This is a genomic window from Arcanobacterium pinnipediorum, from assembly GCF_023973165.1.
Classification (GTDB): Bacteria; Actinomycetota; Actinomycetes; order Actinomycetales; family Actinomycetaceae; genus Arcanobacterium; species Arcanobacterium pinnipediorum.
This window is the reverse complement of record NZ_CP099547.1, coordinates 692,057-807,399: the sequence shown is the minus strand read 5'-3', so window position 1 is coordinate 807,399 and position 115,343 is coordinate 692,057. Positions and strand designations below refer to the sequence as shown.

Annotated in this window: 103 protein-coding genes, 1 tRNA gene and 2 pseudogenes (1 of these 106 cut by a window edge); 23 read left to right on the top strand and 83 right to left on the bottom strand. The window is 50.2% G+C overall.

The annotated features are described in order from the left end of the window. Positions 1–39: 39 nt before the first annotated feature. The gene (locus NG665_RS03535) at positions 40–1,350 is read left to right on the top strand and encodes an ISL3 family transposase (RefSeq protein WP_252673909.1); all 1,311 of its coding nucleotides are present in this window, start codon (positions 40–42) and stop codon (positions 1,348–1,350) included. Positions 1,351–1,437: 87 nt separating this feature from the next. Here the strand turns inward: NG665_RS03535 and NG665_RS03530 are convergent. The 4 genes from NG665_RS03530 to NG665_RS03515 form a co-directional block, all read right to left on the bottom strand. Beyond that, positions 1,438–1,511: transfer RNA gene (locus NG665_RS03530), tRNA-Ile, on the bottom strand. Between the two features lie 64 nt (positions 1,512–1,575). Further along, a complete protein-coding gene (dnaG, locus tag NG665_RS03525) occupies positions 1,576–3,546 on the bottom strand; it encodes a DNA primase (RefSeq protein WP_252673908.1) in 1,971 nt (656 codons plus the stop codon). A 91-nt stretch (positions 3,547–3,637) separates the two neighbouring features. Beyond that, positions 3,638–4,507: a CPBP family intramembrane glutamic endopeptidase gene (locus NG665_RS03520; RefSeq protein WP_252673907.1), complete on the bottom strand. Its 870-nt coding sequence runs from the start codon at positions 4,505–4,507 to the stop codon at positions 3,638–3,640. A gap of 104 nt (positions 4,508–4,611) precedes the next feature. Further along, positions 4,612–6,441 carry a glycerophosphodiester phosphodiesterase family protein gene (locus tag NG665_RS03515; protein WP_252673906.1) on the bottom strand — a complete coding sequence of 610 codons (1,830 nt, stop codon included), beginning with the start codon at positions 6,439–6,441 and terminating at the stop codon, positions 4,612–4,614. A 185-nt stretch (positions 6,442–6,626) separates the two neighbouring features. On the opposite strand from NG665_RS03515, the gene NG665_RS03510 reads away from it, so the two are divergent. Continuing rightward, complete coding sequence (locus NG665_RS03510; RefSeq protein WP_252673905.1) at positions 6,627–6,965, top strand: rhodanese-like domain-containing protein; 339 nt, start codon at positions 6,627–6,629, stop codon at positions 6,963–6,965. A 65-nt stretch (positions 6,966–7,030) separates the two neighbouring features. Here the strand turns inward: NG665_RS03510 and NG665_RS03505 are convergent, their stop codons facing one another. From NG665_RS03505 to NG665_RS03475, 7 genes are all read right to left on the bottom strand, one after another. Beyond that, positions 7,031–8,689 carry a galactose/methyl galactoside ABC transporter permease MglC gene (locus NG665_RS03505; protein ID WP_252673904.1) on the bottom strand — a complete coding sequence of 553 codons (1,659 nt, stop codon included), beginning with the start codon at positions 8,687–8,689 and terminating at the stop codon, positions 7,031–7,033. A 13-nt stretch (positions 8,690–8,702) separates the two neighbouring features. After that, positions 8,703–10,211: a sugar ABC transporter ATP-binding protein gene (locus NG665_RS03500; protein ID WP_252673903.1), complete on the bottom strand. Its 1,509-nt coding sequence runs from the start codon at positions 10,209–10,211 to the stop codon at positions 8,703–8,705. Between the two features lie 91 nt (positions 10,212–10,302). Then, positions 10,303–11,532, bottom strand: a complete 1,230-nt coding sequence (locus NG665_RS03495; RefSeq protein ID WP_252673902.1) for a substrate-binding domain-containing protein — start codon at positions 11,530–11,532, stop codon at positions 10,303–10,305. Positions 11,533–11,650: 118 nt separating this feature from the next. After that, entirely contained in the window at positions 11,651–12,901 is a 1,251-nt protein-coding gene (locus NG665_RS03490) for a deoxyguanosinetriphosphate triphosphohydrolase (protein WP_252673901.1), read from the bottom strand. Between the two features lie 47 nt (positions 12,902–12,948). Continuing rightward, a complete protein-coding gene (gene dusB / locus NG665_RS03485) occupies positions 12,949–14,172 on the bottom strand; it encodes a tRNA dihydrouridine synthase DusB (RefSeq protein ID WP_252673900.1) in 1,224 nt (407 codons plus the stop codon). A 2-nt stretch (positions 14,173–14,174) separates the two neighbouring features. Further along, the gene (locus tag NG665_RS03480) at positions 14,175–15,419 is read right to left on the bottom strand and encodes a YibE/F family protein (RefSeq protein WP_252673899.1); all 1,245 of its coding nucleotides are present in this window, start codon (positions 15,417–15,419) and stop codon (positions 14,175–14,177) included. Beyond that, a complete protein-coding gene (locus NG665_RS03475) occupies positions 15,394–16,788 on the bottom strand; it encodes a glycine--tRNA ligase (RefSeq protein WP_252673898.1) in 1,395 nt (464 codons plus the stop codon). The genes NG665_RS03480 and NG665_RS03475 overlap by 26 nt, the downstream gene beginning before the upstream one ends. A 192-nt stretch (positions 16,789–16,980) precedes the next feature. Between NG665_RS03475 and NG665_RS03470 the strand changes: the two genes are divergently transcribed. From NG665_RS03470 to NG665_RS03445, 6 genes are read left to right on the top strand one after another with little or no spacing between them, the layout of a single operon-like run. Beyond that, a complete protein-coding gene (locus NG665_RS03470) occupies positions 16,981–18,015 on the top strand; it encodes a metal ABC transporter substrate-binding protein (protein ID WP_252673897.1) in 1,035 nt (344 codons plus the stop codon). Between the two features lie 4 nt (positions 18,016–18,019). Next, positions 18,020–18,745: a metal ABC transporter ATP-binding protein gene (locus tag NG665_RS03465; RefSeq protein ID WP_252673896.1), complete on the top strand. Its 726-nt coding sequence runs from the start codon at positions 18,020–18,022 to the stop codon at positions 18,743–18,745. After that, positions 18,738–19,601, top strand: coding sequence for a metal ABC transporter permease (locus NG665_RS03460; protein ID WP_252673895.1), 864 nt, complete (start codon positions 18,738–18,740; stop codon positions 19,599–19,601). The genes NG665_RS03465 and NG665_RS03460 overlap by 8 nt, the downstream gene beginning before the upstream one ends. A 40-nt stretch (positions 19,602–19,641) precedes the next feature. Next, on the top strand, positions 19,642–20,037 hold the full coding sequence (locus tag NG665_RS03455) for a Fur family transcriptional regulator (RefSeq protein WP_252673894.1): 396 nt from the start codon (positions 19,642–19,644) through the stop codon (positions 20,035–20,037). A gap of 3 nt (positions 20,038–20,040) precedes the next feature. Further along, on the top strand, positions 20,041–20,610 hold the full coding sequence (locus tag NG665_RS03450; protein WP_252673893.1) for a DedA family protein: 570 nt from the start codon (positions 20,041–20,043) through the stop codon (positions 20,608–20,610). After that, positions 20,603–20,830 (top strand): RNA-binding S4 domain-containing protein, encoded by a 228-nt coding sequence (locus NG665_RS03445; RefSeq protein ID WP_252673892.1) that lies wholly within the window; start codon positions 20,603–20,605, stop codon positions 20,828–20,830. The genes NG665_RS03450 and NG665_RS03445 overlap by 8 nt, the downstream gene beginning before the upstream one ends. 61 nt (positions 20,831–20,891) lie before the next feature. On the opposite strand, the gene dnaE is transcribed toward NG665_RS03445, so the two are convergent. From dnaE to dinB, 23 genes are all read right to left on the bottom strand, one after another. After that, positions 20,892–24,440 (bottom strand): DNA polymerase III subunit alpha, encoded by a 3,549-nt coding sequence (gene dnaE / locus NG665_RS03440; protein ID WP_252673891.1) that lies wholly within the window; start codon positions 24,438–24,440, stop codon positions 20,892–20,894. Positions 24,441–24,497: 57 nt separating this feature from the next. After that, positions 24,498–24,959, bottom strand: a complete 462-nt coding sequence (locus NG665_RS03435; RefSeq protein ID WP_252673890.1) for a GNAT family N-acetyltransferase — start codon at positions 24,957–24,959, stop codon at positions 24,498–24,500. A 21-nt stretch (positions 24,960–24,980) separates the two neighbouring features. After that, on the bottom strand, positions 24,981–25,838 hold the full coding sequence (locus NG665_RS03430; protein WP_252674081.1) for an RluA family pseudouridine synthase: 858 nt from the start codon (positions 25,836–25,838) through the stop codon (positions 24,981–24,983). 68 nt (positions 25,839–25,906) lie between these two features. Beyond that, positions 25,907–26,416: a signal peptidase II gene (gene lspA, locus NG665_RS03425; RefSeq protein WP_252673889.1), complete on the bottom strand. Its 510-nt coding sequence runs from the start codon at positions 26,414–26,416 to the stop codon at positions 25,907–25,909. A gap of 87 nt (positions 26,417–26,503) precedes the next feature. Beyond that, on the bottom strand, positions 26,504–27,085 hold the full coding sequence (locus NG665_RS03420) for a DivIVA domain-containing protein (protein ID WP_252673888.1): 582 nt from the start codon (positions 27,083–27,085) through the stop codon (positions 26,504–26,506). A 170-nt stretch (positions 27,086–27,255) separates the two neighbouring features. Then, positions 27,256–27,543 (bottom strand): YggT family protein, encoded by a 288-nt coding sequence (locus tag NG665_RS03415; RefSeq protein ID WP_252673887.1) that lies wholly within the window; start codon positions 27,541–27,543, stop codon positions 27,256–27,258. Between the two features lie 2 nt (positions 27,544–27,545). Further along, on the bottom strand, positions 27,546–27,956 hold the full coding sequence (locus NG665_RS03410; RefSeq protein WP_252673886.1) for a cell division protein SepF: 411 nt from the start codon (positions 27,954–27,956) through the stop codon (positions 27,546–27,548). Between the two features lie 54 nt (positions 27,957–28,010). Continuing rightward, positions 28,011–28,835, bottom strand: a complete 825-nt coding sequence (locus NG665_RS03405) for a purine nucleoside phosphorylase YfiH/LACC1 family protein (protein ID WP_252673885.1) — start codon at positions 28,833–28,835, stop codon at positions 28,011–28,013. A 130-nt stretch (positions 28,836–28,965) separates the two neighbouring features. Then, entirely contained in the window at positions 28,966–30,207 is a 1,242-nt protein-coding gene (gene ftsZ, locus NG665_RS03400) for a cell division protein FtsZ (RefSeq protein WP_252673884.1), read from the bottom strand. Positions 30,208–30,327: 120 nt separating this feature from the next. Then, the gene (locus NG665_RS03395; protein WP_252673883.1) at positions 30,328–31,272 is read right to left on the bottom strand and encodes a cell division protein FtsQ/DivIB; all 945 of its coding nucleotides are present in this window, start codon (positions 31,270–31,272) and stop codon (positions 30,328–30,330) included. Then, on the bottom strand, positions 31,269–32,621 hold the full coding sequence (gene murC / locus NG665_RS03390; protein ID WP_252673882.1) for a UDP-N-acetylmuramate--L-alanine ligase: 1,353 nt from the start codon (positions 32,619–32,621) through the stop codon (positions 31,269–31,271). Before murC ends, NG665_RS03395 begins: the two co-directional genes overlap by 4 nt. Beyond that, positions 32,618–33,727, bottom strand: coding sequence for a UDP-N-acetylglucosamine--N-acetylmuramyl-(pentapeptide) pyrophosphoryl-undecaprenol N-acetylglucosamine transferase (locus NG665_RS03385; protein WP_252673881.1), 1,110 nt, complete (start codon positions 33,725–33,727; stop codon positions 32,618–32,620). The genes murC and NG665_RS03385 overlap by 4 nt, the downstream gene beginning before the upstream one ends. Then, the gene (locus NG665_RS03380; protein ID WP_252673880.1) at positions 33,727–34,959 is read right to left on the bottom strand and encodes an FtsW/RodA/SpoVE family cell cycle protein; all 1,233 of its coding nucleotides are present in this window, start codon (positions 34,957–34,959) and stop codon (positions 33,727–33,729) included. The genes NG665_RS03385 and NG665_RS03380 overlap by 1 nt, the downstream gene beginning before the upstream one ends. Beyond that, complete coding sequence (gene murD, locus NG665_RS03375) at positions 34,959–36,446, bottom strand: UDP-N-acetylmuramoyl-L-alanine--D-glutamate ligase (protein ID WP_252673879.1); 1,488 nt, start codon at positions 36,444–36,446, stop codon at positions 34,959–34,961. The genes NG665_RS03380 and murD overlap by 1 nt, the downstream gene beginning before the upstream one ends. Continuing rightward, entirely contained in the window at positions 36,443–37,528 is a 1,086-nt protein-coding gene (gene mraY, locus NG665_RS03370) for a phospho-N-acetylmuramoyl-pentapeptide-transferase (RefSeq protein WP_252673878.1), read from the bottom strand. Before mraY ends, murD begins: the two co-directional genes overlap by 4 nt. After that, a complete protein-coding gene (locus NG665_RS03365) occupies positions 37,529–38,947 on the bottom strand; it encodes a UDP-N-acetylmuramoyl-tripeptide--D-alanyl-D-alanine ligase (protein ID WP_252673877.1) in 1,419 nt (472 codons plus the stop codon). Next, positions 38,944–40,440 (bottom strand): UDP-N-acetylmuramoyl-L-alanyl-D-glutamate--2,6-diaminopimelate ligase, encoded by a 1,497-nt coding sequence (locus NG665_RS03360; RefSeq protein WP_252673876.1) that lies wholly within the window; start codon positions 40,438–40,440, stop codon positions 38,944–38,946. The genes NG665_RS03365 and NG665_RS03360 overlap by 4 nt, the downstream gene beginning before the upstream one ends. Further along, positions 40,440–42,323: a peptidoglycan D,D-transpeptidase FtsI family protein gene (locus NG665_RS03355; protein ID WP_252673875.1), complete on the bottom strand. Its 1,884-nt coding sequence runs from the start codon at positions 42,321–42,323 to the stop codon at positions 40,440–40,442. Before NG665_RS03355 ends, NG665_RS03360 begins: the two co-directional genes overlap by 1 nt. A 20-nt stretch (positions 42,324–42,343) precedes the next feature. Next, positions 42,344–42,742 carry a cell division protein FtsL gene (ftsL, locus tag NG665_RS03350; protein ID WP_252673874.1) on the bottom strand — a complete coding sequence of 133 codons (399 nt, stop codon included), beginning with the start codon at positions 42,740–42,742 and terminating at the stop codon, positions 42,344–42,346. After that, positions 42,739–43,749 (bottom strand): 16S rRNA (cytosine(1402)-N(4))-methyltransferase RsmH, encoded by a 1,011-nt coding sequence (gene rsmH, locus NG665_RS03345; protein ID WP_252673873.1) that lies wholly within the window; start codon positions 43,747–43,749, stop codon positions 42,739–42,741. Before rsmH ends, ftsL begins: the two co-directional genes overlap by 4 nt. A gap of 111 nt (positions 43,750–43,860) precedes the next feature. Then, positions 43,861–44,292, bottom strand: coding sequence for a division/cell wall cluster transcriptional repressor MraZ (gene mraZ, locus NG665_RS03340; RefSeq protein WP_252673872.1), 432 nt, complete (start codon positions 44,290–44,292; stop codon positions 43,861–43,863). 402 nt (positions 44,293–44,694) lie between these two features. Then, entirely contained in the window at positions 44,695–45,084 is a 390-nt protein-coding gene (locus tag NG665_RS03335) for a DUF3040 domain-containing protein (RefSeq protein WP_252673871.1), read from the bottom strand. Between the two features lie 58 nt (positions 45,085–45,142). Continuing rightward, positions 45,143–46,375, bottom strand: a complete 1,233-nt coding sequence (gene dinB, locus NG665_RS03330; protein ID WP_252673870.1) for a DNA polymerase IV — start codon at positions 46,373–46,375, stop codon at positions 45,143–45,145. Positions 46,376–46,445: 70 nt separating this feature from the next. Here dinB and NG665_RS03325 point away from each other — a divergent pair, with 70 nt between their 5' ends. Then, on the top strand, positions 46,446–47,273 hold the full coding sequence (locus NG665_RS03325; RefSeq protein WP_252673869.1) for a spermidine synthase: 828 nt from the start codon (positions 46,446–46,448) through the stop codon (positions 47,271–47,273). On the opposite strand, the gene NG665_RS03320 is transcribed toward NG665_RS03325, so the two are convergent. Further along, a complete protein-coding gene (locus NG665_RS03320; RefSeq protein WP_252673868.1) occupies positions 47,245–48,264 on the bottom strand; it encodes a PAC2 family protein in 1,020 nt (339 codons plus the stop codon). The genes NG665_RS03325 and NG665_RS03320 overlap by 29 nt on opposite strands. A 167-nt stretch (positions 48,265–48,431) precedes the next feature. Between NG665_RS03320 and NG665_RS03315 the strand changes: the two genes are divergently transcribed. Continuing rightward, positions 48,432–50,687, top strand: a complete 2,256-nt coding sequence (locus NG665_RS03315; protein WP_252673867.1) for a HelD family protein — start codon at positions 48,432–48,434, stop codon at positions 50,685–50,687. 98 nt (positions 50,688–50,785) lie between these two features. Further along, positions 50,786–53,011 (top strand): AMP-binding protein, encoded by a 2,226-nt coding sequence (locus NG665_RS03310; RefSeq protein WP_252673866.1) that lies wholly within the window; start codon positions 50,786–50,788, stop codon positions 53,009–53,011. A 178-nt stretch (positions 53,012–53,189) separates the two neighbouring features. Here the strand turns inward: NG665_RS03310 and nrdR are convergent, their stop codons facing one another. Both nrdR and NG665_RS03300 read right to left on the bottom strand, forming a co-directional pair. Then, positions 53,190–53,648, bottom strand: a complete 459-nt coding sequence (gene nrdR / locus NG665_RS03305) for a transcriptional regulator NrdR (protein ID WP_252673865.1) — start codon at positions 53,646–53,648, stop codon at positions 53,190–53,192. A 56-nt stretch (positions 53,649–53,704) separates the two neighbouring features. After that, entirely contained in the window at positions 53,705–54,334 is a 630-nt protein-coding gene (locus NG665_RS03300; protein ID WP_252673864.1) for a LysM peptidoglycan-binding domain-containing protein, read from the bottom strand. A gap of 234 nt (positions 54,335–54,568) precedes the next feature. Between NG665_RS03300 and lexA the strand changes: the two genes are divergently transcribed. Next, entirely contained in the window at positions 54,569–55,315 is a 747-nt protein-coding gene (gene lexA, locus NG665_RS03295; RefSeq protein WP_252673863.1) for a transcriptional repressor LexA, read from the top strand. Positions 55,316–55,327: 12 nt separating this feature from the next. Here the strand turns inward: lexA and NG665_RS03290 are convergent, their stop codons facing one another. Together NG665_RS03290 and hflX are read right to left on the bottom strand one after the other, a co-directional pair. After that, positions 55,328–57,262: an ATP-dependent DNA helicase gene (locus NG665_RS03290; protein WP_252673862.1), complete on the bottom strand. Its 1,935-nt coding sequence runs from the start codon at positions 57,260–57,262 to the stop codon at positions 55,328–55,330. After that, a complete protein-coding gene (gene hflX / locus NG665_RS03285) occupies positions 57,255–58,757 on the bottom strand; it encodes a GTPase HflX (protein ID WP_252674080.1) in 1,503 nt (500 codons plus the stop codon). Before hflX ends, NG665_RS03290 begins: the two co-directional genes overlap by 8 nt. A gap of 99 nt (positions 58,758–58,856) precedes the next feature. On the opposite strand from hflX, the gene NG665_RS03280 reads away from it, so the two are divergent. After that, positions 58,857–59,495: a class I SAM-dependent methyltransferase gene (locus NG665_RS03280; protein WP_252673861.1), complete on the top strand. Its 639-nt coding sequence runs from the start codon at positions 58,857–58,859 to the stop codon at positions 59,493–59,495. Here the strand turns inward: NG665_RS03280 and miaA are convergent. The 9 genes from miaA to NG665_RS03235 form a co-directional block, all read right to left on the bottom strand. Continuing rightward, positions 59,467–60,402, bottom strand: a complete 936-nt coding sequence (gene miaA / locus NG665_RS03275) for a tRNA (adenosine(37)-N6)-dimethylallyltransferase MiaA (protein ID WP_252673860.1) — start codon at positions 60,400–60,402, stop codon at positions 59,467–59,469. The genes NG665_RS03280 and miaA overlap by 29 nt on opposite strands. A 3-nt stretch (positions 60,403–60,405) precedes the next feature. Next, positions 60,406–61,950 carry a tRNA (N6-isopentenyl adenosine(37)-C2)-methylthiotransferase MiaB gene (gene miaB / locus NG665_RS03270; protein WP_252673859.1) on the bottom strand — a complete coding sequence of 515 codons (1,545 nt, stop codon included), beginning with the start codon at positions 61,948–61,950 and terminating at the stop codon, positions 60,406–60,408. Positions 61,951–62,043: 93 nt separating this feature from the next. Beyond that, complete coding sequence (locus NG665_RS03265) at positions 62,044–62,628, bottom strand: regulatory protein RecX (protein WP_252673858.1); 585 nt, start codon at positions 62,626–62,628, stop codon at positions 62,044–62,046. Positions 62,629–62,689: 61 nt separating this feature from the next. Beyond that, positions 62,690–63,736 carry a recombinase RecA gene (gene recA, locus NG665_RS03260; protein ID WP_252673857.1) on the bottom strand — a complete coding sequence of 349 codons (1,047 nt, stop codon included), beginning with the start codon at positions 63,734–63,736 and terminating at the stop codon, positions 62,690–62,692. Between the two features lie 326 nt (positions 63,737–64,062). Then, positions 64,063–64,299 carry a DUF3046 domain-containing protein gene (locus NG665_RS03255; RefSeq protein ID WP_252673856.1) on the bottom strand — a complete coding sequence of 79 codons (237 nt, stop codon included), beginning with the start codon at positions 64,297–64,299 and terminating at the stop codon, positions 64,063–64,065. A gap of 2 nt (positions 64,300–64,301) precedes the next feature. Next, positions 64,302–64,655, bottom strand: coding sequence for a helix-turn-helix domain-containing protein (locus NG665_RS03250; protein WP_435366684.1), 354 nt, complete (start codon positions 64,653–64,655; stop codon positions 64,302–64,304). Positions 64,656–64,787: 132 nt separating this feature from the next. Continuing rightward, a complete protein-coding gene (locus NG665_RS03245; protein WP_252673854.1) occupies positions 64,788–65,276 on the bottom strand; it encodes a CinA family protein in 489 nt (162 codons plus the stop codon). Between the two features lie 17 nt (positions 65,277–65,293). Continuing rightward, on the bottom strand, positions 65,294–65,866 hold the full coding sequence (gene pgsA / locus NG665_RS03240; RefSeq protein ID WP_252673853.1) for a CDP-diacylglycerol--glycerol-3-phosphate 3-phosphatidyltransferase: 573 nt from the start codon (positions 65,864–65,866) through the stop codon (positions 65,294–65,296). A 53-nt stretch (positions 65,867–65,919) separates the two neighbouring features. Then, complete coding sequence (locus NG665_RS03235; protein ID WP_252673852.1) at positions 65,920–68,514, bottom strand: FtsK/SpoIIIE family DNA translocase; 2,595 nt, start codon at positions 68,512–68,514, stop codon at positions 65,920–65,922. A gap of 137 nt (positions 68,515–68,651) precedes the next feature. On the opposite strand from NG665_RS03235, the gene NG665_RS03230 reads away from it, so the two are divergent. From NG665_RS03230 to NG665_RS08740, 4 genes are all read left to right on the top strand, one after another. Then, positions 68,652–69,560, top strand: a complete 909-nt coding sequence (locus tag NG665_RS03230) for an NAD(P)-dependent oxidoreductase (RefSeq protein WP_252673851.1) — start codon at positions 68,652–68,654, stop codon at positions 69,558–69,560. Beyond that, positions 69,560–69,835 carry a histidine kinase dimerization/phospho-acceptor domain-containing protein gene (locus NG665_RS08750; protein ID WP_353888246.1) on the top strand — a complete coding sequence of 92 codons (276 nt, stop codon included), beginning with the start codon at positions 69,560–69,562 and terminating at the stop codon, positions 69,833–69,835. Before NG665_RS03230 ends, NG665_RS08750 begins: the two co-directional genes overlap by 1 nt. A gap of 228 nt (positions 69,836–70,063) precedes the next feature. After that, on the top strand, positions 70,064–70,603 hold the full coding sequence (locus NG665_RS03225) for an IS3 family transposase (RefSeq protein ID WP_252673850.1): 540 nt from the start codon (positions 70,064–70,066) through the stop codon (positions 70,601–70,603). Beyond that, on the top strand, positions 70,533–71,081 hold the full coding sequence (locus NG665_RS08740; protein ID WP_353888253.1) for an IS3 family transposase: 549 nt from the start codon (positions 70,533–70,535) through the stop codon (positions 71,079–71,081). The genes NG665_RS03225 and NG665_RS08740 overlap by 71 nt, the downstream gene beginning before the upstream one ends. 154 nt (positions 71,082–71,235) lie before the next feature. Here the strand turns inward: NG665_RS08740 and NG665_RS03220 are convergent, their stop codons facing one another. Further along, positions 71,236–71,751 (bottom strand): restriction endonuclease subunit S domain-containing protein, encoded by a 516-nt coding sequence (locus tag NG665_RS03220; protein WP_252673849.1) that lies wholly within the window; start codon positions 71,749–71,751, stop codon positions 71,236–71,238. 8 nt (positions 71,752–71,759) lie between these two features. After that, complete coding sequence (locus NG665_RS03215) at positions 71,760–74,924, bottom strand: N-6 DNA methylase (protein WP_252673848.1); 3,165 nt, start codon at positions 74,922–74,924, stop codon at positions 71,760–71,762. 67 nt (positions 74,925–74,991) lie between these two features. Here NG665_RS03215 and NG665_RS03210 point away from each other — a divergent pair. Continuing rightward, a pseudogene (locus tag NG665_RS03210) lies at positions 74,992–76,228 on the top strand (IS3 family transposase). A gap of 118 nt (positions 76,229–76,346) precedes the next feature. Here NG665_RS03210 and NG665_RS03205 read toward each other — a convergent pair. From NG665_RS03205 to NG665_RS03180, 8 genes and pseudogenes are all read right to left on the bottom strand, one after another. Continuing rightward, a complete protein-coding gene (locus tag NG665_RS03205) occupies positions 76,347–77,384 on the bottom strand; it encodes a virulence RhuM family protein (RefSeq protein ID WP_252673847.1) in 1,038 nt (345 codons plus the stop codon). Positions 77,385–77,677: 293 nt separating this feature from the next. Next, positions 77,678–77,791, bottom strand: coding sequence for a hypothetical protein (locus NG665_RS08735; protein ID WP_353888245.1), 114 nt, complete (start codon positions 77,789–77,791; stop codon positions 77,678–77,680). Positions 77,792–77,846: 55 nt separating this feature from the next. Then, entirely contained in the window at positions 77,847–78,095 is a 249-nt protein-coding gene (locus NG665_RS08730) for a hypothetical protein (RefSeq protein WP_353888252.1), read from the bottom strand. 139 nt (positions 78,096–78,234) lie between these two features. Then, positions 78,235–78,552, bottom strand: coding sequence for an IS3 family transposase (locus NG665_RS03200; protein WP_252673846.1), 318 nt, complete (start codon positions 78,550–78,552; stop codon positions 78,235–78,237). Between the two features lie 421 nt (positions 78,553–78,973). After that, positions 78,974–80,605, bottom strand: a complete 1,632-nt coding sequence (locus NG665_RS03195) for an ATP-binding cassette domain-containing protein (protein ID WP_252673845.1) — start codon at positions 80,603–80,605, stop codon at positions 78,974–78,976. Positions 80,606–81,176: 571 nt separating this feature from the next. Next, positions 81,177–81,623 (bottom strand): integrase core domain-containing protein, encoded by a 447-nt coding sequence (locus tag NG665_RS03190; RefSeq protein WP_252674079.1) that lies wholly within the window; start codon positions 81,621–81,623, stop codon positions 81,177–81,179. 336 nt (positions 81,624–81,959) lie between these two features. Continuing rightward, positions 81,960–82,163, bottom strand: a complete 204-nt coding sequence (locus NG665_RS03185) for a hypothetical protein (RefSeq protein ID WP_252673844.1) — start codon at positions 82,161–82,163, stop codon at positions 81,960–81,962. Between the two features lie 46 nt (positions 82,164–82,209). Continuing rightward, positions 82,210–83,459: pseudogene (locus NG665_RS03180) on the bottom strand (IS30 family transposase). A gap of 102 nt (positions 83,460–83,561) precedes the next feature. Between NG665_RS03180 and NG665_RS08725 the strand changes: the two are divergent. The 3 genes from NG665_RS08725 to NG665_RS03170 all read left to right on the top strand — a co-directional run bounded on the left by NG665_RS08725 (position 83,562) and on the right by NG665_RS03170 (position 84,843). Further along, positions 83,562–83,633 (top strand): hypothetical protein, encoded by a 72-nt coding sequence (locus NG665_RS08725; protein WP_353888251.1) that lies wholly within the window; start codon positions 83,562–83,564, stop codon positions 83,631–83,633. Next, on the top strand, positions 83,630–83,833 hold the full coding sequence (locus tag NG665_RS08720; RefSeq protein WP_353888244.1) for a hypothetical protein: 204 nt from the start codon (positions 83,630–83,632) through the stop codon (positions 83,831–83,833). Before NG665_RS08725 ends, NG665_RS08720 begins: the two co-directional genes overlap by 4 nt. A 137-nt stretch (positions 83,834–83,970) precedes the next feature. Next, entirely contained in the window at positions 83,971–84,843 is an 873-nt protein-coding gene (locus tag NG665_RS03170) for an ABC transporter ATP-binding protein (protein ID WP_252673843.1), read from the top strand. 591 nt (positions 84,844–85,434) lie between these two features. Here NG665_RS03170 and NG665_RS03165 read toward each other — a convergent pair. Beyond that, the gene (locus NG665_RS03165) at positions 85,435–87,108 is read right to left on the bottom strand and encodes a ribonuclease J (RefSeq protein ID WP_289812929.1); all 1,674 of its coding nucleotides are present in this window, start codon (positions 87,106–87,108) and stop codon (positions 85,435–85,437) included. Positions 87,109–87,195: 87 nt separating this feature from the next. On the opposite strand from NG665_RS03165, the gene NG665_RS03160 reads away from it, so the two are divergent. Further along, positions 87,196–87,777: a hypothetical protein gene (locus NG665_RS03160; protein WP_252673842.1), complete on the top strand. Its 582-nt coding sequence runs from the start codon at positions 87,196–87,198 to the stop codon at positions 87,775–87,777. 61 nt (positions 87,778–87,838) lie between these two features. Here the strand turns inward: NG665_RS03160 and NG665_RS03155 are convergent, their stop codons facing one another. From NG665_RS03155 to rimP, 24 genes are all read right to left on the bottom strand, one after another. Then, positions 87,839–89,158 carry a M16 family metallopeptidase gene (locus NG665_RS03155; protein WP_252673841.1) on the bottom strand — a complete coding sequence of 440 codons (1,320 nt, stop codon included), beginning with the start codon at positions 89,156–89,158 and terminating at the stop codon, positions 87,839–87,841. A gap of 119 nt (positions 89,159–89,277) precedes the next feature. Next, the gene (locus NG665_RS03150; RefSeq protein ID WP_289812934.1) at positions 89,278–90,453 is read right to left on the bottom strand and encodes an MFS transporter; all 1,176 of its coding nucleotides are present in this window, start codon (positions 90,451–90,453) and stop codon (positions 89,278–89,280) included. Between the two features lie 171 nt (positions 90,454–90,624). Further along, positions 90,625–92,997, bottom strand: coding sequence for a polyribonucleotide nucleotidyltransferase (locus NG665_RS03145; protein ID WP_252673839.1), 2,373 nt, complete (start codon positions 92,995–92,997; stop codon positions 90,625–90,627). 322 nt (positions 92,998–93,319) lie between these two features. Continuing rightward, the gene (gene rpsO, locus NG665_RS03140) at positions 93,320–93,589 is read right to left on the bottom strand and encodes a 30S ribosomal protein S15 (RefSeq protein WP_168917522.1); all 270 of its coding nucleotides are present in this window, start codon (positions 93,587–93,589) and stop codon (positions 93,320–93,322) included. 881 nt (positions 93,590–94,470) lie between these two features. Continuing rightward, the gene (locus tag NG665_RS03135; RefSeq protein WP_252673838.1) at positions 94,471–95,643 is read right to left on the bottom strand and encodes a DUF7224 domain-containing protein; all 1,173 of its coding nucleotides are present in this window, start codon (positions 95,641–95,643) and stop codon (positions 94,471–94,473) included. Next, positions 95,640–96,344, bottom strand: coding sequence for an ATP-binding cassette domain-containing protein (locus NG665_RS03130; protein WP_252673837.1), 705 nt, complete (start codon positions 96,342–96,344; stop codon positions 95,640–95,642). Before NG665_RS03130 ends, NG665_RS03135 begins: the two co-directional genes overlap by 4 nt. Before the next feature lie 614 nt (positions 96,345–96,958). Next, positions 96,959–97,954 (bottom strand): bifunctional riboflavin kinase/FAD synthetase, encoded by a 996-nt coding sequence (locus NG665_RS03125; protein WP_252673836.1) that lies wholly within the window; start codon positions 97,952–97,954, stop codon positions 96,959–96,961. Positions 97,955–97,957: 3 nt separating this feature from the next. Beyond that, entirely contained in the window at positions 97,958–98,266 is a 309-nt protein-coding gene (locus NG665_RS03120; RefSeq protein WP_211080705.1) for a hypothetical protein, read from the bottom strand. A 183-nt stretch (positions 98,267–98,449) separates the two neighbouring features. Then, positions 98,450–99,709, bottom strand: coding sequence for an ABC transporter permease (locus NG665_RS03115; protein WP_252673835.1), 1,260 nt, complete (start codon positions 99,707–99,709; stop codon positions 98,450–98,452). Beyond that, the gene (locus NG665_RS03110; protein ID WP_204425295.1) at positions 99,702–100,367 is read right to left on the bottom strand and encodes an ABC transporter ATP-binding protein; all 666 of its coding nucleotides are present in this window, start codon (positions 100,365–100,367) and stop codon (positions 99,702–99,704) included. The genes NG665_RS03115 and NG665_RS03110 overlap by 8 nt, the downstream gene beginning before the upstream one ends. Beyond that, positions 100,364–101,635, bottom strand: coding sequence for a peptidoglycan-binding protein (locus NG665_RS03105; RefSeq protein ID WP_252673834.1), 1,272 nt, complete (start codon positions 101,633–101,635; stop codon positions 100,364–100,366). The genes NG665_RS03110 and NG665_RS03105 overlap by 4 nt, the downstream gene beginning before the upstream one ends. 53 nt (positions 101,636–101,688) lie before the next feature. Next, a complete protein-coding gene (locus NG665_RS03100) occupies positions 101,689–102,663 on the bottom strand; it encodes a hypothetical protein (RefSeq protein ID WP_252673833.1) in 975 nt (324 codons plus the stop codon). Between the two features lie 33 nt (positions 102,664–102,696). After that, positions 102,697–103,674, bottom strand: a complete 978-nt coding sequence (locus NG665_RS03095; protein ID WP_252673832.1) for a hypothetical protein — start codon at positions 103,672–103,674, stop codon at positions 102,697–102,699. 28 nt (positions 103,675–103,702) lie between these two features. Further along, the gene (locus NG665_RS03090) at positions 103,703–104,131 is read right to left on the bottom strand and encodes a hypothetical protein (protein WP_252673831.1); all 429 of its coding nucleotides are present in this window, start codon (positions 104,129–104,131) and stop codon (positions 103,703–103,705) included. Between the two features lie 95 nt (positions 104,132–104,226). Next, a complete protein-coding gene (locus NG665_RS03085) occupies positions 104,227–105,201 on the bottom strand; it encodes a hypothetical protein (RefSeq protein ID WP_252673830.1) in 975 nt (324 codons plus the stop codon). A 58-nt stretch (positions 105,202–105,259) separates the two neighbouring features. Then, positions 105,260–106,099, bottom strand: a complete 840-nt coding sequence (locus NG665_RS03080; RefSeq protein WP_252673829.1) for a hypothetical protein — start codon at positions 106,097–106,099, stop codon at positions 105,260–105,262. 166 nt (positions 106,100–106,265) lie between these two features. Further along, positions 106,266–107,213, bottom strand: coding sequence for a hypothetical protein (locus tag NG665_RS03075; protein ID WP_252673828.1), 948 nt, complete (start codon positions 107,211–107,213; stop codon positions 106,266–106,268). A gap of 91 nt (positions 107,214–107,304) precedes the next feature. Next, positions 107,305–108,267, bottom strand: a complete 963-nt coding sequence (locus NG665_RS03070; protein WP_252673827.1) for a hypothetical protein — start codon at positions 108,265–108,267, stop codon at positions 107,305–107,307. 225 nt (positions 108,268–108,492) lie between these two features. Continuing rightward, complete coding sequence (gene truB / locus NG665_RS03065; RefSeq protein ID WP_252673826.1) at positions 108,493–109,518, bottom strand: tRNA pseudouridine(55) synthase TruB; 1,026 nt, start codon at positions 109,516–109,518, stop codon at positions 108,493–108,495. Further along, positions 109,518–109,973, bottom strand: a complete 456-nt coding sequence (gene rbfA, locus NG665_RS03060) for a 30S ribosome-binding factor RbfA (RefSeq protein ID WP_252673825.1) — start codon at positions 109,971–109,973, stop codon at positions 109,518–109,520. Before rbfA ends, truB begins: the two co-directional genes overlap by 1 nt. Before the next feature lie 32 nt (positions 109,974–110,005). After that, positions 110,006–112,888, bottom strand: a complete 2,883-nt coding sequence (gene infB, locus NG665_RS03055; RefSeq protein WP_252673824.1) for a translation initiation factor IF-2 — start codon at positions 112,886–112,888, stop codon at positions 110,006–110,008. A 70-nt stretch (positions 112,889–112,958) separates the two neighbouring features. Further along, entirely contained in the window at positions 112,959–113,324 is a 366-nt protein-coding gene (locus tag NG665_RS03050) for a YlxR family protein (RefSeq protein ID WP_252673823.1), read from the bottom strand. Positions 113,325–113,465: 141 nt separating this feature from the next. Beyond that, positions 113,466–114,431 (bottom strand): transcription termination factor NusA, encoded by a 966-nt coding sequence (gene nusA / locus NG665_RS03045; protein ID WP_353888242.1) that lies wholly within the window; start codon positions 114,429–114,431, stop codon positions 113,466–113,468. 11 nt (positions 114,432–114,442) lie between these two features. Beyond that, positions 114,443–114,913, bottom strand: a complete 471-nt coding sequence (gene rimP / locus NG665_RS03040; RefSeq protein WP_252673821.1) for a ribosome maturation factor RimP — start codon at positions 114,911–114,913, stop codon at positions 114,443–114,445. Between the two features lie 177 nt (positions 114,914–115,090). On the opposite strand from rimP, the gene NG665_RS03035 reads away from it, so the two are divergent. Continuing rightward, positions 115,091–115,343, top strand: partial view of a hypothetical protein gene (locus NG665_RS03035; protein ID WP_252673820.1) — the beginning only. Its footprint extends 659 nt past the window's final position; the window shows 253 of its 912 coding nt (coding positions 1–253); it begins with the start codon at positions 115,091–115,093; its stop codon lies beyond the right edge, outside the window.

Here is a 115,343-nt window from a genome sequence, read left to right as displayed (position 1 = left end):
GGGGATGTGAAAGTGGTGAAGATAGTTCATGCTTAGAGTGTGAGCAAAAAACCTGAAACTATCTTCACCAGTTCTGATCCTAACGTAATCGTGGCTCGTTTGCTGAGTTTAAAAGATGTTGTGCCTGTGGCTTATCATCGTCACGGACCACACCAGTCAATCGAGATCGAGCAAGATCTTAACACCGTGGTGTGTCCTCGATGCAAGGTACGGGCACGAGTCAAGGATAGGCCACGAGTTCCTTATATCGATCTGCCCGTTTACGGACGCCCCATGGGTTTGATCTGGCGTAAACACCGCTGGTATTGTCCTAACCATCAATGCGATATGGGGTCATGGACAAGCCAGGACAAACGCATTGCTAGTAGACACTGTCGGTTAACGACCAGGGCAGCTAAATGGGCGACCAGGCAAGTAGGAATGGGACGGACAATAAGTGAAGTCGCTGCCGAGCTGGGCTGTGATTGGCACACGATTAACCATACCGTGACCGTCTACGGGCAGGCCTTACTTGATGCTGATCGTAAACGTTTATCTCAAACTCCTGCAATCGGTCTTGACGAGACAAGTTTCGTTCGTTTGAACAAACGCCCTACCCAATATGTGACCACGCTATGCGATGTAGCCAACCACCAGATCATTGATATTATTCCAAGCCGTAACTATGTTGAGGTTGCCCGTTTCCTTCACCGCTTCCCTACCTATTGGAAACAAGGAATCAGCTATGCCACACTCGATATGAGCCCGGCCTACCGGGCTGTTTTCAACGTGGTCACACCACACGCTACCCAAGTCGCTGACCACTTCCACGTCATCACATTAGCTAACCGAGCCCTTGATCGTGTACGCCGGCGTGTTCAACAACAAACACTTGGACACCGCGGACGAAAAACCGACCCGCTCTACCGTATAAGACGCCAACTTGTCTACGGACAAGAAAAACTCACCGATAAAACACAACATCGGATCGAATCACTTTTACGCTTAGGAGACCCTCATGGTGAAGTCGCTATCGCTTACCGTGTCAAAGAACGCCTCCGAAATTTCTACGCTCAAGACAACATCACCACCGCTCAAACCATGCTTGATCAACTCATCAACCACACCAGCCAGGACTTCATGCCCCAAGAAATCCAACAACTTAGCCGAACACTTAAAAACTGGTATCACCAGATCCTGGCCTACCACCACGCCCGCCTATCGAACTCGATCACCGAAGCCATGAACAACCTCATCAAACGCATCAAAAGAATCGGCTACGGATTTACCAACTTCACCAACTACCGCATCAGATGCCTCCTCTACGCAGGCAAACCCAACTGGCGACTCCTCAACACAATCTACCCCTAACCCCGCCAAAATCCGAAGAGCCATCAAACCTCAAAACAAAGAAAATCCTCCGACACAGACGAGCCTATGCCGGAGGAGATCCTGCTGTGCCCCCGGCAGGACTTGAACCCGCGACCAAAGAATTATGAGTTCCCTGCTCTAACCAGCTGAGCTACAGGGGCAACGAACACCATCGTACCGAAAAGAAGCGTTCAGGAACAATTAGAGTGCCAAAAACTTTACACATCACACACCGTTGACTGCGTCGTAAGCCCGCCTATGTTCTTCCAACTTCATCAATGTTTCGAACAAATATTCTTGTTGCGGTGAATCAGCGCTCAACGTATTCATCTCACGTCGTACATCCGCTATCTGCTGAGTGATTCCTTGCCGGATCAACGAAATAATAATGCCACGAACATAGCGCCATGATTCATCACCACTACGCTCTGGTAACGGTTCTACAGTAAGTTGGCGAATCGCACCACGCACAACATCATCGGCATGAGACTCAACTTCTTCGATAAACCATGAACTTGCCCGTATCGAAGCTGCATTCTTGTCCATTCCGCTTCCAGTTAGCTCCCGGAACTTTTGATCATAAGCTCCAACTCCGCCCGCAGCCGATAGTGCGTCAAAAATACTTTGATGTATCGGAATCCTAAATGTTCGAGAAGGAATACGATCCGCATGGGCACCCAATGCAAGCCCAGGCAATTGCAACATTACTTCCAGCGCTTGACGTTCCACCAGCGCAACTGGGTCACGTAAAGTATCACGTGATTGCAACACCGGAGTTGGAGGTATCGTATCCTCATGCGATTGTTGCCCGGGCAGACGTGGATTTCTTCCTGCCTGGCGTACACTGTCTCGCACTAAGGCTTCATCTAGGCCAAGCCAACCAGCTAGTTGGCGAGAATATTCCGATTGCAAAACGCGATCACGAATATGGGCAACTACTGGTGCAGCGGCCGAAAGTCCAGCTGCCCTGCCCTCAACAGTGTTTAGTGGTAGCTGATCAAGCATCGAACGGATAGCAAATTCAAACAAGGGACGCCGCTCAGCAATGAGTTGCCGCACCGCTTCATCTCCCCCTGCTAACCGCAATTCACACGGGTCCATGCCATCTGCTGAGACTGCTACGAATGTTTGTGCGGCGAAACTTTGATCTTCTTGGAACGCACGCAACGCAGCCTTTCGTCCTGCAGCATCGCCGTCGAAGGTGAAAATGACTTCGCCACCAAAAGCCCGGCCGTTACTCATCATTACTCCGGCTGCTGGATTAGCTGAATCCCCTAAGAGACGCCGGACGATCTTGACATGTTCGCTACCAAACGCAGTACCACAAGTAGCAACAGCATTCGTTACTCCTGCCAAGTGCGCCGCCATCACATCGGTATATCCTTCAACAACAACAATTGCGCGTTGTTCGGCAATCGACTTTTTGGCCACGTCAAGACCGTAGAGCACTCCCGATTTCTTATAAATCATGGTCTCTGGTGTATTGAGATATTTCGGCCCTTGGTCCGAATCAAGAAGTTTACGGGCGCCGAATCCGATAGGGTCACCTGTGATTGAGCGGATTGGCCACATGACGCGACCGCGGAACCGATCGTAGAGGCCACGTGTTTTTTGTGTGGCAAGACCAGAGGCTAAAATTTCTTTGTCAGTAAAACCACGACGACGAAGTTCAGTCAGTACCCCGTCCCATGAGTCAGGAGAATATCCGATACGAAAATCTGCAATCGTTTGCGGGCTAAATCCTCGGGCAGCTAGCATGTCACGAGCTGGTTTGCCTGCTTCAGTAGCCAGTTGTTGAATATAGAATTCCTCGGCAACCCGATGGGCATCAATTAACCGCGAGCGCGTAACATCGCGTGGCCTGTTCTCGTCCCGGCCACCGTGTTGAGATTCTTCATATTCGATTGTTACTCCTGCTTTTCGGGCTAGGAGTTCGATAGCTTCGACAAAGGATACGTGCTCAATACGTTCGATGAACGATATTGCGTCTCCGCCTTCGCCACAGCCGAAACAGTGCCAACGGTTGACGTGTGGACGAACATGGAAGGAGGGTGTTTTCTCATCATGGAATGGGCACAATCCTTTCATTGAGCCAACTCCAGCATTTTTGAGCGTGACATACTCTCCGACGACGTCTTCGATGCGTGTTTTATCACGCACATCGTCAATCACTGATCGTTTTATCATCGCGCCCATGGTTTATATATTAGCGCTCGATGCCCAAACTTAACAGCCCCATACATTCTGCCTATTGGCAGTGTGCACGGGGCTGTTAGCGATCAGATCTTTACTTCGCTAGCTGGCTAGACTTTGACCTTATCTTGAAAATGAGCAGTGTGATGATGATTAGCCCGAGAAGCGAGGTAAAAATTGAACCTTCGAAACCAAAGGCGCCTCCAGAAACTAATTCTTTTCCGGCAACAGGAGTTGAAACAAACGCACTATTGGTCAGCGTAAGGCCAGAGACCATCGAACCATAGATCAGTCCTTGTGAAAAGTTCCAAATACCATGCGCGAAGCCAATGAGCCACATATTTCCCCACGCGTAGTACATCAACGAAAAGACGACACTGGCTAAGAAGAGGTTAAGAATTGGTAGCGGCTTAATGCCAGGATTTAACGCGTGGAGCAGCGTGAAAAGCATACTTGAGGTGATGATGCTGAAGATGATTCCACGGTACTTAGCAAAATGTGGCATGAGATAGCCGCGGTAGACTATTTCCTCAAATGTTCCTTGGAAGATAAAGAAAATAACTCCAATGCTCAACGCTAGAGCACTCTGTGCATTGAAATTGTAGTCGATAGTGACACCACCAAGAAGGTAAACAATGAGGGCAACAACCGTCATTGCCCCGAATCCAGCAAATAAACCGATAAATGATTTACTAACTGCTGCGCGACGGGTGAATCCAAGATCCACGAGTTTCAACCGGCCAACGAGCATAAAGAGCCCGAGCGTCACCACAACGTTTGCGATCATAGCTAACATTGCGTGGATCGAAACGAGTTGCTCTGGATCGTGGTTTGGAAGTAATTTCATTAAGGCATCTGTTGCACCTGGCACTACCACAGATACGATAAGAAGCATTCCGATCGGAATCACGATGAGGCGGACAATCCCATCGAATTTAATAGCTGATATTCTGTCTTGAAACATACGGTGATGTCCCTTCTTTTTTAGGCGTGCTCTGCGTGAGATAGGCCGGTTTTAACGATGCTTAACCGAATTGCTTAGCACCAGGTTTGTAGTGGGATAGAAAATTAAAAAAATGCGTCAATGATGATTTCAATTGGGGTTCGTTGTTGGGCACGTGTCATTGCATCTTGAAGCTCAACGACGTGATCGGTGATGATGCCATCGGCATTGGATTGGGAGAACTTCTGAATGGATTCTTCTGTATTAACTGTCCAAACAAAGGCTTTTCGCCCGGCATCTTGTGCCTGCATGATGCGTTCTTCGCTAGCTTGGCCTTCTTCCATAATGAGGTAATCCCCCACTAGTTCAGATAGATCACCAGTGGCAAAGAAGTAGACGAAACCAGTTTGAATGTGAGGATATTTTTCCTCAGTATAGGTAATGAGATCGTAGTCTAAAGAGATAATGACGACGTGATCTTCCATGGCGTTGGCTTGAACCAGTTTAACGACGTCGTCGACCATCTGATGATCCGCATCAGAACCTTTCAGTTCAATGAAGACTCCGATCTTGTTCTTGGCAGCGTCTAAGATGTCGGTTAGCGTAGCTACTGGTTGTGGAGGTTCATCGGGGAAGAATTCGTTATTGACTCTCAGTTTGGCGATTTCTTCCAAAGTCAGTTCACTAGGTTTTTTCGATACCCCGCTAACGCGCTCGAAGCTCGAATCGTGGTTGACGATATAATGCTGGTCTTTGGTGCGTTGCACATCGATTTCGGTCCATTGAGCGCCGTGTTTAATCGCTTGCTCAACTCCTTGGACAGTGTTTTCCGCACCTAAATCTCCGCCGCCACGGTGAGCGACAATATCGATGTTCGTATTTGTTGCAAATACTTCCTCAAAGTCGCGTTCCGCAAAGTATGCGATACCCAGATTTCCGGCGGTTATGACGACGAAGATCGCAACGAGTTGGATTTTTGTCCGGACTTTCATCGGTTGTTGCGAATCGTGTGCAAAAACCTCTGCATCGAGATCAAGCGGTTGGTGAATGGTCACGCCTTCTTGGGCGTTGAAGCGATAAAACAACCGCGTGAGAGCCGTGATGAGTAGCGGAACTAAGATAAATGACACATACGCGAACAGTTCCGCCAAAGTCAGCATCAAGAATATGGTGATGAGTGTTGTATCAGAGACGTAGGTAGCGATAAATGTAGAAATCAATGTAGTTAGCGCTATCACGATAAGCACAAAACCTACTGTGACAAGAATGATCCTTAGTATTGCGAGGAAGTAATCGCGGAGAAATCTCTTCCAATGCCTAGCGATAAGGATGCGAGAGTTTGTCATAGCCTCAGATAATGAGTTCTTCGCAAGTAACGCAAAATGGAGAGTGAAAATATAGATAACGGCCACAACACCAGCCAGTAGGATAACTGCTCCATAGGCAATTGTATAAAGCGGTGAACTGAAAATAACTGAGGTAATAAAGTTAGGTATTTTGAAATTCTTCAGCGGTCCAAGCGCTATGCCGGAACCGATCAGCGGGAAGATCAGAGCAACAAAAAGAACAAGGAATACCCCTATCGGAGAATAAAACAACTTAAGCGAGCGCAAAGAGGCGCGGAAAACATCACGCATTCGCACCCGCGTCGTATCTTCTTCGACAAGCGCACCAAGAAAAACAAATGTAGCTATATCTACGCCAAATATGGTGATGAGAAACGGAATAGCTAACAGTATAACTGGTAGACCGTAGATGCTTAAGAAGAAATCAAGATAATCCCCACTAGACAACGAGGTTCGGCCGCTAGCATGAACGAGAGCACCGACAATAAATCTTGAGAGCGGAACCGCAATAAGAACAACAAAGATTTTAGAAACGAGCTGATACTTTGTATAAAGCCAAAGAACGCGAGCATTTTTCATAAGCCACGAGGATTGGTGTAGATTATTCATTAAGCTCCGTTTCCACTGTGGCTTTAGTTTTAAAGTTAATACTCACAAGTCTACCAAAGCTTTCTACGTAGAACTCCCATTTGATTTAACTTACACCTCTACCCCACGACCTACCAGTGCTACTAACTCATACTTCGATATCAGTATCGCTACGCGCACTGCACTTAGCAAGCTAGAATACTCCTATGGGTTTTTTCGATTTTCTGTATCCGAACGGGCGTTCGCCCCAACTTACTACTGCACAAGCGTATAAGGAATACCAAGCCGGTGCGCGACTCATCGACATCCGTGACCTCATCGACTGGAACAAGGGCCACATCGAAGGCAGTGAACATATTCCACAAGCCCGCCTGCTTCGCCCCTCAACAGGTTTGGAGAAGACCGAGCGACTCATTCTCGTGTGTTCTGATGGCCAAAAATCCCTTCATGTAGCATACCGTCTCCAAGATGCCGGATACGATGCAATATCAATACACGGCGGCCTAGCAAGTTGGAAACAATCTGGTCTTCCATTTTCTCAATAATTACCTCGATGTGAGTGGAGGGCTCAGCTAAACGCTGAGCCCTCCACTCACATAGGTGCGTGTAATTACTTCTTCTGTACGTACTTCAGTGAATCAAGTGTGACCGCAGCCAAAATAATGATTCCTTCAAAGACGAACTGGAGATTGGTATCGATACCGAGAATGGTAAGCGAGTAGGTCAAACCGGTAAAGATCATCACACCGGTAACAACACCGGAAATCTTGCCGATACCACCGGTGAAGGAAACACCACCGACCACACACGCGGCAATGGCGTCCATATCCCAGCCCTGTCCATAAGCTGCCGAGCCGGAGCCGAACATGCGTGCTGCTTCAAGCCAGGAACCAAAACCGTAGAGGATACCGGCGAGAATGAAGGCACCCATGGTCACCTTGAACACTGAGATACCCGAGACGGCAGCAGCTTCTGGATTTCCACCAACTGCGTAGAGATTCTTTCCGAAGGTTGTCTTGTTCCAGATGAACCAAACAACAACTGTCGCTGCGATTGCCCACAGAATAATGGTTGGGAACCCAGAAACATTTGGCACGATCATCTTCGGGATATCGGCCTCAATTGCACCAAAGCTAACACCCTTGGTGGCATAAGTTACCAAGCCAAAGATAATGAGCATATTCGCCATTGTGGAAACGAATGGATGCATCTTGAATCGTGCGGTGAAGAATCCGGCGATCATGGTGAAGGTTGTGGTTGCGATAATACACGCAACCAGTGCCAGAACAACACGCCCGCCAATTGGAATACCGGTGAAATCAAAAGCGTAACCAAAAACGCTTCCGGTATTCGGGCCTTTATGCATCACAACAGTTGCGATAACCATGCCCATACCAACCATACGTCCAATCGACAAGTCAGTACCCGTAAGCAAAATCAGTCCAGCTACGCCCAGGGCTAGGAACATACGTGGCGATGCCTGCTGTAAGATGTTCAACACATTTTGCGTGGTCAACAAGTCCACGCCCTTGGTTACTGGAGCAAGAACAGCCATCGCGATAAAGATCAAGATAATGACGATGTAGAGACCATTCTTGAGCAAGAATTGCCGGCGATTGAATGCATACCGGTAGTTCTCCCACTTTTGAGACAATGACTGCTTCATTGTGAAATTAGAATTCCGCAACAAGTCAATCATGTGATACTTTTCAGCTACCGCGGCGTGACGACGATCCTTAGCTGCCTGCAAACTGTGTTGCAAAGACATCTTAGCATCGTACTGCCGGTTCTTATAGACGACTTCTTCGTCTTTAAGTTCTTGCTGAAGGTCTTCACCACCCTTTTTCCGCAGCTGAGCCAGAGCCGCTTCGTGTTCGCGCTTAATCGTTTCAAGCTGACGCTGGTATTCTTCCCTCGCCGCCTTCTTTTCCTCTTCAACGCTTGCTTCAACTTTGCTCAGATACTGCTTGTCGAAGTTTTCTTCAATATAGGATTCAGCTTTGGAAACCAACTCGTTAATCCGTGGGCGGTGTTCTTTTTGAACTTTGCGAGCCTTAGCTAATTCCTGTTCGTCTTCTTGGCGCAGCTGTGCACGCTCTTCTTTAGAAAGCGTACGATCAGCTTTCATATTGCGTAGTTGATGCTGTAGGCGGGTAGCCTTAGTGGTTCCTTCTTCGCGCAAGTCATCAATTTCAGCTTGAATGGAGCCAACATATTCTTTAATTGGTGCGAGAAGCTGTTCTTCCTTCTCGTAGGTGAGGATGGTCATTGACTTCCCTTTCTTACAAGTACTTTGCGCTGAGCCGGAGCAGCTCTTCTTGGTTAGTGTCTTTTGTTTCAACAATGCCAGCAAGACGTCCTGCAGACATCACGCCAATACGGTTAGTGATTCCGAGGATTTCTGGCATCTCTGAGCTCACGAGAAGCACTGTCTTTCCACGCTTTGCCATCTGAATAATGAGTTCATAGATTTCATATTTAGCACCGACGTCGATACCACGAGTAGGTTCATCCATCATGAACACTTTGGGCTCACGTTCTAACCAGCGACCAAAAATAACTTTTTGCTGGTTACCACCGGAAAGTGCTGAAACCAGCTCTTCTGGCCCGGTGGTCTTAGTATGCATCGTACGAATTTCTGATACGGTTGCCGCCTGCATACGTCGATCCGATAGTGCCAGATTCTTCTTGTAAGCTGGAAGATTCGCAATCGTGGTGTTGAAAATCAGATCGCCCTTCAAAAACAGGCCATCGGCTTTACGTTCTTCAGTGATCAACGCAAAGCCCGAGTCTATCGCTTCGCGTGCTTTGTTGAAGTTCATCAACTTACCACGGTAGTAGACGCGTCCAGTAGCGCGGGTACGCACACCAAAGATTGTTTCGAGCAGTTCGGTACGACCAGCTCCCACCAATCCATAAAGCCCAAAGATCTCTCCTTCTCTGACGTCGAAAGAAATATCTTTGATGAACGGAGCAAACTTGGTAGACAGATGGCTGATAGATAAAATCGGCTCACCTGGCGTGTTATCTACTTCTGGATACCGGTTATCTAAGGAACGTCCCACCATCGCGGTGATGAGCTCGTTCATATCGGTTTTATCGGTATCTTTTGTCATCACAAGTTTACCGTCGCGCAAAACCGATACTTGATCGCAAATTTCAAAAATCTCATCCATCTTATGCGAAATGTAGACCAATGAAATCCCCTGGTCACGTAGTTTGCGCATCATTTCAAAGAGCTTGCGAACTTCAGGTTCAGTTAACGACGACGTCGGTTCGTCGAGCACAATAACTTGAGACTTGTAGGAAATCGCTTTGGCGATCTCACACATTTGACGTTGGGATACTGACATCTTCCGCATTGGCTGGGTAAGGTTTACGGTCATCCCCAGTTGGCGGAAAAGATCAGCAGCTTCGCGTCGCATGCGAGTTTCATCAATTGTACCAAGGCTAGTCTTGGGGTAACGACCAAGGAAAAGATTGTCAACGACAGAACGTTCCAAGGCTTGGTTAAGTTCTTGGTGAACCATCGCGATGCCGTTTTCTAGAGCTTCTTTTGGCCCAGAGAAGGCTACGGGATGGCCATCTAACTTAATTTCGCCTTCGTCTTTTTGATAGGTTCCAAAAAGACATTTCATCATTGTTGACTTGCCGGCGCCGTTTTCTCCCATTAAGCCAATGATTGATCCGCGCTTGACATCAAAATCGATATGGTCTAAAACCCGGTTGCGTCCAAATGACTTTGACATGCCCCGAATCGTCAATACGAGGTCTTCAGTGGTGTGTGTCATGAGTTCTTTCCTCTTTAGAATGGGGTAATTGAAGTGACCTTCAATTACCCCATTCTTCCGATTTTTAGCAACTGTGTTCAGTTGTTAAAAATTACTGATTTAGGAGCGCGGTGTATGAAGAAGCGTTGTCCGTCTTGACCATGTTGATCGCGAATGCATCATACGATCCTGGGTTACCAAGACGGTTGGTGATGTTGGATTCAGTCTGACCATCACCACCGATGTATTCTACTTCGAGGTTGAGTAAGTCGTCATACTTCTCAAGCAGCGGCTGGTAGGTTGAACCAAGGAAGTTATCAGCTGAATTGTAGATATCGAGCCAAACCTTCTTGCTATCAGCGGTTACCTGGTTGCTCACTGGCTTGTAGGTAACGGTCGAATCGAGGAAGTCTTGGTAGTTATCTGCACCAACTGCAACGTTCAATGCGTAGAAGGAACGCTCTTCTTCAACATACTTGAAGTCCTTATCGGACAAGACGTTTCCAGCTTCGTCAGCCTTGGAAATACCTTCCATCACGTCCTTGCCGTCAAGCGCATTGCGCAAAACGCGCAAGGTCAAATATGCCTGAACGTCAGCGTGCTGGGAGATCGTACCGCCATAACCATCAGCGATAGCAGCAACAGCATCAGAGTTGGCGTCATAACCGAAGGTAGGAACCTTGTTGGCCTTTGCCCACTTATTGAACATTGCCATGCCCATACCGTCATTGTTTGAGATAACAAGATCGATTTCATCGCCGAACTTACCACTCCATGCAGTGATGGTATCACCAGCAGTGCCAGCATCCCAGGTAGCACCAGCACCGGTCTTCATTTCCTTAGAGGCAAGTTCAACAACCTTAAAGCTTCCAAGTTCGCCTTCCTTGACAGCCTTTGCGTTGGTTTCAGTTGGGTCCGAAAGAATAGTTCCACCTTCTTCAACTGCAGTGCCAAGTGCCTTGCGAACACCACGGGTACGAGCAATGGAATCGTTATGGCCTACGTCTCCGATAGCTAGGACGTAACCAATCTTTCCATCACCGTTACGATCGATTGTGTCCTTGTGTGCCTCTACGTAGTCAGCAACCATTTGGCCCTGAAGCTCTGCACCTTGTGCAGCATCGAAGCCAACGTAGTAGGTGTTTTCATTAAAGTTCAACGCATCCATATCAAGATCTCCAGTTGAGGAGTTCGAAGGCTGGCGGTTGAACCACACGAGTGGCTTCTGGTTGTTAGCAGTGCTGGAGCTTTCTGACGATGTAGTAGTGTCACCACCGGAGCAAGCGGCGAGAGCCATCAGCGATCCCAGGGAGACAGCTACAACCTTGGTCATATTTTTCATTGCGATCCTCTTCTAAGTCTTCATTGACAAACTGGCTCAACCTTGAACTACTCAATAATGGTTTTTACCAGACATCTGACAGAATACACTTACAAGAAAGAGATCTGCAACATAGAAACTAATGACGTAGCATCCCGCAATAGCGCGCATGCCAAACACGTGCCGATTGGTCGGTCAAAGAAGCAATCTGATCGATAATAACTCGCAGTCGCGCATTTTCATCTTCGGCACGTTTCCACAATTTAACAAACATGGGTTCCATTCGCCCTACCGGATCTTCTACGAGCGCATCCATCAGATCAAAGAGCAAGGTGCGCTGTTCAAAATATGATGCCTCTTGTTCTCGCGGTGCCATCACATAATGAACCGCTATTCCCTTGACAAACAAAATTTCTAACGCCGTATCGTGTGGAACAACCACATCACCGCTATATCGCAGTAGAGGTTGTGGATGCTCCTGGCGAGTTGCAAGCGTCACTGCAGAAACGAAACGGCCAATAAGATCAGAGGTATAATCTTTCAATTTAGCGATATCCCGCTGGGAACCAGTGTAGTGGGCTGGCCAGGCAACCATCTGTAGAACTCTATGCCCTGCTTGAGCTAGTTCATCGGCGCTAACCGAAGATCGGTACCACGCCAACGTAGAATCAACAACATCAGCTATCTCCTTATCGTTATGAAGGGAAAGTTGGCTGAGCGGAATATAGCCAGAGAAGATACCGTCTTCAAGGTCATGAACCGAATAGGCGATATCGTCAGCTAGATCCATCATTTGTGCCTCAGCAGAACGCAACCGCCCGTGATCTTCATGTGCCCAAACAAATGCCGGTACGTCGTCGTCGTAGGCGCCAAACTTTGGCGAAGCTTGACCAGCGGGACCGGCAAAACGAGTCCACGGATATTTAACTGTCGCATCAACAATAGCTCGAGTTAAATTCAGCCCAGCTGGTGATCCATCGGGATGAAACCGTTTGGGTTCCAGCCGGGTAAGAATACGAAGCGTTTGAGCATTGCCCTCAAAACCGCCAAAAGACTGCGCAAGTTCATCGAGTGCTTTTTCTCCGTTATGACCATAGGGCGGATGCCCCAGGTCATGACACAAACAAGCGGTTTCCACCACGTCTTGATCGGCTCCCAAGTTCTTGGCAAGCGAGCGACCGATCTGAGCAACTTCGAGCGAATGCGTCAACCGAGTCCGAATAAAATCATCAGACTCTGGCCCCATCACTTGAGTTTTCGCACCCAGCCGGCGCAACGCAGCCGAATGCAAGACACGGCCTCGATCGCGTTCGAAATCAGTACGCGTCGTGCTCTTAATTCCTTCGCTTAACCAGCGTTGGGTATCATGCGATGTATAGCCGTAGCTCATGGTCCTACTTTATTCTTTCCACTCAACCGTCAAACCGATATATCTTTTCAGCCACCCGAGGTATTGACTTCTGCTTCATGAATTTTCGCCTGCTGGCGATCCGAAAGCTCATGCGAATCTAACCAAAACTCTGGAAGATGTGGACGTTTCGCCCCACCAGCCCGGCCGCGTGGGCCACCTGCAGCCTCCGGGAACGGCTGGTCAAGATCCAACGTGTCTAAGAGTTGACGTAACTGCTCCACAGATTCGATGAGACCAAGTTGGTGGCGCATCTGGCCACCAACTGAAAATCCGCGCAGATACCATCCGACGTGTTTGCGCAATTCACGCATCGCGCGATGTTCGTCAGCAAAATGCTCCACTGAGAGCTGCGCATGACGAATAATAATATCGGCAACTTGTGCCAAATGTGGTCGATAGCGTTGCGAACTACCATAAGCGGCTGCAACGAGATCGAAAAATAGCCACGGGCGTCCCTGGCAGCCACGACCAACACTTACCCCGTCCGCACCTGTTTGAGCCATCATTCGCTGGGCATCATCGGCTTCAAAAACGTCGCCGTTTCCAAAGACTGGCAGTGGCGAAAGTGACTTCAACTCTTGGATATATTCCCATCGAGCTTGACCAGAATAGTGTTGCTCGGTGGTGCGCGCATGCAACGTCAGTGCCGAAATTCCAGCATCGGCGCTCATTTTCGCGACTTCTCGAAACGTTGAATGCTCATCGTCAATACCGATACGGAATTTAGCTGTCACTGGAACAATGTGGTTTCGTCCAGCCTCGGTTGAGGCACGGTGAGCAGCCTTGACTGCCCCTTGGACGATATCGGAGAAAAGTTGATGCTTCCACGGTAGCGCCGAACCGCCACCTTTGCGAGTAACTTTAGGAACTGGGCAACCGAAATTTAAATCGATATGATCAGCGCGATCTTCGCGGACCAAAATATCAACCGCTTGCGCGATTGTTTTCGGCTCAACCCCATAGAGCTGGATTGAACGAACTGGATCGTGTGGATCTGGCTTGATCATCGTCATCGTCTCTGGAGTGCGCTCGATTAACGCACGCGAGGTGATCATTTCACATACGTACAATCCAGCCTGGGAGGCATGACCAGATTTCTTAGCATCCTGGTGTAGTTCTACACCGGCCGCCCGCGCTCCGGCCTCACCAAATTCACGGCATAATTGCCGAAACGGCGGATTGGTGACTCCTGCCATCGGGGCTAAGATGACGGGCGCACCCAAACTCACTTCACCGATATGGACACTCATACTCAGTTGGTTTCTTTCTCAATCGCTGGCGCTACGGGCGCAAAAACTGCCGCAATCGCCGTCGTCATTGGAATAGCAAGGACTAGGCCAACCGAGGCTACTAAAGTGCGCACGATCTCTTCCGTAACTTGCCCGATCATGAAAAAATCAACAATCCCGCGGTCAACTAGTGCGGCGCTAAGTAATAGCGGTAGCGCTGATCCAACATAGGCAAATGCTAACGTATATACCGTTGAGGCAATATGATCCCGACCGATGACCATTGCTTGGCGGAAGATTTTACGACGTTGGGCAAGCGGATTTGCGGCGTGCAACTCCCACACCGTCGATACTTGGGTGATGGTGACGTCGTTGAGCGCACCCAAACCGGCGAGGATCATTCCGCACAACAAGATCTGATCCATTCGCAAAAAACCAAGCTGGCTAAATAACCCTACTGACTCCTCACCGTAGGTGCCGGTTAAGTTGATTGAATCGATTGATATCCATGCAACGATCCCGGTGATAACCAGCCCGCCAAGAGTCCCCAAGATCGCTGTGGTGGTTCGAATAGATATTCCGTGTGCCAGATAAATGGAGGTAAACATCATGGAAATCGCACCGACTATCACCACCAGGATTGGCGATCTTCCAGCCATTAGTGCCGGGAGCATAAAGACTGCGACGACGGCGAGCGAAACTCCCAGTCCTACCAGCGCCGCAAGTCCTTTGCCGCGCGCTACAACAATAACCACAAGCGCATAGAGAATAATCAGCGCCCATACTGGAACTGATCGTTCGAAGTCGATAAAAATATAGGCTGTGTCGGTTTGAGCGAGGCTGGGTGAAAAGATGGCGTGGATTCGATCGCCAACATCTAAGCCGTTGTGCACAAACTCGTATGGGACGTGGACGCCGACCTCCGCATCATCAACCCGCATTTTCACTGGCGTCTGGCGATTTTCGTCAGTTTGCCCAATGAAACTGATTTCTCCAATGACGCGCTGGGTTCCCGGAGCAAATTCTGCTCGAGATGCAATAGCGCTCGAGCCATCACTTTCCAGTGCTCCAGTTGTGGGCCACAGCAGATAAAGGCCAAGAACCGTCAAGAGCGCTATGGGGATAACAACCCATGCTAACGCTAATCGCACTCGACGCCGATCAGTGGGCGTGAGATCCAGTGCGCCAGAATGTGAATGTGAATGGGTGGTGAGGGTGTTTTCCTCACCACCCATCGAGTGCTTAGCAGCCAACGAGTTTGCCTGCAAGATAGGATTCGACTTCGGCAAGCGGAATTCGAATCTGTTCCATCGTGTCCCGATCTCGGATAGTAACCGAGTGATCTTCGAGAGAATCGAAATCGACCGTGACACAGAACGGAGTACCGATCTCGTCTTGACGACGGTAGCGCCGGCCAACTGCCCCGGCGTCGTCGAAATCAACGTTCCAGTAGCGACGGAGTTTGGTTGCTAGTTCGCGAGCCATAGGAGACAAATCTTGGGAACGCGACAACGGCAAAACCGCAACTTTAACTGGTGCTAGGCGAGGATCGAGTTTGAGAACTACGCGCTTATCTACTCCGCCCTTCGTATTTGGCGCTTCGTCTTCAGTGTATGCTTCGGTTAAGAAGGCCATCAGTGATCGCGTTAGACCTGCAGAAGGCTCGATGACGTATGGCGTGTAGCGTTCTGAGGTACTTTGATCAAAATACTCAAGTTTCTTACCAGATGCTTGAGAATGTGATGACAAGTCGAAATCGGTTCGATTCGCAATGCCTTCGAGTTCGCCCCAATCTGATCCTTGGAATCCAAAGCGGTACTCGATATCAACTGTGCGCTTAGAATAATGGGAAAGTTTTTCCTGAGGGTGTTCGTAGAGCCGGAGATTATCGCGTGAAATTCCGAGATCTTCGTACCATGCTAGCCGGGCGTCAATCCAAGATTGATGCCACTGTTCATCTTCGCCGGGCTTAACAAAGAATTCAATTTCCATCTGTTCGAATTCGCGCGTACGGAAAATGAAGTTTCCCGGCGTAATTTCGTTACGGAAGGATTTTCCTACCTGTCCGATACCAAACGGCGGTTTCTTACGCGATGCCGTAACAACGTTGAGGAAGTTGATGAAAATACCTTGCGCGGTTTCTGGGCGCAAGTAGTGCAAACCCTCTTCGTTATCGACTGGGCCGAGGAAGGTTTTGAGCAAGCCAGAAAATGGCTTCGATTCAGTCCATTGCCCACGAGTACCACAATTTGGGCATGCCACATCTGACATCGAAACTTCCGACTCTGCAATGCCTTTCTTTTGTGCATATTGCTCGATGAGATCATCTTCGCGCAGTCGCTTATGGCAGTGTTGGCACTCAATGAGCGGATCGGAGAAGGTCGCGACGTGACCTGATGCCACCCACACCTCACGCGGGAGGATAATAGATGAGTCAAGTCCCACCATATCTTCGCGAGCGGTAACATTTGCCTTCCACCACTGGCGCTTAATATTTTCCTTCAGTTCAACTCCTAGCGGACCGTAGTCCCAAGCTGAACGGGTACCGCCATAGATTTCTCCTGAGGGGAATACGAACCCGCGTCGTTTTGCAAGAGAAATAACGTTATCGAGTCGCGATGGGGCCTGTTTGGCCATGCGGCTGCTCCTTTCAAGTGTCTGCATCTGGATGATGCAGTTATTATTCGTTCTTTCATTCTACGTCTCCCCTCCCTCAAACTCTCGTTTCAGCTCCGATCAGTGGGAATTTGGGGACGTTAAAGCCACCACACTTCGCTGTTTTCATACCGTTAAAATGACAATGATTCTCATTTAGGGTTTGATGAGTATATGTATCAAACGAATCAACGAGTATCGACTCTCGCAAAATTGTTCACCCTCACCTGCGCCAGTGCCCTTGCGCTTGTAGGCTGTTCTACGGACTCAGCTACTGAACCAACGACGGCGGACGGCAAGCTTTCCGTCACCACCAGCTTCTATCCACTAACCTATCTCGTTTCTGAAATTGGCGGAGAACATGTAGCAATCACTGATCTCACACCCCCAGGTTCAGATGCTCATGGCGTTGAGCTCTCCCCCAAAGAAATTTCCGACATGCAAAAGTCTGACGTCGTTTTCTACTTAGCTAAGCTATCGCCAGCGATTGACGACGCCGTGGCCTCCGCTGATGTAAACGCCATAAATATCGGGCAATCCGTAGATCTGTTACCCAACGCCGAGACAACGAACGAGCACGCTGAACACGCAGACCACGACGAACACGCAGACCACGACGAACACGCAGACCACGACGAACACGCAGACCACGACGAACACGCAGACCACGACGAACACGATCATGGCATTTATGATCCGCATTTTTGGACTGATCCAGAGCGGATGGCAGATGCTGCAGCAACGATTGCAAGCACGCTTAGCGAAAAAGATCCAGAACATGCTGCTGACTACAAGTCCAACGCTGATGCCCTGATCGCGAAGCTAACGGATCTAGACGAGAAATTCAGTGCCACATTGAGTGCGACCTGTGAAACAAAGTCATTTATCGTCACACATGCAGCCTTTGGCTATTTGGCCCACGAGTATGGGCTTGAGCAGATCAGTATCGCCGGAATCGACCCGGAGTTTGAACCCTCGCCGGCACGCATCGCAGAAGTTAAGAAGCTCGTGGAATCTGAAAAGATCACCACTATATTTACCCCGACCAACGGTGAAGAAAAAGTTGCTCGAACTTTGGCGCAAGAAACCGGTACGCAGTTTGGCGTCCTCGACGTTGCTGCCACCCGAGATGAACAATCCGGTGATTACATATCTATTATGGAAAAGAATCTCCAGACTCTTGCCGAGTCGATGAGATGTGTAAAGTAAACCTATGACTTATCCAGCTGTTAGCGTCCAAGGACTGCATGTCAAACTCGGCGGAGTGCCGATCTTGCACGGTATTGACCTCACGATCGATGCCGGGGCAACTGTTGCGATTCTGGGCGCTAACGGCTCAGGTAAATCAACACTGGTAAAAGCAATTGTTGGAGCTATCCCCGCCTCAGCTGGCCACATTCGCTTGTTCGGCCAGCCTCTTGGAGCTAAGACAGCCTGGCACCGCATCGGCTACGCACCACAGCGTGTTGCGCAAGCTGGAACAATCCCTGCCTCTGCAATAGAAACAGTCATTTCCGGTTTCGTCCATGGCTGGCATTTCAGGTTACCCCCTCACGCCAAAGCACGAGCACTGCAAGCCTTGCAAACTGTTGGCTTAGAACACCGGGCTAATGAATCAGTTCAAACTTTTTCTGGTGGCCAACAACAACGTGTGCTTCTAGCACGCGCACTCGTGCGCGATCCCGATCTCCTTATACTCGATGAACCATTTGCCGGTATCGATTCACAATCTCGGGAAAACATCACCCAAACGCTTACCCACCTCAAAGCTCTAGGTACCACAATCGTGATGGTGCTCCACGATATTTATAACCTAGACTCAATCATCGACCAGGTCCATGAAGTCTCAGAAGGGCGCCTAATCCACCACCGTAACCATGACGTAGTCATGGAACATCCCAGCACGTTAGCTTGTCAATGCGAGGATAACCATGCTTGATTTCCTCTCTTCTCCACTCATGATTCGAGCCCTCATAGTTGCCATACTTGTTGGGTTAGCAGCACCTGTTGTGGGCACGTATCTGGTTCAACGTAGATTGACACTCTTAGGCGATGGCATCGGCCATATTGCTCTTACCGGCGTGGCTTTGGGATGGTTGGCTGCTAATGCTGCACAAGCTACTAATCGTGATGCTTGGGCGATTCCGGGAGCAATTATCGCCTCAATTGCTGGCGCCTTGCTTATTGAGTGGATGCGTCGTCGTGGCAATTCGTCTGCCGACGTCGCACTCGCACTGGTATTTTATGGCGGCATCGCTGGTGGTGTTATTCTTATCGGCATTGCCGGTGGCACCACGTCGAATCTAACCTCATATCTTTTCGGATCCATCTCAACAGTTACCAACGTCGATGTTTGGCTAACCCTTGTTCTATGCGTCATTATTTTGGCAATCGGTTTAGGTCTGCGCCCAGCACTCTTCGTGTTGTGTCAGGACGAAGAACATGCCCGCGCCTCTGGTCTTCCTACTGTTTTCCTCTCTGGACTCATTGCAGTAACTGCGGCTTTGACAGTGTCAGTAGCAATGCGAGTAGTAGGGGCGTTACTCGTCTCGGCGCTAATGATTATTCCGGTTGCGATCGCTCACATGGTTACTCATTCGTTTAGATCAACAATGTATTTGGCTATGGGTATCGGCATTGTGGTTGCTACGAGCGGCTTGATCACCACCTACTATTGGCCATGGTCACCTGGAGCAACTATAGTTTTGTACGCTGTGAGCCTTTACCTTCTTGTCGCAATCGCTCGTCCAGTTATACTAGGGTTACAAGGCAGACGGCACTCTAGCCATTCATAGTGCGAACCTGGGGCTCGTTTAGGAATCGTAAGGGGAATCAATGCAGCGCATGACGAAACAGCGTGAAGCGATATGGGAGCTTTTACGGTCGGAAAATAACTTCCTTTCGGCACAAGAAGTCCACGATATGCTTGATAAGTCAGGCGAAACTATCGGTTTGGCTACCGTCTACCGCAATCTTCAGGCGTTGGCTGCCAGCGGCGATGTTGATGTGTTGCGCCTAGAAAACTCTGAAACCCAGCTTTTCCGATTCTGCGGTGAAGCTGTCCATCACCATCACATGGTGTGCCGTTCATGTGGAAAAACAGTGGAAGTCTCTGGGGCTGGAATAGAAAAATGGGCCGACGGAGTTGCCGCAGAACACGGTTTTACTCGGGTGTCGCACTCGTTTGAAATTTTCGGTTTATGTGCAGATTGTTCGGCTAGCGAAGCATAGTCGATGTCTAGCCTGGTTTCAGATATTTCGACTTTCGTCTCAGAAGGTCCCTTACTCGCAGTTTTCTTGTTTTTGTGTGTCGTGATCTTCTTCCGCGCCCAAGGAACGTACTGGCTGGGTCGATATATCACTTACGTCCTCCACCACCGCGTTTCGACGCCGAATCAGAAGCGAGCTTCGACGTCGCGGTTTGCCCGGTGGCTAGAAAGCGAGCGGGTAAAACGTGGCGTGAAGAGCGTACAAGAACGTGGCTGGCCGATTATCACCTTCTCGTTTCTCACGGTTGGTTTTCAAACGATTGCTAACCTCGCCGCAGGTATCTTGCGTATGCCGTGGCCTAAGTACACTGCCGCTATGATTCCCGGTGGTATAGCCTGGGCTGGTATCTATTCCACAATCGGATGGGCGGTGTGGAAAGCAGCGGTTCTTTCTGCTACCCAATCCTGGTGGGGGCCACTATTAATTATTATCCTTCTCGGCCTCTACGGTATCTTTTTCCTGCGTCGAAAGCGCGCAGGAGATGACATCATATATGACGATAATTCCTCCACGTTAGGAAACGAAAATGATTGAAGAATTCGACGTCCGCCTCCCGATCCAACTCGGACAGTTCGTTAAACTTGCCGGGCTTGCCGATACCGGCGGTCAAGCCCGGGAATTAATTCTCAATGAACAGGTCTACGTCAACGGGGAACTCAACACTCACCGCTCGGCAAAGTTAACCGACGGCGATCTGGTCGAAGTGCGTTATGCCGGCCAAAAACCGTTACGCGCTCGAGTAGTTAGTCGCTAACACCCTTGAAATTTTGGGCTGCTGGCCAATATCGGCCAGCAGCCCAGCTATAGCAAGATTGCTATTGCGTCATCAGGGCATTCTTGCCCAGCAATACTCGTAGACTCGATAGCAACGACGGGTTGACGTTGACCTTATATGCATCGTGTAGCTGAACAACAGTTGTTTTCCCCATTTGACGTACATGGACTCGAATTGGTGCCTTCCCCGGATACTGAGCCAAAGTATCGGAAAGTTTTTGCATCATCTGCTGAGTCAGCATTCGTTCTGGAATCTGAATATCTAGCGGAGTATCTTCTGCCATACCCGTTAGCTGGGGAACGTTCATATCCATCGCATTGAGTTGGACACCATTTTCACGCACTGACATTCGCGCTTTAATAGTGACAACCGTATCGGGGATGAGGAACTGCGAAACAGACTGATAGGTTGCTGGGAAGAAATTAACCTCGATAGAACCAGTAAAGTCTTCAATCGTCGCAGTAGCCCAAGTTTTCCCGTTCTTTTGCGAGATACGGGTTTGAACCGTCGTGATAAGGCCAGCAACCGTTACAATGTGTCCATCAACAGGATTTTCATCGTTTTGGATACCTAAAATCGTGTGATCTGCCGCCCGGTCAAGGAATGCTTCTAGCCCAGATAGTGGATGATCCGAAACATAGAGTCCTAACATATCGCGTTCGATGTTAAGCTTTTCTTTCTTATCCCACTCCGGTAAATCTGGCACATCAACGTTAAAAGATTGCGCGATCGGGTTATCTTCACCCAAGCCACCAAAGAGGTCGAATTGTCCGCCTGCTTCGTTTCGCTTAACTGGAAGAACAGCTTCAATTGCTTCATCGTGAATCGCAACCAATGCTCGCCGCGAATATCCCAGCGAATCAAATGCGCCGGCTTTAATCAAGCATTCGATCGCGCGCTTATTGAGCACCGAGGCAGGAACCTTATCCAAGAAATCCTGGAAGGAGGTGAATTCTCCCCTTTCATGGCGGGTCTTAATAATACCTTCAACAACATTTTTGCCAACATTACGAACTGAACTCAAGCCCACTCGAACTTCGTCACCAACGGCAGAATAAACATCCATTGACTTATTAACATCCGGTACGTTCACCCGAATTCCCATTCGGCGACTATCTGCTAGATACGTGGCAACCTTAGTCTTATTATTTTGATTCGACGTGAGCAATGCCGCCATGTATTCACTGGGATAATGTGCCTTGAGGTAAGCAGTTTGGTAGGTGACTAAAGCGTATGCTTCGGAATGAGACTTGTTAAACGCATACTGGGCAAAGGGAACAAGAATCTCCCACAAGGTGTTAATCGCATGATCTGAATAACCATGGTCGCGCATCCCTTGGGCAAAACCTTTAAATTGTTGCTGAAGGACATCGGCTTTCTTTTTACCCATTGCTTTACGCAAAATATCTGCTTGTCCTAAAGTGAACCCAGCGAGCTTTTGTGCAATACGCATAACTTGTTCTTGGAAAACAATTAAACCGTGCGTGGTACCAAGAATGTCTTCAAGAGCTGTAGCTAGCTCGGGATGAATAGGGGTCTTTTCTTGTAATCCGTTCTTGCGCAGCGCATAGTTCGTATGCGAATTTGCTCCCATCGGACCGGGGCGATAAAGCGCTGAAACTGCCGAAATATCGCCAAAGGTATCGGGTTTCATCTGTTTAAGCAGTTGACGCATTCCTGGAGAATCGAGCTGGAAAATGCCTAATGTTTCCGCTCGTCCCAATAGTTCGTATGTTTCTTTATCATCGAGTGGAATAGCATCAATATCGGGAGCTTGTTTACCGTTTTGTCGGATGTTTGCCAGTGCACCTTCGATAACAGTCAAATTAGACAAACCCAAGAAGTCCATCTTCACCAAGCCCAATTCTTCACACTGCGGATATTCGAATTGGGTAATGATGGCACCATCTTGGAGGCGTTTCATCACTGGGATGACGTCAGTTAACGACTTCGATGACATAATCACTGCACACGCGTGGACGCCAGTTTGCCGTGTCATGCCTTCTAAGCCAAGTGCAAAATCATATACTCGTCTAGCTTCAGCATTCGCCTCCACAAATTCCCGGAACTCACCAGCTTCGTTATAGCGCGAGGCTTGTGGATCGTAGATATCTTTGACTGCGATTGATTTTCCTTGCACATCTGGTGGCAGTGCCTTGGTAAGCTGATCGCCCATCTGGAACGGCATCCCCAAAACTCGCGCAGCATCTTTTAACGCTTGCTTAGTTTTGATCGTTCCGTAGGTGACAACTTGGGCAACTTTGTCTGTACCATACTTTTGTTCAACGTATCGGATTACTTCTTCACGACGACGATCGTCGAAATCAACGTCGATATCTGGCAGAGAAACACGTTCTGGGTTTAAGAAACGTTCGAAAAGCAAATCATGCTTGATTGGATCAAGCTGAGTAATTTCAAGAGCATAAGCCACCATCGATCCAGCACCCGACCCACGACCAGGGCCAACTCGAATGCCGTGTTCTCTAGCCCACTTAATGTAGTCAGAAACAACAAGGAAGTAGCCCGGGAACCCCATCGAGGTGATGACGCCGACTTCGTAATCAGCACGTTCACGCACATGTTGGGGAATGGAACCGTTGTAGCGTTTAAGCAAACCGGCTTCTACCTGGTTGATAAACCACGATGTTTCATCTTCGCCAGGTGGAACTGGAAATGCTGGCATATAGCTGATTCCATCAGCAGTAGTTTGGAAGGATACGTTACATCTTTCTGCGATCAGCAACGTATTTTCTACCGCCTGCGGTAGATCTTCAAACTGACGCCACATCTCTTCAGAGGACTTTATATAGTAGCCATCACCATCGAATTTGAATCGATCTGGATCCATTAGCGTCGAACCGGAATTGATACACAACATAGCATCTTGAATATCGCGATCTTCGCGCTTAACATAATGGGAATCATTGGTGGCTATTAAGGGCGCATCAATCATTTTGGCGATCTTGAGCAGATCCTTTTGTACTCGACGCTCAATTTCTAGCCCGTGATCCATCACTTCAATAAAGAAATTGTCTTTGCCAAAAATATCTTGAAGTTCACCAGCAGCTTTTAACGCCTCATCCCATTGCCCCAAGCGCAAGCGCGTCTGGACTTCACCTGAAGGACATCCGGCAGTACCGATTAAACCTTCGTGGTATGTCTCTAATAATTCTCGATCCATCCGCGGCCATTTACCCATCTGCCCTTCTAAGGAAGCAAGGGAGTTCATCCGGAAAAGATTATGCATGCCAGTATTATTTTCCGACAGCAACGTCATATGCGTATAGGCTCCTCGAGCTGAGACATCATCAGCACGTTGCCCAGGACTTCCCCACAACTGGCGTGTTTGATCAAAGCGTGACGTACCTGGGGTCATGTAGGCTTCAAGGCCAATAATTGGCTTAATCCCAGCAGCACTAGCCGCCTTATACATTTCGTATGCGCCAAAAAGATAGCCATGATCAGTAATTGCCACCGCAGGCTGTTCTAAGCGCGCAACTTCAGCAACAAGCTTATTAATTTTCGCTGCTCCATCAAGCAACGAATAATCGGTATGAACATGTAAGTGCGCGAAGTTTTTTCCAGCCATAGCTACAGTCTAATAACTTAGCCCCGCTCGTGTCTGGTGTCTAGGTCACGTAGATTCTCACACGGCTGGTATAACGATCGACATATCCTTATGTTCAATACCAGCATCGAGATAAATACCCTCGCTAAGTATTTCGTAGCCAAGCTTATGATAAAACTCCACCGCCGCTAATTGCGCCGACAAGAAAACTTCCACCGCGTCGTCGTCGGCAAAAACTTCGCCGGCAATAGCATGAAGCTCGTGCATAACCATCGCACCCACACCCAATCCGCGCACGCTGTGCTGGACTGCAACCCGGCCAATATGAACCCGGCCATCTGCGCCCCGAAAGATGCGCCCAGTACCTAAAGCAGGCCCACCTATCTGGCGGCTAACGATGACATGATAGGTCCCTACGAGCCTATCGCGCTCGTCATGTTCTAACTCAGGAGGAACCCCTTGCTCTTTGATAAATACCTGGTTACGTAGCTCAACGGCCCGGCTCAAATCGCCATCCCATAAAATGCGTTCGATTTCCATGACCATAGCTCCTTGAATTCATCACATCAGACCGCTGCGCATAAGATCAAGTGCGTGGCGTAAATCTTGCGGATACTGGGACTGAAACTGCATAAAATGACCTGTGCGCGGATGATGTAGTCCCAAGCGAACCGCATGTAGCCACTGGCGTTCCAGGCTCAACCGTTCAGAGAGCCGCGGATCAGCACCATACATATCATCACCAACACACGGATGCTTCAAAGCACTCATGTGTACTCGAATTTGATGGGTGCGACCAGTTTCAAGATGAACCTCAATCAAACTGGCGCCAGCCATAGCTTCCAACGTGTCATAGTGAGTTATCGAGGGTTTGCCATCGGCGCGAACAGCCATGCGCCATTGATGGCGATGGTCACGACCAATTGGCGCTTCAACAGTGCCACTCATCGGATCTGGGTGTCCTTGAACCAAGGCGTGATAAACCTTCGTGACACTACGTTCCCGGAAGGCTCGTTTGAGCATGGTATAGGCCAATTCTGATTTAGCAACGACCATCGCACCAGTAGTTCCCACATCGAGGCGATGAACGATCCCCATGCGTTCTTGCGGTCCAGAGGTAGTCAGCCGCACACCAGATGCCAGCAACGCACCTAACACATTCGGACCATCGAAATTCTGTGAGGCGTGCGCTGCAACTCCTGCCGGTTTATCGACGACGATGATATCTTCGTCTTCGTATAAAACCTCCATTGCGTGCACTGGCGTGGGTTGAGGTTCGAGGTTGGCAGGCTTGGGCATAGTAATGTCAATGAGGGCATCAGCTTCGACTCGATCTGACTTTCCCGGAACCACTCCATCAACTGTAATATCACCAGCAGCTATCAGATCAGCGACTTTAGAACGCGAGATTCCCGTCATTTTCGCAACAACGGAATCTATGCGCCCGCCGGCAAAACCCTCGGGAACAAAATAGCTATTCGTCACTGTTACTCCTGGGAATGATCGTGATCGAGAACTGTGTCAGGTTCAGGTGTCGAAGATCCGAAAAGTTCATGTGCGCCGAGCCCGATGAATCCTACAACTAAAGCAATATCGGCGATATTGCCGATGAACCAATCTGAGTACTGGATAAAGTCAACAACGTGACCTTGCGGGAAGCCTGGAGCACGTAATAAGCGATCAATAAGATTTCCGAAAGCTCCGCCCCAAATCATGGCTCCCCACATCACAACCATCCCTGATGTTACTCGACGTAAAAAGAACGGAAAGAAGACAACGAATAATGTTGCGATGAGCGTGAACACCCAGGTTGCATTGTCAAGGAATGAAAAGGCTGCACCAGGATTGTGCACTAGATGTAAGCTCAGAAAATCTCCGAGTAAGCTGATCGTTTGTCCATCGATGAGCTCAGATAGTGCCCAATGTTTGGAGATCTGATCGAGGACGAGGACAATAACGGCAACTACTAGCGCACGTATTACATTCTTTTTAGTCACTTAACGATTGTAACAAACCTCGAGCTACGTAACGAAAAGGACCGGCACCAATGAGTCAGTGCCGGTCCCCAAGTAAGCTGTGAGCTCTTACTGTTGCGTGGAATCCACGTTGTGCAGGAGAGACTCGAGGTAGCTCTTAAGACGAGTACGGTAATCGCGTTCAAAGTCACGTAGCTCAGCGATCTTGCGCTCGATAAGTGAACGCTCTTCTTCGAGCTTAGTAAGGGTACGGTTGTGAATATCTTCAGCTTCGGTGATGATGCGTACCTTTTCTGCTTCACCTTCAGCGATCAAACGCTCGTTTTCTGCCTTACCATCGGCAACGAACTTATCGTGTAGCTGCTTGGCCATTGCCAAAACAGACGTTGCTTCAGTGGCTTCGTTGTCAACTGAGACTGGAGCCAACGATGTTGTTGATGCTGCATCGGTAGGAGCAACAGACGATGCCTGTGGCTGGGAAACGCCCTGGGCGTTTTCTAGTTCAGTTACCCGAGCTTCGGCACGTGCTAGCTTCTCCTGCAGTTCTGCTTTTTCTGCAGTAAGTTTCGCAATAGTCTCAGCGACTTCGTCTAGGAAAAAGTCGACGTCGTCTTGGTCGTAGCCATCCGTGATGGAAGCGGGCTCCTTGAACTGCTTGTTTACAACATCTTGTTCAGAAAGCTGAGCCATTTTTCACCTCGTTATAATTCTCGTACTCCGAATTGAGTACCTAACACGATAGATTACTAGAGTAATGGCTCCGAAGGGTAATTCACAGCAAATTTCGTTCTTCTCTGATCTCAAAAAATACCCAAATTATCCCGTTGGTGAACTGAGAATGGGCATAAATACCTAAAACCCTACAGGAAGGATATAGCGATGTTCTGAATCACTCGCACAGCGACGAAGACTAAGATAAATCCAACATCGAGTGCCACAGCGCCCAGGCGCAACGGCGGAATATAGCGATTAACTAGGCGCAACGGCGGATCAGTGAGCATGTAGACGATGTTAAAAAGAACAACAATCACGCCTTCTGGTCGCCATTGCCGTGCCAGCGTCATAGTTAAATCGATGACTACCCGCGCAAAAAGGATAAAGGTGTATATGCTACACAGCCAAATCAGTAAAATAAGGAGATAAGACATTATCACCCGAAGTTATGTGGCTCTTCAGCACCCATCGAGTCAAGCTTGACTGATTGTGGGGTCAACAAGAATACATCTTCTGAAATCCGCGAAAATGCGCCTTCAAGGCCGAACACCAAGCCGAGTGCGAAATCAACAATTCGCTTGCGGTCATCGTTGCTGGCATCTGACAAATTCAAAATAACAGGCAATCCTTGGCGATACTCAGTTGCAAAGTCCTTGACTTCTTTGAAGTCGGTTACCCAAACGGTAACTATACGGGCTACCTCCGGTACCGAAGGGATAGAGTGCAATGGAGCTAGCTGCGCTTCGTCCTCATAGTATTCATCGTCAGCGTACTGATCGTATGCCTCGTAGTCGGCTTCATCCTCATACGGGGTAGCCTTAGCTGCGATTCGATCAAAAATTCCCATAGCGCTCTCCTTTGGTCTTACTGAGATTAAACTATGCGCAAACGCGTAAAAAACCTAGTATTTTACAGGCGTGTCGCCGGGTTGTAACGAAATGACCCCTGCGAACCGTCCAGTGCTATGCTGCTGGTGAGTTGCGCGCCGGTGAGAATAGTAGTTCGCATCTTCGTATGTACATTGCGCACTGACCTCGACTCTAACCCTGCGCTGTTGCGCTTGTAGAACTCCCCCATAGGCTATATCAATACCTGGCGTACCCCAACGCGTCAAGCTCCGCACAGCTGACGGCATGCGCTGGGCAAGATCATCATCAACCTCATAGCACCTACCACAAATATGTGGACCAAACCATGCAGCGATGTTTTCTGGCCGTGAGCCGCGCTCAATAAAAAGGTCGATTGCCTTGCCAACGATATTTTTCTCCATACCGGCTCGCCCCATATGTATCGCCGCTATCCGCCGCCCCGTCACATCGGCAAGCAAGACCGGCACACAATCAGCAACCATCACCGCCAACGCTAGTCCTGAACGCGGAGTCTGACTGCGCTCTAAAATCATCCCATCAGCTTCGCCAGCACTATAAAAACCATAAGAATCCAACGCTATTTCCCCGAGTTTTCCACCAGTAACCGGCGCGATACGGGCTCCATGGACCTGGTCCATCCACACAATCGGTTTACCTATTTTTTCTTGGGCACGACGTCGATTGTATGCGACATCGCTAGGGTTATCTCCAACGTGGAAACCAAGATTGGCAGATGCAAACGGCGCAGACGATCTGCCTCCATCCACAGTGGTAAACATATATGAAATACCGCAATCTTCTAAGATTTGCATAACTCCTCCACTACTGGCTGCGATCTGCCCAAAGTCTAGATTCATTTCCAACTAACAAGGCTCTCACACCTAACTGAATAAGGCGCTTAAATCACCCGATCGCCGCTGATAATAGCGTACAACGGGGGTCATGCACTGTGCATGACCCCCGTTGAAGTTGAGGTTGGTAAAACTTCTAGTTTCCGTTAACTAAGAAATCTGGGATATCGAGATCCGGGCGCCGACTGAGTTTCTCGTCTTCTAAGGTAGGCGGAACATCTAGTGACGTTGGTGGAGGCACAACTGGTGGTTCCTGGCTTGCTAGACCTGGATGGGCAGAAGTCACAGTTTCATCGCCAGCCTGCGGTGCTCGCGCCGGCGTAGCTGGATGTGCGCCATCGCTGTGGCGTTGCACCGGATCAGACATCACATGCTTAGCGCGACTTTCTTGGCGAACTTCACCCGGAGTATGTTTCTTGGTTTGAGCAAGAAGATAATCATTTTCCTGATCGAATCCAGCTGCGATAACAGTTAAACGTACTTCATCACCAACGTTATCATCGAACGTGACACCGAAAATAATATTCGCATCATCGGCCACTGATTCCTTGATCAGTTCCGAAGCGTGTGCCAACTCATGCAAGCCAAAGCTTTCTGAAACCGTGTAGGCAAGGAGAACGCCGCGCGCACCATCAATGCGTGCCTCGAGCAGTGGCGAAGAAATAGCCATTTCTGCTGCGCGCATTGCACGATCTTCACCAGTTGCAACACCGATTCCCATCAGCGCGGTGCCGGCATCTTTCATAATGGCTTTAACGTCTGCGAAATCGAGATTAACCAGACCAGGCTTGGTAATGAGATCAGAAATTCCCTGAACACCCGAGCGCAGAACTTGATCTGCTAAGCGGTATGCTTCGATAACTGATAGCGACTCTTCTGAAATCTGCAAAAGGCGATCGTTAGGAATAACAATCAACGTATCGACCGCTTCACGCAAAGCCGCAATTCCACTATCGGCATTATTTGCTCGTTGGCGGCCTTCGAAGGTAAATGGGCGCGTTACCACACCAATTGTTAAGATCCCCAGATCGCGCGCAATCTGGGCAACTACCGGCGCTGCACCAGTACCAGTTCCGCCGCCTTCGCCAGCAGTAACAAAGACCATATCGGCATCTTTGAGAGTTTCTTTAATGGTATCGGCATTTTCTTCAGCAGCTCGCCGTCCCACAGTTGGATCGGCACCAGCACCAAGTCCGTTCGAAATATCTCGACCAATATCGAGTTTCGTTTCAGCCTCAGACTTCGCCAAACTCTGATTATCTGTATTGACGGCAACGAAATCGACGCCTACTAGACCATCTTGAACCATGCGGTCAACTGCGTTAACGCCACCGCCACCGACACCAACAACTTTGATGTTTGCATTACTACTGAACATATCTCTCGTTTCCCTAGAAAACTTCAAGTGAAACTTGAAGTTTTATTCGTCCAACCTCGCGCACAAGGTAGAGAATTTACATTCGGGTTGCAAGAGTTTAACGGGCGTGTTGCAAAATTGCTAACTCGTCACTGGCGCGTTGGGTGCCGAAATATCAATCATGTGCACTGGCTGTTTAACTAAAACGCCTAAAATACCAGCCTTTTGATCGTTGTCTTTTGCTTGGCCCCACAACACATGCCGACTATCAGAAAGGGAAAGCGAAATAAGCATATTTTCATCGATAGAAATCTGGTCAACCAACGCCCGAACATCGTTAGAGAGCGAATCTAAAACACTCGTCATATCACTCATAGCAGTTTCCTGATCGAGGGCTTTAGGAAGCTCACCAATCTTTATCAACTCACCTAACCGCTCACTAGGAACAGTTATCCTCGTTCCATCCTGAGCAATAGCCTGGCACTGATCTGCTAAAACAATACACGCAACCGGAACTTGCTCAACAACTTCAAAAACCAAGCTGTTAGGGAAGTGATACGACGATGAAATCTGGGCAACTTCCGGAATAGCTTCCTTGACTTGAGCCTGGAGACGTTCGTCGTCAAAAAGCAGGATCTGCTCTCCGTCATGCCCGCGCAATACGTCAGCTAATCGCGAGCGATCAACAATTGATGCTTGCGGCAAACCGCGAATATCTCCGTCGTCGAACGTATAGGCCATAACAGGAGAGAAGAACAACAACCAACCACACAGCAACGTCCCTGCGAAGGCAGTTCCGACGTAAAAAAATCGCTTGAACCGGATCCTGCGCCGTTCTGCACGCCGTTCTAGGTAACGCTCGCTAAGCTCAATGGGTTCTTCAGAAAATGAATAGTCATGGTCGATCTGGGCTAGATCATCTTGCGCATAATCTGCAACATCTATCGGATCAACAGCAGCAGTTGGAACATAATCCTGCGTGTAATCAGGTAACTGTGGCGCAACACTTTCCCCACCCCCACTGCGTTCATCGATCCGCCCGTGACTAAGTGGGGTTGGTTTGCGCGGTTTCCCAGGAGTCCTCATGATGCCAACTCAGCGATAATATCTGTGCCCACACTGGTGATGTTGCCAGCCCCCATCGTTAAAATAACGTCACCTGGCTGTGCAAGCTGAGCTATTTGATGCGCTGCCCGGAACATATCTGGCTCAAAATGCGCTTTAGGTAAATGCGCTACGATCGCATCACCGTCAACCCCATCGCTCTCAACTTCACGTGCTGCATAAACCGAGGTGACAATAACCTCGTCTGCTAAATCCAATGCACTGGCAAAACTCGATGCGAAATTTTTGGTGCGTGAATAAAGATGAGGCTGAAACAACACCAAGATCCGCCCGTTTGTCATCGAGCGTGCCGTGCGAAGCGTGGCTTGAACCTCAGTTGGATGATGGGCATAATCATCAATAACGCGCACCCCACCTGCAGTTCCCCGAAGTTCGAATCGGCGCCCGGTACCTCGGAAAGATGCTAAAGCCTGTCCAACTGCAGTAGGATCGAAACCCAGCTCACAACATGCTATCCAGGCGCCAACCGCATTGAGTGCCATGTGGTGGCCCGGAACCAAAAGATCGATTTCAGTCTCCGTGCGCCCACGCGAGACGATCACCGATGAAAGCCCCTCTGGCGCACTGGAAATACTAACTTGACAATGATCGTCGATATACGGCTGGGTTCCATAGGTTGCCACTCTGATTCCGGCACGGCGAGCACTTTGTGCTAACCGCCGTCCACCTGGATCATCGGCACAACAAACCAGGAGACCCCCTGGAACGATACGCTGTGCAAAATCGACAAACGCCTGTTCAAATTTTTCCGGTGACCCATAGTGATCTAGATGATCGGGCTCAACATTGGTCACTACTGCTATTCGCGGCTGATAATTGAGGAAGGAACCATCGGACTCATCAGCTTCCGCAACCAAAATATCGCCAGAACCTAAATATCCTCCCGGTTTACCATCGGCAAGATGACCGCCGATAGCGCGCGAGGGATCTGCACCTAAATGCTCGAGCCCAACAGCAATCATTGCTGAGGTAGAGGTTTTTCCGTGAGCTCCAGCCACCGCAATAAAATCACGTTCACCAGACGCAAAAGCAAGTGCTTGGGAACGATGCCAGATAGCCTGCCCGCGCTTACGTGCAATCTCGATCTCCGGATTATCAGACTTGATCGCTGTTGAATACACAACTGTGGCATCTGCCCCAACATTTGCGCTCTCATGGCCGATATGGACCTCAATACCAAGCGCGCGCAGTTGTGCTACAACAGCAGAATCTTCACGATCGGAACCACAAACCTCATGTCCTTCAGCCTGTAGTAGGCGAGCAACTACACTCATGCCCGCTCCCCCGATGCCAATCAGATGAAATTTCATGACTCTCCTGCACTTTCGATCGCGTATTGTGCCAGCTTCGTGGCTGCATCTGAGGGTGCAACCCGGCGCCCTTGTGCGCTCATAAGAGCCTGACGCTCCGGATCAAGTAAGGCAGGTAGATTTTCTGCCACCCACTGTGGCGTGAAATCACTGTTATCTACTAAAATCCCGCCACCAGCTTCGACGACGTCGTGCGCATTTCGGGCTTGCTCTCCATTTCCAATCGGCAGGGGCACGAAGACGGTTGGGATACCTAACGTAGCAGCCTCGGAAACCATACCGGCCCCGGAACGGGCGATTAACACATCGGCTAACGCATAGACTTCTTCCATGTCCGTCACATAATCGACGACGACGTAGTCACGATTTTCACCAACTGCGCGACGAACGTCTCCATCCTTATCTTTTCCCGTGATATGGAGTATCTGGGCGCGAAGATTCGGACCGGCTTCTTGCATTGTTTCATTGAGTTTAACGGCACCGAGAGAACCACCAGAAACAACTACAATGGAACGTAGGGGATCTAAACCGAAACGCCGTGCAGCACTCTCACGCCGGTGTTGGCGCTCAGCTGGGTCAGAATTGGCTAACTGTGCTATTGCGGGACGTAGCGGTAAACCGACGGTAACCGTAATTCCATTCTTTGCTTGTAACGGTGTAGAGGGAAACGTCAACGCCACCACGCGGGCATAGCGAGCACCCAACTTATTTGCCATCCCCGGAACCGCGTTGGCCTCATGGACAATAATCGGGATTCCTTCCCGGCGAGCTGCCCAATATATTGGCGTTGATGCATAACCACCAAATCCAATAACGCACGAGGCTTGCGCGTCGCGCAGTATCTTCCGGCTCTGTTTTACCGCCCGCATGAATCGAGCTGGAAACTTCAGTGCTTGACGATTAAGCCGCCGCGGGAATGGGGCACGTTCGACTAATGCTAGATCGAATCCTGCAGCTGGCACGAGTTCGTTTTCTAAACCGGAGGCCGTGCCCACAGCCGTTATTCGCGCCTCGGGAACTAGACTGCGAATCGCTTGGGCTGAAGCGATCAATGGATTGACATGACCAGCAGTGCCACCGCCACATAACACAACACTCAACACCATTATTTCCTCCGTATAAGCGCTCGAGCCTGGCGAACAAGTCCGCGTCGCACAGTTAAGGATTCTTTGACGCCCGGCACATCCATCGTCGTTGCCGCAACTACCCCAAGCATCCACACCGTTGCCATCATAGATGAACCCCCCATTGACACAAACGGCAATGGAACACCAAATACTGGCAATAGCCCGGTAACTACCCACATATTGGCAAATGCCTGGCCGCACAGCCACAATGCCGCTCCTACCGCGAGCAGTTGTGCGTATCGATCCCGGTGATTCATGGCAATCCGAAGCAGGGACCATCCAAGAGCTAAAAACAGTAAAATTACCGTAACAACACCAATCAGGCCTAGTTCTTCTCCAATGACTGCAAAAATAAAATCAGTATGAGCCTCAGCTAAGTCACGCCACTTTTCTTTTCCGGCACCGATTCCGGCACCGGTAACACCACCAGAGCCGAACGCAAAGAGGGCGTAGTCAGATTGGGTTGGAGTAATCGTGCCAGGCAGAGTGAAAAGATTGGCAAGATAGTCACCGACTCGATAAAGCCGCGAAGGTCGAATAACCACCAGAATCGTTCCCGCAAAGCCGAAGATGAACGCGAGGGGAACCAATTGACGGGCGCGCATACCAGAGAGCCAAAACAGGCCAGCACCGATCAGGACGAAGATCAGGCCGGTACCGACGTCGCCGCCCAAAACAACAACGCCAATCGAGATTCCAAAACCGAGTGCTGGAATAACGATAGTTTTATACGTTTGGATCTCGGCTAGGGACAGCCGTGAGAGCATCATCGCAAGCCAGATGATCATTGCGAGTTTTAGAAACTCAGAGGGCTGCAAGGCCGCATTGCCGATGCGTAACCAGTTGTTGTTGCCCGCAACTCCCTCACCATCTTGGAGTAAAACAAGTGATTGGAGGAAGAGTCCCAAGAGCAACAACACTGGAGATATTCGTTTGAAGAACTGAAATGGAATCAGTGCAAGAACGATTGCCCCGATGATACCAATCACAGCGAAGATTAATTGCCGGAGCGCAACAGAAAATAGTTGCGTTGTTGGATCGTGCGCCACGGCAGAGATGGATGAGGGCGCAGTGGCGGAAAAAACCATGAAAACACCGATGGCGATCAACATCAACGACGAGGCCACCATCAGTAGCAAGGAATGTAAGATAACGTTGCGGCGCGCTAGATCTGGTTGGTGGAGATCTGCTGCTGGGTGGCGTACCTGCATTATCCCTCCCTGCCTGCATTTTGAAGATCACGAACAGCCTGCTCGAACTTTTCGCCACGCTCACTGTAGCTAGCAAACTGATCCTGGGAAGCACTCGCTGGGGCTAGCAGAACAGTTTGCCCAGCCTTGGCCATGCGATGGGCTTCGTGGACTGCTTCATCCATAGGTTCGGGCGCGCTGTTGTCTATAAAGGTTACTGGAACCTGAAGATTTTGTAAGGCGGCACGCCACGGACTTTGATCAACGCCAATAACAACTACGCCCGCCAGTCGATCTTCAACCCGCGCCACTAAATCAGTGAACGTAGCCCCTTTGGCTAAACCGCCCACTATCCACACCGTGCTGTGTTTATCTTGGGCACGTAGCGATGCCTGAGCAGCATGAGCATTTGTAGCCTTCGAATCGTCGATATAGGAAACTCCCTCAACATTTCCAACAAGTTCAATTCGATGACTAGCCGAATGGAATTGGCGTAATCCTTGGCTAACTGCTTCGGGCTCTACTCCAATTGAGCGCGCTAAAGCAGCTGCAGCCAACGCATCTTTGACGATATGCGCCGGCAAGTCATATCCGGCCGGAGTCAAATGGGCAATATCAGCCAGCGTAAAAAGTTCTGCGGCACTGCGGTGAGCGTTTGGAATAAAGGCTCGATCCACTGCCGCATCTTCGACGAATCCCAATTCACCACGTGATGGAATTCCTAACGATAAGCCAATCGCGCGCGCGCCTTCGATAACCTCGGCATTATCGACCATGTCCTGAACTACGCTATCTCCTACCGGATACAAGCACGCGATATGGGTTCGTTCATAAATCGATGCTTTAGCCGCCGCATATTCAGATCGGCTTGCATGCCATTCTAAGTGATCATCGGCTAGATTAAGCACTATGGCTGCGGTTGGCTCCATTGAAAATGTTGCTGCTAACTGAAACGATGAAAGTTCAACAGCTACTACCTCTGGTGCATCTTCACTCACATCCGATACTGCAGTTACTGCTGGTTTCCCAACATTTCCCACTGCACAGGCGCGCCTACCCGCACTTTGCAGAATCGATTCGAGCATAGCGACCGTGGTGGTTTTGCCATTTGTACCAGTAACGCACAGCCACGGAGCATACTGGCCATCGGAACTACACGAGCGTAACTGCCACGCCAACTCAATTTCGGACCAAACTGGCAGCTGAGCTTGACGCAACGCCTGCCATTCTACTCCAGTTTGACGAAATCCCGGAGCAATGACGACGAGGTCTGGTTGCCAGGCAATCACATCCGCAACCAATTCGCCACCATCATGGCAAGCGTATGAATGCGCTACCTGGCTGCTAGTGATAGTAGCTAATGCTGACGGGGATTGATCCCACGCCCCCAGCTCGGCCGAGGTATGGGTGGCCAGTGCCTGAATTGCGGCACGCCCTGAAACACCAAGGCCTAATACGGCAACCTTTTTGTCGTCGAAAAATTGAGCGCCCGGTATATGACGTTTCACTGTTGGGCCAACCATTCTGCATAGAATAAGAACATGCCAGCTGAGATAAAGAGGCCTTGGATGAGCCAAAACCGTACCACGATCGTGACTTCTTTCCAGCCTTTAAGCTCGAAATGATGATGCAGCGGAGCCATCCTAAATACACGCTTGCCCGTCATTTTAAACATTCCGATCTGGATAACGTCAGAGATAACGATGACAACAAAAAGGCCACCCAAGAGGACTGCTAAAACTTCAGTACGCGTAAGGATTGACACACCGGCAAAGGTGCCACCTAAAGCCAACGATCCAGTATCTCCCATGAAGATGGCGGCCGGTGAAGTATTGTGCCACAAGAAACCGAAACAGGCTCCCACAATAGCCGCACAGATGATCGCTATCTCGCGTGGATCGCGCACGTCATAACACCCGGTATTAGTTGCCACAATCGATTCACATGGCTGGTAATATTGCCAAATTCCAACAATTGTATAGGCACCAAACGCCAGCATCGAAGCCCCGGCAGCAAGACCATCGAGACCGTCAGTGAGATTTACGCCATTCGACCATGCGCTGATAAGGAAATTTGCCCAAAGAACAAAGAGGATCAAACCGATAATCGGGCCCCACGTGGCAAGATTTAACGGCGTATCTCGAACAAACGAAATCGCCGTCGAACCCGGAGTACGGTGCTCCTGGTTAGGGAACTGAAGCGATAGAATAGCAAACGTTATGCCAACAGTACCCAAGCCCAACATTTTTGCGCGCGGAGTCAATCCCAGTGAGCGTTCCTTGCTCACTTTGATAAAGTCATCGAGAAATCCTACAAAACCCATACCTGCCATCAAGCCCAGCAAAAGATAGCCTGTTACGGTAGGTACACGTTGCATGACGATATTTGCAATAGCCCACCCGGCAATCGTTGCGGTGATGATAACAACACCACCCATAGTCGGAGTGCCGCGTTTAACCAGATGAGTAGTGGGCCCATCTTCGCGAATAAACTGCCCGTATGAACGTCGCTGAAGAACCCGGATAAAGAACGGGGTACCTAGCAGCGCAATAATGAGCGCTGTTCCAAGTGCTATAAGAATCGCGAGCATTTAGCGACCTATCTCCTTTAGAGCGTCTGCGAGGCGCCACACCCCAGAACCATTTGAACCTTTTAACAATACTACGTCGCCTTCATCGATAAGCGTATCAAGTAAATGCATAGCTTGGCTCACCTCCGCTACCGATTCAACTCTAACCCCGCGGGTATGAGCTGCTTCGATGATAGGTTCGATTCCAGGGCCAAACCCAATCAGGATATCGATACCTAACTCTGCCACAATTGTGCCAATGTCGCGATGCTCGCTCTGCGAAGACTCCCCCAGCTCAAGCATTTGCCCAAGCACAGCAATTGTTCGCCTGCCGTGGCCAATATGAGATAACGCCTGTAAACCTGCGCGCATAGAATCTGGATTTGCATTGTAGGAATCATCAATGATGGTAATCCCAGACCGATTCCACACATCCATCCGATGCGGACTGCCAGCGCGGGCATGGGTTAAATCTTGGGCACACTGGCTAACCGTGCTCCCCATCAAGAGCGCTACACTGGCCGCCGCAAGCGCATTTGTGACATGATGTCGACCAACTAACCCAAGGTCCACTCGTGCTTGTTGGTCCCCATAGTGCAGTGTGAACGAGGCATGGCCGGTGTCCGACGTCGAAATATCAGAAGCCCACACGCCCTCAGTATGCTGGCCACTAGCACTAAAGTAGACGACGTCGCCGCGGGCATCTTTCGCCATGTTGCGCACGCGTTCGTCGTCGTAATTTAACACGACGATTCCCCCCGGGCGCGTGCCACGCACCAGCTCAGACTTAGCTAACGCAATATTATCGATGCCACCAAACTCACCAATATGGGCGCGCCCCACGGCTAAAACTACCGAAATATCTGGTTGGATAATCCCGGTAAGATAATCAATATTGCCAATATGGTCTGCTCCCATTTCGACAACGAGCGTAGCCGTGGTCTGCTCGGCCTGGAGAACAGTTAGCGGTAACCCCAGCTCATTATTAAACGATCCAGGTGGGGCAACTATCGGGCCACGATTACGAAGTAAGAGCGCAAGGAGATCTTTCGTGGTGGTTTTGCCCACCGAACCGGTAACAGCCACAACGTGAAAATCTTTTGCGCCCTCAACGCGCAAGAGCTGTGCTTGCGCATGGGCTAATAGACCAAGTGCTTCAATCGGATCTTGGACGGAAATTATAAGTTCAGGATCAACTCCACTGGCGATCGCCCGATCTTTGTCTGCACTAATGACCCCAACAGCACCTGCCTCGATAGCGGCCTGAGCATAGGTGTTGCCATCTGCACGTTCGCCTGCAATGGCAACAAAAACATCGCCGGGAGTGATGCGTCGATTATCCGTGGAAATACCACGAACTGCACGTGTTGCAATCGATGGTGTACTACTCGACGTCGCATTAACCGAGCGCGCCACTTCTTCGAATGTCATGGTAATCATTGCATGGCCTTTCGCATTGCTAGTGCTTCGCGAGCTACCTGGCGATCATCTAATTCGATCAGTGTGCCATGAACATCTTGGAAACGTTCGTGCCCGCGTCCGGCAATGAGTATAGTATCTGCCGAACTAGCCGCAACAATTGTGGTTTGGATCGCTTGGCGACGATCGGGAATCTCACGCCATATCCTACCAGCAGGGATACCTGCTATCAGGTCTTGACGAATCTGTGCGGGATCTTCGAAGTGCGGATCATCATCGGTAATGATCAGCTCATCGGCGAGCGTGGCAGCGCTACGAGCCATTGCTGGTCGTTTTGTCACATCACGATCTCCTGCAGATCCGGTAATAACGATAAGTTTTCCACTCGTGGATGCACGCAACGCAGCCAGCGCTTTAGCTAACGCATCTTCGTTGTGCGCAAAGTCAACAATTACACGCGGCTGGTCACCAACAACTTCCATTCGCCCAGGCACAACCGCGCTCACTCCATGGGTTTGGCGCAATGCGTGCGCAATGTCTTGAAGGCGGTGTCCTGCTTTTGCCACCATCGCAATTGCTAGGGCTGCGTTTGCGATATTGAAATCGCCAGGTAACGACGACGACGTGGTTAGCTGATCTCCATCCGGATCGACCAACGTAAATTGCTGATTATCGCGATCGACGATATTCCAAGCGCCAGGTTCTTGCGTGTTCGTACGTAAAGCCACGAGGCGGCCGTGCTGGCGGTTGAGTATTTCCTGCCCCCAGGAACTATCGGTTATCACTACCCCAGTTGTTGCATATTTTTCGGTAAAAAGCTGGGCTTTAGCTTCAAAGTATTCTTCGAGCGTGTGATGATAATCCAAGTGATCTTGAGTGAGGTTAGTAAAACCTGCGACACTAAAATGCATTGGATCGATTCGACCCTGGGCTATTGCGTGCGAGGAAACTTCCATCACCAAGCTCCTACCGCCTCGTTCAACGAGCGCGGCAAGCATGGCTTGCAGATCCGCTGGTTGTGGTGTGGTCAAAGTGGCCGGAACCTCAACTCCGGCTAGCTGGACTGCAACCGTGCCAATCAGACCAGTCGTTTCACCAAGAGCTCGTAAGATATGGTCGATCATAAAGGCGGTCGTTGTTTTCCCATTCGTTCCCGTAACCGCATACGTTGTCAGTTTTTGCGCGGGTCGACCATAGATTTCACTTGCGATCTTTCCAACTTTGACACCGATATCTGGATCGACGATCAGTCCAACATCCCTCCCCAGACTTCCCGAGATATAGCTAGCTCCTTGCGGATCTGTGATGATGGCATGAGCTCCCGCCTCAACCGCAGCCTGAGCATATTTCGCGCCGTGGACGTGCGAACCAGCAAGTGCAAAGAAGAGATCGCCGCGCCGGATATTGCGGTTATCTGCACTGGCGCCGCTAATTAGGATATCGGCATATTCTGGTGGACAGTTAGGTATGAGGTTTCCTAACCTAACTGGTGTTACATTGCGGGGACGAATCATCACATCTCACTTAAATTCCATGGGTATTTCACCAGCGGCTCAACCGAGGGTGCAACTCCCAATGAACGCATGGCGAATTTCCCTATTTCGGAGAAAACTGGTGCCGCGGTGACCGAGCCATAGCCCGGACCAGATGGATTGTACATAACAACCGCGATCGCAACTTGCGGTTTCTCAGCTGGCACAAGTCCCACGAAGGTACCAACGCGCTTAGTCAGGTTTCCGTTCTCGTCAGGTACTTCTGCCGTACCTGTTTTTCCAGCAACGTTGTACCCAGGGATTCGAGCTAGCTCTCCGGTGGAATCTGATCTGGTAACACCTTGCAAAATACTATTCGCGGCGCGCGCTGTTTCAGCAGAGACCACTTGTTCTGAAGCATCGATCACCGTTGGCTCGAACACGCCTTCGCCGTCGTAGACGCCATCGACGATATGGAGTGGAACGCGTACGCCGTCGTTGCCAATAATGGAAATCATTTGACCAAGCTGAATAGTTGAAGCCGCCCAGGACTGTCCGATCATGGTGGTGTATCGTGTGCGATCATCCCATTCGGAATGGTGTTTAAGGAAACCATCGACTTCTCCCGGTAGCTCAACACCGGTTTTGTGCCCAATTCCAAATTGTTCAAGCATCTCGTATCGGTAGCTATCTGGAACTAGATCGCCGATCTGAATCAGACCGGTATTGTAGGATTTTCCGATGATCCCCGCCGTGGTCATCGTTTCAGTGGCGTGATTATCGTTATCAGAAAATGCTTGCCCGTTGGGCATCGTTATCTGGTCTGGAACAACAAATGTTGAGGTCGGTGAAACCGCTCCGGCTTCCAACGCACTAGAAAGCGTGATGATCTTTCCAGTTGATCCAGGCTCAACAACAGCTTGTACTGCACGCGAGTTCCAGTCCCCTGGTTTGACGTCGTTAAGATTTGACGGGTCTGGGCTTGAGGAGTCTCCCAACGCAAGGATACGTCCGGTTCCAATTTCGACGACGACGGCGGCGCCCCATTCGGCATTCGTACGCTCAGTGGCCGCATCCAGGGCTTCTTGGGTGGCTAGCTGTAAGTCACGGTTGATGGTTAGCTGTACTTTGCCACCGTCAACTGCCGGAACTTCTTTCTTGGGTGCTTGCGGGAAAACTGTTCCGTAAGGACCTACTTCGACGGAGAGTTCGCCGTTTTTCCCGCTCAGCAGCGTATTGTAGCTTGCCTCAATTCCGGCTCGACCAGCGAGGGTGTCATCTTCGGCAGTGACTCCGGTGTACCCCAAAATATTTCCGGCAACATTGCCGTTAGGATAGAACCGTTGCATGTATCGTTCTGGATAGACTCCATGAATTCCTAGCGCAGAAATTTCGCGCCACGTATCGGGTGAGATGTCGCGTTTGACGAGCGTCCACTGATTTTTTTCAGCCCCACCAAGGAAGATTCCGCCGAGCTCGGCTTCATCCATCTGGAGGATCGGCGCTATCTTTTTCGCTGCTGCTGCAGCGCCGGTTCCAATCAGTTCGTCGTCGTCGTTATATTCGTTATATGCGGCGATTTCTACTTGATTGACCCGAACGTTGTACCGTTCAACCGACGTTGCCAGAATGTTGCCTTTACCGTCAACGATATCGCCTCGTTTAGCTTCGAGGGTAATAGACTGGGTGCGCAGTTCTCGAGCAGTTCTCGCTAACTGCGGGGCACTAAGTACCTGCAGCTGGAATAGTCGCAATACCAACACCAACGCAACAACGATAACAATAACCAAGGTGACAGATAGTCGCTTATTGGTAAATTTTCGGCCAGCTACGCCACTGCCTTGGCCTTGTCCCATACCAGCACGATAGTTCTTCAGGAGGCGCTGGGTAAGGGAGACCGAATCAGTTTCTAAGCGGTCATCCACCGTGAGCTCTCCTTACTGCACTAATCGTTTCTCGGTTGTGGCGCAGAAACTGCGCCTGCCTCAACATCGATATATAGCATATCGGTTGCCGGCACCATTCCGAGGTCTTGGGCGGCGTTTCGGAGATGATGTGGTGAGGTGTTGGTAATAACTTCACTTTCTAGTGTGGCTACCCGAGCAGCGACTTCGTTGTGTTCTACCACGATGTCTTTGAGTTCATAGGCGCCAGCCACCATAAGCGTATTGAGGTAGAACGCCGCCGCCAATGCGCCTAGAAAGAGAGTTGCACACAGCACAACTGTGCCAATAAATCCTCGAGTTGTCGCTGGTGTAGGCACAACTTGTAGCCCCGGCGCCGCAATGACAGGACGTGATGACTGTAGATAAAGAGGCTTGCTAGCGTGAGATGTTGCACTCATGACACACTTCCTTGGCGACGGTAAGACTGGTGGATATGGGGTGGAGTTGGCCGGAGGCGTTCAACTGCTCGTAGGCGAACTGAAGCAGAACGTGGATTATTTTCTTGCTCGTGCCGGTCTGCTTTATGTGCGCCACGAGTCAATGAGTTTAAATACGGGCCATGATCTTCTAGTTCCATCGGTAGCCCAGGTGGCGAGGTTGACTTCAAACCGACGTTGAGCGCTTCTTTAACAATTCGATCTTCGAGTGACTGATACGATTCGATTGCTAAGCGTCCCCCCACTCGCAGTGATTCGATGGCTCGTGGCACTGCGGCTTCTAGGACATCGAGTTCATTGTTAACCGCGATGCGCAAGGCTTGGAAGGTGCGTTTTGAAGGGTTTCCGCCTTTCCGGCGTGCCGGGGCTGGAATGGTTTCTCGGATGAGATCGGCAAGTTCGCTGGTGCGTTCTATCGGTGAGGATTGACGGCGCTTGATAATTTCGCGCGCAATCTGGGCGGCGAATTTTTCTTCACCGTAGACCCGCAAGATCCGGGTTAATTCACTATGTGAGAGTGTTGCGAGCAGGTGTGCGGCAGTCACTGGGGAGCTTGTGTCCATCCGCATATCTAGGGGTGCATCGTGGGAGTATGAAAAACCACGCTCAGCTTCGTCGAGCTGGAGAGAGGACACGCCTAGATCCATCAATATGGCATCGACTCGCCCATCGTGGCCAAAGGTTTTGGCGACTTGGTCGACGTTGTCATAGGTGGTGTGAACAGCGCTAAAGCGATCGCCGAATTGGCTCAGGCGGCGGCTTGCGAGGTCGATTGCCTGCTCATCACGATCGATGCCGATAACACGTAGCTGTGGAAAGGAACGTAAAAACGCTTCCGAGTGCCCGCCCATGCCCAGCGTACAGTCAATGAGCACGCCTCCATCGTTGAGGGCTGGTGCGAGGAGATTAATAATCGGTTCTAGCAACACTGGAATGTGCAACGCGTTATTGTGTGCATCTAATGCCATTACACATTCCTTTCATGTATCGCATCATCGAGGTGGGCTCGTGGTCCCCCGCCAATTGCCTGAAATCGGGGAAATATCTCAGGAGAATTGGAGAAGGGCCACAAGTACACATCAGAAGATTCCGGGTATTAACTCTTCTTCACGGTCGGCAAATTCGTCTTCGCTTGTTGATAGGAAGGACTCCCAGGCTTGGGCGTCCCAAATTTCAACGTGGTCCCCAGATCCGATAACTGCTAGATCGCGATCTAAGCCTGCATAGCTACGTAGAGCGGCCGGCAGGGTGATTCGACCTTGCTTATCAGGGACTTGATCGTTAGCTCCGGAAAGGAAGACGCGGGTATATGTGCGAGCTTCTTTTGACGTCATTGGAGCTTGACGCAACCGCTGGAGTATATTTTCAAATTCTGCGAATGGGAAAACATACAGGCAGTGCTCTTGACCTCGAGTGACGACCAAACCGTTTGCTAGTTGATCACGAAATTTTGCCGGGAGTATCAAACGCCCCTTGTCATCGAGCCGTGGCTCGTAAGTGCCAAGAAACATTTTCCACCCCCTTTTCTCTCGTTGGCTCCACTTTACCCCATAACCCACCACTAATGCGCGCAAAACACGAAATTCATATAATTTTGCATTGGAAATTCAACGAAAAAATCTGTGGAGTGACAATTGTTATAGATTTCTATTTTGTCTATTTATCGGGTCTTCGAGACGTCAATTTCCATCGAAAAACCGCCTGCAGAGAAAGGAATGGTGGAAAATGGAGGGGGCTTTGAGAGAAATAAAAAAAGTGGGAGCTGGAACAATATGTTCCAGCTCCCACTATGGCTAGCCATCTTCGCTAGCTATAAAACCAGTTGCTCTATCTATGCGAATACCTCATCGCCTGAGCCTTCATCGGCAGCGATGTCACTGACAACAACAGGTAAGGAGTGACGAAATCGGTTACTACCGACCCCCTTCTTCACGGCGTCGATCAAAGGCTCGTTTTTGACGCTCCATGAAGCTCTCCCCCGAATGGGACGTTGGCCGCTGAGCGTGCCCACCAGCTTCAACGCCGACGCGTGACATTCCACGAACGATATACATCAGCCCTAGCCAAACAGTAACACCACCCACGATGCCAACAATAATTAATTCACTGGCCACACTCACCACAACAACGCCTAGACCAATGACAGCAACAATCAGTCCAAGCACTAAATGCCGGATGGACAGCGCAAGCCTAGTGTGCTCAAGATCTTCAGTTCCAAGCGACTCAGCCAACGTCGGATCATCACCCTTTAGTTGTGCCTCGAGCTGCTCAAGCATCTGACGCTCATAGTCTGACAGAGCCATAAACGGTTCCCTTCTTGCTAACTGCTATATCTTCACAATACCCGAACTACGAGCAGTATCAAATAGTAGGAGGCTGACGTGAATCAGTTTCCATTAACGATCCTTGCTGTAAGATCGCATGACCAAATTTTTCCCGAATACTATCCATCGTTTCCTCAGCTCGCGAGCGCCGCCCATCATCACCCAGCGCAAGCTGAATTCCTTGCCCGGCTGGCGATAACTGGTCAACCTTGACTCCCAAAAGACGAATACCTAAATCAGAAGAAGGAAGCTGATCGAACAATGATCGGGCTGCGTCAAAAATATCTGCCCCCGTATTCGTCCCAGCCCCTAACGTCACCGATCGAGTAATAGTATGAAAATTCGAATAACGTACTTTAATCGTCACCGTACGCCCATAGAGGTCATGGGCACGCAATCGGCGTCCGACGTCGTGCGCCTGAGTAAGAATCATGCGCAACGCATCTTCATGTTTGTGCATCGGTTCGAAGAACGTATGCTCCTTAGAAACCGACTTCTCTTCGCGCACTGGTTGGACTTTTCGCTCATCTTTGCCCGATGCCAGATCATAAAGATGATTGCCTTGAGATGACCCCAAAATCGCGACAAGGCGCTGGCGTCCAACAGTGAGAATATCGCTGACGTCAATAATGCCTCTATCGTGGAGAAGACCTCGCGTTTTATCCCCCACTCCCCACAACGCACCAACAGGTAAGGTAAGCAAAAAATCTTGTGTACGTTCCTTAGGAACAAGCAGTAGACCGTCAGGTTTAGCATGGGCTGAAGCAACCTTAGCTACATGCTTCGTACTAGCAATCCCCACTGAGGCCGCAAGCCCTTCCGCAGATCGAATATGGGCGCGAATCTGATGTGCAATCTGAACAGGAGATCCAAACAATTTCTGCGCGCCTTTGACATCTAAAAACGCTTCGTCTACAGACAATTGCTCAACAAGCGGAGTAATAGAACGCAAATAGTTCATAATGCGCTCAGAGACGGCGGCATATCTATCGTGGTGAGCTGGAAGGATAATTAAGTGCGGGCAACGACGTCGAGCCTGGGCAACTGGCATAGCGGAATTAACCCCATGCGTGCGCGCTTCATAGGAAGCAGCAGAAATAACTCCACGATCTTGACCGCCAACTGCCACTGGCTTGCCAATCAAATCTGGCCGATACAACAATTCAACTGAAACAAAGAATGCATCCATATCTATGTGAAGGATGGGAGTGCCCGAATCATCATCACCCCAAAATCGGCGGGCAGTATGCGAACGCGGAGCTCGTGACACTATCCCTCCTTCATCTGCTACTTCGCTGTCATCTTTAGCGTAGCGTGGCACGCCCAGATATGCTAAAGAAATGGCTCGAGGAACACACATAGACATCTTCCACACTGGAATGGCAACAATACGGATCGAAACCCGCGATCATCTGCGAACACTATATATCGACGACGCCGAATCTTCTGCTATCGACTTAGCTGATCCTACGCGCCTCGAATTTGAATATATGCAACACATCGACGTCGTCACCAATCATTTCTTTGCCTCACCTCAGCCCATACGTGCACTGCACCTAGGAGCAGCAGGTTGTGCGCTGGCGCGGTGTTTTGACGCTCAACGCCCACGCTCACGCCAATTAGCTATTGAAATCGACCCCGAACTAGCTTCAATTGCTCGCTCCCATTTCGATTTACCTTCCGCTCCCGCCTTGCGTATCCGAACCCAAGACGCTCGCACAACCTTAGAAACAAATTCTGGAACCTGGCACGTTATTGTTCGCGATGCGTTTGTCAACGGCGTCGTTCCACCACACCTTACAACTGTCGAAGCCTACGCGCACTGCGCTCGATTAATAGGGCAAACCGGGGTTTATTGCGTCAATATAACTAACCGTCAAGGCATGAAGGCAGTGTACCGCGAAGTGGCGGCCGCAAGCGCTTCCTTCTCCCATCTAGCAGCAATTGCTGATCCAGCAATTTTCAAAAAACGCCGCTACGGAAACGTCATCCTGCTCGCCTCCCCCACTGAGATAAACAAAGACGAAATCGATCGCGCCTTACGCCACCTACCCATGCCGGCAAGTATCGTTGGACAAGATTACCTTCTCCGGCACGCCGCCAACACCGCACCACTGACGGATGCGCACATAGGATGGGCTAGTTCTGCGGATCTTGCTTCCGATTAAATAGTTGCGCCAGCGAATTCTTCAAATGTGTGCGTATGTCATGGACATCGCCGTCTTTGGGTTTGGGTTTAGCAACCGGCTCTTGTGTACTCTGAACACCCTCAAGTGGATTGGAATTTTGCATAGCCAAAAACTTCTCCACCGCAGCTCCGATTTCGTCCGACGTCGGTAATGGGCCATCTTCGTCGTGGATAGTCACAAAGCCTTGCTCTGTAGAATCATAGTCCGTCTCGAACTGGCTGACCATTGCTGCGAATTGCGAGTCTTGCTGCGCAATTGATGCAAGCTCAGCGCGTTGGTGATCTTCGTGCTGCTCTAGATCACCGAACGGAATAGTTGGACCTCCCAGTGCGGCAAGCTGACGGACAACCGCGAGTGCCCCGGAGAAAAATGGCATATCTGAACGTGACATATAAAGTGGAACACGAACTCGAATGTTGGTTGCCGGGTAACCTGCTTGACCGAGCTGGTATTCAATATAGTCTGCTAATGATGCCGGATGACTTGCTTGACCATAGACAACCGCTGAATTAGTAACATGTTCGGTGGTGCGGATCAACATATCAGCTGCTCGGGTGTGCGGGATTGGAGCTGGCATACCGTGGATAGAAAATATCTTCTCCACGCCAAAGCGCTTGATAATCTCGATAACGTCTGCAGTTAGGCGTGGCCAGTGGAAATCTGGTTCCGTGCCGTGCAAGAACAAGAAAGACTCACCGTTGAGGTCGGTCACCAGATCTAGGGACATACTCGGTTCAGCACTAGAAGCAAGCTTGCCATCAACATAGGTCACAATCGGACGCTGTGCCCGATAGTCATAGAGCGGATCAGAATCAAAGGCTGATACTTCAACTGCATCTAAAAGGTCAATGCATGCATTAACCGCTTGCCCAATCGCACCAGGATCAACGAGATGATCGATGAGACCAATAACAAGAGTCGAAACCTTTAAATCGCCCAATTGCTCAGGATATATTGCATAATTCGGCATCTGTCCCCCTCGAAAACATCTTATCTTTCTACCTTAAAACATCTTAGACGACAATGTCTGTACTAAATTGTGAGAACTACGTTTCACGATTTGTTCTTCGCCATGCATCCAAGGGCGAAATAAGGAATAATTATGGAACCCAGTTTCTCAAATGAAGGGCAAAAGTGATGGATGAAACCATAGAGCGAACTGCGCAAGCTAAAGCAATTGCGGAAGAACAAAAGTTTGTCTCCTATGCATATCAAGCTCTTGATAAACAATATGATTACTACGATGCCCAATTGAAGAAAGTGCGCGCCCAGGGAGGGCGCGGCACTCCAGGCCAAGTATCGGAACGCGATTCCTTTGCCTCCCATTATGAAGATAATCTTGCCCGGTTGCGCAATGTGGAAAATCGCCTAGTGTTGGGACGCTTAGATAGCCAGGACGGAACTATTCACCATATCGGCCGTACCACCTTACGCGATGATAATAATGACATCATCCTCACCGATTGGCGTGCTCCTCAATCCGAGCCATTTTATCAAGCCACTGCTGCTCATCCGGGCAATATCGTGCGCCGGCGCCACATCCAAACACGACTGCGCAACGTCATTGGCGTCGAAGATGAACTTTTGACTGATTCGGTAGGTCAATCCGATGATCTCAATCTCACTGGCGAAGGTGCACTATTTGCGGCGATGAGCAAAGCACGCGATGGTCGGATGGGAGATATTGTTGCCACTATCCAAACTGAACAAGACCGCATCATCCGTTCCGATATCAACGGAATTCTTGTAGTTCAAGGCGGTCCTGGTACCGGAAAGACTGCAGTGGCACTCCATCGTGCGGCGTATTTGCTCTACACTCATCGGCAACGCTTGGCTCGTTCTGGAGTCCTTATTATTGGCCCTTCTCCAATTTTCTTGCGCTATATCGACCAGGTCTTGCCGGCATTGGGAGAATCAGATGTTGTTTCGACGACGGTTGAGGACCTACTTCCAGGGGTAAGTGTAACTGCTTGCGAAGATGCTCGGTTGGCTGAGTTGAAGGGCGATAAGCGCTGGGTGACGTTTGCCGAACGCGCCATAGCTCGGATCGTGGAAAAACCTCGTCGCACAACTGCGACGATAACTATCAATGGCAAAAAACTTAGCCTGACGCCAAAAATGGTTGAGGCCGCCCAACGTCGAGCTCGACGCACTAATAAACCTCACAATCAAGCTCGGGAGGTATATGCAAAATACTTAGTTGAACAGTTAGCTCAGCAACTTGCCAGTGCACTCGAGGTCGATGTGGCTAACAATGAGTTCTTATACGCAGATATTGCTGAATCGATTGATGCTCGCCGCGAAATTAATTTGCATTGGTTGCCATCTTCTCCAACCACACTGTTGGCAAGAATTTATCATTACCCCCAACTCCTTGCTCGCATTGCCCCCGAACTGAGCGAGGAAGAGCGCCAACTACTACGCCGGGATCGTCATGCTGGATTCACCCGGGCTGATATTCCTATCCTTGATGAATTAGCCGAACATCTCGGTCAGTTCAGTACTGATGCTGAACTCGCTCAAGAACGTGCCTTAAATGAACAGCGCAAACGCCACGACTCCTACGTTTCAGAGACGATGGACGCCATGGGGTTAGGTGGCGGAATCGTCCAGGCAGACGCTGTAGCTGACCGCCTCTATACGGATTATTCAGCAGGTTCGCTCGCCGAACGCGCCGCATCGGATCGCACATGGACCTACGGGCATATTATTGTCGATGAAGCCCAAGAATTATCTGATATGCAATGGCGGATGATTTCTCGGCGCAATCCTGCTCGTTCCATGACCATCGTTGGTGATGTTGACCAGCGCCCTGATGGATCACCGGCAGGAGGCTGGAAACAAGCACTAGGTGCCTTGGGTGACTTCACGCGGATTGATGAACTAACGATGTCTTATCGTACTCCGTCGTCGTTATTAGATAGAGCTACCGCCGTCATGGACTATCTTGGTCACCCGGTGCGCCCGATTCGCGCTGTGCGCGATCTTGCCGATACGTTCACCTATGACGAAACTTCACCGCAACTGCTCTACTCAACTCTCATCGAGCGCATTGTGGTGGAATCAACTGAGCTCGATAAACAGTATGGTTCTGCGCACGGAACTTTGGCCGTCATTGTTCCAGCTCAACTCCTACAACCTGCCCAGGACGCGGTATTTGGTGAGCCTAAACTTGCCCAGTGGTCTATCGATTCTACCGGTGCTGAGGTCAGCGAGCGTATTCATGTTATGACTGCACGCCAGTCAAAGGGCTTGGAATTTGACAGTGTGGTGTTACTTAATCCACTCCAGATCTTCGACGAAGGACCGGGAGATCTGTACGTTGCGATGACGCGAGCAACGCGGAAAATGGCAGTAGTCTCCGATACGCCACTACCGGAAGTGTTACATTAAACACCTTTAAATTTGAACTTCACACCTTACCTACGGTCTGGTAAGTTTACAGGTGAGCTTGATTCGCTTCCTACTGATCACTCTTAAGGAGAACGGATATGACACCCCCGCAACGAGGCACAGAACATTATCCAGAAGGCGTAAGTACGCAGATCGATATTCCTGATTTCACGATCGAACAGATGCTTATTGATGCCATTGCGGATTTTCCACAACGGGTAGCAATTGATTTCCTTGGGCGTGAATGGACCTATGAAGAGATTGGTGATGAGGTAGCGCGCGCAATCACCGTACTGAAAATGTGTGGCGTGCGCCAAGGCGATGTCGTTTCGCTTATTCAACCTAATTGTCCGCAACATTTCGCCGCGTTTTATGCCACTATCGCACTGGGGGCAACTGTTGCAGAACACAACCCACTCGCCCCAGTTGCACAACTGAATCGCGAATTAGACCTCGTTGGTTCCACCGTCGTTATTGGATGGGAACAAACGATTGAAAAACTTTTGCGTGATGGTGATTTTCATGGCCGGACCTATCTGGCTGTCAATTTAGTCAAAGCCCTACCTACGAAGTCGCAGTTACTGCTTAAGCTTCCGATCAAAGCTGCTCGCGAACAACGCGCTAAATTGCGCGGAAATGTCCCACCTGGTGTTCATTCTTGGGACAATCAAGTGCGCTATGCCTCCCCTTCAGATATTGCTACTGCCTCAGATGTTTCGCCTCAATCAATTGCGGTTTTGCTTCAAACCGGTGGCACTACTGGGGTGTCGAAGGCAGTGAAACTTTCGCATCGCAACATCATTGCCAATGCGAAACAAAATGAAATGTGGCTCAAGGGGTTTGAGCGAGGCAACGAGACCGTAGCAGCGATTTTGCCGTTCTTCCACGCATTTGGTTTACAACTTTCGTTGAGCTTGTGTGTTAGTTCGGCGACGACGATCGTTATGACCCCGTCCTTCGACGTTGATATCTTGCTGGCAGGTCATTCACGTCATCCCATTACGTTCTTCGGTGGTGTGCCGCCAATGTATAAGAAGATTCTCGATGCGCTCGATGCTGGAAAGAAGGCGGATCTGACTACTATTCGCTACTCGGTTTCCGGGGCGATGGCGCTAGATCCACAATTGGCTACTCGTTGGGAAAATGCTACTGGCGGTTATCTCATTGAAGGATACGGCATGAGTGAAGCCTCACCTGTTATTGCTGGTTCGCCTATAGCTCCTACGCGCAGACCATCGACGCTTGGTGTTCCGTTCCCGGCTACTGAGGTTAAGATTATCGATCCAGATAATCCAGATCGTGAAATCACTGCGGACAAAGAAGTGGGTGAGATTTGCGCACGCGGTCCACAGATTTTCCAGGGCTATCTGGGTAATGAGGAAGAAACTCAGCATGCACTTATGGAAGGCGGCTGGTTGCGTACCGGCGATCTGGGGATGTGGGATGATGGCTTTATCGTTATGGCTGATCGCCGAAAAGAGATGATTATTAACGGTGGGTTTAACGTCTACCCCTCGCAGGTTGAAGATGCAGTACGCCAGATGCCGGGAGTGGTTGACGTCGCAGTGGTTGGTATGCCTACTGATTCATTTTCCGAATCTGTGGTTGCAGCACTGGTTTTAGAGCCGGGGTCAAAGGTTGATCTAGAAGCGGTTCGTAAGTGGACTGAAGATAAGCTCTCGCACTATGCGATGCCTAAATCTATTGCGATTCTTGATGAATTGCCTCGCTCCCAGATCGGGAAAGTGATGCGACGTTCGGTGCGGGAAAAGTTAGCCTCGTTCGAACTTAATTCTGGGCAGTGGCGTGAGAAGATTTCAGAAGTTTCGACGTCGGCTTCGTCAATGTTCGATGAGTATTGGAGTAATTTCCGAGACCGAGCAGAAGCTTCTCGCGATGACTGGAAGGTATGGACTGAGCAAAATAGTGAGAAGTTCGAGGCGTTCCGTACGCGTATGGCTGAGCGGATTGCACAAGCAACGGATCGGGCAGAGATCGAAAAATCATTCGAGGATTTTGCTAAGCAGTCTGGCTTGTCTATAGAGAATTTTAAAGCGTGGCTCTCGCAGCAAAAAGATGGTATTTTCCCGGCGAAGGCAAACCGGAAAAACTCATCAAGTGAGTCTGTGCCGAGCACTACGGCCGCTGGGACCGAAGAACCTGTGGAGCATGAAGCCGTGGTGGAGATTTCTGGCCGCAAACTTGACGAGTCTTCTGCTGCGCGAATCCTTGACGGGACGTCTGCTAGGCAAAATGTTGATGAGTCTTCTGCTGAGCAGCACGTTGACGGACCTTCTGCTGAGCAGCACGTTGACGGGAAGTAACCTACCAGAACCGCTTTACGTTGCCGATAGTTGCTAGATGGGTGGTGACCTCGCCTCGAGGTCACCACCCATACATTGTTATCAGCTAGTTTAGCTAAAGTTAGAGAGTCAGGAATCAGGCTGCTGGCCAGCATCGGCGTTGATCGAGTGATCCCAGATCCGGTAGTGAATCTGAAATCTATTCTTGATCAGCTGTCTCTGCACGCAGTTCACTGATCGCGTTTTCAAAGTCCTCTAGTGAATCGAAGTTAGAGTAGACAGATGCGAAACGTAAGTATGCGATGCGATCCAATCGACGCAAGGGTTGGAGAATTTCGAGACCAATATCGTGTGCATTGATCTGTGCATGGCCTTGAGCTCGGATGCTCTCTTCGACTTGTTGGGCAAGCACTGCTAGTTGATCGTCTGTTACCGGGCGTCCCTGGCAGGCTTTGCCGACACCGGCAACAATTTTTTCTCGTGAAAATGGCTCAGATGTTCCAGAACGCTTCAAGACCATCAACGTAGCGGATTCTGAGGTTGAAAAGCGACGCTTACAATTCGGACATTCGCGCCGGCGGCGGATGGTCATTCCATCATCAGCGGTGCGGGTATCTATAACGCGCGAATCGGCGTATCGGCAGAAAGGACAATGCATACCTACAACATTATCCTGATTGCTGGCAATTTTACAGTGCAATGATCAACGCCAACTCAGTAGTGCGGGATGACTAATTCTTGCCCTGGGAAAATACGTCCTTCTTCGATGGCGTTCAACGAATAGATATCTGCGATCACCTCAGTAGTATCGACTGGAGCGTTAATAGCTGAGGCAATCGAGACTAACGTATCGCCTGGCTGGACGATGTGGATAGTGCCGCCTGCTGGGAAAAGCCCAAAAATAGCAACAATCAGTAAACCCGCAAGAATCGAGACCGCCATAAGAGCCGTAAAGCCCACGACCGACTTTAACCGCAGCGCTACACGCACGTGGTTTATGTACTGCACACCTTCGCTTAGAATATGACGAAAATCTGAGGTGACGCTAGCTGCATGCCGATAAGAATATGGAGCTGATTGCACACGCCACACACCTGAAACTGCTTCAGTCGAACTTGGTGAGGGCGCAGTTGGAACGGCAAATAATGCCGGTGCCCCCGTTGTGCGGGGACGATCGGGACGCACGATCTGGCGAGAACGCTCGGGACGCACGATCTGGCGAGGAGTCGTTTCCCTGCGTGGCGCCTGACGCTCAGGTGTATGAACAACCTTCAATCGTGGCTGCGCTGGATGCTGGACTGGCGCACCTAGAGCATAACCATCCTGGATTTCTATTGCCGACATACTAGCCTCTCTCTATCCATATTCGAACATCTGTTCTAAGTATAGCGAAATAAAACGCGCTTGTCTAGAACGAATGTTCGAAAATGCCCGAACAAGTGTTTGATTCTTTTGCCCTACTGCATTAGACTTAGTATCAGTAAAACAACCGCCTCCCACATATTTTCATGTACACCCTCAACACCTACTTAGCAATCTTCCACGCAACCCCTTCCAGTTCACAGAATTGAGCACGTCATGCCACTTCCTTCCTCACTTAGCTCCCGTCAGTTAGCTATTGTGCAAGCATTACGTGAACTGATTACAGAACATGGATATTCCCCAACCGTTCGCGAAATAGGCCAACGAGTAGGATTAAAATCAACATCTTCAGTCAAACACCAACTCGATGTCCTTTTGGAAGCTGGAATAGTGACATACGATCCGCGCCGTTCACGAACGCTCGAAATAACAGAGCTCGGCATGCGTTTGGACACCACTACCGGAACTTTCTCCGATTCAACCTCAGATCACCAGTTATCTAGCGCGCATACCACTATCGAAACATCGAACACTACCCCACCAACCACTATTTTCCCGCATGAAACTACACTCGATCCGGTAAGATCTGCTACCGTCACCGTTCCACTTGTGGGGCGAATCGCTGCAGGCACACCAATACTTGCCGAGCAATACGTCGAAGATACTTTCGCTCTCCCCCGGCAACTAACTGGATCTGGGGAATTGTTTATGCTCCAAGTCAGCGGAGATTCGATGATTGAGGCAGCTATCTGCGACGGAGACTGGGTCGTTGTCCGACGCCAACCCAACGCTGAACAAGGCGAAATAGTAGCAGCAATGATAGATGGTGAAGCAACAGTCAAAGTCCTCTCCCGCACCGATGGCCATCAATGGCTCTTACCGCGCAACCCTGACTACTCGCCTATTCCAGCCGATAACGCGCAAATCATTGGACGTATCGTCACTGTATTGCGTTCACTCTAGCAACCCGCAACATCAGCTTTCGTTAGCTAATCGCTCCAATATTTCGCGAACCATCTTCGGATCGGCTGTGCGCCACATCCGAGGCATCGAAGCGAGCAGGAAACCAGCATAACGAGCCGTCATTAATCGCGGATCGAGAACTGCCACCACCCCACGATCAGACGAACGCCGCAACAACCGCCCGGCTCCCTGGGCCAATAATAGTGCTGCCTGCGTTGCCGCAATACTCATAAAACCGTTACCGCCAGCTCGCACAACCGCATCCGTGCGGGCTTGGGTCAGCGGATCGTTGGGACGCGGAAACGGTATCCGATCAATAATGACTAACCGGCAGGTCCGCCCCGGAACATCAACCCCTTGCCACAACGATAACGTGCCAAACAAACACGCCTGCTCATCGCGCGTAAAGTTAGCCACCAACGTCGATAACTGATCTTCACCTTGCACAAAAACCGGAAGATCACTGCGTTGACGCACATATTCTGCTGCCCGCAATGCACCAGCGCGAGATGTAAACAACGCCAATGCCCCACCATCACTGGCCTGAATCAGCTCAGTGATTTCTTGCAGTTGCTCCTCGCCATACCCTTCCTTACCAGGAACAGGTAAATGCCCAGCAACATAAAGTACGCCCTGCTTTTCCGGAACAAATGGGCTTCCAACATCTACTCCTTCCCACGGGCCCTGGCTAGGAAAGGTCAAACCGGCGCGACTAGCCATCGCCTCGAACGAGTCGCCAATTTTTAACGTCGCTGACGTCAAGATCGTTGGCTGATCTTCAAACAAATTATCTGCCAAAGAATGAGCAACATCTAAAGGCGCAATATACATTGCTGGGTTTGCCTCACCAAATTCAGCCTTCCATACCACAAGCCGATCATCACCAACGGCATCGCTAAGCACATCACTACAAAGCTCTTGGAGTTCTTGGACTCGCGACCGCAAAATATACTTCGTCGTCGCCTGTTCTTCATCGAGGTTAGACAACCCAGAAATATCCTCACTAGCAACCTGCAATCGGCCCAAAATCCGGGCAATCACATCAAGAAAATCTTGAGCTAGTTCAGTTAGACGACCTTCGGGCAACTCAGATAACAACTCGTTGAGCTCATCACTACATTCATCTAACCCGGCATCGTCTAAACCGCTGCGCCGCAGTAACCGCGCCACACCGCTAATTTCGTATTTAGACAGTTTCCGGGTTAATTGAGATGTGACTCGGTCTGCCAGATCATGTGCTTCATCTACAATATAAGCATCAGCCGCTGGCAAGACCGCTAACCCCGTCGCAGCCACTCCCAGCATTGCATGATTAGTGACAACCACCTGTGCATCATCAGCCTTTTCACGTGCCAAATACGGAAAACAGCTCTGCCGCACTGGGCATTTATCACCGATACATTCTTTTTTAGGCACCGAGACTTGTGCCCAGGCACGATCAGAGACACCTGGAACTAGATCGTCGCGATCTCCAGTGTCAGTGCTCATCGCCCACTGACGAGCCCGCATCACTTCTTCACCAGTAGCAGTTGCCCCTACCTCGCCTTCGGCGCGTGAAAGCAGCGTGCCTTCTTCTGGATACCCGCCAGTTGCTTTGCGCAGGCATACATAGTTGTTCCAACCTTTAAGGAGAGCTACCTCGACATGAGTTTTGAGCTCTTCATGGATAACATCCTTAACGCGCGGTGCATCATGAAGCATGATTTGGCGTTGTAGGGCCAAGGTTGCCGTGGAGATAATGGCACGTTTGCCAGTAGTTGCCGACCACTGCAACACCGGCACGAGATAGCCAAACGACTTCCCCGTCCCCGTACCGGCTTGAATTAAGAGATGACCACGATCGGTTAACGCCTCGCAAACGCGGTGTGCCATGTCCACCTGCCCTTGGCGGGTACTGCCGCCAACTGAGGCAACAACTGCACTGAGCAAATCTTCCAGATCACTCACGCGACATCAATCCAGCATCATGAAGCATTCCAACGATTTCTTCAGTGACATGGGCATTGATATGTGTGCCTGCTTCGGTGAATGTTTCAGCGAAAATTTCGCCGTCGTCATGGATGCGCGAAACTATATCGCCACGTGAAAACGGAACCGTAACATCGATGAGTACCTCGGGGCGTGGTAATAACTCAGCGATACGCTCATTGAGTTCTGGTATCCCCTGACCCGTTACGGCAGAAACTAACATTGCTTCGGGGTATCGGCTACGGAGCATAGCCACATCGATAGGGTCAGCTAAATCTGCTTTAGATAGCACAATGAGTTCATAGACGTTTTGCGCACCCGGTACGTCAGATAAAACGCTACGTACTGCTTGAATCTGGCTGACCGGATCGTGATGGGAGGCATCGACGACGTGTAAGAGTAGGTCTGCTGAACCAACTTCTTCAAGGGTAGAACGGAAGGCTTCAACCAGTTGGGTAGGAAGGTTTCGAACAAATCCGACGGTATCTGTCAGAGTATATTCACGTCCTTGTTCTGTTTGAGTGCGTCGGACCGTAGGGTCGAGGGTTGCAAAAAGAGCATTTTCGACAAGTACTCCGGAACCAGTGAGCGTATTGAGAAGGGAAGATTTCCCAGCATTGGTATATCCTACGACGACGACGGCTGGCACGGAGTTTTTAGTCCGTGAGGCGCGCCGGGTGGCACGTGCTGGTTCCATCGCCTTAATATCGGCGCGCAACTTCGCCATTCGGGTGCGGATTCGACGTCGATCTAATTCGAGCTGAGTTTCACCCGGGCCACGCGAACCGATTCCGGCACCTCCAGCGACTCGACCACCGGCTTGGCGCGACATCGATTCACCCCAGCCACGTAGGCGTGGTAGAAGATATTCGAGCTGGGCTAGTTCAACTTGAGCTTTACCCTCTTTAGACTTGGCATGTTGAGCGAAAATATCGAGGATTAACGCAGTGCGGTCAATGACTTTGACCTTCACGACGTCTTCGAGTGCCCGGCGTTGGGAGGGTGCTAATTCTGAATCGACAATAACCGTGTCAGCTCCGCTACTTTCGACTATCTGGGCAAGTTCTTGTGCTTTACCCGAACCGAGATAGGTTGCTGGATCTGGAAGTTGGCGTTTTTGGATCAGACCATCAAGCACGGTTGAGCCAGCAGTTTCTGCTAGTGCCGCGAGCTCTCGCAGTGAATCTTGGGCGCCTTCATATGATCCCTCGCGCCACAGTCCCACAAGGACAACGCGCTCGAGGCGCAATTGGCGGTATTCGACGTCGACTTTATCGTCTCGTTGCGTAGCGAGACTGGTTGCTCTGCGCAGTGAGGAACGCTCTTCACGTTCGAGTGATTGGCCCGCCCATTGTCCATCATAGGCAGGATTTTCTTGAAGCGCAGTTCCCTCATAGGAACTAAGATCGACACGTCCGGCTTTGGATAGGTCGTTTTCGTCGTGAGCTTGCCGCGGTGGCTTTGGTTCAGAAATTGAAATCTCCTTTGGTGAAATTACGTATTTCCTATTATCTCACTTTCTGCGTGCCGGTACAGCATGGACATCTATTGTGCGGCAACGTATCTTTGTAGGGTGAATGATCATTATTTTTCAGATTCGCCGCTCAGTCCTTCTACTCCGCTTATTCGCACCTACTCTGCGCTGGGCCGAACTTGGTCTGTGACAACTGATAGCGGGGTTTTCTCTCCGGCTGGTCTAGACAAAGGCAGTGCTGTTTTCCTCCATAAAGTCCCTATTATCGAGGTCGATCCAGGCGGGCTCGTCGCTGACATCGGATGTGGCTGGGGTCCACTGACTTTAGGTTTAGCACACTCTTATCCGCACGCCCGAGTTGTGGCATGTGATGTTAATCAGCGCGCCCTGGACTTAACACGAGGTAATGTTGCCGACTGTGGCTTTACTAATGTTGAGGTTAAAGCGGCAGAGGAATTGGCAGATCAACTCCAGGCTGAAATCGACGCCGGAACGCATCGTGGTATTGACGTGTTATGGTCTAATCCCCCGATTCGGATCGGTAAAGCTGGCCTGCACGAACTGTTATTGACGTGGCTTGGAAAGTTATCTCCAACCGGCCAGGCGTTTTTAGTTGTTCAGAAGAATTTAGGCGCCGATCCACTGATAGCATGGCTCAACAATCAAGGATTCCCTGCAGAAAAACTGGGATCAGCAAAAGGATTTCGGGTTATCCACGTGCGTGCTCAATCACGTTAAGCGCTTGGTCGGTAGCATGTTCTAGATGCTGGGGCTCAATATCTATCCACGAGACGCGTGGATCTGGCCGGAACCAGGTGCGTTGTTTTTTAGCTAGCCGGCGGGTATGGAATGCAACTGCGTCAACTGCTTGAGCGACGTTGATTTTGTGATCGATGACGTCGATGGCCTGCGCATACCCAGTTGCTTTATGTGCAGTGGGGCTTTCGCGTAGCCCCTGATCGAGAAGAGCACGAGTTTCGTCAATGAGGCCCGTATCGAACATGTTCTGTGCACGGGCGGCAATGCGACGGTCAAGTTCATTGCGCTCTGTGCGCACTCCGAGGTGTATTGTGTTCGGATAATGGCTTGTGTGACGCGGAAATACTGGCGTATAGGACTTCCCGGTGAGGCGAACAACTTCGAGTGCTCGAATAACTCGGCGCGGGTTTGCCAGATTGATGGTGCGTGCCGATACCGGATCTTTGTCAAAGAGTTCTGCGATGAGGGGTTCGAGGCCTCGGGTTTCGGCGATATCTTCGAGTTCGCTACGGATACGTGGATCAGTTCCCGGGAAATTGAGTTCATCTAATAGCGCACTGACATAGAGTCCCGAACCACCCACCACGAGCGGTATTTTCCCTGCCGCATGGATCTGTGCAATATTGTCTCGTCCATGTTTTTGATAGGCGGCAACAGATGCGGCCTGAGAAATATCTATGACGTCGATCTGATGATGAGTGATGTTCTTACGTTCTTCGGCCGTAATCTTAGCTGTACCAATATCCATGCCACGATAGAGTTGCATAGCATCTGCAGAAACTATTTCCACTTTTTCTGGTCCGCCAAGTGCGTACGCTAAGCGAATAGAGAGTGCTGTTTTCCCCGCAGCTGTTGGCCCGACAAGAGCAATGACTGGCAGCGCCATACGTTAGTTCTTTCGAACCGGAATGCCCGGAATTCCGAGGGCTACTGGAGCTCGACCAGCTGCTTCTTCGGCAAGCTGTGCCTTGCGGCGTTCACCTGACTCGTAAGCGTCTCCAGCCCGAGTTGCCCGTACTTCGAAAAGTCCGCCAGTTAGTGCTGAATCTGCTACTAGGTGCGAGGGTGCAGCATGGGTGACAGTAGCTGAAACCATGTCACCTGGGCGCGGCTGACTAGCCAGGCCTTCGGGCACTGCGATATGGACTAAGCGATTATCAGCGGCACGCCCAGTGATGCGCGATGTCGCTGCGTCTTTGCGCCCTTCACCACTAGCAATCAATACGTCGACTCGCTGCCCAATAAGTTTTTCATTCTCTTCGAGAGTAATGCGTTTTTGAAGCTCGTGCAGGCGTTGATAGCGTTCGGAGGCAATCTCTGCGGGTACTTGATTATCCATATCAGCTGCCGGGGTTCCCGGCCGCGGCGAGTATAGGAAGGTAAAAGCCGAGGCAAACCGAGATTGTTCAACAATATCGAGAGTGGCTTGGAAATCTTCTTCTGTTTCGCCTGGGAAACCAACAATGATGTCAGTTGTGATAGCTGCATGTGGAATCTGTTCTCGAACCCGTTCAAGTATGCCAAGGAACTTTGAGGATCTATAGGATCGGCGCATGGCCCGCAAGATCGCATCTGATCCAGACTGTAACGGCATGTGAAGAGAGGGCATGACATTATGAGTTTGCGCCATAGCCTCGATAACGTCATCGGTAAATGCAGCTGGATGTGGGGAGGTGAAACGTACGCGCTCCAGGCCTTCAATATCGCCGCAAGCGCGCAATAATTTAGCAAAAGCTCCGCGATCTCCAAAGCCGACGCCGTAGGAGTTGACGTTTTGCCCTAACAAAGTCACTTCAATGGCACCCTGCGCGACGACTGCTTCGATTTCGGAAAGAATCTCACCTGGGCGCCGATCACGTTCTTTGCCGCGCAGATGTGGAACGATACAAAATGTACATGTATTGTTACAACCCACTGAGATCGATACCCATCCTGCATATACAGATTCGCGATGGGTTGGCAGGGTTGATGGGAAAACTTTGAGTGCTTCTTCGATTTCGACTGCAGCTTTGTTATTATGCCGAGCCCGTTCGAGCAAAGCTGGCAGAACATCAAGATTATGGGTACCAAGAACAACATCTACCCACGGCGCGCGTTCGACAATACCTTCACGGAGCTGCTGGGCTAAACATCCTCCTACTGCGATCTGCATACCGGGGCGAGCATCTTTGACAGCTTTGAGTTGGCCAAGATGTCCAAAGAGCTTATTTGCTGCGTTTTCACGAACTGAGCAGGTATTGATAACAAGAATATCGGCTCCTTGATCACCAGCTTCAGTTGCCCGAGCAGCCTTTTCAGGTACCAGTTCTACAGGTACTACCCCAGCAGAATCCAACAATCCTGCTAGTCGCTCAGAATCATGCACATTCATCTGACACCCGAGAGTGCGCACAGCATAAGTCTTTATATCTGAACTTCCCTGTATATTATGCATCGATTGCCCATCCATCTCTTACGTTCTACAACCGGTCAGTCTAATAGAGGTATTATCGACAAGCACCTTGAACTGGGTGCGATTTTAACCGCACTATATATCTATCTCAAGTGTTTCCAGCGCCTGGCTCAACGCATGATTGATATGGTCAGCACAAAATCCACGCCGAGCTAACGCACTATACAACCGCCGTTTAGCAACATGTTGCTCTTCCGTGCGCATCGTCCGAATCTTACGCCGTGCAAACTCGAGTGCAGCTTGCCGCTCATCTTCATCATCGATCTGTTCAAGAGCACGACGTGCAAGCTCAGGGCTGATTCCACGCCGGGATAGCTCTTGATGTAGACCACGGCGTGAAATCGTCTTTTCAGCAAATTTTGATCGTACAAACATCATTGCAAAGCGCTTATCGTTAACAAGATCAGCTTCGATAAAAGCTTCTAGCGTCGATTGCACAATATGGGCTGGTACAAGATTACGCTCCATAGACTGGCGTAGTTGGGCAACAGATCGTTCCATCATCCCTAGCTGCCGATAGCATAAGTCTTTCGCGTACTGCACCCACTCTTCCTCACTGCGAGCTCGTGCCCGTTCTATTTTTCGCTGCGCAACTTCACTGGCCGAACGATAGCTACGCCGTAGAGGTTTTTCATCTGCATCGTGAGCATAGTCAACCATACTTATTCCCCGCATCGAGGTGAGGTAACAATTTCTACAGACGTTACCTCACACGTCACTTCTACAATTCTGGAGCTTGCTCAGGATCTTCGATCGGCGTGCCGTCTTTCTCAATACCGATCGAGGCCAAAACTTTGCGCTCGATCTCATCAGAAATTTCCGGATTATCTAACAAAAACTGCCGCGCCTTTTCTTTGCCCTGGCCAAGTTGATCACCTTCGTAGGTGTACCATGACCCAGAGCGACGCACGATTCCGGTATCCACAGCGAGATCAATAATGCCACCCTCAGAAGAAATACCTTTGCCGTAGAGGATATCGAATTCCGCCTGCTTAAAAGGTGGTGCCATCTTGTTCTTCACAACTTTGACACGCGTACGGTTACCTACCGGAGTAGATCCTTCCTTGAGCGTTTCAATGCGACGAACATCCAAGCGAACCGACGCATAAAACTTTAGCGCTTTTCCACCGGTCGTTGTTTCTGGATTCCCATAGAAAACGCCAATTTTTTCTCGCAACTGATTAATAAAGATCGCAGTAGTGCCCGCAGCCGAAAGCGCACCAGTGAGCTTACGCAACGCTTGTGACATAAGACGAGCCTGCAAACCAACGTGCGAATCGCCCATCTCACCTTCAATTTCAGCCTTCGGAACAAGCGCTGCCACCGAATCAATAACAATAATATCTAAAGCTCCAGAGCGAATAAGCATATCCGCAATCTCGAGTGCCTGTTCGCCCGTATCAGGTTGAGAAACAATGAGAGCATCAGTATCTACGCCGAGCTTTTTAGCATATTCGGGATCCAAGGCGTGCTCTGCATCAATAAACGCAGCAATGCCTCCCATTTTTTGTGCATTGGCAACTGCATGCAATGCAACAGTTGTTTTTCCTGACGATTCTGGACCATAAACTTCTACCACTCGTCCGCGAGGTAAGCCGCCGATTCCTAGTGCAACATCGAGAGCAAGAGATCCAGTAGGAATAACTGCAACACGCTGCGGCGGCGCATCCCCTAACCGCATAGCTGAGCCTTTACCAAACTGCCGATCGATCTGACCAAGAGCAGTTTCTAGCGCTTTAGTACGCGCTTCCTTGTTTTGTGCAGCCATCTAGCTTCCTCACATCCGTGATAGTAATTAATGAACAGAACAGGTCACTCACACAAGGCTCCCTCTCCGAGAACCTCGTGAGAACAGCTTATGCCTGACCTCCGACATAAAACGATGACATAGATATATCTGTGGAAAGACATACCTATCAACGCGTTCCGTGGACAACATTAACCGAACACTTGTTCGATTTCCACTCGACACTCCAGCGCTCTGCTACCACAACGGCCACACATCTGTGATCAGCCATATTCGGGCAACTATTTGCCTACACCTGGCCACCACACAACAAGAAAGGCGGATGACATAAAGTCATCCGCCTTTTCTTACAGATCAAGATTCACATCACGCGGATGAATCTTGTGTAGAAAATCGAATTTTTCGGGAAGATCCATAGTTTTGCGCAATGCACTCCACACAATTTGTGGATCAATATGATCTTCTAAAGCTTGCTGTGCGGTTCGCGAACCAAGCTCTGGCAAAACCAGATCCTGTACTAATCCGTGGCCTAATCCATCTGGAAAAGCTCGCTCAACACACTGCCAAAACTCGGTGTGCTTCATGTTTAGCCACGCATAGCAGCTAACTCAGCACGAACGATTGACTCTGGAACAGAATCTGGAATACGAGGCTTGCGCATCATCGGTGGGATACGACCTTCGGCAATGTCAATGCGATCAGCAACAAGGCGTAACACATGACTCATTGGCACGTTCAATGCCATCGAAATCGATTGTAGCAATTCAGAGGACGCTTCCTTCTGGCCACGTTCAACTTCTGAAAGGTAACCGAGTGAGACTCGAGCATCAGAAGAAACTTCACGCAACGTGCGCCCCTGACGCTGACGGTACTCACGAAGCACTTCACCTAATTCACGACGGAATAGGACTGTTTCGCGGGTCGTGTCATTCATAGTCATCTTTATTTAACCTCTTCTTGCCAAGTTGTTTAGCTCTCGGCTTTAGCTTTCATCAATAAGCTCAACGCCTCTTGATGTAAATATCTTCCCAAGCCAACCTGTGAATTGCCTGAATAGCGCCTGAAATAGCTCTCAATCACGTTCCAGAACCGCTAGAATCCGCGATAAACTAGCTATCACTGTATGATGTCTCACATCCGCCCTATCTCCGGAAAAATCATAGACGAAGGCTTGTGCGCCTATGCCCCGTCGCCACAGCCCAATCCACACATGACCTGGGTTGTGCCCGTCTGCAGGGCCAGGTCCAGCAACTCCAGTTGTGGCGAGCGCGAGATCAGAATCAAATAACGCACCTACACCGCTGGCCATTTGTTTGGCAACTTCTTCGTCTACTGGACCACAGCGCGCCAAACGTTGCGCGTCAACACCTAAAACACTAGCTTTGGAGTCAGTCGCGTAGGTCACCGCCGCACCTCGAAAAACGCGGGACGCACCGGGGATTGACACCAGAGTACTAGCCAATTCACCGCCAGTGAGCGACTCTGCAACCGCTAGTGTCAAGCCTTGTGCCGCGCAATGATCTAGCACTGCTTGTGCTAACTTCTCTCGTTTATCATCCACAGATACTACCCCGCATGTTAGGGCCGGGTAATTTTACGAGCCTCAAGAATATACTCCACCGCACTACTAATAGCGAATACGAGGCCAATCCCGATCAAACCATAGGATGCATAAACCAAGAATTGCGCAAAACCCAGCGGTAAAAATGTATGCCACGGCAAAATCAGACCCGCAATACCGAATGATTGCGCAACCATCTTGATCTTGCCGCCCATTCCGGCAGCCATGACCTTTTTCTTGACCATAACCATACGCATAAAGGTGATGCCAAATTCGCGCACAATAAACACGATCGTCACCCACCACCACAGGCGTTCATGCCATGACAGCAACAAAAGTCCGGAAATAATCAGCGCCTTATCCGCAATGGAATCAGCGAGCTTTCCGAAATTGGTCACCATATTGTACTTGCGCGCATAATGACCATCGAGCTTATCTGTAAAAGCAGCAATCGCAAAGATTCCCCACGCCAACCAGCGCCGCGGATCAGTATCTTCGATAAAAGCCACGATAAATAATGGCACGAGAATCAGTCGAATAACCGTGAGCACGTTAGCGATATTAAAATTTGAGATGCGCTTTTCTTTCACGCTTCTATCATAAAGCTTTTCTCACAGATATGTCACCAACGCACCGAAAAGCTTCACCGGCCAGTTAGCTGCCAAGCGTCTTCGCCAGATTCACCTTCGTCGTCTTGCTCATCGTCGTACCAGTTTTGCGCAATCGGGATTTCGCTAGTTGCCTCTAACGGATCATTCTCGTAGCGCTGAGATGGCATCACAACCGTGGCAGAATCGGTATCGAGATCGGCATCGGCATACACGCGACTGTCAACGATTTGGGTGCCAACGTTATCCACCTCGTCATTGCCCTGATCGTCTTTAGGCGCAGACAAATCAACATCTTCGCCCTTAATTAAGGCAATGACGTCATCAAGTTGATCTGGGGTAACCAGCACATCGCGCGCCTTTCCACCAGTGCCTGGACCCACGATTTCACGCGATTCCAGCAAATCCATCATCCGCCCTGCTTTGGCAAAACCGATACGCAACTTGCGCTGTAGCATCGACGTCGAACCGAACTGGGTATTGACAACAAGTTCTGCAGCTTGGAGCAAGACATCGAGATCGTCTCCGATTTCATCATCGACTTTCTTTGCTTCGCCAGGCTTTGGAATGACGTCATCCCTATAGGTGGGGCGCATTTGAGCTTTAACATGTTTGACCGTAGCGCTGATTTCTTCTTCATCAACCCACGCGCCTTGCACACGCATCGGTTTCATCGAACCAGCTGGCGCAAACAACGCATCTCCCATTCCGATAAGTTTTTCGGCACCCACCGAATCAAGAATCGTGCGCGAATCTGTGGCCGACGACGTCGAAAATGCCAGGCGCGAGGGAACATTAGCCTTAATCAGACCAGTGACAACATCTACTGATGGGCGCTGAGTAGCAAGCACTAGATGAATCCCGGCTGCTCGCGCAAGTTGAGTGATGCGTTGAATAGAGGCTTCAACGTCACGCGGAGCAACCATCATTAAATCTGCGAGTTCGTCGACGACGACGAGCAGATAAGGATATGGTTGCAGGTTACGTTGCGAACCTTCGTGGGCCGTTACTTTCCCGGATTTCACAGCAGCGTTGAAGTCGTCGATATGCTTAAACCCATAGGCAGCAAGATCGTCATAGCGTTGATCCATCTCACGCACAACCCATTCCAGCGCTTCAGCAGCCTTCTTGGGATTGGTGATAATGGGGGTAATCAGGTGTGGGATACCAGCATAGATAGTTAATTCCACTCGCTTGGGATCAACCAAAATCATACGAACCTGTTCTGGAGTTGCCCGCACCATAATCGAGGTGATCATCGAATTAATAAACGAGGACTTACCAGCTCCGGTAGCACCGGCCACAAGCAAGTGCGGCATCTTCGAAAGGTTGGCGACGACGTATTGCCCGCCAACATTTTTTCCGACACCGACGACGAGCGGATGGTGTTGTTTGCGTGCCACAGACGAACGTAGTACGTCGCCAAGGAGAACAGTTTCACGATCGGCATTGGGAATTTCAATACCAACAGCCGACTTCCCAGGGATCGGAGAGAGAATACGAACGTCTGAAGATGCCACCGCGTAGGCGATGTTCTTTGATAGTGACTCGATCTTATCGACCTTGACGCCCGGGCCGAGCTCAACTTCATACTGGGTTACTGTTGGTCCGCGCGAAAATCCAGTCACTTCGGCGTCGATAGCGAATTCGGAAAATACTCGGGTTAGCGACTCAACTACTTTGTCGTTGACAGCCGAGCGTTCCAAATGTGGCGGTCCTTGTTTGAGCATTTCCAGCGAAGGCAAGGTGTAGGTGATATTTGAGGCCAGTTCAAGTTGCTCGATGCGTTCTGGCAGTGGCTCTGGATGTGGCGGTTTGCGATCCGGTTCGCTCACTGGTTGGGCTGGCAGTGCACGTGGAGCTGGCTTGGTTGCAACGTTTCGCGGTTTATCACCGCTGCCTGAGTTGCGAAGTTGGCTATCTTCGTCAGCGCGTGATTTTTTCCGTGGCCGGCGCAACCGCGAAACCGGTTCGTCGTCGTTATCGATATCTTCGGGATGATCGAAAGGAAGTGACGGGGAGTGTTCTGGCTCGAATTCGGCTCGCTGGGCACGCTTGTTGGCCACCCAATCGATAATGTCTTTGATTGAGGTTCCGGTGGCAAATAAGAGTGCGTACATGATGAGGAGGATCAACGAAGGTATCGCACCCCACACTGATAGCAACTTTGCTAGGCCGGTTCCGACGATGAAACCAACCAAGCCACCGGCGCCTTCAATAGTGGCAAACCCGTCGGTAACCATAGGTTGGCCCATGAAGATATGGATCATTCCGGTTAGTCCAACCACAACCAGCGCAATACCAACCATGAATCGCGGGGTTGAATCGGCGTGCGAGCGCCAGAAGAGTTTGACAATGATACCGAGAAGAACAATCGGCACGAAGATAGAAAGTAATCCAACAATGCCTGCGGTGGCGTGGTGGATGACTGGACCGATCACGCCAGCTAAACCAAACCATTCACGCAACGCTACGGTAATGGTTAGAACGATGAGTATGAAGAGTCGGCCACCATTACCGCCAAGAATACGATCTGACGCACTCGGTGCCGGTGTTTCTGGTTCGGCTTTTGTGCGTACCGGTTTCTTCGGTTTACGTGATGAACTCTCGGCTGATCCAGACCGTGCCACTATCTTCCCTCCTCTTAAGCTACACAACGGGCATAGCTGTTAGCTAGCCTAAGACGATTCTTAGGCTACTTCACCTGTGGCACGCCGGTTAGATAATGATTGCGACCCAAATCGCTTGCGTGTACTACTCTTAAGATATGACTATTATTATTTCTTCACCGAACAAGATCGTTCGAGATGTTTTAGAAAAATTTAATTCCGATGTTGAGATCGTCGATTGGGATCTTCGCGGTCCGGCACCGGTGAAGAAAATCGACATGGTTGTGACCCCGTTGGTTGATGGTAATCCTGAGTATCGTTTCCTTGAAGACGTCGACTTCACCTATCTGCAATGCTCAACCCTCGGATACGAGGCAGTGTTGCCGTATCTTGGCGACCACCATATTTTAGCGAACGCAAAAACTGTGCATGAAACGTCTACGGCAGAACTCACCCTTACGCTCACCCTTGCGATGCAACGCCAGGTTCCGCGTTCGGTAAAGTCCCAAGCGGCTGGCACATGGGATACCTTCTATTCGCATGGTCTTGCCGATAAGCGAGTAGTCTTGATAGGCGTGGGCGGTGTAGGAACTGCGATCGCGCAACGCTTAGCACCTTTCGAGGTCGATCTGGTTCGCGTTGGGCGCACTGAACGTGACGACGCCGATGGCCATATTTTCGCCACCTCCCAGCTTCCGCAATTATTACCGGATGCCGATATTGTTATTGTGATCGTTCCGGCAACTGACGAGACACGTGCCTTAGTTGATGACGAATTTTTAAGCTTGCTCAAAGACGATGCGTTGGTTGTCAATATGGCCCGTGGCGTGGTTGCTGATACCGATGCGATGGTCAAGCATGCAGACCGGTTACGTTTCGCGTTCGACGTCGTTGATCCCGAACCTTTACCTGCTGGCCATGTGCTCTACACTCATCCCAACGTACTTATCTCAGCACACAACGGTGGATATTCGCAGGCTTTAGCACCACGCCTTGAGCGGTTGATTGAACGCCAAGTTCGCCACCTGTTCGCTGGTGAAGAACTCGAAAACATAATTCGACGTTAATGCTCATGGCCATACTATTGGTCACATTGACGACACTGTGCGGCATCAGCACAGTCATGTGTTTATGGACGTACCGTTTGCTACGCAAAACACGGCAACAAAACGCCACTCTACAGCAGCGCGTCTTATCCAACCTTGTTTGCCCAGCATATCTTTCTCACGAAATCCGAACTCCATTGACAGTTATCAATGGCGCCTCGGAGATCCTGACGACTGGGGATTTGGGTCCAATCAGTTCTGAGATGAACCCTTGTAGTTGGACAGTTCTGATGTGAAAGGACTGTTAGAGTCGGAAGGCTAAGGAACGGCGTTCGAGGGTTTTACGCTTGTATGCCAAAGGGGTTTCTATTAGTGATTGCGCGCGTTTATCGGGAGTTGCGTATGAAACTGCGCGTCGTTTTGTCGAGAGGCTGACGTGCATGGTATCGACCATGCACGAAAGGCCCCGTCATTTCGTACCTGGCCAATAGAATTGAAAACGGAAGTCGGATCGCGGTCGCTTGATGGTGAAAGCGGGTAGAGAGATCAGCCAGTGGGGTCAGTGGTTGGCTGAAGTTCGCCAGCATATCGAAGCTGCCAAGCAGGAAGCTAGCAGTGAGCGGGCCCGTGTGGATCTTGATGCGTTGCACGTGGAGATCTTGGAAAAATCTTGCGCTTTGAGGGAGGAGAATGACACGTGGCAGGCATTCTTGATCCGCTTGGTCACAACCCTTAAAGCCCGCTATCGAGTATCAAGACTCTGCCAGATTGTTGGGCTTGCCCGGTCAACATACTATTGGGTGTTGAAAAATGCTGGCCGGATAGATACTAATCTAGAGCTGGTGAAGCAAGCATATGCGTATGCTCATGGAAGGTATGGGTATCGACGCCTGACTGATCTGATACGCCGTGGTTTTCAGGGCCATGAAGGACGGTGTATGAACCATAAGAAGGTTGCCCGCTTGATGCGCCAAGCAGGGCTATACGGAATGCATCCCAGACGTAAACGTTATAAGTCGTTCGCTTCGAACACTTGCTCGTATTCCCAACCGGTTACAACGTAACTTTGGTGTTTCGCAACCCGGTAAGTGCTTGGTCACGGATATTACACAGATCAAGTGGGGTCGAACCTGGTATTACCTGTCACCTTTAACTGATCTGTTTAATAACGAAGTGGTGGCATGGCGCTTGTCCACCTCGCCAGATTCAACCCTTGTCACAGGGATGGTGCGCGACTATAGTCAAAAGCACAGCTTGCAAGACGTTATTATTCATAGTGATCAGGGAAGTCAATACTTCTCAGAAGACTACCGCAAGCTCTTAGGAACTTTGGGAGTACGACAGTCCATGTCGAGGAAAGGAAACTGTCTGGACAACTCGCCAGCAGAATCCTTCTTTGCTCGACTAAAAACTGAAGTCGACCTCTCCAGGGGCGCACGTAGCGGACATGCAAGTCTTCAACGAATCATCAGTGAATATATCCACTGGTGGAACACCCAACGAATCGTAAGTAGGCTGCACATCAGAGAAACTAAACTATAGACAAGAATACGAACTCGCTGTCTAACAAACAGGGTTCATACCAATATGCCACACTTCTTCCACTCATCAGAAAGACCGCCCATCCCACCAACCGGGGATGGAACCAAACGGTCATGATACATACACGCTCTAAACCACTAAGTAATCAAGCATTCTAGAGATATTGGCTTAGGACGCTCTTTTTCTTTCCCTCCAACTCGGTTAGCCGCCGCTCAAGGTCATGAATAGCTTCGTCAATCTGTGACACCTGATCAGCGATCTCGACCTGCTCGGTTAGCGGAATATCAAGGATTTGGAATTTCAAGATGTGAGGCTTTTTACCTCGTGGCATCTTCACGCCGCTGACATCTTCCATGACGTAGTCAAAATACTTCTTGCGCCGCATCTGGTAGTAGAGGAAACGCGGATCGTATTCCCTCGTGGTGCGCAGCACAAGAACATCAGTCGATGCACCGCCATCACGGTCGGCTTGCCAAATCTTCTGCAAGTAGGGGCGAATATTCGAAAGTAAAATGTCGTTAACCTTGTAAGCGTGAACCCCTGAATCAGGTACGACGCCATCAAATACAGTCACGCCCTGAGCATTCTTGATCATGTTGCCTGTTGTCACGTAATCAACCGAGTTAATCAAAGCTCCGCTGATCCGCTCAGAAATAAAGCGGGCAACCACATCAAGGCTTAGGGTTTGCCCCCCCGGATCACTTCAAGGTCGGCAAAAAGTTTCTCGATCTTGGCGCGATAGTCCTCGATCGTCATCCGCGTGTTCTGATATTCCTCATCAATTATTTGGAAGGCGTGGACGATTGTTTCTTGAATATCTTTAGGCGGGACTGGAATGCTTACCTCCGAACGAAGATAAGCGCTATTCAGGCTCTTGCCGAATGCTTTGTTTCCCGTATTTTGCAAATCGATCATTCCGCTGGAGAATAAGGCGAAAAGGTAGGAATCCAATATTTCCGGTGTTTTTGGAATGAGTGCAGCAATAGCTTCGTTGGTATACAGGTCTTCGCCCGCTATCGCCGTTTTTCCGATGCTGAGTTTAAAACTAAGTAAGGTCGTCCCCTTGGGAATCAATTTTACGTTCGAGTTCTGAACTGCCTCATCTGTAATCTTTTCTTTTGTGTCAGTGATTACCTGACCATTCATTTCGCTAATGGACACCCAGAGATTCGAGCCGTGAAAATATTCGTCAATTGCTCGTGCAGGCGTTCCACCAATTTTCACTTCAACCTTCTCCCCAAGAGGAAAGAGCGGGTACTTGCTGTCGATGCTAGTTTTCGACGAAACTGACAAATTCATTGCCTGATTGAAAGACACCCTGCTGAAGTCGATCATGTCTTTGAGCGGGATGTACTGGTAGTAGTCTTTATGGGTTTCAAGGACGCGTTGGGTTGAATCGAAGGTGCCGCGCACGAGTCCGGCTAGGGTGTTATTGTCGAATCGGTTGTCGGGGTTGTAGAGCATGCCGCCTGGTTTGGTGATGCTGATTCCTTCGTTTCCTTTGCGGTTGCTCCAGTCGTAGCCGAGGAATTCTTTTTGCGCACCGTTGTCTGTTGGTGCGGTGATTACTAGGACGGTTTGCTGGTAGACCATCGCGAAGTATTGAATCTTGGTGAATTCTGCGTCTTTAACGTACTTGTAGAACTCCCGGTCGAGCCAGCGTTGTTGTTCTTGAGTGGTGAGGCGTTGGAAGGTTTTCTGCTTTTTCTTGGCCTTGACGTGTGTTTGGTTTTCAAAAGCGGTGACGTAGTTCTTGAGATAGTTCGTGTCACGGAAATGTTGGTACGGTTCCGTCTCGGCGATAAACAGTTGGTATTCGTCGGTTGAGATCTCGATCTGGCTCAGGTAGGCGTCGTAGATGTCTTGATCTTCCCACTCGTCTAGCGGCGCACCAGAACGGATTGCTTCAGCACTGTCAGCGACGAGCTTGAACCTCACTGGTGGTTCTTCGATCCGTTCAAGGAAAAGGATGACAGTGTTCGTTCCGGTTGCTCCGAAGGTTTTGCTTCCGAAACCTGCGATGGCGCGGATGTAGAAGTTTTGCAAGAGTTGCTCGCGGGCGGCTGTGTAGGTTGTGGAATCGTTGCTCAATATGGACGAAGGCAAAATGACTGCCGCGACACCTGAGGGTTTGAGGAGCTGGGCGATACGCTCAACGAACAGGGTTTCAATTTCGGAGCCATCGTTGCTGATGCGCTCGATAATCTGAAAATCATTGTTCTTCAGTTTCATGTGGCTCTTGAACGCTTTGACCGCGTAGGGCGGGTTCGCCACGAGCACGTCAAAAGTGTGCGCTTCGATGCCTTTGTCGGGATAGTTTTCTAACCCGTCACCGAAGATGATGTTGGCATCACTAGCTCCATGCATGAACAGTGAAATTTTCGACACGCGGGCAAGCCGGTAATCCTTTTCTACACCGTAGATCTTCGTTGCCACCCACGAGCGTGAGGTGTCTGCTTCGGGTTGGAGTTCGTGGACAGCAGAGTTAACAGCTTCGACACCTTGGGTAAGGAAATGGCCAGCACCGCAGGCATAGTCGATCACTTTGGGATAGTCAATGCCTTTATCTGTGGCTATCACTTTTTGGATTGGGAGAGCATCCCAGATGAACCGTGTGATCGGCACGGGGGTGAAGAATTGCCCTTCGTTTTGTTTGAAGCCTTTGTTCAGGAGTTGTTCGAACAAGTCGCCGAGCGTTTGGATATCGGATGAGCCGATGATGCGGTAGTGCTCAAAAAGTTGCACCATTTCGACAACGATTTTGCCGTTTTGGTAGAATAGTTCTTCGTTGTGTACGTCTTTGAAGGCGAAATCGTTGTTGGTGAAGAACTTCAGTACACGTAACGTGTCGCGTAGTTCTTTAATCAGGTTCTCGCGGCGTTTGCCTGCGTACTGTTGCACGACTGTTTCGGCGTAATCGTCAGGGACGTAGAAGATCTTTTCGCGCATGAACCGTTCCATGCCTTCTTTATGGAGGCGTTGGAGACGGTCTTGGAGAGACTCATAGGTATCAGTTCCGACCTTGTATTGGAACTCGACCTCGTCATCGTCACCTTTTTGCATTTCATCAACGAGTTTGCAGATGAACAGAGCGATGAGACGGTTGAACGCGTTCTCTTTGTCTGAGACGTTGTTGTGGCGCAAAATTTCTTCGAAGCGGTTCACGACCTTGTCGTTCTCGCTGAAATCACGCAGGTCACGTTTGCGTAGTGGTTTAACATCGGGATCGTAAGCACTGGAGTCATCACGGAAAATCACATCACCGACGAGGCGTTTTTCGTAGGTTTCGCTCCATGCTTCAAACAAGTCGGTAACTGAACGAGCTTGTTTGTAGAGCCGAATGGTTTCGTCGGTATCTTTTTCGGCGAGTTTGAGAATATTAGGATCGTCTTGGCATACAACGGTTTCAGTGCGGTACCTAATCGTGTCATCGACGATATCGGATGCGTAGAGCACTAGGTATTGGCTTGCGCGTTCTTGCTGCCAGTAACTGAAAAGCTGACCTCCATCTTGCATCATGTTTTTCAGTTCAATATCGAACTCGCGTCCGAAAGTCTTACACTCGATAATGAATAAGACCGTTCTAACCTCTTCCGGGGTTTGTCTTCGCGAATAGACACAGATGTCGGCGAAACCACTATCCTCACCACCAGTTAGACGGTGACCAAGTGACCACTTCTTTTCCAACTCGATATCCTCAGGCCGATAGCCCTTTTCGAGTAGCCGGTCAACACACTCAAGCACAACAAAACTCTCGTTATGCGAAAAATCAGTGGTCGTTTGACGCGCAACACGCATACCCTGCTCGACAGGGTAATGAATCCTCTCATCGTCCACATCCACACGGATTGAACAATAAGTGAAGTGCCCCAGGTTTTGTTCCGTTTGAGTAGATGGGATAATCTGGACTATGCCAAAGAAATTTGATCAGGATGCGAAGGATCGCGTCGTCCGCTTGGTAGAAGACCGTATTGTGGCGGAGAATGTTTCCTTGCAAGAAGCGTGCAAGATTGTGGCACCGAAACTAGGTGTTTCTTGGCACACTGCTCGGCAATGGACTCAGGTAGCTCGTCGTGAAGGACGCGTTCTTGAACGCTTGCCGGAGGACTTGGAAGTCGAAAATGCGCGGCTACGCCGTGAAAATCAGGAGCTTCGCGATACTAATGAGTTGTTGAAAGCAGCGTCGGCTTTTTTCGCGTCGGAACTCGACCCGAAACGTCGGAAATGATTCGGTTCATTGATGAGTATCGAAATCGTTTCTCTGTCGAGTTCATCTGCAAGACGTTAAACACTCACCGTGTTGGTGGTTTCATCACTTCTCGTGGCTATCGTCAATCAAAATCCCGTGGTGTGAGTGCTCGTAGCCTGCGTGATGCTGCTGCCGATAGTGCATATCGTTGAGGTTCATGAAAGTAACTACAATGTCTACGGGATTCGTAAGATGTGGCACGCGTTGCGCCATGAGGGGATCGATATTGGTCGTGAGCAAACCGCTCGTTTGATGCGCCTTGCTGGAGTTAGTGGTAAAGGTAAGGGCCGCTTGCCTGTGACAACTCGCAAACCTCGGGGGCTAGATACTCGCCCGGACTTGGTGAAACGTGAATTTCGAGCTCCGAGGCCGAATCGGTTGTGGGTGGGGTGACATTACCTATGTCCGTACCCGTAAGGGGTTTGTCTACACCGCTTTTGTGACCGATGTGTTCTCCCGACGGATTGTCGGGTGGGCGCTAGTCGGTTCAATGCGAACTGAAGCGTTGCCGTTGCAGGCGCTCAATCAGGCGATCGTATGTGCGAAGAAAACAACTGGGCTGATTCACCATTCAGACCACGGCTCGCAGTATGTGTCCATTGTTTACAATGAGCGTCTTGCCGAGCATGGGATTACTGCCTCGACAGGGACGGTTGGCGATTCCTATGACAATGCTTTGGCTGAGAACGTCAACGGTTCTTACAAGAATGAGCTGATTCATAGGCGGTCATGGGCGGACGTGGTTGACGTAGAAATCGCGACGTTTGAATGGGTTTCGTGGTGGAACGAGTCACGACTTCACCAGAGCTTGGGCTACCGTACACCGGCTGAGGTTGAACAGGAGTTTTGGAACGGCAACACCGGCCATGAAATAATAGAAATCAAGGCACGTGCCTAGGAACAAAACCCGGGGCACTTCAAAGTGTCCGCATAATACTTCGAGTAGACCTTCGAGTTATCTTCAACCTTGGCGAACCCCAAGATCTCCAGCAGCGCTTCAACTTTCTTCTTCGTGATCACGGGTTCACCTGCTTGTCTGCTTCTTTTGCTTCAGTCTCGATGCTTTTAATCGCTTTGAGGTAATCTTCTTCGACCGTAGTTAAGGTTTGGGTTTGGAACTTGCGATACTCGCTGATCGCTTTATCCACCGCTTGCTGGTGGCTAACCTTCCCTGCACCCGAAAGTACGGGTTTGCCGGTTGCCGCTAGAATCTTGTCGAGGTGTTCGACGTAGTCGGCCATGTGCATAGGGTTGTGGCTCATTGCCTGGACTTCAGCGAAATCAAAATAACCAGACACTAACCGGTTCAAAATCTGTAGTTCATCTTCAGTGAGGTAGTTCTTCGCAATCTTCACCTCAGCCAGCACTGGCAAGTCACCCTTGAACGTGGTCAGCCCCATGAACGGCTGGGTAGTGTCAGCACGCTCGTAGATCACCTCGGCGGCGGTGTGGCCGTGGGTGGCGTAGTGGAGCTTGTTTTGCACCATCTTGAAAAACGCGACCGACTCAGCACTTCGCGGATCATAATCCACACTCGTGGCATACAAGTCCAACACCTGCCGATACATCACCTTCTCAGATGAGCGGATATCACGGATACGCTCCAGTAGTTCACGCCAATATGAACCCCCACCAAGGTTCTTCAACCGCTGATCATCAAGCGTAAAACCCTTAACTAGATACTCTTTGAGCCGTTCGGTAGCCCACCTGCGGAACTGGGTCGCAGTCTTCGACTTCACCCGATATCCCAACGAAATAATCATGTCGAGGTTGTAGTGCGGAATCGAGCGGGTGACCTCACGGGTACCTTCGATTCGAACCTGTCGGAAATTCCGACAGGTTGCCTGCTCGTCTAGCTCTGCCTCGTCATAGATATTGCGGATGTGTTCAACAATGTTTGTTCGAGAAGATTGGAACAGCTCGGCCATCTGCGCTTGGGTCAACCACACCGTCTCACCTTCAAGACGCACCTCAATATCGGTGGAACTATCCGGATTCTGGTAGATCAACATCTGCCTGGCATCGGCACTTTCAACGTCACGATTCTCGCTCATCACACCTCCTCGCAGCGGCACACATGAATCCCGCCGCTACGCGCGGCGCGTACACATCACCGCAACCTAACAGTCACCTCTAGAACTTTACAGCACCCCACCCCGACTCAAGCAGACCAACACTGCCACACCCACACTCTTTGCCGTAGCGCAAGCTCACCCTCAAGCCACCCCAAATGACGGTTTATCCATGGTTTTAGCACTTGATATGTGCGCGCACGTATGGCTCTGTATTGAAGTGGTACGGGTTTTCTTCTTAGGCTTTTACCTTGTTTTCTATTATCGGTGACTGACTATTTTCTGTCTACGTATTGATCTTCGACTTCTTGTGGCGTTCGGTATCCAAGGTTGGCGTGTAGCCGGCTTGTGTTCCACCAATTAACCCATGCAAGGGTTGCGTTTTCCACTTCGAGAACGTTGGACCATTTCCTTAAATGGATCAACTCATTTTTGTCTGAACCATTAACATTTTGAAGCTAACGCGTTATCGTATGAATCTCCTAACGTGCCCGTCGAAGCGTTAATCCCATACGCGGAAAGAGTTTCGTTATACGCAATTGACACATATTTGGGAACCGTGATCACTATGATGTACCAATCCTGAAGTAGCCTTTGCTGAAAGCTACTTGCCTGATTAAGGGCCTGCAGTGGCAGCGCCTGGGTAGTCATAGTTTCTGATAGTGCCCAACCAACGATTTTGCGGGAAAACACGTCGGTCACGAACGCAGCATTAACAAACGTGTTCCTGGTGCGAACATAGGTAATGTCAGCCAACCCATAACTTACTTCAGACGATCAGCACGGAACTGGCGTTGGACAAGGTCTGGACGCAGATCGAAGGTGGGGAGCTTTAACTGTTGTTACTGGCCTTCGTCCTTTGTTTTTGCCACTCACGCCAGCTCGACGCATAAGCCTTGAGTGTTTGCTCACCGCCAACCTCAATACCACGACGTTTAAGGGCGTGCCATATTTTCCTCACCCCATACACCGAATAATTCGATGCGTGAATCTGGCCAATGAGCGCAACGAGCTGCTGATCACGAAGTTCGCGGGCTGAGGGCTGAGAGTTCTTCGCCTCGCGATACCCGCGCGAGGAAATGAACCCTCCCTCACGCAGTTTGTTCAACGTCTTGACAAGTGAAACACAACAGGCGAAACGATTCTTCATTTTCGTCAATAAAACTGATCATTTCTCAACGCCCACGGGTCGAGTTCTGACGCGAAAAAGCCGACGCGGCTTATCTAAACTCATTCGTATCACGCAGCTCCTGAACTTTGCGTCGTAACCGGGCGTTTTCCGAGATCAGGTCTCCCTCAGCCCGATGGACCACGCCTGAGCGTCGTGCGTGTTGGACCTACTGCCTAGCAGTATGCCACGAGACACCCAGCTTGGGTGCGACCACCTGACAAGCAGCCTGTAACGACAGGCCCTCTAGCCAAGAATACGGTCCTCCACAAGACGAACCACACGATCCTAGGCAACTTGATCAAATTTCTTAGACATAGTACTGATTTTCCCACCTACTCAAACGGAAGAAAACCTGGACCACTTCACAAACAGGGTTCATACCAAACGCACCAATCTTGTTTTATACAGTCACTGGAACGAACTGAGTTACTCGGCCGTCATGGATTGTCAGCTCATGCGTAAAACCAAGGTTATGCGAGGTATCTGGCAGATCATGCACAATGCTTAACACGATCTGAGCATGCGACGAATTAACAAAACGAAGCACATCCACAGCAGAAGTCGCATCCAGCCCCGTAGTAATCTCATCAGCCAGCAACACCGGTGGTTCTGCAAGAAGTGTGCGGAGCAGATGAACACGTTTCTTTTCTCCGCCAGATAGTTTTTCAGCAGGAGTATCTGGGAAATGACGAGCATGATGCGCAAGCGGCCCAAGTACTGGAATAAACGCTGACACGATCGATTCTCGATCAGGCTTGTCAGCATGAGGATCAAGATTCTCGGCCAGAGTCCCCGGAATAATGAACGACTCTTGAGTAGCTAAGACGATAACACCTGCCCGGCTTCGGAATTCGTCAAAGACCAGATCACCGTATGTGACTGTGCCCGTGGTCGGTACACTTCCCGCAAGCGCTCGTAGTAGTGTACTTTTTCCGCATCCGCTCGCACCTCGGACCAGTACTCGCGCACCCGCAGGAATAGACAAATCCACGTCGTGCAGTAGCGTTTTATCATCGATACGCACGTTTAGCCCAGACACGTCCAAGCCAAAATCATCTGATATTTGGGGAACATGCGTGACGGCTGAATCGGCGTCGAATATCGGACGCAACAAAGTCTTCACGTTAGTTAACTGTTCATGCCCACCAAGAATCTGCGCATACCGTTCCGCAATCTCTTGGAATGGCCCCGCAACCTGGGTCATAAGCTGCGCCAGCGCAACAATTTCTGCAATAGTAGCCCACCCGTATTCAGCTGCAATCGCACCCGCGCTCCATACGCCAATAATAATCAGCAAGCCGAAAATCCAGGTAAGAGTCCACACGAACGTCCGGATGTCATTACGGCGATTTGTTGCACCCTCCAGTTCAGAATTTTTCGAAATCAACAAGTCTTCCACTCTGCGTGACCGTCGCACGGAAAGAATCGATTCAAGTCCAGCGCTAACTACCGATACTGCATTAAGTAGCTGCCCTTTCGACTCTGCTAACTGTGCTTGTGACGTTCGCAAACGCCGTTCTGCCAGCTTAGGCAAAAACAACGAACATACTGACAGCAAAACAACAATAGGTAAGAAATAAACATTAATCAACGCCGTTCCTACCAGCCCAGCACACAACAAAATAGCCTGCTGAACAACAGAGAAAAACGACTTCGCGTAATCTTCAGCAATCATCTCCGCATCATTGATAAGCGCAGATTGAAAAGCTCTTGGAGAACGCACTACGCCTCTATCAACCGGAAGGGATGCATTCACTCCCGTACGAATGATTTCTGCACGCATCTGCGTCATATATCGAACCGATAAACGGTTCACTAGTAGCGCCCGACGCCAATCAACAAGTCCCAGCGGGATCAGGTAAAAGACAGCAAACAATGCTACCGTCATTGACGAATACGTTCCATGCCCAGTTATCGATGCCGCGAGCGCGGCCAAAATAAAGGCAATCCCTGTTTCAAGGATTGCTGAAAGCACAGATACGACAATATAACGCGCTGTCAGCAAGGGATTTTTCTCTATAAAATCTTTCATACTATTCGTGCTCCGCCTCGGTGCCACACAGCATTATTTGTAAATTCTCCCTCGAGATCCATTTAGCTTCGCCACTTTGGCAAGTATTGTTCATACACCATTTCATTCCGCCACAGACAAGTTTTTCCATACACGAAAAACACTTTAGATCAGCTAATGGATCTCGAAGTTTGATCTCTCGATAGACTTCGTTTATTAAAGATGGGTCTGTGACGAGCTCTTTTACGTTACAACGCGCTTGTTCCCGTTTTATTGCATCACAAATAGTCACTGAACCATCAGCATAGATTTTACACGAGTGTCGATTATGGTCACTAGGAAGTGTCAAACAAATAGATATATCAATTTCTTCTATGACATCAAGTAGCCATTGGATTGGCAAACATCCGTTCGTGTCTACATGAGCTGCTTAGACCAATGGCTCACGCCGCATCCATGCTTGACCACTGTTGGAACTTTAACTTTTGAGATCATTCTATTCACCTCCTCTTCAAAAATAGAATACAATAAATTTACTATTTCCATAAGATATTTACCATTCACTCTGGTATAAGAATTAGGTCCGGTTGGTTTAAGCGTTGACCGTGTTTTCTCGTCTCCATTGTTCCGCGTACTGGCGTGGGCTGAGGTAGCCCAGCGACGAATGCGGATGGAAGTTACTATAGCGTCGTGACCATTGAGCCACGAGCATGCGGGCGTGATTGAGGCTTTCGATACTGTTGTCTTCTAAGAGTTCGTCTCTCATCCGGTTATGGAACGATTCAACGAAGCCGTTATGCCAGGGCTTGCCGGGCGGAGTGAACGCCTGAATGGTCTGCTCTTCGCTAGCCCATTCTTGTAGTGTGTGAGCGATGAATTCGGGTCCGTTGTCCATGCAGATCACTCTGGGGCGTTGGCCGTGCTCGAGGCAGGCAAGGTCGAGAAGTTCGATCACTGACGCCGTATTAAGTGTCTTGTCGACTGCGAAAGTGACGTGTTCGCGGGTGTATTCATCGATAATGTTGCAGATCTTGAGTATCTTGCCGTGCCAGGTCGAATCGAACTGGAAATCAAGAGCCCAAACATCACCCGGATACTAACCCGCAGGCACATCACGCAGTGCGTGACCATTGACGCATCCGCTGACATAGGTCCGCGTATTTATTAGGCTCGCCATCATAGATTCTGGCACGCCGATAAGCACTAAGGGAAAGCCCGACAATCTGGCAAGCAAGTCTTTAGGAATAGCCCAGCCCAACGAGATGCCAGACGGTATCATGGCGGCGAGCTGGGCTTAGAAGTTTCCCTCCGACAATTCTTTCCATGCTGCTTTTCCAGCTCAGCTTGACCCAAAAGCCGCTTCAGGCGCGTGTTTTCATCGCGCAGGCGCTGGTAGCTCTTTGGCTTCGTTCTTGGTCATCGACCCATAGGTAGCTTGCCACCGGTTCAACATCGCCTCACTGATGCCCAGCTCGGTCAAGATCTGAGCCGTGGTTGATCCTGATTCCTTCAACTCCCGAGCCTTGTCGAGCTTGCGGACAATCTGCTCAGGAGTGTGCTTACTGAACTTCTTCACCATTAATCCAGTTCCCCCACCCACAGGCAGGGCATCAATGGGGCGGGTTCTAGTGGTGGTTGCAACAGTCGTTGTTGATTAGTTCGATGATTTGTTCGCTTGGTTTATCCCAGTTGAGTGTTTTGCGCGGACGGTCGTTAAGTTCTTCGGCGACTCCGTCGAGGTAGGCCTCGGAGAATTGGCTCAGGTCGGTTCCTTTTGGGAAGTATTGGCGAAGTAGTCCGTTTGTGTCTTCGTTTGTTCCGCGCTGCCATGGTGAGTATGGATCACAGAAATATGCGTCCATGTCTAACTCGGTAGATACACGTGAATGGAGAGCCATTTGCGAGCCTTGATCCCAGGTTAAACAGTTACGTAACAGTTTTGGAAGATCAACCATTTTCTTTACGATTGCTTCTTGCACGCTGCCAGCGTCGTGACGGTCAGGTAGGTGAAGCAGCATGGTGAAACGAGTTGTTCATTCTACGAGTGTGCCTATAGCGCTTTTGTTCCCGGCACCTGGGATAAGGTCTGCTTCCCAATGCCCAAGAACCACACACGTTTCCATATCTTCTAACTGTTCATGAATCATCACCATTAGTTCACGCAAACACGGGCGACATTCTTGAGTGTGAGCGCGCGGCTTGCGAACAGCCCTCCCGCTTCGCAAAGCTTTCTTCACATCAAGTTTTAAACTACCTTTAGCATGAACATAGATCGCTTGATAGATCGTCTCAGCACACACACGCATGCAAATCATCATCAGGGAACATCATTTTTAGTCTGCCACTGATTTGTGCTGGGATCTAATGCTTTGCTAAGTATTTCTCGTCCAGAGCAAACAACACGGCGGTTGGCATGTATTTTCGCTGTCTTGGGGCGTGTGAACCGGCAATGTGATAGTTGATGTGCTCGATGCGGTTCATAGACGTCAGTATCGGGATTTGTATTGGCTCGTATCTCTCGGCTAATACTCTATGGAGCGCGTCCTAGCCGGCGCGCGATATCCCCGATCAAGGAACCAGTCGTGAGCATGTCTGCAATCACAATACGCTCTTTTTGGGATAAATAACGAGAAGATATTTCTTTGGGCATCTCCTTACTCACACGGTACCAATCCACACGTGGCTTCTCGTTACGCCCAGTTGCGCGAGTGCGCCCATTTCGCCAGACCTTACCCGTACGTTTAGAAACACCCACACCCTTAGCGGCTTGGGTGAAATTCAAGCCCGAATTGAGTAACTCCACATAATGAGCCCGCCTAGCTACACACATCAATGAACGCGTCGGATACTGAACACCTTGATACTCCCACAACACCCCAAAACACCCTTTCTCTGATTAGGCGTTACAACGATCCCTAAATTCTTCCCATCCCTTGGCGCCGATTCTTTCAAGACTTTCCGGAAAGTCACACTGCCATTGATTAAACCTGCTCTTGCCGCTGGCTTAATTTATGCATTTGCACGTGCGATGACAACCCTCTCCCCGTGATTTTCTTGGACACTCCAGATGTTCAGATTATGACGAAGAAGATTTTGGCAGAAGTTGATGCTGGCCGATTCGGAAACGCATTCGCGTTTTCAATGGTGTTGTTCTTGATCGTCATTGTAGTAATCGGAATTATCGAACTGATTCTTGGCGATGGGTGGACAAAGTTAAAGAAAAAGCTACCTAACAGTAGCCACAAATAATAGTCAATTCATACTGAACGTGCACGAACCTAGGAAAGAAACCTCTCATGAATAAAACAACAACACTACGCATGGTTGCTGGCTTTGAAACACCATCCTCTGGCCCTATCTAACTCGATGGCAAGGACATCGTGGCAGTGACACCAGAGAAACGGCCAATGACTATGGTGTTCCAATCTTATGCGCTCTTCCCACATCTGACAGTCCGCGAGAATATCGAATACGGCTTAAAGATCAAGAAAATGAAACGCGCTGAGATGGACTCTGCCGTGGATGCAGTATTAGCATCGATGAGTTTGACTGCTTTGCAAGACCGCGCTCCTTCTCAACTTTCTGGTGGCCAACAACAGCGTGTAGCGTTAGCCCGAGCAATCGTCATGCAACCGAAAGTATTGTTATTCGATGAACCGCTATCGAACCTGGATGCCGAACTCCGTGAGCGCATGCGGATGGAATTACGGCAGATGCAACGCCGGCTGGGAATTACCTCGCTGTATATGACCCACGATCAGTCTGAAGCTATGACCTTGTCTGATCGGGTGTTAGTGATGAACAACGGCCGAATCGAGCAAGTGGCATCTCCAGAAGAGATTTACCGTCACCCTGCTACCGTGTTCGTTGCTGATTTTATTGGACGTGCAAACTTCTTACCGTGTGATGTCCTAGAGCGAGAAACTGATCAAGTGCGTGTGAATGTGTTGCAGGAAGAATTAACAGTTCCAGCGCATAGTACGGTAGCCAATAGCGAAGAAACAGTTGTCCTTGTTCGTCCAGAATCGATCCGCCTCGTAGGACTTGCCGATAGTGATCCACGCGCAATCGTTGGCCGCACGGTTCACGTGTTATCCACCGTGTTCTTCGGTGACCATGTTGAATACGTAGTGGAAAGCGAATCCGGCACGATCGTTGTCATCGAATCCGATCCGGATATCGACAAAATCGCAGCCGAAGGTGATTGGGCGAGAATCTCCTTCGATCCGCGTAAAGCGTGGGCGTTGCCAGCAGCTTGATACTTTGAATTACCTCTTCACTGGTGGCCGGGTTCTGAGATTTTCAGAACCCAGCCACCTCTATGGCGCCTCTTGTACATCCAATTTACATTTCCAGCCAAAAACCCGCGGAAATCGCCAGTCTCATACCGAAAATGCAAACTGAATGCACACGGTACTGGTTACTTGAGCTATAGGCCAGCCACGGTTTTTACAATAATGACAAATGGTAAAATAAATTAAAATATGATGGGGTGACTTTTCCATGAAAAATACTCATAAATGCCCAAAGTGCTCCAGTAATGAACTTGTCAAGGTCCCCGGAAGTGCAAGGACCTACAGCGTAGGAAACAATATAGTAGTAGGTTTGACTTATTTTTCCGCAGTTTTAGTCGATATATATGTCTGTTGTAGATGCGGCTTTTCCGAGGAATGGATCAATCAAGCGGGCATTCAGAAGCTAAAGAAATAATACCAATAATCGTATTAATCTCAGTAGAAAACCTTTGCCTCGTTCACATTGTTCTCACGACTCATACGAAGAAGGTTGGGAGCATCGGTAAATGTTCCCAACCTTCAAAACTATTAGCCTAACAGCTTTCGAGCTTATCCTTAGGCTTCGATCACCGTTGGAATGATCAGCGGCGAACGGCGAAGCGACTTGGCCGCCCAGCGGCCCAAAACCCGACGCATAGCTTGCTGCATATGGTAGGTTGTTGCACCTTCGGAAGCGATTGCTTCTTCAAGGGCTTGAGTGACCTTGGGCAAGATATTATCAAAGACGGAATCGTCTTCTGCCATTCCGCGCGCTTGAATATGTGGGCCGGCGATAATCGCGCGCTTTTGCCCGTCAACTACAGCAAAGACGGCGATGAAGCCTTCCTCGCCGAGCGTTAAGCGATCAGTGAGTTCAGCTTCGGTGATTTCACCGACCGACGATCCATCAACATAGACGTGACCGCAGGGCACTTCGCCAACGATGGCACACTTGCCGTCATGCATATCAACAACCGAGCCATCCTCGGTGAGTAAAACGTGTGCTGCTGGAACACCGGTCTTGACCGCTATAGCTCCATTGGCCACTAGGTGACGTGGTTCGCCGTGTACTGGCATGACGAACTCGGGTTCGACGATGTTGTAGCAATACAACAACTCCCCTTGCGCAGAGTGGCCCGAAACGTGGACTTTCGCGTTTCCTTGATGGACGACGCGCGCACCGAGTTTCGTCAACCCGTTAATCAACCGGAAAACAGAGTTTTCGTTGCCTGGAATCATCGAGGAGGCGAAAATGACGGTATCGTTTGGCCCCACCGAAATCGACTTGTGGCTACCGCTGGCAATACGAGAGAGCACAGCCATCGGTTCGCCCTGAGAACCGGTAGACATGTAGACGATTTGCTCTGGTGCAACCGAGTGCGCATTCTTCAAATCAATGAGCACGTTATCAGGGACATCGAGATAGCCGAGTTCTTCAGCAATTCCCATGTTGCGCACCATCGAGCGCCCCACGAAACACACCTTGCGGTTAAATTTCGCGGCTGCGTTGAGTACTTGTTGGACGCGGTGGACGTGCGAAGCAAAAGATGCCACCACGATTTGACCAGATGCTTGCGCGAAAACGCTTTCGAGCACCGGCCCAATTTCGCCTTCGGACCGCACGAATCCGGGCACTTCAGCGTTCGTGGAATCAACCATGAATAGGTCGATACCTTCATCAGCGAGCCTAGCGAACGTGCGCAGGTCAGTGATGCGACCATCGAGGGGCAACTGATCCATCTTAAAATCACCCGTGTGCAAAATCGTTCCAGCTACCGAACGAATCGCTACCGCAAGCGCATCTGGGATGGAGTGGTTGACGGCGATAAATTCGCATTCAAATGGACCGATTTGTTCGACGTCGCCCTCTTGGACAACCATCACATACGACTTGATGCGATGTTCGGCAAGTTTGGCCTCGATGAGCGCAATAGTCAGTTCCGAACCAATAATCGGAATATCGTTTCGTAACCGCAAAAGGTATGGAACAGCGCCGATATGATCTTCGTGACCGTGGGTGAGAATAATGGCGTCGACGTCGTCCATCCGGTCTCGAATGTAGTCAAAGTCTGGAAGGATCAGATCCACACCAGGCTGGGATTCTTCTGGGAAGAGCACGCCGCAGTCAACAATAAGGATACGACCGTTGAGTTCAAAGACGGTCATGTTTCGGCCGATTTCACCGATTCCGCCAAGCGGAACAATACGTACAGTATCTGGCTGGAGTTTTGGAGGCAATAGTTCATTCACACTTCTAGTATCTCACGTTTGATAACACAATAGGGAGAGTATTTGTGTCGATTCGCATTTAGCTGCCAGGATTGAAACAATGGGATGGTGAGTAGCGATAAATTATCTGTACGTCCCGCCGTTGTCTCGGACGCATTAGCAATCGGGCAGATCCAATCCGAAGCTATGTTGGAGGCAATTAGTGCCGGAATGGGCACGAGTCCAGGTTTAGCAACCCGCATGATGCTCGACGTCGGTGCGCTCGCTTCGGTGTGGACCGATACGTTATCGCGGCCAGCGATTGCGGGCTATCACGTGTTGGTTGCGGATGCGAATGAAACCGTGGAAGGTTTGGCCGTGCTCGCACCAGCAGATCCGGTGATTCTTGAGGGCGATGACCCACACGGTTTCGATGAAGAAACTGGTCGCAAACGCCTAGCTTTCGAAATCCAAGCCTTTGATGTGCCCTCACGTTTAGCAACCCAGCAACACGAACCCCGTATGCTTGCCGCACTGACCGATATCGCCAAGGATGCCGGCGCTACCGAAATACATATTTGGGTTATTGCCGGCCACGATAAGATGACCAATCTGCTCACCCAAACCGGGTTTAGGGCTCGCCCACTGCGCCGAGTAGCTAACGTCGACGGCGGTGAGGTGGCTGAATTTTTGTGGTGGGCGCTGCTCTAGCTCATCTCACACCACAAGTATTCTTCTACATTCATGGAGTGCTAACCAACGCACTGCCTAATTACGCTGTTTCCGGACCCGCAATGACTAGCGAGTGCGGTTGTTGCACAATCTCAGCAGCTAACTGTTGTACATCTGCAGCACTGACGTGACGCGATTTTTCCAACGAACTCTCAATAGAGACGATGTCGCCACGGAAAATTTCCGATTGCCCTAACCGCGAACGCCTAAAACTATTAGATTCTGCCGAGAAAACGAGTTGTGCCCGGCGCTGGTTAAATGCCGTCAGCATCTCTTGCTGGCTCACTCCACCCTGGGCAATATCTGCTAAACATTGGGTCATAATCGCCGCAACATCTTCGGCGTGGTCTGGCTGGCATTGCGCTTCAAGCAAGAAAAGCCCGCCTTCTGCCGAATTCATCTGCCACGCATACGTTGAATATGCCAAACCGCGTTTCTCGCGTACTTCTTGGAAGAGTCTCGAAGACGGTCCGCCACCGAGAATCAATTCCAACGCCATCGCAGTGTATTCGCGCTCATCTCCCATTTTTAGTCCTGGCCAGCCCATTGCTACCGCCGTTTGACGGCCTGGACGTTCCACGCGAAGGTGGTTATCGCGAGAAGAATAAACAATATCGGATACTCGACGTCGTTTAGCTGGCATCACGCCGTCGTCAAGCTTCCAGCCGCCGCCCAACAAAAGTGCCTGTACCAGTTCGCAAAAATCTTGGTGATCGACGTCCCCTACAGCAGTGAAAATAATTTCGTGGGGCTGATAGTTAGAGTTGTAGTGGTCAAGCATGTGGGAATGTTTAAGCCCGGCAACTGTTTGCGCAGTGCCACCGACGGGGCGTGCTAGCGGATGATCCCCCATCACCAGCGGCAACAAGGCATGTTCGGCAACTTCGGTGACGTCATCTTCTCCGGCAGCTAGCTCTTCGAGAATAACACCACGCTCGATTTCCATCTCCCCTTCATCGAGGACGGATCGGGTGAGCATGTCGATAAGAAGTTCCATTAGCTGTGGTAGATCGGCAGCAAATACGCGCCCGTAATACGAGGTGTATTGGCGAGCGGTAGCCGCGTTGAGTGTTCCACCAAGGAAATCACCCAGCGCCGAGATATCTGCAGCGCTTTGGGTGTCGGTACCCTTAAACAACATGTGCTCAAGAAAATGTGTGGAGCCTTCGCGCCCGGGTTCTTCATCACGTGATCCGGCACTGACCCAAAAACCTGCAGAAACTGATCGTTGGCCGGGGACTTTCTCCGTCAATACGCGCACGCCACCAGGCAAAATGGTGCGCTGGCCAAGAATACCATCCTCAACGAACGTCAACGTTTGATATGTATCCATCGGCAAGTTGATGGTTGTGAAGGTCATTGATTCCTCCCTGTACGACACATAAGCCATGTGCTCAAAGCATTAAATGGCACGTGTTCCATCCTACTGCATTATCTATCAAAGCGAAGAGATGAGAATGAGACCCATCCCTGCCGTTGTCATTGAACTGCGCCACTAGCTAGCTGGGGTTCTTCAGCGTTGACTACGAGCGAAACAACAGGTTGTGGCATACGCACCGAAATAAAAGCAATTGCTAGCGCACATAACGCCACCACCACATTAAAGACCAATAAACTAGTTATGCTCGCGTACTGCAAAATCGTGCCGCCCGCAAGGGATGCCAACACCGTCGAAGCTGGCATCATGCTGGTCATAAACGCCTGGCCAGTGTTTTGATCGGCTTCCTGGACGTAAACTCCGGTGTAATATACTGAGGCTGCCGCAAGAATCGCAAAACTACACATTTGGGTTAGTTGCGTCATGTAGAGCATCGGAATGGAACTCGTGGCAAGATACATGATCGCCCGGATAATGTAGCCTAGGCCGGCAAACAACATGAGATTCTTTATGGCGAAATAACGCATGATAACTGCGAATGCGAAGAGAATCGGGATTTCTACAGCTGCCTGCAACCCCAGTGCACTCCCCAAGTTTGCGCTGTCTCCGCCCAGAGATTGCACTATTTGTAGCAGATAAATGCTTAATAAATTGTGGGAGAAATACATCAGAAGCACAGCGAGGAGCATCATGGAGAATGTGGGGTATTTTCGTAAGAAGCTCAGTGTATTGACCTGCGAACGTGCCCGAGATTGGTGGGCGTTATCTCGATCTGTGGCACAGTAGGGCATGAGCAAAGCTATCAGGAAGAGCATCGTGGATGCACCTGCACCAAATACTGGGATGACTCGTGCCCCATAGATATGGGAAACGCTACCGATAATGACGGCCAGTAGCGCAAAGGCAGCCGATCCGGCTCCGCGGGCAACGCCGAAGTTTATGTATATTCCTCGGCTCGAATAATGATAGTGGGCACTGTTAATGAATGGAGCAATAAGGTTTGCGATGAAATACAGCAGGCCGAGCAGAAAGATGTTTGCGAGCTGGTGTGGGATGGCGATCATCGCAACACAGACCAGGAAATATATACCGGTTAGTGCGAGTACCATACGTTTCCACGTCAATGCTTCTATTCGATCGCTGAGGTTGCCTAAGAGTGGTTGGACGAGGAATGTTGCCCCGCAAAAAAGTGCGGTTGCGATACCGATGTAGACCTCGGTGAGTCCCATGGCTTGTAAGTAGAAAGATATAAAGCCTACGCAGACGCAAAATACCATCCAGTAACATGCTTGAAATGCAACGTAGGCGGTGTTGATTGCGCGAGCGTTCACATCTGCCCTTTCATAGGAATTGGACGATAGCTAGCAACATTTTAGCTACTAGCTATCGTCCAATGCGTAGTGAATAACTCTACTCACTACATCGACGTTTACTCAGAGGTTTTCTGGTCACTCAGCGGAATCGGCTGATTCGTTATTCTCTGAAGATTCTTCGCCCTTGCGGGTACGACGGCGGGGGCGGCGCTCGCGGCGTTCACCGCGGTCGCGGCGTTCACGGCGTTCGCCGTTGTCGGAGTTCTCCCCGCGCTCGGCACGCTTGGCCTTGAATTCTTCTTCGGCGGCCTTCTCAGCTTCGAGTTGTTCTTCGGTAAGAACAGCGTGCAAGGAAAGCTTTCCGCGCTGATCGATTTCAGCGAGTTCAACTTCTACCTTATCTCCTACGTTAAGAACATCTTCGACGTTCTCAACGCGCTTACCACCAACAAGGCGACGGATCTGGGAGATGTGAAGCAGGCCGTCCTTGCCAGGCGCCAAGGAAATGAATGCACCGAAGGTGGTTGTCTTAACAACGGTTCCTACGAAGCGTTCCCCGACTTCAGGCATGGTTGGGTTGGCGATCTGGTTGATGGTTTGACGAGCAGCCTCAGCCGATGCGCCATTGGTTGCACCGATAAAGACGGTTCCATCTTCTTCAATCGAAATATCTGCACCAGTATCTTCTTGGATCTGGTTGATCATCTTGCCTTTTGGCCCGATAACTTCACCGATCTTATCAACTGGGATCTTCACCGAAATAATGCGTGGTGCAGTTTGAGCCATTTCTTCTGGTTCTGGAACTGCTTCTTCGATCAGGTCGAGGATTGCTTGGCGAGCATCGTGTGCTTGGCTTAATGCTGCCCCCAATACTTCTGCTGGAATACCGTCGAGCTTGGTATCAAGCTGAAGCGCAGTGACGAAGTCACGAGTACCAGCAACCTTGAAGTCCATATCGCCCAGAGCATCTTCGGCACCGAGGATGTCGGTCAAGGCAACGTAACGCTGTTCGCCGTCGATCTCGCCTGAGACAAGACCCATAGCGATACCGGCAACTGCTGCGCGCAGTGGAACACCGGCGTTCATCAACGAAATAGTTGATGCACAGACCGAACCCATCGAGGTCGAACCGTTTGAGCCGAGGGCTTCGGAGACTTGACGGATAGCGTATGGGAATTCATCACGCGATGGCAAAACTGGCACGAGTGCGCGCTCTGCGAGCATACCGTGGCCGATTTCGCGGCGCTTTGGTGTGCCTACGCGGCCGGTTTCACCGGTTGAGTATGGTGGGAAGTTGTAGTGGTGGATATAGCGCTTGGAGGTAACCGGAGAAAGGTTATCCATTTGCTGTTCCATCTTGAGCATGTTCAATGTGGTGACACCCATGATCTGGGTTTCGCCGCGCTGGAAGAGTGCCGAACCGTGAACTCGTGGCAGAATACCAGATTCTGCAGTAATGGTACGGATTTCAACTGGGGTGCGCCCGTCCATACGTTCACCGGTGGTCAGGACGCGTTCGCGCATTGCCTTCTTCCAGTGTGCATTAACTGCTAGTGCCAGTGCTTGGTCACGCTCTGGGAATTCTTCGGTGAGGGATTGAACGATTTCGGCAGTAAGCTCGTTGAGAGCGTCATCGCGCTCATGCTTATCGACGATGCCCCATAGTTCGGCGAAACGGTTGCCAAGCTTTGCAGCAACTGCTTCGTATTCGGCATCTTCGTAGGATGGGAAGAGTGGGTATTCTTCGGTTGGTTTAGCTGCTTGAGCAGCAAGTTCTGCCTGTGCGTCACACAATACGCGGATAAAGGTTTTAGCAGCGTCGAGGCCTTCGGCAACAACAGTTTCAGTTGGCTTAACGCCACCCTTGGCGATGTTGTCGATAACGTTTTCGCCACCTTCTGCTTCGACCATCATAATAGCGACGTCCTCGCCCACGATACGTCCAGCAACAACCATGGTGAAGGTTGCGCGTGGAATTTCTGACCAGCGCGGGAAGGCTACCCATTGTCCGTCAATGAGGGAGATACGAACGCCACCGATGGGGCCAGAGAATGGCAAACCGGACAGCTGAGTGGACATCGACGCAGCGTTGATGGCTACGACGTCGTATGCGTCATCTGGGTGAATGGTGAGGATGGTTGCCACAACTTGGACTTCGTTACGCAAGCCCTTAACGAAGGCTGGGCGTAGTGGGCGGTCAATGAGGCGGGCAGCCAAAATAGCATCAGTGGTTGGACGACCTTCACGGCGGAAGAATGATCCGGGGATTCGTCCGGCAGCGTATGAACGTTCTTCGACGTCTACAGTGAGCGGGAAGAAATCAAAATGTTCGCGCGGTTGGCTTGATACAGCAGTTGCTGACAATACGGTGGTTTCATCATCTAAGTATGCCACTGCACAACCGGCAGCTTGCCGAGCCAATAAGCCTGTTTCGAAACGAATCTTTCGAGTGCCAAATGATCCGTTATCAATAACGGCTTCAGCAAATTTTACGTCTGGACCCTCCATGGGATCTCCTTTACGGTTATCGCCCCGGTGCGGTCATCGATTCTCATGAACGGACAGGCTAACTTTCACTAGTTTCCGTTCACCATAACCGAGGACCGAACCTCGCGGGCAGCTTCTTTATCTTCGATGCGTACCGGCGAGGTACGCGGTTTTCCGTAGGCGCTAAGCGCCGTGCATAACACTGGGCGTATTATGCATATTGACGACGACGGGCCGCCAGTTACGTAATCTATTCTACGCGATTACGTGCCTTTATGGGGGTGAAAGGCGCACATTAAACTTATCGGCCCGAACCGTGGCGGCCGGGCCGATAAGTTTGACGTCAGCGGCGCAGGCCGAGACGGGAGATTAATGAACGGTAACGCTCGATGTCTTCTGCGGCGAGGTAGCCGAGGAGGCGCTTGCGCTTACCGATGAGAAGCATCAGACCACGACGTGAGTGGTGATCATGCTTGTGAGTACGGAAGTGCTCTGTCAATTCCTTGATACGGGCAGACAGAATTGCAACCTGGACTTCTGGAGAACCAGTATCGCCCTCGTGAGTTGCGTATTCCTTAATGATTTCGTTCTTACGCTCTGCAGATAGAGCCATACGATCACTCCTTTTCATCCTTGTTGCACGGAGCCCGAGGCTTGTTCTCTCGAGCGATGACACTCCGTGGCCGATCCAACGGCTGTTCGATTCTACCACGGCTTGAAATTCTGCCCGAATTGAACACTGTGAGATTGAGTACCTCAAGATTCAGGCAACAACGTTATTTCCAAAATATGAGGACTATAAAATCTTTGCCGAGAAAAACCCATAATTCAAGTACACGAACGATATAGTTCCAAAACTTATCTAGTTCGCTAGTCCAGACCTTTATCTCGGTATAGACGCTACCGGATAGTGATATATCCACGCCCACACACCAGTAATATACACAATAGCGGCAATTGCATAAGAAATAATCGAAGACGCTGGCGCTATAGCAAATGCCCACACATATCCACTACCGCCTGGGTGAGAACCAACAAGTGTGAAGATGACGAACAAAATACTCGGTAAGAAAACGCCTAGTCGATAATATATCAGCGCCCCCGCCAGCAGACCGGCCCCGATAAAACCACAAAGTGATCGTAGAACCGGTAATGCCAGCGATACCCCATGTACACCTCCTGCCAAAGCAAAGCATATTAGCGTGAGCGTGCTGATGAAAACACTATCGATCGAAGGAATTTTCCGCGCCGAACGATATTCTATAAACGGGTCACTTTGACCCAAAACAACAAGAAACAAAGTTGCTAATGCACATGCGATAATTACAGCAACCGGTGTAGAGCGTGTTAACACCCCAAGAAAACTTGGTAAAAAACATGGTTTTTCCCTAACACAATTATAGACATTAATAGAACAGCGAATACCCACACTGCCGGTACACTAAACCGAGATTTTATATAAAGTTTCATATCGCGCCCTGTTACTAACGCCCACTAAGAACACTGCTCAATCTGAGCGACTGTCTGGGCAAACCACTCACGTAATTCTTGGTCACTCGTCGTAGCTACACGCTCAGTTACAGATTCATTGTTAACAAGAATCCCACCCTTAGCCATTAATATCTGCCAAGCTTCTTCATAGAATATCCCATTCTCATAAGGACGATTACCACAATCAGGAACTTCAGGCAAATGTGCCACAGCTAATGTAGATACTATATTTTCGCGCGAAATACCTTCGGGAAAGTAACTGCTTATGGAGACTTGGGAATGCGCCTCCGAGTAACGTACCTGCCCGATTGGTACTAGATCACTCCATGCAGGCATTACTGATTCAATAACTTGCATCACTTGTTCACGCTGAGGCTCGTGTTCTGGGAACAAACACAGTTCACCGCCTTCACCCACTGGTTTGCACACTGTTTCTGCCCCGCGAAAGACCACTGGAAAAGCTCCTAGAGTACTCACCGAGAATAATCCACCAAAAAAAATAATGATTCCTACCATTACGAATACAGCTTTTTTAACCACTTTAGTCAAAAAAGCTGCCACAACTACTGCCCACAAACTGCAAGCAACTAATAAAACTCCGATAACACCCTGCCAAGCCGGGACTTGATCCGCCATACAGCACGTTGACCAATAGCCATTGAGATGCCGCAACCACAATGGTTCAAACGCCATTGGTAACACCATCCACAGGTAACCGATAACCAAAACTGTAGGTGTAGCGACAATAGAAGGCAACAAAACTGCCGCAATAACTCCCAAAGCAAGCATCTGGCCCAATGCAGCTGTGACAACCAGGACAAGCCTCATATCAGGTATCGAAAAGCCAGACATCACCAATCCGCATCCCATGATGACCAACCACCCAACGGTAGCTGGAATAACAATAGATTGGGAAATAATTGAGGCGAGATGCCTAGGCCAATGTGCGGCGAGAATATCCGCATCTTTGAGTCGTCCAACCGAATACGCAACACAGCTTGCCACCACCGGCCCAACGATAAAGACAATCGACAAGCCAAGCGACCATCCTTGCAGTGGCAATGCGCTTTCACCGTGTGGAACAGCAGAAAAATGGATCGTTGCCAACACAATGAGCAGTGGGCTAAGGAATAAAATTGGCTCTCGTCGTCGCTGACGCCACAAGGCGCTAATCATTGCGTTTGTCTCCAGTCAGTTCCCGTTGCAACATAATAGGATTCAACTGGATCTAAGTGTGGGGTCAGTCCTAAAAACTCTGGAACACTCCCGCTAAATTTCACTTCTCCAGATTGAAGAAGGACTACCCAGTCAAAGGATGCTGCCAATTCACGAATATCATGCGTGGAAACAAGCATATATTCAGCGAGTTTGCTATCCGAAAAAAGCAAATCCCGCAGCCGCTCATATTCTGTTACATCCAAACCTGCAGTTGGCTCGTCTAAAATCAATAAATCAGGATCACCAATCAAGGCTTGTGCTAATCCGAGTCTACGTAATTGCCCTCCAGATAAACTGGTTGAATAAGTATCAGCCTGGTGAAAAAGATTGACACTTGTAAGTACTTCCTGAACTCGCTGAGAAAGTTGATCAGATGCGACCTTCTCTAACCACCCTATATATGAGAGTTGCTCACGAACTGTAAAACTACGAATTGCTTTGATTCGTTGTGGCATCCAACTGGTGAAAAACGGATCCTTTGGCCAGTAGATATTCCCGTGTGCCATCCGCAACTTCCCAGAAAGAAGCGCCATCAATGTTGTTTTTCCAGCACCATTAGGACCAACTAACATTGTTCGCCCAGGATGAATCTCAATCGACAACTTGGAAAACAAAGATTTATTGCGGTACGAAAAAACTAGATTGTCGATAGAAATCATTACCTAATCTATCTCTCGCTTTAGCGGATCAGTAATTTACGCTTACATTACGAACTGAAATCGCACCGTATTCACTTCCGTTAACTCCAGTAAGTGTAAAGTGATAGCTTCCAGCAGGAGAACGTCCCCAGTATTTAGTATCCGATCCACCGCAGTTAAGAGAACGCCTGCCTTGCGACTCATCTGGTTGATAAAAAGGCGTTTCTCGAGTTAGCTGTACTTCTGCGCTGACACCATGGTATGGATTAATATTGTTGGTACATCCGGAAAATGTAATGCTTGTGCTAGTTGAATCAATATTCTGATCCTGCCATGTTCTCGAATTAAAACCCGTAAGAACACCTGTCATATAGGAGCTCCAGCCTCCTTCAGCATATGCTACTGGCATACCAACGACAGCTAATGAAAAACTGTAATTACTGTTTTAGTTAAACGACGCAAAACGCTCACATCCTCTCGTATGTATAACTCATCGTTCTCTCATTATAAGAAGAAAATATGTTGCGCACAACACAATTAAGTAAATCGCAACATAAATTATTAGATGAGAGTGATATAGATCACCACCGGTAAATAACTTCACTGAAAATCATCGTTAGATCATCTTAGACAGTTCAACTCGCGGTCACTGATTCCGGATCGACCCGCCCAGCTACCGGTACAGACAGCACATCGGCAGCAGTTCGCAGATCGTCATCCATTTGGCAGAGTAATCCATCAAGCTCATCAAAGCTCATCATCGGCCGTACATAATCAATAAAGTCTATCGCAACCTCTTCCCCATACAGGTTCAGGTCACTACGCCCAAGCACATGAGCTTCCACCGTGCGCTCTACCCCATCAAAATGCGGATTAGTGCCAATCGAAATAGCAGCCGGCAAATGCTCGGTAGCTTTCGTTTCTGGAACAGTACGCACCAGCCAACCGGCATACACGCCGTCGGCCGGAATTTCGCCAACACCTACGCCTGGCAGGTTCGCCGTCGGGAATCCTAACTGCCGGCCACGCTTAAACCCATGCTGGACTATTCCACGGATCCGATGCGGACGGCCCAACACTTCCGCAGCTTGGCGTACATCGCCAGCACGCAACAAATCTCGCACCCACGTCGACGACCATCGGCGGCCATCATCTAAATTGCATACGTCATCAACAATGACAGTTTCTAATCCAATAGCCGTTCCGAAGGTGCGCAACAATTGACCATCGCCGGTGTTTTGCCGGCCAAAATGAATATCTTCACCCGCCACAATAACCGACGCGTGAAGCATGCCTACAAGCTGGGACTCGATAAATTCTTCCGGAGCCTGGTTTGCATAATCCAATGTGTAGTGCTGGACAAAAACCGCATCGATACCTGCAGCCTCTAGGCGTTCTAACCGGTCAGCAAGTGAGGTAATCAGCGGCATCGGGGCGTCAGGGTTATGCACGATACGCGGGTGGGGATCAAACGTCAACGCCACCGCTTTCAAGCCTCGTTCACGCGCTTGCTTCACCGTTTCTTGAACCACGACTTGATGGCCTTTGTGTACGCCATCAAAAATTCCAATAGTAACAACGGTAGAGCCGATATCGGCCGGGATATCGGAACTTTTATGCCATATCTGCATTCGTTAGATTCCACGCAATCCTAGTTGGGTGCGCCCTTGCGATACGTCGTCAGGTGCGCCGGCTGGAGTATTTTCGGTACGCACACCGTGGTGGCGTCCTTTTCCACCGCAGCCACAACCACCGTGACCATGCCCGCCGTGGCCTTGACCCTCACCGTGGCTGTGACTCTGCTTGCCATGACCGTTTGCTCCGTGGCCATGCCCGCCACAACCGCAACCGCGCTTTTCTTCTGTTGCTACCTCAACCGTTTGGGTTTCTGTAGCTTCTGCCTTTTTGCCGCCGCAACCGCAGCCCTTTTTCTCTTCAGTCATAGGCACCATCATAATACGCCCAGCTCTCAATCGGTTGATGTTCTCCTACGGCGATATGCCGTATCAAAACCGGGGAATACGGGGAGATCATGCGCTATAGCACCCTATCGCCCCGTATTCCCCGGTTTCGTGCACATCTGCCACATCAGCTAAGCACCCAAGCTCTAAGCATGTAGCTTCAACCTAGTTCGAGCGCACCGCAATCGCCGGATGAATCATCGACGCTCGTGCCGCCGGGTATGCCGAAGCAACAACGCCTACCGCAGCACCCAGCACCGGTCCGAGCATGATCCATCCAATATTTAGTAACGCAGTCCATCCGCTAACTGCTGAAACGCCAACGATAATAACCGACGCCACTGCACTTCCAACGAGTCCGCCGAGTGCTCCGGTCACGGCACCTTCAACCCAAAACACTGCCGCAACTCGCCCGCGCGAACTCCCCAATGCTCGCCGGACTCCGATCTCAGTTGTGCGAGCGGTGACTGAAACAATCATAGAGTTAGCAATGAGCAAGACGGTCAGCACAATCAGGAACGCCCCTACCCATGCCGCTTGTTGAGCTAATTGCCCGGAAACGTTTTCTCGAATGCTCTCAACTGAAACGACTTGCGAGACTGAGAGTTTTTCGGGCTGGTTTGGCATAAGCGCTAGCCGTGCAACGTTTGATACTTGGGAGCCGGCACCAATTTTGGTGCGGATAAGAATATCGGTTTGTTTGTCTCCACCGGCGAGGTGAAAGGCTGTTTTCAACGGGAGGACGATGTGGTTTTCCAGTGTTTCACCGGGAAGGAATCCGGCTACGGAATAGGCTAGTCCGTCAACTAATACTTTGAGCCCTCGGGTATCGGAAGTTACTGGTATATCAAGTTTTTCTGCCGCGCTTTCGCCAAGGAAAACGACATCGTATGCTTGGTCAAGCATCCAGGCTTGTGTGGGCTTGTCTACGTTGGCCGCATCGAGATATGACGCTTCGGCACCGATAATGCTGATGGTATTGATCTCATCGTGGGTTATCGGACGGGTAATGGTCGGATGGATGGCGTCTAGGAGGTTTGACCGTCGCCCAACGGCTGCTACCGTATCAATTTTGAGGAGTCGTTCTTTTGCATCGGCGGGGTAGAAATATGTTTCGACTTTTTGCCCGTCAGGGCCGCGCGACGCTCTATCTGCATCGCCTCCTGGCCCGTCACCAGTCCCATCGGCTTTCGTCAGTAGGATTTGGTCAATGGTTGAGGCGGCGATGTCTGCGTCTACTTGGTGGGCAGCATTTTGCGAAATACCTACCGACGCTAGTAGAGCTCCGGTGCTTAATGCTACGGCCGCCATCATGAGGATGGTTCGCGCCATCCGGGCGCGCAGTTCGATCGCTACGTCGGCGAGGAGGTCGGCGATAGCGGCGCGTCGTTGTCGTATTTTGTGACCGATGTTGTATTTACTCATAGATTTTGCCGTCCTTTAAGTGCAGGACGCGTTGTGCCCACGATGCGAGGCGATCATCGTGGGTGATGACGACGACGGCGACTCCGTTGGCTGCTTGCTGGTCGAAGAGGTCGAGTACGGTTTTGGCGTTGACGGAGTCGAGGTTTCCGGTTGGCTCGTCGGCGAGGAGGACTCTGGGGTGGGTGATGATGGCGCGCGCGATTGCGAGGCGTTGCTTTTCTCCGCCGGAAAGTAGCCTAGAGAGGGAATTTTTCCGCTCTGTTAGTCCAACATTTGCTAATGCTTCGTCGACGACGGTTTCGCGCTGTGCCGGATCAATCCCGGAGATCGCGAGTTTGATATCGAGATTTTCGCGTACGGTTCGATGCCCTAGTACGTGATAGTCCTGAAATACGAATCCCAGTACTTCGGCTCGGAGCCGATCGCGTTTTCGGGCGCTGAGTTTTGTTGTCAGGTGCCCGTCGAGCTCGTATTCGCCGGAGGTTGCTTCGTCGAGTAGTCCCATAATGTTGAGCAGTGTGGATTTTCCTGCTCCTGAGTATCCGACGATGGCTACGCGTTCTCCTGCTTCGACGTCGAGGTCAACGCCGTGTAGTACGGGCACCGGTGGTTGTACATCATAGGTTTTGCGGATGTTGCGCAGTTTGAGTACGCTCATTGGCCTATGACCACGGTGTCGCCGGCTTGGATGTTGTCGCTGGTGATGAGGGCGAATCCGTCGAAGGTTCGTCCTACACTGACTTCTATTTTCGCTGTTCCTTCTGGTTTGATTGCTGGGTCTTTCTTTAACACGTAGGTTGTGCCGGTATCTTCGCGTAGTGCGCTGAGCGGAACAGTGAGTCCGGAGACGGCTTGCCGTTCGGTGTTTGCGATGGAGAGGATGATTTCTTGCCCGTCGGTGTATCCTTCGCCGGGTAGGTCCACGCTAACATCGTGCCCGGGCAGTTGTGCGGCGGGGTTGTTCACATCGGCGTCTTTGAACTCACTGATTGCGTTGACGGTGGCTTGTTGCTTTTCGGTTGAGCCGACGGCGCTCAGTTCAACGTTTGCTCCGACGCTGAAGAGGTTTTTGTCTCCGACGCCGACGCGGGCGACTGCGATCGCTTTTCCACTTCGGAGTTTCGCAAGTGGTGTTTCTGCACTGATTTTGGTGTTCAGTGGCGCTATCTCGATAATGGTTGCAGAGCCTTGGGTGAGGGAGAATATTTCGTTTGCTTTTATTGTTGGGAGGTTGAGTTTTTTCGGTGTTTGGGTAGCTGGTTGTGTTGGGGAGTTAGACGGTGTGGAAGTTGCGCCTTGATCTGCCGGATTGCTCTGCGGTTCTTGTGCTTGGCTTTGCACTGCGGCTGGTTGTGCCTCTGGTTCTTTGGGTGGTTCGGGCAACACTGCTCCAACGCGCTTATATAATTCCTTCATAGCGTTTGCGGTGAGCGGTCCATATTCACCATCGACAACGCCACGGTATAGCCCGAGTCGTACCAGAGCACGTTGTAGTTCGCGAACATCGGCGCCAGTATCTCCGGTTTTAATATCGCGATACATATCAAAGGGAAGATCGAGTGCAATAACTGGTCTGCCAGATACTTGGGCGAGAAGTTGCCCGGAGGAGATTGTTTCGCCTGGCGAGCGTGGTGTGGCAGTGACGATTGCTTGTCCACCTTCACCGGCTGCAACTGTGACCGGGAAGGTTGAGCCTAGTTGTACGCTTCCCTGAATTTCTATCGGCTCAGCGGGGAATTCCCGTTCTTCGACTTGGGCGGTTATTTCTGGTTTATGTTGTGCGTTGGCGATTGCTTCGTCATTTCCTGAGCGCACAAATCGTCCCAGCAAGAATGCACCAATAAGTACCGCTATGGCTATGATGATGGTGACGATGATCCATGCGTAGCGTTTTTTATTCGTTTGCTGCGGTTCTTCACTGTGCATCAGTATGCTTTTCCTTTTGATACGCGAAATTACACGGGTTATTCTAAGTGGTTTTATTTAGTTGGTAGTTCAAATAGTTCGGGGTGTTCTTGTATATATTGTTTTGCTTCTGCTACTCGTTCATCGATCAACTGGCGCTGGGCTATCAGCTCCTTGTAATACTTCTGCACAATCGGAGCCTGCAAATCAGCCCACACCTGCGCCAACCGCGGCGTCGCATCAGTTTCTTCTTGACATTGCGCTGCCTTCAACGCAATCGCAATACTCTCCTCAGTCGGATCAATAAAACTATCAACACCTTCCACAAAGCCGGGTGATGCAGAACTCATCTGCAACCCCTGCTTATCAAAACACGCCTCCAACTCACCCACAATCTCCTGCGCCCGCGGATCATCAAACAATTTGATCTCAATCTCGCCAAACTCATTAAACCATGGACCCGAACCACTAACTTCTCTCACATCGAACTTCTTAGATAGTGGATATGAATCACATGCCTCATGAAATTTTTCCTCAGCTACTTCTAGCACCTTGCCATTAGCCTCTTCTCGAAGCGCCCAAGCAGTTTTAGTTTCCGCGCTTCGCGCACTCAATCCACGATTCGCGATCGGTGTTTTCGAAGTCTCAACCCGGGTAAACCCGAACTGCGCAGCCATATCCTTATTCCACGGACCAAACTCACTAAACACCGGCGGATTAACCTGTAGCATCACCTCTGGTGGAATTCCAGTCCATGCCAACCCGTCCAGTTTAGCCCGAGTACACTCCGCCTTTGCTGCCGACCATGCGGAAAGTAAATACGCCTCCTCCTCACGGGTAAGTCGATACCTATCCCACGGCAACTCAATAACCCACGAATCACGATCAATCTTTGCCGAAACATCCACACCAGCCGGCGAGGCAGAATCATCCACCGCAACCGAAGAGGCAGAATCATCCACCTCGCCAGCTGAAGTATCAGGAGAACACGCTCCACTCAAAAACAACACACTTGATAGCACAATCATTGACATTACATGCTTTTTCATAGGACCATTCCCCTCCATTGTCGCTATCATCAATCACTGAGACGGTAGTTCGAATAGTTCGGGGTGTTCTTGAATATACTGTTTAGCTTCTGCTACTCGTTCATCGATCAACTTACGCTGGGCTATCAGCTCCTTGGCATACTTCTGCACAATAGGAGCCTGCAAATCAGCCCACACCTGCGCCAACCGCGGCGTCGCATCAGTTTCTTCTTGACACTGCGCCGCCTTCAACGCAAGAGCAATACTCTCCTCAGTCGGATCAATAAAACTATCAACACCTTCCACAAACCCAGGCGCTTCAGAACTAATCTGCAATCCCTGCTTATCAAAACACGCCTCCAACTCACCCACAATCTCCTGCGCCCGCGGATCATCAAACAACCTCATACGCGTCTCAACAAGCTCATTCACCCACGGACCCGAACCACTAACCTCTCTCACATCAAACTTCTTAGCGAGCGGATCTGAATCACACGCCTCATGAAACTTATCCTCAGCTGCTTCTAACACCTTGTCATTAGACTCTGCCCGGCTCGTCCAACCAGCCTTATCCTCCGCGCTTCGCGCACTCAATCCACGATTCGCAATCGGCGTACCCGAAGTCTCAACCCGGGTAAACCCGAACTGCGCAGCCATATCTTTATTCCACGGACCAAACTCGCTAAACACCGGCGGATTAACCGGCATAAATATCTCTGGCGGGAAGCCGGTCCACGCCAAACCATCATCCAGCTTGGCCCGAGTACACTCCGCCCCCGTTGCCGACCACGCTGAAAGTAAATACGCTTCTTCCTCACGGCTAAGCCGATACCTATCCCACGGCAACTCAATAAGCCACGAATCACGATCAACCTTCGCCGAAACATCCACCCCAACTGGCGAAGCAGAATCATCCGCCGCCACTGATGCGGCAGAAGACTCTGCTTCGCCAGCTGAAGTATCAGGAGAACACGCTCCACACAAAAACAACGCACTTGACAGCACAATCGTCGACATTACATGCTTTTTCATAGAACTATTCTCCTGTTACTACTCTCGATCAATTGCCACAAATATAGGTAATCCGGCTTATACGATTAGCCCAATCTTGATTTGCGTACGGACCAACACCTGCCCCATTAGCCAAATAAGGATCTTGATAATTTTCGCCCCTCATCGACTTGCTGTACAAGATGAAATAACTTCCCGAATTTCCACCTCTAAAATCATAAAACTGCGTAGCCCAACATGATGCACCATTAGCCGCTGCAGAATTCCCTCGATTATGAATACTTGAATGCACCGGAGAAGAATTATCATAGTTCTCTCCCCGAACACCATAATAATCATTGCCAGTCCATACACACGATGCACCAAGTGGGCAATACGGATTTCCCGCTGCTTCAGCTACTGGAATCGTAGTAACAAAACTGGTAGCGCCAAGAGCCAAAACAGCCACCATGGAACTCAAAACTTTCCTAATTTTCATGATGTTCTCCTTTGAACACGGTTCGATAGTAAGCATCATCACTTACCGTTTACAGGATAAAACACCCCCCAAACAAATCAACCACTCACGCCTAATCACTGAGAAGGTAGTTCGAATAACTCAGGGTGTTCTTGGATATATTGCTTAGCTTCTGCTACTCGTTCATCGATCAACTGGCGCTGGGCTATCAGCTCCTTGGCATACTTCTTCACAATCGGAGCCTGCAAATCAGCCCACACCTGCGCCAACCGCACAGTCGCATCAGTCTCCTCCTGACACTGCGCCGCCTTCAACGCAATCGCGATACTCTCCTCAGTCGGATCAATAAAACTATCAACACCTTCCACAAACCCAGGAACTTCAGAACTTATCTGCAACCCCTGCTTATCAAAACACGCCTCCAACTCACCCGCGATCTCCTGCGCCCGCGGATCATCAAACAACCTCATACGCGTCTCGGAAAGCTCATTCTTCCACGGACCCGAACCACTCACCTCTCTCACGTCAAACTTCTTAGCTATAGGATACGAATCACATGCCTCATGAAACTTTTGCTCGGCCTTTTCAAACACTCTAGCGTTTGACTCTGCCCGGCTCGTCCAACCAGCCTTATCCTCTGCGCTTCGCGCACTCAATCCACGATTCGCAATCGGTGTACCCGAATCGGCAACCCGGGTGAACCCGAACTGCGCAGCCATATCTTTATTCCACGGACCAAACTCGCTAAACACCGGCGGATTAATCGGCAGTAGCACTGATGGCGGGAAACCAGTCCACGCCACCCCATCCAGCTTAGCCCGAGTACACTCCGCCATCGCCGCCGAACCCGCAGAAAGCAAATACGCTTCATCTTCACTACTTAGTTGGTACCTATCCCACGGCAACTCAATAAGCCACGAATCACGATCAACCTTCGCCGAAACATCCACCCCAACTGGCGAGGCAGAATCATCCGCCGCCACTAATGAGGCAGAAGATTCTGCCTCGCCAGCTGAAGTATCAGGAGAACACGCTCCACTCAAAAACAACGCACTTGACAGTACAATCATCGACATTACATGCTTTTTCATAGAACTATTCACTTTCTTCATCGCCATAAACCGCCACTAACTTCACCGTCATGAACTATCACTTCCCCGGAGGTTCCAAGAACTCAGGGTGTTCTTGAATATATTGTTTAGCTTCTGCTACTCGCTCGTCAATCAACTCACGCTGGGCTATCAACTCTTTGGCATACTTCTTCACAATCGGAGCCTGCAAATCAGCCCACACCTGCGCCAACCGCGGCGTCGCATCAGTTTCTTCTTGACACTCCACAGCCTTCAAAGCAAGAGCAATACTCTCTGAACTCGGGTTACGTTGTGGGCTAACTCCTTCTACATATCCGGGAACGCCCTCAATTGGTTTAAGCCCCTTACTTATGAAACATTGAGCCAATTCTTCCACAACTGCTTTACCGCGACTATCCTCGAAAATTTGATCGCGAGTATCAGCCAGTAATTTTGTCCATGGACCCTGCACATCGAGTTCTTTTAACTGAAATCTCTTAACTTGGGGATACGAATCACACGTTTCATGCATAAGCTCTATGTCTCGCTCTGAAAACGTAGCATTGCTCTGCATCCCTTTTCTTTCTCGATCACGTTGTTCTTTGCTCTTAGCCACAAGATCGCGACCATTGATCGGTACATCTGAGAATTCGGCTGACGAAAAACCATATTGCTGTGCCATTTCTTTAACCCACGGCCCAAATTCCATAAAAACATGCGGGTTAACACCCTTAAGGGCTTCCGGCAATGTTGCAGTCCATGCAACATCTTGCATATTCTCACGTGTACACTCGGCAAGTCCAAAAGATTCTGCAGAAACAAGGATAATGCGCTGTTCATCCGTCATCGTGTAACGATCCCATGGCAACGTTACCGTCCATAACTCTTTATCAACTTCCGCGCTAAGATTCAGACCCATGCTAGAAGATTCAGATGAGTCTGTATCAACCTGCGAACCAAACGAGCATGCTCCAAATAAAAGCGCCACACTCGATACCACGGTCATCTGAATAACACGCTTCCTCATCGACCTATTCACTTTCTTCATCACCATAAACCGCCACTAACTTCATCGTCATGAACTATCACTTCCCCGGAGGTTCCAATAGCTCAGGGTGTTCTTGTATATATTGTTTTGCTTCTGCTACTCGTTCATCGATCAACTGGCGCTGAGCTATCAGCTCCTTGGCATACTTCTTCACAATCGGAGCCTGCGAATCAGCCCACACCTGCGCCAACCGCGGCGTCGCATTAGTTTCTTCTTGACACTCCACAGCCTTCAACGCAAGAGCAATACTCTCCTCAGTCGGATCAATAAAACCATTAACATCTTCCACAAACCCAGGAACTTCAGAGCTCATCTGCAACCCCTGCTTATCAAAACACGCCTCCAACTCACCCACAATCTCCTGCGCCCGCGGATCATCAAACAACAGCATACGCATCTCGCCAAGCTCATCAACCCACGGAGCTGATGGAGCTATCTTTTCCCGGTTGAATTTTTCGACCGCGGGATACTCGTCACATTCCTTACGCATCAATTCCATATCTGCTTCAGAAAACAAGCTATTCGCATCAAACCCACGGCGAAGTTTTAGAATTTCTGTTTCTGTTGGTGGCTTAATATCTCGGCCGACGATTGGATCATTAGATAGATAAGGTGATGAAAACCCATATTGTTGAGCCATCGCTTTTCGCCACGGACCAAATTCTGAAAAGACATGTGGATTTACTTGGCTAATGAAAGCCGCATTAGTACCGGTCCATTGCTTTGCCATATTCTTCTCTCGGGTGCATTGTGCTAGTGCCATTGAACTGGCAGAGAGTAAAATATTTTTCTCTTCGTCCGAAATAAGGTAACGATTCCAAGGCAACGTCACTGTCCATGACTCTTTATCAACTTCCGCACTAAGATTCAGACCCATGCTAGAAGATTCAGACGAGTCTACGTCTACCCCAGAATCAACAGAAGAACAGGCGCTCACAACCATCATGAGAGAAACAAGGAACACTCCATATTTCTTAACGAACATACTTAAACTCCCTATCCTCACCATACTCGTTCGAAACGCAGACAACTCACGACTCTATATCCGTGATGAAGAGACCGACTGCACATAAGAACTAGTTCGTTTTAACGTAAACATCGGGATGTTCTTGTATGTATTGCTTCGCATCTGCAACAAGAGCATCGATCTTTTGGCGGCCCGAAACAAATTCATTCGGATATTTCTTAATAATGTCGGCTTGTTTCTCAGCTAAAATCTCAGCAAGCTTCGGTGTAGCATCGAATTTCTCCTGGCATTGAGCTACTTTCAGTGCAATATCTATCTCTTTTTTAGCAGGATAAGGATTATTCTTTTTACGCCGAAAATCGAAGTTCTCAACACCCCCAAACCCTTCCTCTGCCATTTTCAAACCCTCGGATTCGAAACAACTAGCAACGTCGTTATAAATTTGGCGAGCCGCATCGTAGTCAAATAGCTTGGCTCGCGCCTGATTAATCTCATCCCACCACGGCGCAATAACTAACTCGTAAGGGTTTTTGAACTTTTGAATATCTGGATCATCCTCGCACGAAGCAACTGCTTTTTCGAAAACATCCGTAGGGATCGCCGCTCGATCTTTGTAAACTTTCGCAACTACTTCTCTGGAAATAGGTGTGCGAACATCAGAACGCCCTGCAATAGGAATACGAGCAGTCGCAGGAGCATCAAAACCAAATTGCTGCGCCATACCTACTCGCCACACGCCAAATTCCGAGAAAACAGGAGGATTCATCGCATTTAAGCCAGAAAGAGGAGGTAAATCTACCCAAATTTGATCAGGAGCATATTTCTTGTAGCACGTCATACTGGCTCCCATATACGCCGAAGAAATTATATCTTCTTCATCTCGAGAAATTCCAAACCGATCTGCCGGCAAAGTAATCATCCATGAGTCACGATCGATATCTGCCTTCAAGTTCAACCCAGTAACATCAACATCGTCCACTGAACTTTGCGGTGGAGGCGGTTCTTCGCTACAGGCGCTTAGGATACTGCCGGTCAACATCATGGCGACTACAACTCGCAAAAACCGTTGCATATCTTCCTCCAGAAAATTTCTCACCATTGAGCTGTTTATCTACACATGATAACGAAACGGAATTCGTTGTAAAAGCATTTTCCTGCGTGTTAAGGCTAATGCGCACATTCATAAACCACAGGAGCTACCAAAACCGGGGAATACGGGGAGATCTTGCGCTATAGCACCCTATCGCCCCGTATTCCCCGGTTTCGTGCACACTAATCTCGCAGCACTGCCCTACATCTAGATCCGAATCTGTAAATCAGGTTTCAACTGTTTGGAACGCGGCGAAACGATAGCAACCGCCTGCTCACCTAGAAACGCACACGCCGGCCATTTATTGGCACCCGCAATACGCTCTGGATCACGGCGTTCAATAAAAAGCCCGCGCCCGAGTCGTTCAGCCTCCTGGGCCGTCACCGAAATCCGGGAGAACGTTAGGGCACACACGGCATCAATGCCCACAATCGGCAACGACTGCTCACCCACTATCAGCTCACGCAGGGCCTCGACCGTATGCGCATCCGCAATATCCCACTTGCCAACCTGGGTGCGGCGCAACATCGTCAAATGCGCACCCACCCCCAGATTTTCGCCAAGATCGCGAGCCAACGCACGAATATAGGTTCCCGAAGAAACCGCCACACTCACATCGAACGCCAACACCGGGAAGCTCAACCCGTCCATCTGGTGGGTTTGCGCAACAACATCGCTGGTACGGTCAAAACTATGGATTGTTACTGACTGTGCAGCAAGCTCCACATCATGCCCATCACGAACCAGATCGTGGGCGCGTTTACCGCCAATCTTCTTCGCCGAAACAGTTGCCGGAACCTGCTGGATCGGGCCGGTAAGTTCAGCCATCGCACCATCAATATCCGCAGCCGTAATCTGGCTAATACGTGTACTCTGCGCGGCAGTTGGCGCTATCGCAGTACCATCAGCATCATCCGAATCCGTACCCACACCAATAACAATGCGTGCAAGATACCGCTTATCTGCACCAGTGAGATACTGGACGAGTTTAGTGGCTCGCCCAAAGGCCACCGTCAGCAAACCGGTAGCCATCGGATCAAGAGTTCCGGTATGCCCGACTTTGCGAGTCGCACCCAACCGGCGCATCGCACCCACAACATCGTGCGAGGTCACACCTTGCGGTTTGTCGATCAGAATTAACCCATCGGCAGCTTCATGTCCACCACGTGGCAGATCGCCCCACGGCATTACGCGCCGGGGGCGATCTGGCATCTGTTGACGATTTCGCGCCACTACTGTGCGAAATCCTCGACGGGTTCGTCCTGCTCGTCGTCTTCTGGACGACGGTATGGATCTGGATCTCCCGCATACTGTGCTTCTCGAGCCATCTGGCGGATCTGCTCATCCCTAAACTTAGCAGCAACCAGCAAGTCTTCAATAGACTTTGCTGACTCTGGCAATGCATCGAGATGGAACGCCAACGATGGAGTCAAGCGCAATCCGAGCTGCTTTCCAACATTGGAGCGAATCACTCCGGTGGCAGAACGCAATGCGGCTGCGGTGTTCTTCGCATCGTGTTCGTCACCGAAAACGGTGTAGAACACATCTGCATGCTGAAGATCTCCAGTAACGCGCACATCAGTAATTGTCACCATGCCTAACCGCGGATCCTTGATCTGCTTATCGAGCATGGAGGCAACTATTTGCTGAATACGCTCAGCTACTCTAGCTGCTCGTGGATTAACCATGTTTCCTCACTTTGCGTATAGTCACGTAACGATCAGTCGCGTGGCTTCTCACGCATCTCATACGTTTCGATGATGTCACCTTCGGCAATATCCTTGTAGCCAAGAGTGATACCACACTCGTAGCCTTCGCGCACTTCAGTCACATCATCTTTTTCACGACGCAACGATACGATCTCCAGGTTTTCCGCAATCGTCTTACCGTCACGGATCAGGCGTGCCTTGTGACCGCGCCGGATCGAACCAGAACGAACGATCGAACCAGCGATAAGACCAGCCTTACCGGACTTAAACACCTGGCGAATCTCAGCAGTTGCCACCTGGACTTCTTCGTAGATCGGCTTGAGCTTGCCCTTCATGGCAGCCTCAACTTCGTCGATCGCATCGTAGATGACCGAGTAGAACTTCATCTCCACACCTTCAGAATCAGCCAATTCGCTCACCCGCTCTGCCGGGCGGACGTTGAAGCCGATAATGATTGCGTTATCAACGGTTGCCAGATCGACGTCGGACTGCGTAATTGCGCCAACACCGCGATGGATCACGTTGAGTTGGACTTCGTCGCCACCGATCTCGATATCGAGCAAGGACGCTTCGAGCGCTTCAACCGAACCAGAGGAATCTCCCTTGATAATGAGGTTGAGGTTTTCGATCTTGCCTTCTTCGATAGCTGCGTTGAGGTCCTCAAGCGAGACGCGCTTGCGACGCTTGGCCAACGTTGCTGCACGCTTGGCAGTTTCGCGACGTTCTGCAATCTGGCGTGCAGTACGATCATCGTCAGCGACGATGAGTTGATCGCCTGCACCTGGAACCGAGGTCAAACCAAGAACCTGAACCGGACGTGCCGGACCAGCTTCTTCGAGACGGTTTCCATGCTCGTCAATCATGGCACGCACACGACCGTATGCGGTACCAACAACAATCGGATCACCGATACGCAAGGTTCCTTCTTGGACGAGCGCGGTAATAACCGAACCACGGCCCTGATCGAGCTTTGCTTCAATCGCTACACCACGCGCTGGCTTGTTCGGGTTAGCCATCGGGGTAACCAAAATATCGGAAGTAGTCAATACGGTTTCAAGCAATGCAGGGATATTAATCTGCTGTTTTGCCGAAATATCGACGAATGCGACGTCACCGCCGTACTCTTCTGCGACCAAGTTGTATTCGGTGAGCTGGGCACGAACCTTATCTGGGTTTGCCCCATCAACATCGATCTTGTTCACGGCGACGACGATCGGCACGTTTGCTGCCTGTGCGTGATTGATTGCTTCAACAGTTTGCGGCATGACGCCGTCATTTGCAGCAACAACCAAGATGGCAACGTCAGTGATATCAGCACCGCGGGCACGCATCTGAGTGAAGGCTTCGTGACCTGGGGTGTCAATGAAGGTAATGGCACGTTCGCCCTCTTCAACCTTGACGTGGGTCTGGTAGGCACCGATGGACTGGGTAATACCACCAGCTTCACCTTCGACGACGTCGGCGTTACGGATCGCGTCAAGAAGCTTGGTTTTACCGTGGTCGACGTGGCCCATGACGGTCACTACTGGCGGGCGTGGCAGACGATCTTCTTCAGATTCATCTGCATGCTCGGCGTCAATATCGATATCGAAGGATTCGAGGATTTCACGATCCTCATCCTCTGCGCTCATGATCTTGATGTCGTAACCAAGTTCGGCGCCAAGGAGTGCGAAGGTATCTTCATCCAGGGACTGATTGGCTGTTGCCATCTCGCCCATACGGAACAAGACGGTCACCAATGCTGCTGGATCTGCTTCAATGCGTTCTGCGAAGTCAGCTAGAGATGCGCCAGCGCGTACGCGAACCTCAGTGGAACCATCGCCACGAGGAATCTGGACGCCTTGGAGCATCGGAGATTGCTGCTCTTCCCACTCTTGACGCTTTGCCCGCTTAGACTTACGGTTGCCGCGGCCGCCGCCTTGGCGACCGAATGCACCTGCAGTGGAACCGCCGCGTGCTTTTCCACCCGAACGGGTAAAGCCGCCGCGACCGCCACCGTTACCACCATTGCCGTTAGCATTATTTCCGCCACGACCGCGACCGCCGCCGCGCGCTGGTGTTGGTGCCGGCATCTGCTCAGGCATCATATTTGGACTTGGACGATCTGCCGATCCGCGTTGCGGACGTGGCGTACCTTCGGTGCGCGGACCGCGACCTGGAGCTCCTTGGCCTTGACCGCCACGGCCACCTTGATTGGGTTTACCGAATGCTGCACCATTTGGACGAGGCCCACGGCCTTGACCGCCTTGGCCATTACGGCCGCCCATGCCCTGCTTGGGAGCAAATGGTGAATTTCCGGGGCGTGGAGCACCGGGGCGTGGAGCTCGGCCACCACTTGGACGTGGTGGTGCAGACTCTCGAGCAGCTTCTGCCGAGGCGTGAGCCGAGCCTGGTGTAGCTGATCGACCAGCTGGACGCGGTGCGCCAGGCTTGGATGCAGGCTTACTTGGCGCTGCAGGCGCCTTGGCTTCATTTGGCTTGCCAGCTACCGGCTTTTGTGTGGCCGATGTTGATCCAGATTTAGCACCTGGCTTTGCACCTGGTTTCGCCACTGGGGTCTTTGCGGCAGTCTTAGCAGTTGCCTTTCGAACCACCGGTTGTGGTCGAGCTGGAGCAGGAGTTGCTGGTTTTGGAGTCTCAGCAGACTCAGCGGACTCGGCAACTGTAGTTGGTGCTGGCTCAGCTTTAGCAGCTGGTTTCTTTTTAGCTGCTTTCTTCGAATCGATTTCTTCTGGATGCGATTCAAAATATTCACGTGCTTTACGCACGACTGGTGCCTCGATAGACGAGGATGCAGATTTGACGAATTCGCCTTCGGATGTAAGCACTTCAAGTAATTTCTTACTTGTCACACCGATCTCTTTAGCAAGTTCATGGACGCGGACCTTAGCCACATTTCTCCTTATGTCTTGGCCCGCGCAATCTGTGCGTCAGGCCCCTGTTTGGCAGCTCATCGCTGGGTACTCATCGGGTGCCCATCGGCTCTCTACCCGCTTTCATTGGGTTATTGGCACGAAACCGTGCTGATCGAACAAAATCACTAACACAGGTTTGAAATTCATTACTCACTCGTACTGGACGACGAAACGCCCGAGCAAACTGAGAAGTTTTCACTGCCTGTGCTACGCATTGGGAACGTGGATGAACCCACGCTCCTCGCCCTGGCATAATTGCTCGTGGGTCAGGTTGTACATAACCATCACTGTTGACAACAACGCGCAAAAGCTCGTTCCTGTATGCTTTATGCCGACAGCCAACACAGGTACGAATCATGATCTGATCGCGTTGATCGATCATATCGTTACTAACTGTTGGTACTGACATAGACATACAGTATCTATTGTACTGCACATATACCCGATCTACTATATGAAACAGACCGTGCCACTGCACACAATATGCAGGGCACGGTCTGGACTGGTGGATATGTCAACCAGTTAAAAATAGCCCAAGATCAGCAGCACTCTACGACTATTCCGATTCCTTACGGATGTCGATTGACCAGCCAGTTAGCTTCGCTGCAAGGCGCACATTTTGTGCTTCCTTGCCGATAGCTAACGAAGCCTGATCGTTTGGAACAATCGCTCGCGCCTGACGCAAATCTCGATTCAGAATTTCAACCTCAGTCACCTTAGCCGGAGAAAGTGCAGCAGCTATAAAAACCGCAATGTCGTCGTCATAATCAACAACGTCAATCTTTTCACCGTGAAGCTCTTGAGTTACCGCCCGCACACGCTGACCATTATGGCCAATCAATGCACCTTTGGCACCAACGGAATCATCATTACTCCACACTGCAACCTTAGTGCGGTGCCCAGCTTCACGAGCCAAGGACACGATTTCAACTGTGCCGTCAGCAATTTCTGGAACCTCAGTTTCAAAAAGCTGCCGAACAAAATCTGGATGTGACCGCGATAACCGGATCGATGCACCCTGAGTACCGACCGAAATATCGAGAATCAATGCGCGAATCAAATCACCATGCTTGAAGTGTTCCGAGGCAACCTGCTCATCAGCACGAAGCAAACCCCGGTTTTCGCCCAATTCCACAAAAATATCACGCGAAAGCGGATTCGAACTAACATTGCCTTCAACGACTCCAGAAACAAGCTGGCCCTTCTTACCCTGGAAGGTACCTAAAACACGTTCTGTTTCAGCATCACGTAACCGCTGAGCAATAATCGAACGAGCTGTTGAGGTAGCAATACGGCCGAAATCATTTGGGGTATCGTCAAACTCGCCAATAACTTCATCGTTCTCATCAACTTCAGGCGCCCAAACGGTAACTTTGCCAGTGCTACGATCAAGTTCTACCCGGGCACCGCGAACAGCTCCTGGGACGCGGTTGTAGGCATGAACGAGAGCATCTTCGATAGTATTTAGCAGAACATTGAGATCAATACCCAACTCCGACTCAACAATTCGGAGCTCATTCATTGACAGTTCCATTAGTTCTCCCCCTCAGCCCTGTTCAGTTCAATAACAACGTGAGCGCGCGCCACATCGTCAACAGCAATTGTACCCGGATCACCCTCAAGGGTGATAACACCATCAGCCACGTCAACCACACGTTGGGTAAACTTCACTAAATCGTGACGTTGAAATTCGACTTTGCGGCCAATTGCACGCGAGAAATGACGCTCTTCAGATAGTTCACGAGTGGCACCCGGCGTCGAAACTTCCAAAGTGTATGCACCTCGAACCGGATCGTGTTCGTCGAGAACTGCGGAAATCGCACGCGATACATCTGCTAACTGAGTCGAATCAACACCGCCGGGACCAGCAGGTAAATCAACAGTTATCCGAACCACAGTGTGCTTTCCAGCGCCAACCACGCGAACAGTTTCTAGCCACAGACCAGCATCCTGAATAACAGGATCAAGAAGTTGCGCAAGACGCGCTGAAACATTGTCTACCATAGTCTCAAGACTACCTGCTTGAAACCGAGCATGCCACGACACCTCAGAAAATCACGTTTTTGTCATAGCTCACCGGAGTTCTCTCACAGGGCAGGTTAACTGTTCATGGAGAAGGTTTTGACAGGTTTTGTTCCCGAGCTCTCCCACTGCGCGGGTCAGCTGTGGCACAGTAGTGTTATGACCACTACCCCTTATGATCGATCCCGTGTGACCTCGTGGCTACTTTTTATCTCAACCATTGTCACGGTATGTGCCGTTTTTATTTTGATTCTCGTGGTCATGGGAACTCGGTTAGAAAATACATCTGTCGCTCCTCAAACGCCCAGTGCCGCTGAGGAAGAACGCCAAGATATTGCGGTAAGTATCGCGCGAGTTCATGCAACAGCACAAGAGTTACAAACCTCAAATCCTGATGCCACATCGACGGCGA

What these genes read in the sequence shown, in the direction of transcription:
- dnaG (WP_252673908.1), bottom strand. Translation starts at nt 3,546, where the DNA reads ATGGGCGCGATGATAAAACGATCAGTGATTGACGATGTGCGTGATAAA.
- NG665_RS03520 (WP_252673907.1), bottom strand. Translation starts at nt 4,507, where the DNA reads ATGTTTCAAGACAGAATATCAGCTATTAAATTCGATGGGATTGTCCGC.
- NG665_RS03515 (WP_252673906.1), bottom strand. Translation starts at nt 6,441, where the DNA reads ATGAATAATCTACACCAATCCTCGTGGCTTATGAAAAATGCTCGCGTT.
- NG665_RS03510 (WP_252673905.1), top strand. Translation starts at nt 6,627, where the DNA reads ATGGGTTTTTTCGATTTTCTGTATCCGAACGGGCGTTCGCCCCAACTT.
- NG665_RS03505 (WP_252673904.1), bottom strand. Translation starts at nt 8,689, where the DNA reads ATGACCATCCTCACCTACGAGAAGGAAGAACAGCTTCTCGCACCAATT.
- NG665_RS03500 (WP_252673903.1), bottom strand. Translation starts at nt 10,211, where the DNA reads ATGACACACACCACTGAAGACCTCGTATTGACGATTCGGGGCATGTCA.
- NG665_RS03495 (WP_252673902.1), bottom strand. Translation starts at nt 11,532, where the DNA reads ATGAAAAATATGACCAAGGTTGTAGCTGTCTCCCTGGGATCGCTGATG.
- NG665_RS03490 (WP_252673901.1), bottom strand. Translation starts at nt 12,901, where the DNA reads ATGAGCTACGGCTATACATCGCATGATACCCAACGCTGGTTAAGCGAA.
- dusB (WP_252673900.1), bottom strand. Translation starts at nt 14,172, where the DNA reads ATGAGTGTCCATATCGGTGAAGTGAGTTTGGGTGCGCCCGTCATCTTA.
- NG665_RS03475 (WP_252673898.1), bottom strand. Translation starts at nt 16,788, where the DNA reads ATGGCCAAACAGGCCCCATCGCGACTCGATAACGTTATTTCTCTTGCA.
- NG665_RS03470 (WP_252673897.1), top strand. Translation starts at nt 16,981, where the DNA reads ATGTATCAAACGAATCAACGAGTATCGACTCTCGCAAAATTGTTCACC.
- NG665_RS03465 (WP_252673896.1), top strand. Translation starts at nt 18,020, where the DNA reads ATGACTTATCCAGCTGTTAGCGTCCAAGGACTGCATGTCAAACTCGGC.
- NG665_RS03460 (WP_252673895.1), top strand. Translation starts at nt 18,738, where the DNA reads ATGCTTGATTTCCTCTCTTCTCCACTCATGATTCGAGCCCTCATAGTT.
- NG665_RS03455 (WP_252673894.1), top strand. Translation starts at nt 19,642, where the DNA reads ATGCAGCGCATGACGAAACAGCGTGAAGCGATATGGGAGCTTTTACGG.
- NG665_RS03450 (WP_252673893.1), top strand. Translation starts at nt 20,041, where the DNA reads ATGTCTAGCCTGGTTTCAGATATTTCGACTTTCGTCTCAGAAGGTCCC.
- NG665_RS03445 (WP_252673892.1), top strand. Translation starts at nt 20,603, where the DNA reads ATGATTGAAGAATTCGACGTCCGCCTCCCGATCCAACTCGGACAGTTC.
- dnaE (WP_252673891.1), bottom strand. Translation starts at nt 24,440, where the DNA reads ATGGCTGGAAAAAACTTCGCGCACTTACATGTTCATACCGATTATTCG.
- NG665_RS03435 (WP_252673890.1), bottom strand. Translation starts at nt 24,959, where the DNA reads ATGGAAATCGAACGCATTTTATGGGATGGCGATTTGAGCCGGGCCGTT.
- NG665_RS03430 (WP_252674081.1), bottom strand. Translation starts at nt 25,838, where the DNA reads ATGACGGGAATCTCGCGTTCTAAAGTCGCTGATCTGATAGCTGCTGGT.
- NG665_RS03420 (WP_252673888.1), bottom strand. Translation starts at nt 27,085, where the DNA reads ATGGCTCAGCTTTCTGAACAAGATGTTGTAAACAAGCAGTTCAAGGAG.
- NG665_RS03415 (WP_252673887.1), bottom strand. Translation starts at nt 27,543, where the DNA reads ATGTCTTATCTCCTTATTTTACTGATTTGGCTGTGTAGCATATACACC.
- NG665_RS03410 (WP_252673886.1), bottom strand. Translation starts at nt 27,956, where the DNA reads ATGGGAATTTTTGATCGAATCGCAGCTAAGGCTACCCCGTATGAGGAT.
- NG665_RS03405 (WP_252673885.1), bottom strand. Translation starts at nt 28,835, where the DNA reads ATGAATCTAGACTTTGGGCAGATCGCAGCCAGTAGTGGAGGAGTTATG.
- ftsZ (WP_252673884.1), bottom strand. Translation starts at nt 30,207, where the DNA reads ATGTTCAGTAGTAATGCAAACATCAAAGTTGTTGGTGTCGGTGGCGGT.
- NG665_RS03395 (WP_252673883.1), bottom strand. Translation starts at nt 31,272, where the DNA reads ATGAGGACTCCTGGGAAACCGCGCAAACCAACCCCACTTAGTCACGGG.
- murC (WP_252673882.1), bottom strand. Translation starts at nt 32,621, where the DNA reads ATGAAATTTCATCTGATTGGCATCGGGGGAGCGGGCATGAGTGTAGTT.
- NG665_RS03385 (WP_252673881.1), bottom strand. Translation starts at nt 33,727, where the DNA reads ATGGTGTTGAGTGTTGTGTTATGTGGCGGTGGCACTGCTGGTCATGTC.
- NG665_RS03380 (WP_252673880.1), bottom strand. Translation starts at nt 34,959, where the DNA reads ATGCAGGTACGCCACCCAGCAGCAGATCTCCACCAACCAGATCTAGCG.
- mraY (WP_252673878.1), bottom strand. Translation starts at nt 37,528, where the DNA reads ATGCTCGCGATTCTTATAGCACTTGGAACAGCGCTCATTATTGCGCTG.
- NG665_RS03365 (WP_252673877.1), bottom strand. Translation starts at nt 38,947, where the DNA reads ATGATTACCATGACATTCGAAGAAGTGGCGCGCTCGGTTAATGCGACG.
- NG665_RS03360 (WP_252673876.1), bottom strand. Translation starts at nt 40,440, where the DNA reads ATGATTCGTCCCCGCAATGTAACACCAGTTAGGTTAGGAAACCTCATA.
- ftsL (WP_252673874.1), bottom strand. Translation starts at nt 42,742, where the DNA reads ATGAGTGCAACATCTCACGCTAGCAAGCCTCTTTATCTACAGTCATCA.
- rsmH (WP_252673873.1), bottom strand. Translation starts at nt 43,749, where the DNA reads ATGGCATTAGATGCACACAATAACGCGTTGCACATTCCAGTGTTGCTA.
- mraZ (WP_252673872.1), bottom strand. Translation starts at nt 44,292, where the DNA reads ATGTTTCTTGGCACTTACGAGCCACGGCTCGATGACAAGGGGCGTTTG.
- NG665_RS03335 (WP_252673871.1), bottom strand. Translation starts at nt 45,084, where the DNA reads ATGGCTCTGTCAGACTATGAGCGTCAGATGCTTGAGCAGCTCGAGGCA.
- NG665_RS03325 (WP_252673869.1), top strand. Translation starts at nt 46,446, where the DNA reads ATGGCTCGAGGAACACACATAGACATCTTCCACACTGGAATGGCAACA.
- NG665_RS03320 (WP_252673868.1), bottom strand. Translation starts at nt 48,264, where the DNA reads ATGCCGAATTATGCAATATATCCTGAGCAATTGGGCGATTTAAAGGTT.
- NG665_RS03315 (WP_252673867.1), top strand. Translation starts at nt 48,432, where the DNA reads ATGGATGAAACCATAGAGCGAACTGCGCAAGCTAAAGCAATTGCGGAA.
- NG665_RS03310 (WP_252673866.1), top strand. Translation starts at nt 50,786, where the DNA reads ATGACACCCCCGCAACGAGGCACAGAACATTATCCAGAAGGCGTAAGT.
- nrdR (WP_252673865.1), bottom strand. Translation starts at nt 53,648, where the DNA reads ATGCATTGTCCTTTCTGCCGATACGCCGATTCGCGCGTTATAGATACC.
- NG665_RS03300 (WP_252673864.1), bottom strand. Translation starts at nt 54,334, where the DNA reads ATGTCGGCAATAGAAATCCAGGATGGTTATGCTCTAGGTGCGCCAGTC.
- lexA (WP_252673863.1), top strand. Translation starts at nt 54,569, where the DNA reads ATGCCACTTCCTTCCTCACTTAGCTCCCGTCAGTTAGCTATTGTGCAA.
- miaA (WP_252673860.1), bottom strand. Translation starts at nt 60,402, where the DNA reads ATGGCGCTGCCAGTCATTGCTCTTGTCGGGCCAACAGCTGCGGGGAAA.
- miaB (WP_252673859.1), bottom strand. Translation starts at nt 61,950, where the DNA reads ATGCATAATATACAGGGAAGTTCAGATATAAAGACTTATGCTGTGCGC.
- NG665_RS03265 (WP_252673858.1), bottom strand. Translation starts at nt 62,628, where the DNA reads ATGGTTGACTATGCTCACGATGCAGATGAAAAACCTCTACGGCGTAGC.
- recA (WP_252673857.1), bottom strand. Translation starts at nt 63,736, where the DNA reads ATGGCTGCACAAAACAAGGAAGCGCGTACTAAAGCGCTAGAAACTGCT.
- NG665_RS03255 (WP_252673856.1), bottom strand. Translation starts at nt 64,299, where the DNA reads ATGAAGCACACCGAGTTTTGGCAGTGTGTTGAGCGAGCTTTTCCAGAT.
- NG665_RS03250 (WP_435366684.1), bottom strand. Translation starts at nt 64,655, where the DNA reads ATGACTATGAATGACACGACCCGCGAAACAGTCCTATTCCGTCGTGAA.
- NG665_RS03230 (WP_252673851.1), top strand. Translation starts at nt 68,652, where the DNA reads ATGACTATTATTATTTCTTCACCGAACAAGATCGTTCGAGATGTTTTA.
- NG665_RS08750 (WP_353888246.1), top strand. Translation starts at nt 69,560, where the DNA reads ATGCTCATGGCCATACTATTGGTCACATTGACGACACTGTGCGGCATC.
- NG665_RS03225 (WP_252673850.1), top strand. Translation starts at nt 70,064, where the DNA reads ATGGTGAAAGCGGGTAGAGAGATCAGCCAGTGGGGTCAGTGGTTGGCT.
- NG665_RS03205 (WP_252673847.1), bottom strand. Translation starts at nt 77,384, where the DNA reads ATGAGCGAGAATCGTGACGTTGAAAGTGCCGATGCCAGGCAGATGTTG.
- NG665_RS03200 (WP_252673846.1), bottom strand. Translation starts at nt 78,552, where the DNA reads ATGAAGAATCGTTTCGCCTGTTGTGTTTCACTTGTCAAGACGTTGAAC.
- NG665_RS03195 (WP_252673845.1), bottom strand. Translation starts at nt 80,605, where the DNA reads ATGAAAGATTTTATAGAGAAAAATCCCTTGCTGACAGCGCGTTATATT.
- NG665_RS03185 (WP_252673844.1), bottom strand. Translation starts at nt 82,163, where the DNA reads ATGGTGAAGAAGTTCAGTAAGCACACTCCTGAGCAGATTGTCCGCAAG.
- NG665_RS03155 (WP_252673841.1), bottom strand. Translation starts at nt 89,158, where the DNA reads ATGACCTTCACAACCATCAACTTGCCGATGGATACATATCAAACGTTG.
- NG665_RS03150 (WP_289812934.1), bottom strand. Translation starts at nt 90,453, where the DNA reads ATGGTATTTTGCGTCTGCGTAGGCTTTATATCTTTCTACTTACAAGCC.
- NG665_RS03145 (WP_252673839.1), bottom strand. Translation starts at nt 92,997, where the DNA reads ATGGAGGGTCCAGACGTAAAATTTGCTGAAGCCGTTATTGATAACGGA.
- rpsO (WP_168917522.1), bottom strand. Translation starts at nt 93,589, where the DNA reads ATGGCTCTATCTGCAGAGCGTAAGAACGAAATCATTAAGGAATACGCA.
- NG665_RS03135 (WP_252673838.1), bottom strand. Translation starts at nt 95,643, where the DNA reads ATGATTAGCGCCTTGTGGCGTCAGCGACGACGAGAGCCAATTTTATTC.
- NG665_RS03130 (WP_252673837.1), bottom strand. Translation starts at nt 96,344, where the DNA reads ATGATTTCTATCGACAATCTAGTTTTTTCGTACCGCAATAAATCTTTG.
- NG665_RS03125 (WP_252673836.1), bottom strand. Translation starts at nt 97,954, where the DNA reads ATGCAGATATGGCATAAAAGTTCCGATATCCCGGCCGATATCGGCTCT.
- NG665_RS03120 (WP_211080705.1), bottom strand. Translation starts at nt 98,266, where the DNA reads ATGACTGAAGAGAAAAAGGGCTGCGGTTGCGGCGGCAAAAAGGCAGAA.
- NG665_RS03115 (WP_252673835.1), bottom strand. Translation starts at nt 99,709, where the DNA reads ATGAGTAAATACAACATCGGTCACAAAATACGACAACGACGCGCCGCT.
- NG665_RS03110 (WP_204425295.1), bottom strand. Translation starts at nt 100,367, where the DNA reads ATGAGCGTACTCAAACTGCGCAACATCCGCAAAACCTATGATGTACAA.
- NG665_RS03105 (WP_252673834.1), bottom strand. Translation starts at nt 101,635, where the DNA reads ATGCACAGTGAAGAACCGCAGCAAACGAATAAAAAACGCTACGCATGG.
- NG665_RS03100 (WP_252673833.1), bottom strand. Translation starts at nt 102,663, where the DNA reads ATGAAAAAGCATGTAATGTCAATGATTGTGCTATCAAGTGTGTTGTTT.
- NG665_RS03095 (WP_252673832.1), bottom strand. Translation starts at nt 103,674, where the DNA reads ATGAAAAAGCATGTAATGTCGACGATTGTGCTGTCAAGTGCGTTGTTT.
- NG665_RS03090 (WP_252673831.1), bottom strand. Translation starts at nt 104,131, where the DNA reads ATGAAAATTAGGAAAGTTTTGAGTTCCATGGTGGCTGTTTTGGCTCTT.
- NG665_RS03085 (WP_252673830.1), bottom strand. Translation starts at nt 105,201, where the DNA reads ATGAAAAAGCATGTAATGTCGATGATTGTACTGTCAAGTGCGTTGTTT.
- NG665_RS03080 (WP_252673829.1), bottom strand. Translation starts at nt 106,099, where the DNA reads ATGGGTCTGAATCTTAGCGCGGAAGTTGATAAAGAGTTATGGACGGTA.
- NG665_RS03075 (WP_252673828.1), bottom strand. Translation starts at nt 107,213, where the DNA reads ATGTTCGTTAAGAAATATGGAGTGTTCCTTGTTTCTCTCATGATGGTT.
- NG665_RS03070 (WP_252673827.1), bottom strand. Translation starts at nt 108,267, where the DNA reads ATGCAACGGTTTTTGCGAGTTGTAGTCGCCATGATGTTGACCGGCAGT.
- rbfA (WP_252673825.1), bottom strand. Translation starts at nt 109,973, where the DNA reads ATGGTTAATCCACGAGCAGCTAGAGTAGCTGAGCGTATTCAGCAAATA.
- NG665_RS03050 (WP_252673823.1), bottom strand. Translation starts at nt 113,324, where the DNA reads ATGTCTATGTCAGTACCAACAGTTAGTAACGATATGATCGATCAACGC.
- nusA (WP_353888242.1), bottom strand. Translation starts at nt 114,431, where the DNA reads ATGAATGAGCTCCGAATTGTTGAGTCGGAGTTGGGTATTGATCTCAAT.
- rimP (WP_252673821.1), bottom strand. Translation starts at nt 114,913, where the DNA reads ATGGTAGACAATGTTTCAGCGCGTCTTGCGCAACTTCTTGATCCTGTT.